The 115,343-nt window shown below is 50.7% G+C and carries 95 protein-coding genes and 1 tRNA gene (1 of these 96 running past the window's edge); 46 read left to right on the forward strand and 50 right to left on the reverse strand.

The window, feature by feature from the left end; all coding sequences use genetic code 11:
* Both dnaA and FCL45_RS00010 read right to left on the reverse strand, forming a co-directional pair.
* Positions 1 to 1,326 (reverse strand): chromosomal replication initiator protein DnaA, encoded by a 1,326-nt coding sequence (gene dnaA, locus FCL45_RS00005; protein WP_136795261.1) that lies wholly within the window; start codon positions 1,324 to 1,326, stop codon positions 1 to 3.
* A gap of 601 nt (positions 1,327 to 1,927) precedes the next feature.
* The gene (locus FCL45_RS00010; RefSeq protein ID WP_167495615.1) at positions 1,928 to 2,674 is read right to left on the reverse strand and encodes a ComF family protein; all 747 of its coding nucleotides are present in this window, start codon (positions 2,672 to 2,674) and stop codon (positions 1,928 to 1,930) included.
* A 360-nt stretch (positions 2,675 to 3,034) separates the two neighbouring features.
* On the opposite strand from FCL45_RS00010, the gene bamA reads away from it, so the two are divergent.
* The 10 genes from bamA to FCL45_RS00060 all read left to right on the forward strand — a co-directional run bounded on the left by bamA (position 3,035) and on the right by FCL45_RS00060 (position 16,137).
* Positions 3,035 to 5,704, forward strand: coding sequence for an outer membrane protein assembly factor BamA (gene bamA, locus FCL45_RS00015; RefSeq protein WP_228721411.1), 2,670 nt, complete (start codon positions 3,035 to 3,037; stop codon positions 5,702 to 5,704).
* 43 nt (positions 5,705 to 5,747) lie between these two features.
* On the forward strand, positions 5,748 to 9,338 hold the full coding sequence (gene mfd / locus FCL45_RS00020; RefSeq protein WP_228721412.1) for a transcription-repair coupling factor: 3,591 nt from the start codon (positions 5,748 to 5,750) through the stop codon (positions 9,336 to 9,338).
* A complete protein-coding gene (locus FCL45_RS00025; protein WP_136795263.1) occupies positions 9,325 to 10,044 on the forward strand; it encodes an HAD-IA family hydrolase in 720 nt (239 codons plus the stop codon). The genes mfd and FCL45_RS00025 overlap by 14 nt, the downstream gene beginning before the upstream one ends.
* A complete protein-coding gene (locus tag FCL45_RS00030) occupies positions 10,013 to 11,203 on the forward strand; it encodes a glycerophosphodiester phosphodiesterase family protein (protein ID WP_136795264.1) in 1,191 nt (396 codons plus the stop codon). Before FCL45_RS00025 ends, FCL45_RS00030 begins: the two co-directional genes overlap by 32 nt.
* Positions 11,204 to 11,900: 697 nt before the next feature.
* Positions 11,901 to 13,451: an acyl-CoA carboxylase subunit beta gene (locus FCL45_RS00035; protein ID WP_136795265.1), complete on the forward strand. Its 1,551-nt coding sequence runs from the start codon at positions 11,901 to 11,903 to the stop codon at positions 13,449 to 13,451.
* A gap of 191 nt (positions 13,452 to 13,642) precedes the next feature.
* Positions 13,643 to 13,846 (forward strand): hypothetical protein, encoded by a 204-nt coding sequence (locus tag FCL45_RS00040; RefSeq protein ID WP_136795266.1) that lies wholly within the window; start codon positions 13,643 to 13,645, stop codon positions 13,844 to 13,846.
* Positions 13,843 to 14,304, forward strand: coding sequence for an acyl-CoA carboxylase biotin carboxyl carrier protein subunit (locus FCL45_RS00045; protein ID WP_136795267.1), 462 nt, complete (start codon positions 13,843 to 13,845; stop codon positions 14,302 to 14,304). The genes FCL45_RS00040 and FCL45_RS00045 overlap by 4 nt, the downstream gene beginning before the upstream one ends.
* 201 nt (positions 14,305 to 14,505) lie before the next feature.
* Positions 14,506 to 14,772 (forward strand): glutaredoxin family protein, encoded by a 267-nt coding sequence (locus tag FCL45_RS00050; RefSeq protein ID WP_136795268.1) that lies wholly within the window; start codon positions 14,506 to 14,508, stop codon positions 14,770 to 14,772.
* Positions 14,762 to 15,088, forward strand: a complete 327-nt coding sequence (locus FCL45_RS00055; RefSeq protein ID WP_136795269.1) for a ferredoxin-thioredoxin reductase catalytic domain-containing protein — start codon at positions 14,762 to 14,764, stop codon at positions 15,086 to 15,088. The genes FCL45_RS00050 and FCL45_RS00055 overlap by 11 nt, the downstream gene beginning before the upstream one ends.
* 158 nt (positions 15,089 to 15,246) lie before the next feature.
* Positions 15,247 to 16,137, forward strand: coding sequence for a DMT family transporter (locus tag FCL45_RS00060; RefSeq protein WP_136795270.1), 891 nt, complete (start codon positions 15,247 to 15,249; stop codon positions 16,135 to 16,137).
* 116 nt (positions 16,138 to 16,253) lie between these two features.
* Here FCL45_RS00060 and FCL45_RS00065 read toward each other — a convergent pair whose 3' ends face one another.
* The 6 genes from FCL45_RS00065 to FCL45_RS00090 form a co-directional block, all read right to left on the reverse strand.
* Positions 16,254 to 16,628 carry a hypothetical protein gene (locus FCL45_RS00065; protein ID WP_136795271.1) on the reverse strand — a complete coding sequence of 125 codons (375 nt, stop codon included), beginning with the start codon at positions 16,626 to 16,628 and terminating at the stop codon, positions 16,254 to 16,256.
* A 13-nt stretch (positions 16,629 to 16,641) separates the two neighbouring features.
* Complete coding sequence (locus FCL45_RS00070) at positions 16,642 to 17,628, reverse strand: cyclic nucleotide-binding domain-containing protein (RefSeq protein ID WP_136795272.1); 987 nt, start codon at positions 17,626 to 17,628, stop codon at positions 16,642 to 16,644.
* A gap of 186 nt (positions 17,629 to 17,814) precedes the next feature.
* The gene (locus tag FCL45_RS00075; RefSeq protein ID WP_136795273.1) at positions 17,815 to 18,453 is read right to left on the reverse strand and encodes an O-methyltransferase; all 639 of its coding nucleotides are present in this window, start codon (positions 18,451 to 18,453) and stop codon (positions 17,815 to 17,817) included.
* On the reverse strand, positions 18,450 to 21,341 hold the full coding sequence (locus tag FCL45_RS00080) for an AMP-binding protein (RefSeq protein WP_136795274.1): 2,892 nt from the start codon (positions 21,339 to 21,341) through the stop codon (positions 18,450 to 18,452). The genes FCL45_RS00075 and FCL45_RS00080 overlap by 4 nt, the downstream gene beginning before the upstream one ends.
* Positions 21,342 to 21,443: 102 nt before the next feature.
* Positions 21,444 to 22,745, reverse strand: a complete 1,302-nt coding sequence (locus tag FCL45_RS00085) for an MFS transporter (RefSeq protein WP_419174754.1) — start codon at positions 22,743 to 22,745, stop codon at positions 21,444 to 21,446.
* Positions 22,746 to 22,797: 52 nt separating this feature from the next.
* The gene (locus FCL45_RS00090; RefSeq protein WP_136795275.1) at positions 22,798 to 23,001 is read right to left on the reverse strand and encodes a hypothetical protein; all 204 of its coding nucleotides are present in this window, start codon (positions 22,999 to 23,001) and stop codon (positions 22,798 to 22,800) included.
* 80 nt (positions 23,002 to 23,081) lie between these two features.
* Here FCL45_RS00090 and FCL45_RS00095 point away from each other — a divergent pair, with 80 nt between their 5' ends.
* Both FCL45_RS00095 and FCL45_RS00100 read left to right on the forward strand, forming a co-directional pair.
* The gene (locus FCL45_RS00095) at positions 23,082 to 24,380 is read left to right on the forward strand and encodes a pyridoxal phosphate-dependent aminotransferase (protein WP_136795276.1); all 1,299 of its coding nucleotides are present in this window, start codon (positions 23,082 to 23,084) and stop codon (positions 24,378 to 24,380) included.
* 117 nt (positions 24,381 to 24,497) lie between these two features.
* Positions 24,498 to 25,043, forward strand: a complete 546-nt coding sequence (locus FCL45_RS00100) for an NUDIX hydrolase (protein WP_136795277.1) — start codon at positions 24,498 to 24,500, stop codon at positions 25,041 to 25,043.
* Here the strand turns inward: FCL45_RS00100 and FCL45_RS00105 are convergent, their stop codons facing one another.
* Complete coding sequence (locus FCL45_RS00105) at positions 25,044 to 25,826, reverse strand: NRDE family protein (protein WP_136795278.1); 783 nt, start codon at positions 25,824 to 25,826, stop codon at positions 25,044 to 25,046.
* Positions 25,827 to 26,155: 329 nt separating this feature from the next.
* On the opposite strand from FCL45_RS00105, the gene FCL45_RS00110 reads away from it, so the two are divergent.
* Positions 26,156 to 26,665: an NUDIX hydrolase gene (locus FCL45_RS00110; protein ID WP_136795279.1), complete on the forward strand. Its 510-nt coding sequence runs from the start codon at positions 26,156 to 26,158 to the stop codon at positions 26,663 to 26,665.
* 82 nt (positions 26,666 to 26,747) lie between these two features.
* On the opposite strand, the gene FCL45_RS00115 is transcribed toward FCL45_RS00110, so the two are convergent.
* Positions 26,748 to 27,461, reverse strand: a complete 714-nt coding sequence (locus FCL45_RS00115) for a FadR/GntR family transcriptional regulator (protein WP_136795280.1) — start codon at positions 27,459 to 27,461, stop codon at positions 26,748 to 26,750.
* Positions 27,462 to 27,799: 338 nt separating this feature from the next.
* Between FCL45_RS00115 and FCL45_RS00120 the strand changes: the two genes are divergently transcribed.
* Positions 27,800 to 29,278, forward strand: a complete 1,479-nt coding sequence (locus FCL45_RS00120; protein ID WP_136795281.1) for an SDR family oxidoreductase — start codon at positions 27,800 to 27,802, stop codon at positions 29,276 to 29,278.
* Positions 29,279 to 29,285: 7 nt separating this feature from the next.
* On the opposite strand, the gene FCL45_RS00125 is transcribed toward FCL45_RS00120, so the two are convergent.
* Positions 29,286 to 30,215, reverse strand: a complete 930-nt coding sequence (locus FCL45_RS00125; RefSeq protein ID WP_136795282.1) for an MBL fold metallo-hydrolase — start codon at positions 30,213 to 30,215, stop codon at positions 29,286 to 29,288.
* Positions 30,216 to 30,266: 51 nt separating this feature from the next.
* Positions 30,267 to 31,595, reverse strand: coding sequence for an MFS transporter (locus FCL45_RS00130; RefSeq protein ID WP_136795283.1), 1,329 nt, complete (start codon positions 31,593 to 31,595; stop codon positions 30,267 to 30,269).
* A gap of 365 nt (positions 31,596 to 31,960) precedes the next feature.
* On the opposite strand from FCL45_RS00130, the gene FCL45_RS00135 reads away from it, so the two are divergent.
* Positions 31,961 to 33,232: a nickel-dependent lactate racemase family protein gene (locus FCL45_RS00135; protein ID WP_136795284.1), complete on the forward strand. Its 1,272-nt coding sequence runs from the start codon at positions 31,961 to 31,963 to the stop codon at positions 33,230 to 33,232.
* 53 nt (positions 33,233 to 33,285) lie between these two features.
* Here FCL45_RS00135 and FCL45_RS00140 read toward each other — a convergent pair whose 3' ends face one another.
* From FCL45_RS00140 to FCL45_RS00165, 6 genes are all read right to left on the reverse strand, one after another.
* Positions 33,286 to 34,260, reverse strand: a complete 975-nt coding sequence (locus tag FCL45_RS00140) for a YheT family hydrolase (protein ID WP_136795285.1) — start codon at positions 34,258 to 34,260, stop codon at positions 33,286 to 33,288.
* Positions 34,261 to 34,265: 5 nt separating this feature from the next.
* Positions 34,266 to 35,147, reverse strand: a complete 882-nt coding sequence (locus FCL45_RS00145; RefSeq protein ID WP_136795286.1) for a DMT family transporter — start codon at positions 35,145 to 35,147, stop codon at positions 34,266 to 34,268.
* A 199-nt stretch (positions 35,148 to 35,346) separates the two neighbouring features.
* Entirely contained in the window at positions 35,347 to 35,739 is a 393-nt protein-coding gene (locus FCL45_RS00150) for an OsmC family protein (protein WP_136795287.1), read from the reverse strand.
* A 254-nt stretch (positions 35,740 to 35,993) separates the two neighbouring features.
* The gene (locus FCL45_RS00155) at positions 35,994 to 37,172 is read right to left on the reverse strand and encodes a M20 metallopeptidase family protein (RefSeq protein WP_167495617.1); all 1,179 of its coding nucleotides are present in this window, start codon (positions 37,170 to 37,172) and stop codon (positions 35,994 to 35,996) included.
* Positions 37,173 to 37,212: 40 nt separating this feature from the next.
* Positions 37,213 to 38,403 carry a vWA domain-containing protein gene (locus FCL45_RS00160; RefSeq protein WP_136795289.1) on the reverse strand — a complete coding sequence of 397 codons (1,191 nt, stop codon included), beginning with the start codon at positions 38,401 to 38,403 and terminating at the stop codon, positions 37,213 to 37,215.
* A gap of 34 nt (positions 38,404 to 38,437) precedes the next feature.
* Positions 38,438 to 39,283, reverse strand: a complete 846-nt coding sequence (locus tag FCL45_RS00165) for an AAA family ATPase (RefSeq protein ID WP_136795290.1) — start codon at positions 39,281 to 39,283, stop codon at positions 38,438 to 38,440.
* A gap of 891 nt (positions 39,284 to 40,174) precedes the next feature.
* On the opposite strand from FCL45_RS00165, the gene FCL45_RS00170 reads away from it, so the two are divergent.
* The 4 genes from FCL45_RS00170 (at position 40,175) to FCL45_RS00185 (ending at position 43,278) form a co-directional block, all read left to right on the forward strand.
* Positions 40,175 to 40,251: transfer RNA gene (locus FCL45_RS00170), tRNA-Pro, on the forward strand.
* 339 nt (positions 40,252 to 40,590) lie between these two features.
* Positions 40,591 to 41,028 (forward strand): outer membrane protein assembly factor BamE, encoded by a 438-nt coding sequence (locus FCL45_RS00175; RefSeq protein WP_136795291.1) that lies wholly within the window; start codon positions 40,591 to 40,593, stop codon positions 41,026 to 41,028.
* A 407-nt stretch (positions 41,029 to 41,435) separates the two neighbouring features.
* Positions 41,436 to 42,131 (forward strand): hypothetical protein, encoded by a 696-nt coding sequence (locus FCL45_RS00180; RefSeq protein WP_136795292.1) that lies wholly within the window; start codon positions 41,436 to 41,438, stop codon positions 42,129 to 42,131.
* A gap of 136 nt (positions 42,132 to 42,267) precedes the next feature.
* Positions 42,268 to 43,278, forward strand: coding sequence for a LacI family DNA-binding transcriptional regulator (locus FCL45_RS00185; RefSeq protein ID WP_136795293.1), 1,011 nt, complete (start codon positions 42,268 to 42,270; stop codon positions 43,276 to 43,278).
* 56 nt (positions 43,279 to 43,334) lie between these two features.
* Here the strand turns inward: FCL45_RS00185 and FCL45_RS00190 are convergent, their stop codons facing one another.
* Entirely contained in the window at positions 43,335 to 44,885 is a 1,551-nt protein-coding gene (locus FCL45_RS00190; protein ID WP_217907633.1) for a sigma 54-interacting transcriptional regulator, read from the reverse strand.
* A gap of 563 nt (positions 44,886 to 45,448) precedes the next feature.
* On the opposite strand from FCL45_RS00190, the gene larAH5 reads away from it, so the two are divergent.
* The 5 genes from larAH5 to FCL45_RS00215 all read left to right on the forward strand — a co-directional run bounded on the left by larAH5 (position 45,449) and on the right by FCL45_RS00215 (position 50,221).
* Entirely contained in the window at positions 45,449 to 46,708 is a 1,260-nt protein-coding gene (larAH5, locus tag FCL45_RS00195; protein ID WP_167495618.1) for a nickel-dependent malate racemase, LarAH5 family, read from the forward strand.
* A gap of 179 nt (positions 46,709 to 46,887) precedes the next feature.
* Positions 46,888 to 47,136 carry a hypothetical protein gene (locus FCL45_RS00200; protein WP_136795295.1) on the forward strand — a complete coding sequence of 83 codons (249 nt, stop codon included), beginning with the start codon at positions 46,888 to 46,890 and terminating at the stop codon, positions 47,134 to 47,136.
* A gap of 9 nt (positions 47,137 to 47,145) precedes the next feature.
* Positions 47,146 to 48,300: a TRAP transporter substrate-binding protein gene (locus FCL45_RS00205; protein ID WP_136795296.1), complete on the forward strand. Its 1,155-nt coding sequence runs from the start codon at positions 47,146 to 47,148 to the stop codon at positions 48,298 to 48,300.
* A gap of 77 nt (positions 48,301 to 48,377) precedes the next feature.
* Complete coding sequence (locus FCL45_RS00210) at positions 48,378 to 48,899, forward strand: TRAP transporter small permease (RefSeq protein ID WP_136795297.1); 522 nt, start codon at positions 48,378 to 48,380, stop codon at positions 48,897 to 48,899.
* An 11-nt stretch (positions 48,900 to 48,910) separates the two neighbouring features.
* Positions 48,911 to 50,221, forward strand: a complete 1,311-nt coding sequence (locus tag FCL45_RS00215; protein WP_136795298.1) for a TRAP transporter large permease — start codon at positions 48,911 to 48,913, stop codon at positions 50,219 to 50,221.
* A 278-nt stretch (positions 50,222 to 50,499) separates the two neighbouring features.
* Here the strand turns inward: FCL45_RS00215 and FCL45_RS00220 are convergent, their stop codons facing one another.
* The 10 genes from FCL45_RS00220 to FCL45_RS00265 form a co-directional block, all read right to left on the reverse strand.
* Positions 50,500 to 52,368: an aspartate ammonia-lyase gene (locus tag FCL45_RS00220; RefSeq protein ID WP_136795299.1), complete on the reverse strand. Its 1,869-nt coding sequence runs from the start codon at positions 52,366 to 52,368 to the stop codon at positions 50,500 to 50,502.
* Between the two features lie 38 nt (positions 52,369 to 52,406).
* The gene (locus FCL45_RS00225; protein ID WP_136795300.1) at positions 52,407 to 53,714 is read right to left on the reverse strand and encodes an anaerobic C4-dicarboxylate transporter; all 1,308 of its coding nucleotides are present in this window, start codon (positions 53,712 to 53,714) and stop codon (positions 52,407 to 52,409) included.
* Between the two features lie 68 nt (positions 53,715 to 53,782).
* Positions 53,783 to 54,310, reverse strand: a complete 528-nt coding sequence (locus FCL45_RS00230) for a hypothetical protein (protein WP_136795301.1) — start codon at positions 54,308 to 54,310, stop codon at positions 53,783 to 53,785.
* Positions 54,311 to 54,704: 394 nt separating this feature from the next.
* Entirely contained in the window at positions 54,705 to 55,607 is a 903-nt protein-coding gene (lipA, locus tag FCL45_RS00235) for a lipoyl synthase (RefSeq protein ID WP_136795302.1), read from the reverse strand.
* Positions 55,594 to 56,343: a lipoyl(octanoyl) transferase LipB gene (gene lipB / locus FCL45_RS00240; protein WP_136795303.1), complete on the reverse strand. Its 750-nt coding sequence runs from the start codon at positions 56,341 to 56,343 to the stop codon at positions 55,594 to 55,596. Before lipB ends, lipA begins: the two co-directional genes overlap by 14 nt.
* Before the next feature lie 11 nt (positions 56,344 to 56,354).
* Complete coding sequence (gene gcvPB / locus FCL45_RS00245) at positions 56,355 to 57,824, reverse strand: aminomethyl-transferring glycine dehydrogenase subunit GcvPB (protein WP_136795304.1); 1,470 nt, start codon at positions 57,822 to 57,824, stop codon at positions 56,355 to 56,357.
* Positions 57,821 to 59,155, reverse strand: coding sequence for an aminomethyl-transferring glycine dehydrogenase subunit GcvPA (gene gcvPA, locus FCL45_RS00250; RefSeq protein WP_136795305.1), 1,335 nt, complete (start codon positions 59,153 to 59,155; stop codon positions 57,821 to 57,823). The genes gcvPB and gcvPA overlap by 4 nt, the downstream gene beginning before the upstream one ends.
* A 3-nt stretch (positions 59,156 to 59,158) precedes the next feature.
* Positions 59,159 to 59,554: a glycine cleavage system protein GcvH gene (gene gcvH, locus FCL45_RS00255; protein WP_136795306.1), complete on the reverse strand. Its 396-nt coding sequence runs from the start codon at positions 59,552 to 59,554 to the stop codon at positions 59,159 to 59,161.
* Between the two features lie 27 nt (positions 59,555 to 59,581).
* Positions 59,582 to 60,862: an aminomethyl transferase family protein gene (locus FCL45_RS00260; RefSeq protein ID WP_136795307.1), complete on the reverse strand. Its 1,281-nt coding sequence runs from the start codon at positions 60,860 to 60,862 to the stop codon at positions 59,582 to 59,584.
* A gap of 62 nt (positions 60,863 to 60,924) precedes the next feature.
* Positions 60,925 to 61,368, reverse strand: a complete 444-nt coding sequence (locus tag FCL45_RS00265) for an Lrp/AsnC family transcriptional regulator (RefSeq protein ID WP_136795308.1) — start codon at positions 61,366 to 61,368, stop codon at positions 60,925 to 60,927.
* 601 nt (positions 61,369 to 61,969) lie between these two features.
* Between FCL45_RS00265 and FCL45_RS00270 the strand changes: the two genes are divergently transcribed.
* Positions 61,970 to 63,148, forward strand: a complete 1,179-nt coding sequence (locus tag FCL45_RS00270) for an iron-containing alcohol dehydrogenase (RefSeq protein WP_136795309.1) — start codon at positions 61,970 to 61,972, stop codon at positions 63,146 to 63,148.
* Positions 63,149 to 63,242: 94 nt separating this feature from the next.
* On the opposite strand, the gene FCL45_RS00275 is transcribed toward FCL45_RS00270, so the two are convergent.
* The 5 genes from FCL45_RS00275 to FCL45_RS00295 form a co-directional block, all read right to left on the reverse strand.
* Positions 63,243 to 63,872 (reverse strand): CDP-alcohol phosphatidyltransferase family protein, encoded by a 630-nt coding sequence (locus tag FCL45_RS00275; RefSeq protein ID WP_136795310.1) that lies wholly within the window; start codon positions 63,870 to 63,872, stop codon positions 63,243 to 63,245.
* Positions 63,865 to 64,521: an ATP-binding cassette domain-containing protein gene (locus FCL45_RS00280; RefSeq protein WP_136795311.1), complete on the reverse strand. Its 657-nt coding sequence runs from the start codon at positions 64,519 to 64,521 to the stop codon at positions 63,865 to 63,867. Before FCL45_RS00280 ends, FCL45_RS00275 begins: the two co-directional genes overlap by 8 nt.
* Positions 64,521 to 66,260, reverse strand: coding sequence for an ABC transporter permease (locus FCL45_RS00285; RefSeq protein WP_136795312.1), 1,740 nt, complete (start codon positions 66,258 to 66,260; stop codon positions 64,521 to 64,523). Before FCL45_RS00285 ends, FCL45_RS00280 begins: the two co-directional genes overlap by 1 nt.
* Before the next feature lie 167 nt (positions 66,261 to 66,427).
* Complete coding sequence (locus FCL45_RS00290) at positions 66,428 to 67,639, reverse strand: ABC transporter substrate-binding protein (protein ID WP_136795313.1); 1,212 nt, start codon at positions 67,637 to 67,639, stop codon at positions 66,428 to 66,430.
* A 75-nt stretch (positions 67,640 to 67,714) separates the two neighbouring features.
* A complete protein-coding gene (locus FCL45_RS00295; RefSeq protein ID WP_136795314.1) occupies positions 67,715 to 69,406 on the reverse strand; it encodes a potassium channel family protein in 1,692 nt (563 codons plus the stop codon).
* Between the two features lie 459 nt (positions 69,407 to 69,865).
* Here FCL45_RS00295 and FCL45_RS00300 point away from each other — a divergent pair, with 459 nt between their 5' ends.
* Together FCL45_RS00300 and queF are read left to right on the forward strand one after the other, a co-directional pair.
* A complete protein-coding gene (locus FCL45_RS00300; protein ID WP_136795315.1) occupies positions 69,866 to 70,876 on the forward strand; it encodes a hypothetical protein in 1,011 nt (336 codons plus the stop codon).
* A 60-nt stretch (positions 70,877 to 70,936) separates the two neighbouring features.
* Complete coding sequence (queF, locus tag FCL45_RS00305) at positions 70,937 to 71,776, forward strand: NADPH-dependent 7-cyano-7-deazaguanine reductase QueF (protein WP_136795316.1); 840 nt, start codon at positions 70,937 to 70,939, stop codon at positions 71,774 to 71,776.
* Between the two features lie 86 nt (positions 71,777 to 71,862).
* Here the strand turns inward: queF and FCL45_RS00310 are convergent, their stop codons facing one another.
* The 3 genes from FCL45_RS00310 to FCL45_RS00320 all read right to left on the reverse strand — a co-directional run bounded on the left by FCL45_RS00310 (position 71,863) and on the right by FCL45_RS00320 (position 75,552).
* Positions 71,863 to 73,191: a DUF945 family protein gene (locus FCL45_RS00310; protein WP_136795317.1), complete on the reverse strand. Its 1,329-nt coding sequence runs from the start codon at positions 73,189 to 73,191 to the stop codon at positions 71,863 to 71,865.
* 225 nt (positions 73,192 to 73,416) lie between these two features.
* Complete coding sequence (locus FCL45_RS00315) at positions 73,417 to 74,097, reverse strand: response regulator (RefSeq protein WP_136795318.1); 681 nt, start codon at positions 74,095 to 74,097, stop codon at positions 73,417 to 73,419.
* A gap of 15 nt (positions 74,098 to 74,112) precedes the next feature.
* Complete coding sequence (locus FCL45_RS00320; RefSeq protein ID WP_136795319.1) at positions 74,113 to 75,552, reverse strand: ATP-binding protein; 1,440 nt, start codon at positions 75,550 to 75,552, stop codon at positions 74,113 to 74,115.
* 295 nt (positions 75,553 to 75,847) lie between these two features.
* Between FCL45_RS00320 and FCL45_RS00325 the strand changes: the two genes are divergently transcribed.
* From FCL45_RS00325 to FCL45_RS00340, 4 genes are all read left to right on the forward strand, one after another.
* Positions 75,848 to 77,281 (forward strand): efflux transporter outer membrane subunit, encoded by a 1,434-nt coding sequence (locus FCL45_RS00325; protein WP_167495619.1) that lies wholly within the window; start codon positions 75,848 to 75,850, stop codon positions 77,279 to 77,281.
* Positions 77,278 to 78,579: an efflux RND transporter periplasmic adaptor subunit gene (locus tag FCL45_RS00330; RefSeq protein ID WP_136795321.1), complete on the forward strand. Its 1,302-nt coding sequence runs from the start codon at positions 77,278 to 77,280 to the stop codon at positions 78,577 to 78,579. Before FCL45_RS00325 ends, FCL45_RS00330 begins: the two co-directional genes overlap by 4 nt.
* A complete protein-coding gene (locus FCL45_RS00335; RefSeq protein ID WP_228721413.1) occupies positions 78,572 to 81,748 on the forward strand; it encodes an efflux RND transporter permease subunit in 3,177 nt (1,058 codons plus the stop codon). The genes FCL45_RS00330 and FCL45_RS00335 overlap by 8 nt, the downstream gene beginning before the upstream one ends.
* A 215-nt stretch (positions 81,749 to 81,963) precedes the next feature.
* Positions 81,964 to 82,215: a hypothetical protein gene (locus FCL45_RS00340; RefSeq protein WP_136795322.1), complete on the forward strand. Its 252-nt coding sequence runs from the start codon at positions 81,964 to 81,966 to the stop codon at positions 82,213 to 82,215.
* Positions 82,216 to 82,363: 148 nt separating this feature from the next.
* On the opposite strand, the gene FCL45_RS00345 is transcribed toward FCL45_RS00340, so the two are convergent.
* The 4 genes from FCL45_RS00345 to FCL45_RS00360 form a co-directional block, all read right to left on the reverse strand.
* A complete protein-coding gene (locus FCL45_RS00345) occupies positions 82,364 to 83,389 on the reverse strand; it encodes an energy-coupling factor ABC transporter ATP-binding protein (protein WP_136795323.1) in 1,026 nt (341 codons plus the stop codon).
* Positions 83,386 to 84,081, reverse strand: coding sequence for an ABC transporter permease (locus FCL45_RS00350; RefSeq protein ID WP_136795324.1), 696 nt, complete (start codon positions 84,079 to 84,081; stop codon positions 83,386 to 83,388). Before FCL45_RS00350 ends, FCL45_RS00345 begins: the two co-directional genes overlap by 4 nt.
* 224 nt (positions 84,082 to 84,305) lie before the next feature.
* Positions 84,306 to 85,202 carry an ABC transporter substrate-binding protein gene (locus FCL45_RS00355; protein ID WP_136795325.1) on the reverse strand — a complete coding sequence of 299 codons (897 nt, stop codon included), beginning with the start codon at positions 85,200 to 85,202 and terminating at the stop codon, positions 84,306 to 84,308.
* A 4-nt stretch (positions 85,203 to 85,206) separates the two neighbouring features.
* The gene (locus FCL45_RS00360) at positions 85,207 to 86,145 is read right to left on the reverse strand and encodes a helix-turn-helix transcriptional regulator (protein WP_136795326.1); all 939 of its coding nucleotides are present in this window, start codon (positions 86,143 to 86,145) and stop codon (positions 85,207 to 85,209) included.
* A gap of 353 nt (positions 86,146 to 86,498) precedes the next feature.
* On the opposite strand from FCL45_RS00360, the gene FCL45_RS00365 reads away from it, so the two are divergent.
* From FCL45_RS00365 to FCL45_RS00385, 5 genes are all read left to right on the forward strand, one after another.
* Entirely contained in the window at positions 86,499 to 87,275 is a 777-nt protein-coding gene (locus tag FCL45_RS00365; protein ID WP_136795327.1) for a HoxN/HupN/NixA family nickel/cobalt transporter, read from the forward strand.
* 9 nt (positions 87,276 to 87,284) lie between these two features.
* Positions 87,285 to 87,722, forward strand: coding sequence for a MarR family winged helix-turn-helix transcriptional regulator (locus tag FCL45_RS00370; RefSeq protein ID WP_136795328.1), 438 nt, complete (start codon positions 87,285 to 87,287; stop codon positions 87,720 to 87,722).
* A gap of 390 nt (positions 87,723 to 88,112) precedes the next feature.
* Entirely contained in the window at positions 88,113 to 89,798 is a 1,686-nt protein-coding gene (locus FCL45_RS00375) for an ATP-binding protein (RefSeq protein ID WP_136795329.1), read from the forward strand.
* Positions 89,798 to 91,108: a sigma-54-dependent transcriptional regulator gene (locus FCL45_RS00380; protein WP_136795330.1), complete on the forward strand. Its 1,311-nt coding sequence runs from the start codon at positions 89,798 to 89,800 to the stop codon at positions 91,106 to 91,108. Before FCL45_RS00375 ends, FCL45_RS00380 begins: the two co-directional genes overlap by 1 nt.
* Positions 91,109 to 91,447: 339 nt before the next feature.
* A complete protein-coding gene (locus FCL45_RS00385) occupies positions 91,448 to 92,668 on the forward strand; it encodes a response regulator (RefSeq protein WP_136795331.1) in 1,221 nt (406 codons plus the stop codon).
* A gap of 140 nt (positions 92,669 to 92,808) precedes the next feature.
* On the opposite strand, the gene FCL45_RS00390 is transcribed toward FCL45_RS00385, so the two are convergent.
* The gene (locus tag FCL45_RS00390) at positions 92,809 to 93,207 is read right to left on the reverse strand and encodes a roadblock/LC7 domain-containing protein (protein ID WP_136795332.1); all 399 of its coding nucleotides are present in this window, start codon (positions 93,205 to 93,207) and stop codon (positions 92,809 to 92,811) included.
* 471 nt (positions 93,208 to 93,678) lie between these two features.
* Between FCL45_RS00390 and dtd the strand changes: the two genes are divergently transcribed.
* The 5 genes from dtd to FCL45_RS00415 all read left to right on the forward strand — a co-directional run bounded on the left by dtd (position 93,679) and on the right by FCL45_RS00415 (position 100,020).
* On the forward strand, positions 93,679 to 94,128 hold the full coding sequence (dtd, locus tag FCL45_RS00395; protein WP_136795333.1) for a D-aminoacyl-tRNA deacylase: 450 nt from the start codon (positions 93,679 to 93,681) through the stop codon (positions 94,126 to 94,128).
* Positions 94,129 to 94,188: 60 nt separating this feature from the next.
* Positions 94,189 to 97,107 (forward strand): insulinase family protein, encoded by a 2,919-nt coding sequence (locus FCL45_RS00400; protein WP_136795334.1) that lies wholly within the window; start codon positions 94,189 to 94,191, stop codon positions 97,105 to 97,107.
* Between the two features lie 266 nt (positions 97,108 to 97,373).
* Positions 97,374 to 98,390, forward strand: coding sequence for a GlxA family transcriptional regulator (locus tag FCL45_RS00405; RefSeq protein ID WP_136795335.1), 1,017 nt, complete (start codon positions 97,374 to 97,376; stop codon positions 98,388 to 98,390).
* 120 nt (positions 98,391 to 98,510) lie between these two features.
* Positions 98,511 to 99,116, forward strand: coding sequence for a DJ-1/PfpI family protein (locus FCL45_RS00410; RefSeq protein WP_136795336.1), 606 nt, complete (start codon positions 98,511 to 98,513; stop codon positions 99,114 to 99,116).
* On the forward strand, positions 99,103 to 100,020 hold the full coding sequence (locus FCL45_RS00415; RefSeq protein ID WP_167495620.1) for a DMT family transporter: 918 nt from the start codon (positions 99,103 to 99,105) through the stop codon (positions 100,018 to 100,020). Before FCL45_RS00410 ends, FCL45_RS00415 begins: the two co-directional genes overlap by 14 nt.
* Positions 100,021 to 100,135: 115 nt before the next feature.
* On the opposite strand, the gene FCL45_RS00420 is transcribed toward FCL45_RS00415, so the two are convergent.
* The 4 genes from FCL45_RS00420 to FCL45_RS00435 are packed head-to-tail and all read right to left on the reverse strand — an operon-like array spanning position 100,136 to position 105,706.
* Entirely contained in the window at positions 100,136 to 101,182 is a 1,047-nt protein-coding gene (locus FCL45_RS00420; RefSeq protein ID WP_136795338.1) for a TAXI family TRAP transporter solute-binding subunit, read from the reverse strand.
* Between the two features lie 12 nt (positions 101,183 to 101,194).
* On the reverse strand, positions 101,195 to 102,574 hold the full coding sequence (locus tag FCL45_RS00425) for a sigma-54-dependent transcriptional regulator (RefSeq protein ID WP_228721414.1): 1,380 nt from the start codon (positions 102,572 to 102,574) through the stop codon (positions 101,195 to 101,197).
* A gap of 25 nt (positions 102,575 to 102,599) precedes the next feature.
* Positions 102,600 to 104,402 carry a sensor histidine kinase gene (locus tag FCL45_RS00430; protein WP_136795339.1) on the reverse strand — a complete coding sequence of 601 codons (1,803 nt, stop codon included), beginning with the start codon at positions 104,400 to 104,402 and terminating at the stop codon, positions 102,600 to 102,602.
* A complete protein-coding gene (locus FCL45_RS00435; RefSeq protein ID WP_136795340.1) occupies positions 104,399 to 105,706 on the reverse strand; it encodes a nickel-dependent lactate racemase family protein in 1,308 nt (435 codons plus the stop codon). The genes FCL45_RS00430 and FCL45_RS00435 overlap by 4 nt, the downstream gene beginning before the upstream one ends.
* Before the next feature lie 418 nt (positions 105,707 to 106,124).
* On the opposite strand from FCL45_RS00435, the gene FCL45_RS00440 reads away from it, so the two are divergent.
* From FCL45_RS00440 to FCL45_RS00450, 3 genes are all read left to right on the forward strand, one after another.
* Complete coding sequence (locus FCL45_RS00440) at positions 106,125 to 107,147, forward strand: TAXI family TRAP transporter solute-binding subunit (protein ID WP_136795341.1); 1,023 nt, start codon at positions 106,125 to 106,127, stop codon at positions 107,145 to 107,147.
* Positions 107,148 to 107,258: 111 nt separating this feature from the next.
* A complete protein-coding gene (locus FCL45_RS00445) occupies positions 107,259 to 109,367 on the forward strand; it encodes a TRAP transporter permease (protein WP_136795342.1) in 2,109 nt (702 codons plus the stop codon).
* 30 nt (positions 109,368 to 109,397) lie between these two features.
* The gene (locus tag FCL45_RS00450) at positions 109,398 to 110,786 is read left to right on the forward strand and encodes an FAD-binding oxidoreductase (RefSeq protein ID WP_136795343.1); all 1,389 of its coding nucleotides are present in this window, start codon (positions 109,398 to 109,400) and stop codon (positions 110,784 to 110,786) included.
* A gap of 55 nt (positions 110,787 to 110,841) precedes the next feature.
* On the opposite strand, the gene FCL45_RS00455 is transcribed toward FCL45_RS00450, so the two are convergent.
* Complete coding sequence (locus FCL45_RS00455; RefSeq protein WP_136795344.1) at positions 110,842 to 111,882, reverse strand: hypothetical protein; 1,041 nt, start codon at positions 111,880 to 111,882, stop codon at positions 110,842 to 110,844.
* Between the two features lie 215 nt (positions 111,883 to 112,097).
* Here FCL45_RS00455 and FCL45_RS00460 point away from each other — a divergent pair, with 215 nt between their 5' ends.
* A complete protein-coding gene (locus FCL45_RS00460) occupies positions 112,098 to 112,790 on the forward strand; it encodes an iron-sulfur cluster assembly scaffold protein (RefSeq protein WP_136795345.1) in 693 nt (230 codons plus the stop codon).
* Between the two features lie 11 nt (positions 112,791 to 112,801).
* Positions 112,802 to 113,797, forward strand: coding sequence for a GGGtGRT protein (locus tag FCL45_RS00465; RefSeq protein ID WP_136795346.1), 996 nt, complete (start codon positions 112,802 to 112,804; stop codon positions 113,795 to 113,797).
* 129 nt (positions 113,798 to 113,926) lie between these two features.
* Here FCL45_RS00465 and minE read toward each other — a convergent pair whose 3' ends face one another.
* The 3 genes in view from minE to minC are tightly spaced (at most 43 nt apart) and all read right to left on the reverse strand, a layout consistent with a single transcriptional unit that may run on beyond the window.
* Positions 113,927 to 114,178 (reverse strand): cell division topological specificity factor MinE, encoded by a 252-nt coding sequence (gene minE / locus FCL45_RS00470; RefSeq protein ID WP_136795347.1) that lies wholly within the window; start codon positions 114,176 to 114,178, stop codon positions 113,927 to 113,929.
* 4 nt (positions 114,179 to 114,182) lie between these two features.
* Positions 114,183 to 115,031, reverse strand: a complete 849-nt coding sequence (gene minD, locus FCL45_RS00475; protein ID WP_228721415.1) for a septum site-determining protein MinD — start codon at positions 115,029 to 115,031, stop codon at positions 114,183 to 114,185.
* Positions 115,032 to 115,074: 43 nt separating this feature from the next.
* On the reverse strand, positions 115,075 to 115,343 hold the end of the coding sequence (minC, locus tag FCL45_RS00480; RefSeq protein WP_136795348.1) for a septum site-determining protein MinC. Its footprint extends 508 nt past the window's final position; the window shows 269 of its 777 coding nt (coding positions 509-777); its start codon lies off the right edge, out of view; its stop codon occupies positions 115,075 to 115,077.

Raw genomic sequence — 115,343 nt, forward strand, 5'->3', positions numbered from 1 at the left:
TCAGAGATTCTTCACCTTACCGTTCAACAATTCCAGCTGGGCGTTGACAGAAGCATCACGGGCGGTCATCGTGGTGACCTTTTTGATGGAATGCAGTACCGTTGAGTGATCCCTGTTAAACGCTCTGCCGATTTCCGCAAGGGAGTCATCTGTATACTTCCGGCAAAGGAACATAGCGACCTGCCGTGGAAACGTCAGACTTTTTTTACGGGATTTGGATTTCATATCCCCAAGGCTCACCTTGAACTGGCTGGCAATCAGGTCACTGATCATGGCAATGGTCAACACTTTGTCGCCACCAACCACCTCCGCTACAACCTGGCGTATCATGTCCATGTCAACCTGGCCACCCATCAACCGTGACTTGGCCCGAATGGCAACAATCGCCGATTCGACCTTACGAACATCACCACGGATATGCTGGGCAAGGTAGTCAACACCATCTTCATCGATGCCGAGCTGATGCAAAGTCGCCTTTTTTTCAACAATACGAAAACGGGTAGCCGCATCCGGTTCCTTGATACTGGTCACCAGACCTGAAGACATCCGCGAACGAAAATCGTTATCGATCCCGACCAATTCCCGAGGAGTCTGGTTAGAGGTCATCACAACCCGTTTGCCAGACTTGATCAGGCAGTCAAGTACCTCATTCAGCTCTTCCTGGGTTTTCTTTTTGCCTGTCAGGGAGTGGACATCCTCAACCAGCAACATGTCGCACTGATCATGATATTTCTGTTTAAAGGAATCCATGGTTTTGGTCTGGATATTCCTGACCATCTCAGCGGCAAACTGCTGAGCAGTGACATAATGCAACCTGGTCATCGGTGACTCTTTAAAAACGCGGTGAGCAATGGCATGGGTCAGGTGACTCTTACCAAGCCCGGTTGTACTATTAATGTACAGGCAGGAACCAAAAGAATCATCATGCATGGAAATCGCCTTACACGCTGACTCTGCCAGGATGTTAGACTCCCCCACCATGAATTCATTAAAAGTGTACCTCGGGTGCAGGGCCCGGATTGAGGAATTGTTTTGTGGTACCGTCGGTAGTCTCAACTGCGCCTTCGGTGCAGCGGACTCACTCTTGGCCGCACGATCATCCTCACAGAGCACAACTCGTCTCTGAACAGAACCGGACTCCTTTACAGTGGCCTCAATGACTGAAAGAAATTTCTGGGCAACATAGGCGCTGAAGTACCTGTCAGGGCTTAACAGGTAAATAGAATCATCGCGCACCTCAAGACATTTCAACGGTTCAATCCAGAGATTATAGACTGAGCTGGAAAGAGTGTCTTTAAGTATATCCTGTGTTTTATCCCAAAGCATAAACTACCCTACAATTCCCCAAAAAGAGCGATTTAGAATCGTTTCAATTAAATTCCAAAATTGACAATCACTATTATAAGACCTCCAATGCCATTAAAACCGGCCTGGAGCACCTACAGCTAAAACAAATTTGAGTACTTCAAAGATTTACCCGGGAAGACCCTCCCGGAAAACTGTTCGTGGGAAATGAATACCCAAAAACATCACATCCAGTCAAAGACTATTTTTCGATATTTTCCTGATAGCCTATACGGTTATTATCCGTAGTCGCAAAGACTGTCTTCGCGTGGGTTTCATCGAAATCACGCCCCTTTCCACCGACAAAACCGTCATTTTTGTCGGTTCCTTCTTAACAACGATATATAAAGGCTTTAGAGCGACCCGTGCAAAGTTATCAACAATTTAATCATAATGTTTAACTTCATTTTTCTGCACATATCTCATTTTTATTAAAAATTTCTCAATTTACTATCTATTCTCAACGGAGATTTCAGTAAAACAACCGCTTATACAACTATTAGCCATGCTATTTTTTTTTTAACTTTTATTTTTTTTTCTCATACTCATCCCTAACCATAACTACACCCTTTCAATAAACTTTTTAGCGATTGACAATAACCCGCGCAAGAGTAACCACATAAATTTCAGTTGCTCCACCTTTTGACAAGGCATGACAACACGCCATTACAGTGGTACCGGTGGTGAACACGTCATCCACCAGGCAGATAGTTTTTCCCCTGAGCGATGCTTTATCATGTACCACAAACGCCCCTCGCAAATTTCGCCGCCGTTCAATACCGGTCAACCCCGTCTGAGGAATAGTCACCTTACCTCGCTTTAATGAAGAGCAATCCACCAATCCCGGCTTGAAAATTGCCTTCGCTATATAGGCAGACTGATTCAAACCTCGCTCTTTCAACCTACAGGGATGTAGCGGTACCGGCAGCACCAGATCCACATTTTTCAACTCCTGATGCATTGTTGTTGAAAGAGCTTCACTGACAATACTTTGTAGAGCCGGCATCACGGAGGTGTCAGCTCGATACTTGAGATTATGCAATAAATCAGATACAGGAGAATCATACTGGACAAGGGAAAAACATCTTTTCCATGGAGGGGGTACTTTTAAACAACTGCCACAGATTTGCTCCTCCAATAACGCTCCGGCAATGGGCCTTCCGCAACAATGACATGTCTGCCTGTCCAGTATTTGCATTTTATTCAAACAAATTCGACAGATACCTGGCCGATCAGCCTGACTGATAAACTCACCACACACCCGACAGCGGTCCGGCACAATGAGTTGCAGTACTGTTCTGACAAAATTAATAAATATTAACGATTTCATTATCTCCAGCTTGATCAGGTAATTATCACCCCACTCATTATCAACCATTCAGCAATAAAGCCGCTACTCTCATATGATGGTTAAATCATCTTTTTCTTCCTTATCCTTTTGTGACCTTTGCATTTTTCAACAAACATGGCATAATGGTCGCAATTTTCAGCGGCTCGACTTCACCGCTCGATTAACTGTTTTTACACGTGATATCAATAGTTAACACGGCACAATAAACACCGCAATACGGCTTTTGGCCCGGGGTGTATCCCCGCGACATTTTCAAGGAAAGGGATTTTTATGAATTTTTACAGAACACTACCGGTTTCAAACAGAGAAACCCGTACCTCTGTATACTTGGCTGTATATATGTTCGCAATCTTGGCCATGATGTTCAGTAGCACCGCTTCTGCAGCTGATAACAACACCGCCTTTTTGCCGCTGAAAATCAATACAGGCAAAAACCCTGGAGCTTTGACCAGCCAGGCCGATACAGCTTTGAGCCGTGCTCTTGCCGAGCACAACCTCACGCCGCTTTCCAGGTCCCAGGCCCAGAGTGTTGCCAACTACCAGGGGAGTTGGCCACCGCCTGCTGAAACCCTGCAGACTATTGCCGCCAAGAGCGACACCGATAACGTGGCTGCAGGCAGTCTCACCCAGATCGGCCAGCAGATCAGTATCGACATAAAAGTTTTTGACGCTCTTTCCCCATCGACCCCAAAATATTTCTTCCAGACCGTCAACAGCCCTGCAGAAATCCAACGGGCTCTGAATACTGTTATTCTTGATATCCTGGCCTACACCGGCAGGGAATACCGAATTGCCTCCATCGCCCCTGAAGGCAACACCCGGGTCGATTCCGGCGCGATACTCCGTAAAATCAAAAGCCGGGCAGGTGGAGCATATAATCAAACGATCCTCCGTGAAGACCTGCGAGCCATATATTCAATGGGCTATTTCAACGACGTCCAGATCCGCGTCTCTGACAGTGACAACGGCAAAGATGTTGTCTTCAGGGTTGTTGAAAAACCTGTCATTGCCTCCGTCACCTTTTCAGGCTTGAAAGACCTCTCAGAAGAAGATGTTCGCGGTGCCGCGAATGTTCGCGAACATTTCATCCTAAACCCCACTGCGGTCAATGAGGGTGTTGAGGCAATCAAAGAGCTCTACAAGTCGAAAGGGTACTATAATACTCAGGTCAGTGTTGAGACCACGTTCCCCAGCGATGCCGGAGCAGTAGTTCGCTATACCGTAGATGAAGGAAAGAAAATCTACATCAAAGAGATCTCTATCGAAGGCAACACCGCGTTCACTGACAAAGTGCTGCTCAAGCAGATAGAGGCTAAGGAAAAGGGATTTTTCAGCTGGCTGACAGCGTCCGGCCTGCTCGACATGGAGGTTATTCGCCAGGACTCAGGCCGTATAGCTGCTTTTTATCATGATAACGGCTACCTTGAGGCTAAAATTGGCGACCCGCAGATCAGACAGGAAAAAGAGTGGATCTACGTCACATTCAAAGTTGAAGAAGGCGACCGCTTCAAGGTAGGCAGTATTGACGTGAGCGGAGATCTCATCACCGATAAAGAGACCCTGCTGAAATTCATCACCCTGGGTAAGCAGACGTACATCAGCCGCAGCGTTATCCGTGAGGATGTAATGGCCATCACCGATTATTACTCCGAACAGGGATACGCTTTCGCCAACGTCCGGCCGGATATCCAGGAAGGTGCTATGCTGGAGCATCTCGACGTAAATTTTGTGATCGATAAGGCCGATCTGGTCTATATCAATCGTATCACCATAAGTGGCAATGACCGTACCCGGGACAATGTTATCCGCCGCGAACTGCGTATCGCCGAGGGAGGTGTCTTTAATTCCAAGGCGTTGCGCCAGTCAAGCCAGTCCCTGCAGCGGCTCCAGTATTTTGATGAGGTCAATATTACGCCCGAGCCCACCATTGACCCGACCCGAATGAACATTAACATTGAAGTGAAAGAACGCAGCACCGGCTCCTTCAGCATCGGTGCCGGTTACAGTTCGGTTGATAGTATCATCGTTATGGGCTCTATCTCTGAAAACAACTTTCTGGGACGCGGTGACACCCTGCAATTTTCTGCCAACCTCGGTGGATCAAGTACAGCCTATAATCTCAGTTATACTGATCCACGCCTGAATGACTCCCAGCTCTCCTGGGGTATTGATCTGTTTGACACCGAGCGCGAGTATGATGACTATACCAGGGAGTCTACCGGTGGTGGTATTCGTGTCGGTTATCCGATCTGGGAAAGATGGCGGGTGTACGGCAATTACAGTTATACAGATACCCAACTGAGTGATTATGAAACCGAAGAGTTTATTGACGATCCGGATAATCCTGGTGTGGAGATAGAAAATCCTGATTATAACTTCAGGATTGCCGAGTCTGCCAAAGTGCCTGTTACCAGTGCTCTGAAGGTAACCTTCTCCCGTGACACCAGAAACAAACTGTTCGGTGCCACCAAAGGCTCCAGACATTCGCTCAGTGCCAAGTATGCAGGTGGACCTTTAAGTGGTGATTCTCAGTTTACCAAGTTAGAAGCATCGACTGAGTGGTACTTTCCGTTTATCATGAGCACCACCTTTCATGTTAAAGGTGCTGCCGGCCAGGCTTTTGAACATGAAGATGATAAATTTCCAATCTTCGAGCGCTTTTTTCTTGGCGGCATCAGGACCATGCGCGGTTTCGAATATGCCAAAATCAGCCCCACGGATGACAATGGCAACCGGCTGGGTGGCGATAAGATGTGGTACACTAATCTCGAGTTTATCTTCCCCATCATTGAAGAACAGGGTATCCAGGGCCTGACCTTCTTCGATGCCGGTAATGTTCTTGATGACTCTGAAGACTGGAATGTCGATAATGTCCGTACTTCAGTGGGTCTTGGTCTGCGCTGGCTGTCACCGCTTGGCCCGATCAGTTTTGTTTACGGTGTGAATCTTGATCCTGAAGAAGATGAGGACAGCTCAGTCTTCGATTTCAGTATCGGAGGCACCTTCTAATAATAATCGTATTTGCGCCAATGTGTGGCATACAGGACATACAATGCCGGTTGCAGATACTGCAACCGGCACTTTTTTTTCTATCATGGACAAGCAACTCCTCAAACAGTTCGACACCGATAAAATTGTCCGCGTTTCCGGACTCCGAGGCAGCAGTTCCGCCTGGTTATGCAGTCAGCTCGTCACCCAGGCAAACTGTTGTTGCATTCTTCCCGACGAACATCAGGTCTCAGTTTTTGAACAGGATCTCAGGCTTTTCACCACTGCCCAGGTGCTGGTCTACCCAGGGTACGAGATTCCTCCCTATACCCAGCTGAGTCCGGACCAGCACACCACCGCTGCCAGACTGGCGACCCTGTACCAACTGCATGAGCGAAAAGACCAGCAGATAGTCGTCACTTCGATAGAGGCCCTGATGCGAAGGGTACTGCCGGTTTCCGCCCTTACCGATTCTGCTGAACTTGTCATGTCCGGTGAAGACTGTGACCAGGATGAATTACGCACTACCCTGATTCGCCTGGGCTACGAACAGGTAGCACTGGTTCAGAACGTCGGTGATTTTGCTGTTCGGGGCGGCATTATCGACCTCTATCCACCACCGTTTATCAGCGAGGGCGGAGAGCTCCACGATGGTCCCCTGCGGTTGGATTTCTTTGGTGACACCATAGAATCCCTTAGATTTTTCGACCCGACCAGCCAGCGCTCCAGTGGAGAACTTCAGGAAGCGGTGCTGCTGCCTGTGCATGATGTGATTGCCAACCGCCCCGAAATCTCCAACAGACAGCTGGGGCGGGCCTTCAAACAGTACGCCGAAAAGAATGGCTGGGAGGAAGACGAGGCATATAGAATGGCTGACAGGGTTTCCACCGGCAGGCGTTTTGCCGGTATGGAATTTTTTCTGCCCCTCTACTACCAGGATCCTCCGCCGGCCTCGGTTTTTGATTTCCTGCCCAAAGATATGCTGATGGTTCTGGTCGACCCGGAAGCCGTCAACCAGAATCTTGAACTGGTCTCTGAGCGGATCCAAAACAACTTTTTAGAGGCAAAAGAGACAGCCAAACCCGCTCTGCCCCCCGACTCAATCTTTTTATCTCCCGAGGCTGTAACCGACCAACTGGCCAATCATCGCCAACTCCTGATGAGTGATTTCTCCAGGGACGGTGTACCGGAAATTTCACTTGCCACCGCCAGCCACCAGCTCTTAAAGCAGCAGGTTTCTCTGGAACGTACCCAACGCGGACTTGTCGCTCCACTGAGCGAGCAGATCACTCACTGGCAACAGGAGAATGAGCGTGTACTATTGTGTTGTCGCTCACCCCGCCATACCAAAAATCTTGCCGAGCTCCTGTCTAAACACCAGCACAATGTCTCCATCGTTGAACCTCCATTAACCATCGAAAACCTGTTCAGCGGAAAAGCGGAAGACGAATTGCTGCTCTGCAATCATGAACTTTCCCAGGGTTTTTCACTTCGTCAGGAGAAAATCCACGTTCTCTCGGAGAGTGAACTGTTTGGCCAGATGCGCCTCGGCAAAAAGAAAAAGGGTCGCCATAAACAGGGTGAACCTATCCGTTTTGCCGAACTCAGAGATGGCGACATCGTGGTGCACAGAGACCACGGACTTGGGCACTACCAGGGACTGCAGACTATCGATATCAACGGTGTCACCAACGATTTCATGCTGATTGAATATCGTGATGGCGACAAGCTGTACCTGCCGGTTGACAGACTCAACCTGATCAGCCGGTACGAAGGGCTATCCGACAAGCAACCGAAAATCGACAAACTTGGCAGTCAGAACTGGAAAATCACCACTTCCAAAGTCAAGGAAGAGGTGTGGAAGGTGGCCCATGAACTGCTTGATATCTATGCCAAGCGTGAGATGCAGGAAGGCCGCCGTTTCTCAGCGCCCGGCGGGTTATTCTCGGAACTTGAGGAATCCTTTCCTTTTGATGAGACTCCCGGCCAGGATCAGGCCATTACCGATGTAATCAATGACCTCACCTCTGATCAACCCATGGATCGCCTTGTTTGCGGCGATGTTGGCTACGGTAAGACTGAGGTTGCTATCCGGGCCGCATTCAAGGTCATGGAAGACTCGATGCAGGTTGCGGTACTGGTGCCCACCACGGTACTGGCCGAGCAGCATGCCAAGACCTTCAGGGAACGGCTCTCCGGTTTTCCGGTTACCGTGGAGTGTATCAACCGGTTCCGCACCCCCGCCCAGCAGCGTACCACGCTGAAACGTCTCAAGGCCGGGGAGATCGATGTGCTGATCGGCACCCATCGCCTGCTCTCAAAAGATATCCAGTTCAATAATCTCGGTTTGCTCATCGTTGATGAAGAGCACCGCTTCGGGGTCAGCCATAAAGAAAAAATCAAAAAGTTGCGAGCCGAGGTTGATATCCTCACCCTCACCGCTACCCCGATTCCACGCACTCTGCAGATGTCACTGCTCGGTATCCGTGATCTCTCTGTTATCTCCAGCCCTCCCGAACACCGCCGACCGGTCAAAACCTTCATAGCCCGCCACGACACTCTGGTTATCAAGGAAGCCGTAAGCCGGGAACTGCGCAGAAACGGTCAGGTGTTTTTTATCCACAACAGGGTCAAATCCATCCACAAGACCGCCGCCGAGATCCAGAAACTGGTGCCGGAAGCACGGGTAGCCGTGGCCCATGGCCAGATGGCCGGCAAGGAACTTGAAGATATCATGGTGGCCTTCGTCAACCGCGACATAGATGTGCTGGTCTGTACCACCATCGTCGAGTCCGGCCTCGATATTCCCACCGCCAACACGATTATCATCAACCGGGCGGACATGCTTGGCCTGGCAGAAATATATCAGCTGCGGGGCCGGGTTGGCCGTTCGTCAACCCAGAGCTTCGCCTACCTGCTGGTCCCATCCATCGACAGCCTGAGTAAAGACAGCCGGGATCGGCTGCGGGCACTCATGGACTGTAACGAGCTGGGTGGTGGCTTCAAGCTGGCCATGAGCGATCTGCAGATCAGGGGTGGGGGAAACATCCTTGGCGTGTCTCAATCCGGCCATATCGCAGCCATCGGGTACGATCTTTACCTCGACCTGCTGCAAAAGACGGTGGCTGATCTCAAGGCCCGCGCCCTGGCCGGTGAAGAAGACATCTTCAAAGAAGAGCTCGACCCTGAAATCAACTTGCAGATCTCGGCCTATATTCCAGAAAAATATATGCTCGACATCAGTCAGCGCTACGTTACCTATCGTCGAATAGCCGCCCTCGCCAATACCACTGAAGAACAGTACCTCGACCTTCGGGACGAACTCGAGGACCGCTACGGACCACTGCCCGAAGAAACCCGCAACCTGTTTAAATTAGTGGCACTCAAAAGATCATTGATCAAGCTGCAGATCAATAAGCTTGAAAAAGGTCGGGACACCCTGGTGTTCTCATTTCTTGACACCACCCCGATCAAGCCCGAACAGCTGCTGGCCTATATCGATCAGCACAGTAAAAACCGTAAGGGTCCCCAGGTTAAGCTCACCCCGGATGGGCGGCTTGTCGTCTCTTGTGCCATGCCTACCCCCGAAACCGTTTTCAGCGTGGCTGAAAAAATTCTTTCCGACCTGGAGACTATGATTGATGTCCAGCAGTAATTATGCCCCTATCAAACCGTCTTTCACCTGGCCCGAGATCGATACCATCCTGCTCGATATGGACGGTACGCTTCTCGACAGCTATTTCGATGACTATTTCTGGGAAGAATACGTGCCGGTTGCATTCGCCGCCCATCACAACCTGAACCCAGAACAAGCCAGGCAAGCCCTTCTTGAGAGGTACCGGAGTGTGGAAAAAACCCTGCAATGGTCAAATGTTGATTACTGGTCTGAACAACTTGAGCTTGATATCCCCGGCCTGAAATGTACAATAGATCACTTGATCCAGGTTCATCCCCATGTAATTAATTTTCTCGACTTTCTTCAAGGGGAACAAAAAGATATCTGTTTAGTCACCGCTGCCCACGAAAAGACCATTGAGATTAAACTGGGCAAAGCGGCAATCGGCACATACTTCGACCGTATCATTCCTATCGAGGAAATCGGCGAAGCTAAAGAGCAGCCACCGTTCTGGGCAGAACTGGAGCGGGTGTTGGGGTTTGATAAAGACCGCACCCTCATGGTGGACGACAACAGCAATGTGCTGCGCGCCGCTAAAAGCCACGGTGTAAAACATCTCGTTCATATTGCCAAACCAAGCTCGAAGAAGCCGGTTCGGTATTCAGAGGAATTTCCATCCATTGAATTTTTTAAAGAACTCTTGTCAGGCCACTATGAAAACCGTAATCCCGCAGCTCATCCCTAGCCGCCCACGTTCAACTGTAAGTATTGGACTTTTTCTCATTGCCACCCTGATCTGTTGTGCAACAGCCACATCTTTTGCCCAGGGAAAAATCACCATCGCTGCCAATGGCGGAGGTAACGGCCCGCTCGCTGATACCCTGCCGGCCATTACCATCTCAGGCCTGGCAGATATTGATTTTATCGAGCTTAACCTTGCTGTTACCAGTGATGACGAGTTAATCATCTTCCCCCGGAACGACCTCGGCAATCTCACCAATGTTGATCAACTCTTCCCTGACCGTGCAAATGATGATGGCTCGTACCAGACCACGGATTTCACCCTTCAGGAAATACGCCAGCTCCGCAGATCCATTGATACCGGTTCTGATTCCGTCAACCCCGCCGCACCGGTACCACCGTCACTAGGCATTGCCAGCCTGGAAGAGACCCTCGCTCTTTTACGAACCATTGAACACCAGCAACAGCGTAGAATCGGGATCGCCCCCAAACTGAATGCAGTCAGTCAGTATACGAAGGACGGCAAGGATGTGAGTCGCCTGCTTGTCGCTATGCTGGTGACTTTTGGCTACGACCAGGATCAACCTGTCATGCTGCAGAGCAATAACGGCGATGAACTCCAGAGAATCAAGGAAGAATTATTGCCTATGTATGGGTTGGCAGTACCCCTCATACAACGAATCGATACAGCAGACGATGACACTCAGTCGGCGATATCTTCAGTGAAGAAACCGGACAACAGCTGGATTTTCACTCGACTTGGCCTACGCATGGTCAGCTCATACGCTGACGGTCTCCTCCTGCCAGGCAGTTATATTCACAAAGGGCTTCCCTCACCACTCCCTCCGGGATTCATAGATGACGCCAAAACTCTGGGCCTCGACCTGTTTGTAACAGATACCGTCTCCGGCTCCGATCAGCTCCCTGATTTTGCAGCCAGCTACGATGAACTGCTTGACTATTACTATCGGGAGTTGGGGGTCAACGGGGTTCTCACCACTGTTCCCGAAAAAGCGGTGGCCTACTTTCAGCACCAGGCCCAAAAAGAAGCTGAGAAACTGCAGCAGCAAGCTGAAAACCAGGTACTTCCTCTGTCAGTCTATCTGCAACGCCAGGCTGCTGCGCAGGAAAAGAGCGCACAGCCCGAATCTGCGAACCTTTAGCCTGGATCTGGGAGTGAGAACATTGGGTCCTGAATGAAAACGAAACAACAGTTTTTTTGACACAATGTTCCCGCCCCCAAGTAGCCTTACAGAAAATACTCCGGACCACAGCCTAAGTGCTGCAACTCAGGTCACTATTTTCTTATTGCAGCAAGAGTCCATTTTCATTTATCGCCAGCGATATTGAATGATGCTTCCCCCGCCTGAACTGGTAACACATTCACTTAAACTCCTACAGACCGAAAATTTCCGGGTGAGCAATTGCTCCATTCGCCCGTATCTCCCGCCCCTGCACCTGCGCCATGCCGCCATCACCAAACCTCGACATTTTCACCCCTTTAGTTGACCACTACTGATCTTCGTAGTATAAAGACGAGCTTTACCAAAGAGAGTAGTCGGAGATATTTCTCCACCCAAACCGACTGTAGCAAAGCCACTTGTATCATTACATTTATGAGCAGTTTTTCCTTGCAGTCCATCTAACCCGAATTTCTCATGAGTATTGTGCTCAATATTACAATCATACCAACCAGATGATGAATACAGGAAACAGGATAAGATTTGTCACTTCCAGCAAATCCCAGCCCAGCTCCTTGAAGATAATCCCATGAGAAACCAAGGCTAATCGCCTGCGTCATTTTTCCGGCGCCACTTCACAGGTACAACCCGATCTGTACAGCTGTATTCAGGAGAACCCATGACCACGAGAGACCACCTCGATAAACTCCATGCCCTGCGAGCTGAAGCCCGTATGGGAGGAGGACAGGCACGTATTGATAAACAACACGCCCTCGGTCGCATGACCGCACGTGAGCGTATTGACCTGCTTCTTGACCAGGGCTCTTTTGAAGAGTTCGACATGTTTAAGACCCACCGTTGCCACGATTTCGGCATGGAGAAAAAGACTTTCCCCGGCGACGGTGTAGTGACCGGGTACGGTACGGTCAACGGACGCCTGGTGTATGTCTACGCCCAGGATTTCACTGTCCTCGGCGGTTCTTTGTCTGAGACCATGGCTGAAAAAATATGTAAAGTCATGGAATTGGCCATGAAAAACGGGGCTCCGGTCATCGGTCTTAACGACTCTGGCGGTGCACGCATACAAGAAGGTATCGAGAGCCTTGCCGGGTATTCCGATATCTTCCTGAAAAACGTTATGGCCTCTGGCGTAATTCCCCAGATATCAGCCATTTTCGGCCCCTGCGCCGGCGGTGCGGTCTACTCGCCCGCGCTCACAGACTTTATCGTCATGGTGCAGAAGAACTCCTACATGTTCCTCACCGGGCCTACTGTGGTAAAGGCTGTTACCCATGAGGATGTCACCGTCGAACAGCTTGGCGGTGCGGAAATGCACTCCAGTCAGTCCGGTGTTGCCGACTATGCAGCAGAAAGCGGCATGGACGCCATCGACTATGTCAAGACCCTGCTCAGCTATCTGCCCCAGAATAACATGGAGGCCCCTGCCACCATCGAGTGTACCGACCCTGTCGAGCGTCGCTCGGAGCTGCTCAATGAGATTGTCCCAACCAGGCCGAGCGCTGCTTATGACATGAAGAACGTCATCAATGAGATCGTCGACAATGGCGATTTTTTTGAGATCAAAGAGAATTTTGCCCCCAACCTGATCACCGGCTTTGCCCGCTTAGACGGCATGAGCGTCGGCATCGTCGCCAACCAGCCCTACAGCCTCTCAGGCGTGCTGGACATCAACGCCTCCGTAAAAGGCGCCCGCTTCGTACGCTTCTGCGACTGTTTCAACATCCCGGTTATCACCCTGGTTGATGTACCCGGCTTCCTGCCCGGAACTGTGCAGGAGTATGGTGGCATCATCCGCAACGGCGCCAAGATGCTTTACGCCTATGCCGAAGCCACCGTGCCGAAAATCACTGTCGTTACCAGAAAAGCTTACGGCGGTGCCTACTGCGTTATGTCTTCCAAACACCTGCGGGGTGATATCAACTACGCCTGGCCTACCTCCGAGATCGCTGTAATGGGTGCTAAAGGCGCTGCTGGCGTGCTTTACGCCAGACAGGCAAAGGGTACCGAAGACCCAGCCGCCTTTCTCGCTACCAAGGAGCAGGAGTATCAGGATGCCGTAGCCAACCCGTATGTCGCTGCTCGTCGGGGTTATGTGGACGATATTATTGAACCTGCCAACACCAGATTCCGTATCATCCGTGCCCTGCACATGAGCAAAAACAAGCAGGATGTAAACCCGATGAAAAAGCATGGCAATATGCCCCTGTAAAGGAGAGTTGTCTTTTCCCTGTACCACCGTATAAAAACCAATTGCTGCCCTAAGGTGACCGACCAAAATGCGACAGCAATGGGTTTTTATCCAGCTCTGGTCAATTCCCGTGAACTGACCAAAGCTGAGGGGAAAATGTACTTTCTTGAAATTTTTAGATATTGAGATCAACACCCAGGGCAGGAACAGATATGAACGACTCTGAAAAGCAGCAACTCATGGCGGAAGGAGAGATCCTGCTGGCCATAGCCACAGCTGTCCACCTCGAAACCAATTTCCCGGAAGGCAGGCAAAACCTCACCATCAAGGATGACCAACAGTCACCATGGGGCTTCACCGGTAAGCTGCAGCGAATAACCAGCAGAAAAAATATTCAGATCCGGAGCAGAAAGTGAAACAGTATAAACTCGCCATTAATGGCAATCCGTATACCGTAAAGATTCTCGAACTTGCCAAAGATGTTGTTACCGCAGAGGTCAATGGCATCCGGCACACCGTCGCTATAGATGAGATAGAAAACCTGGCACTGTTTGGTACCGGACAACAGCCACCGCAATCTCAACCTGTGCCGGCAGCACCAAGCCGCAAAGCCGGGGAACAGAAATCCACAGCAGCGCACACCGCACCATCACTGTTTGGCTCAGACAATGTGATTGCCCCCATTCCCGGCCAGATTATCGCCATCAACGTGGCCAGGGGACAAGAGATCTGCAAAGGCGAGCCGGTTCTCGTTCTGGAGGCCATGAAGATGGAAAATATCATCACTGCCAAGCGTGACGGCGTCATCGCGGAAATTTGTGTTAGCGCAGGTGAAGCAGTGACCCAGGACCAGGTGCTGATAACCATGGCATAACCTTGCCAGGCCAGGCCTCCACTACCCGCTCCAATGCATAACCTGCTGCAGCCTGTTGAAGTCATCACACCCTTCCACAGGCTGCACCTCTCAACGGTGCACCTCTTTTTTTCCTTGCCTCTTATCTCCTAACTCATAAGATATAAGAGAATCAGCAGCAAACCACCAATCCCAGGTTTTGACCACAGTCGTGGAGACAACATGGCAACACCACCAGTCAGGCTCTTTGCACTCAGCACCTGTATCCACTGCAAGGCTCTCAAGAAACTGTTAACCAGAAACAACATTACCTTTGAGTGGACTGATGTCGACCTGCTCCCCAAAGAGGAGCGCGATCATTTTTTTGCCCAGATTGCCGAGCACAATCCGAAAAAAAGTTTCCCCATCGTCATGATAGGCAACAAAGCAATTATCGGAGATCAAAGAAAGCTTATACTCAAGGAGCTTGGACTCGTCGATGAACAGTGAAACGCTTTACCGAATACTCAAAAAAACGAATGAGCCCAAAGGGTACTTTTTCAACCGGGACCGTAAGATAACCATGGAACTGCTCGAAGGGCTGCTCACTAATAAAGCACGATATGGCTACATGTGCTGCCCATGCCGTATGGCCCAAGAGGATGTTGAAAAGGACCGTGATATTATCTGCCCCTGTGATTACCGGGAAGACGATGTACAAGAATTCGGCAGTTGTTATTGTGGACTCTATGTTTCCCGCAACTGGAATGATGGTGTAATTGAACACACAACAGTTCCCGAGCGGCGTCCTGCGGAGAAATGCTGACCTGAAGATTTCACCTTCCCGCTCGCTCCAACCTGACAAGCTTCTGTCATCCCTCTCTTTTTCTATTGCAGCCCGATCATGATCTGTGCTAGTACTCAGCCCTTCCCCAACAATTTCTATTGTCGCATCAGCAATTTCTAATTTCCGGAGCGCAGGCCATGCCCCATAGCCGTTCATTTTCCATCCCTACTCTGGCCCTGCTGCTCGCCATGGTTCTCTGGGCAAGCTCATTTATCGCCCTGAAAATAGCCTTCCGGGAATATGACCCGATGATCGTTATTTTCGGCCGTATGCTGATTGCCAGTCTCTGCTTTTTATGTATCGGCAAAAGACTGGCCAAGTCCCTCGATTACCAGAAAGGTGATTACAAACCGATACTCTTCATGGCCTTCTGTGAACCATGCCTCTACTTCATATTTGAAGCCAAGGCCATTGAAAATACAACTGCCTCCCAGGCTGGCCTGATCACAGCCATGCTGCCGGTACTGGTTATGGCCTCGGCTTCCGTACTGCTCAAGGAGTTGGTCAGTAAAAAAGCATGGACCGGGGCCTTGCTGGCTGTGGCGGGGGTCTGCTGGCTAACCGCTGAATCGTCGCCCAGCGCCGATGCCCCTAATCCCGTACTCGGCAACTTCTATGAGTTTCTGGCAATGGTCTGTGCCGCCGGCTACACCATCTCTTTAAAAAAACTGACCAGCCGGTACTCTCCCTTTTTCCTTACTGCCATGCAGGCAATGGTCGGCTGCGTCTTTTACCTGCCACTCATCTTTTTACCGAGTACGGAGTTGCCAGAACGGTTTGTCTTCCTGCCCGCCATGGCAATCGTCTACCTGGGCGCAATTATCACCCTTGGTGCTTACGGGCTCTACAATTTCTCACTGAAACATGTACCGGCCAGCAGAGCTGCAGTCTTCGTCAATCTGATCCCGGTTTTTTCAGTACTCCTTGGCTGGATGGTACTAGGTGAAACCCTTTCGCCAAGACAACTTGTCGCCGCAGTGCTGGTGATGGTCGGGGTTTTTCTCAGTCAGCATGAGAGCAGGGAATAGCTGAGAGTTACCCTGACGGGCAGGGCAGCAGCAAGTGTAGAAACCATGCAGGATCGGCAAGCTGTATCTACTTCATATTTGCTCTCTCCAGGGAAGGGGAATCGGCAAACACAAGGTCAGTTCGCTTGTTTTTTACTGCCCCGATACCCCTTGTTTGAGTCCTGAAGTTCGTTGAAGCGCTCTTCAGACATAAATGACTTGAATGCAGGCATAATTATCTGGTCATGCCTACCCTCCCGGGCCAGCTCCTCGGCCTGATCCATGGCCTCACGTATCTCGCGATTGGCCTTTTTAGCCTGATATTTATCGTCATACCTGACATATGGCCGCTCTATAGAGTCTGGATTGGCCCCGTTCATCAACTGCCCGATATATGTTCTGGCATTCATCTGGTTCCTGGTGACCTTCTCCTGCCAGCCAGCAATTGCCGGAGAACTGCTGAAAATCAGCGCAGTAACCAGGACAAAAACTGTCAGGGCTATGTTTCTCATTTCCATCACCTTGCTACTTCTTTTCTATAAATATCAACAGCTTGTCGAAGTCCTGCTCAGAGAGCATCGACTTGAAGCGAACATGCAGCATAAAATCATTGTAGTGCAGATCACTGACCCGAACAACCAGGCCAGGCAGATGCAGAATTCCCGCTCTAGTACCAGTGCTGCCCTGAAAGGCCAGATCCAGCTCGCACCCCAGGAGCATACGGGCATGGTCAGGTTGGGAACTGTGGATATCAAAGCTGACTCCGCCCAATGATATATCGACCAGAGAGCCAACGCCGTAACCATCGCCTTTCTGCAATTCATCAGTAATCAACGTGATCTTGACCCTGCCCTCCACTTTCTGTCTCTCATGGGAGCGTTTCTCAAATGAATTCTTCTTTAGTAACTCCAAAGCTCTTGAGTTTTTCTGACAGTACTCTGCAATCTTCGCATAGAGACCCGGGTACTGATCTTCCCACCCCTCGGTATCACTTTTATTCAATACGTAGAGTTGTACGTCGCTCTGCGAGCCTACTGAAAAGGTTGGCGTGCTTAAAGAGAAGAAGGTCTCATCTCCAAGAATATCTCCACGTGAGAGTTGACCAAGCAAAATACGCTGACTTCCTCTGGTGTGAAAGAGCGTTACCCGACCGCTGTCGATAAAAAGTAATCTCGTCTCCGGCTTTTCCTGCCGTATTAAAAACTTACCCTTCGGAACTGTTATCTTCCTCATGGAATGGAACAGGCAGTTTTTCTCTTCGAGGGTGAGTTGGTTGTAGAGCGTAGCCCAGATAGTCAGATGATCCTGGTCCAGCTTCCGGCTCATCTGCTCTTCGATAATTTCTGCCGAACGAACAATGGAACCCAGTTCCATCGGAAAGCGTAGCATCAGCTCTTCCCTGACGCTTCGGGCTCTGGCAAATTGTCCTTCCTGTGCCAGCGTTCTTACGCTTTCCACAAGTGACTCAGGCGTCTGTAAACCAATACTGCCTTTTTTCCTTAGCTCGGTCATCGTCTCACCCGTTTTGTTTATAACTTCAGTATTAATTGTTTCTACTACAAGTTAAAACCGGACTCCCGCTTAAAATCAAAGTACCAGGAAATTGACAATGAGACTCGTATTAAAATTTAATTACCTATTAATTACAGTTTCTTCAACCCACCAGGCAGACACCGGAAGATGACAGTTGTGACTGTATCAGATACCCAGGCAGTTCTCATTTTTATAAAAAAATGATGTGCACCATCCCCGGGTACTCAGGGCCCCCAGCCCCCAAAAGTCCAAGCGCTTAAACCCTGTCTCAGCCATTATCTGATAACCGGACTGATAGTGCTCTCTATCGCTGTTATCGACAATGACCACCCCTCTATCACGCAGGGCACCAAGCCCGTTTTCCATACAGGCAACCCGTCTTCTGCCATCTAACACCAGGATATCAAAGCTGTCCCTGTAGCATAAAATTTCCTCCTGGTAATCACTGTCACCCCCTTTATAACGCCTCAGCAGATAGGTAACATTGTCTGGTATCAGTCGCCGATACCTGGCATACCACTCTTTGTCATGCTCACAACTCACCACCCTTTTCACCCGTTTACTCCACCAGAGCGTCGAATTACCGCTTCCATATTCAAAGATCTCCATCTCCGACTCTAACCTGGGTGCAAGAAACTCAATTGCAGGATAGGTGAGCCACGGTATCGGCTCGCCCCTGCAGTCGACCACCTCTCCACCTTCCATTGAACGGAGCCAGCCAGTGGATTCCAGGTAGCCCGGCTCCCTGGCAAAATGCAACACCGTTTCGGCCACAGCGCTCTCCTCACTATTCTTGGCACTCAAATCTTCCGCTCCTCTACTGGTTTTTTTCCACCCTCGCTTTTCACCTGCCGCAGAGATCTGTACTCACCCGAAAGATCGGGTTCCCCAAGCCGGGTCAGAATTTTATGGCGGGTCATGTTCTTCAGTTCTATCGCCCCCTGCCAACCCTTTTGCTCCGTTGTACAACTGCTGCAAATAGTGATCCGGATAATGCCACGCCTTGGAAACCAGGAACCTCCCCGCAATATATTTCGGGTACCACTAATGACTATGGGAATAATCGGCAGCCGTTCTTCACTGGCCAGCACGAAAGCACCAAGCTGAAAAGGCAACAAACCCGGCATTCGCTGCAAGGTTCCCTCGGCAAAAAACAGCGGCCTGCTCCCTTTATGAATTGCCTCACCAATCGCCCGGGCATCCGCCACCCCCTTTTCCGCATCAAAACGCTCGACCAGATGCACCTCCAACTTCTTTAAAGCCGGACTCAGAAACCAATTCCTGCCAAGTTCCGCCTTGCCTACAAAATTGCACGGCTGAGGCAGTATACCGGTCAAGACAATTGAATCGATATAGCTGGTGTGGTTACTGACCAGAATGAATCTCCCACCGTCAGGCCAATTTTCACCACCGACCAGGTTAGCCTTTATTCCTGTAATTTTAAGCATAAACCGCACCGCAGAGGACGCCACCTTCCAGGCGGGTCTGCCCGCCGGCACGACCATAATCGCACACCACACCGCCGCTCCAACCAGACACAGACTCAACCAGCAGTAACAGGCAAAGGCTGTGGCGACCATTCTTCTGCTGAGGCGCCGCATTGTCGGCACTACTCCAGCCAGGGCCATACGCAATAATTGTAACCAGACCGCAGCCTTTTTCTGCCCGACATGACCACTCTCATAGAGCATGCGACACGCTGCCCTGCGTATCTTGCCACTTGAGGTTTTTAATACCGTCCCCGGACCTGCTATAACAATTTCATCCGGCGGCAATCCAAGCAGATCCATGGTGGCGGAAACGATATCTTTTTTCATTCTCAGCAATTCACCATCTTCTTTAAGGCGCGATTCAGTCAACACCACCAGCCGATCCGGACTGTCGCTGCTGTCCCGGGTGGCAAACACCGCAGTGCAGCCTTTACGGATCCCGTCAATTTCACCGATAACTTCCTCGAGTTCGTGGGGATAAATATTTCTACCAGCGCGAATAATGATATCTTTCTGCCTGCTGGTGAGATAAATCTCCCCTCGCACCATATAAGCTAGGTCCCCTGTTTCCAGCCATTCCCCGCAAAAGAGTTTTCTATTCTGCTCCGCATTTCGATAATAGCCACCGGTTGAAGACGGCCCCTTGAACTGCAGGCGTCCCTCCTGCCGCTCCGGCAATTCCCTGTCGTCACTATCCACAACCCGCAACTGATGGCCAGGCAATGGTCTGCCGCAGCAGACGAACTCCAGAGCATCACCGGTCTCATCTGCAACCGTTTCCGCCATCCCGATTGAAGTGAAACAGTTCCGGTCCACCCTGTCGATCCGCATCCCCGTTCCGGGTTCAGGAAAGGCAAGACCGACAGTGGATTCAGCCAGGCCATACACCGGCGCCATAGCATTGGCCGAAAATCCGTATGGTGCAAATCTATTGACAAACTTTCTCAGCGTCGCCGGCAGCACAGGCTCAGCCCCATTAAAAGCCAGCCGCCAGCTTGAGAGATCAAGCCCCGCCAGATCTTCGTTGGCAATGCGGGTGGCGCAGATCTCAAAACCAAAGTTGGGGGAAGCCGAGAGCGTTCCTCCATATTTTTCTATTGTACGTAACCACCGAACAGGCCGGGCCAGAAAAGCCAGAGGTGACATAACCACCAGCCGGCAACCATGGCACATCGAGCCGAACCAGGCGCCGATCAACCCCATATCATGGTACAGAGGCAGCCAACTGACGAACCTGTCGCTGGTGGTGACCCTGCAGACCTTGCCCATGGCAGCTATATTGGCCAGCAGATTGCCATGCGTCAGCACAACCCCCTTCGGGTCACCTGTAGAGCCGGACGTATACTGGATAAAGGCGATATCTTCTCTCTGCGGCTCCCAGAATATCCCGGAAGAACCACTCGCCAGTTCACCGGCAACAACGATTTTTGCCAGTTCAGGAACCTGGCTTTTCAACAGTCTGCCCACCGCCCTCACTTCCGGCACGGTGATGAGTATCCTGGCTCCTGCATTGGCAAGAATCCGACGGTGACGACGTACATGCTCCTCTATCTGGGTAGGCCGGGCCGGCGGATAAAGCGGCACCGGTATACCACCAGCAAGCATCACGCCCATAAAACAATAAAAATACTCGGCACTGGTTGGCAGCATTATAGCCACAGTGTCACCCCGCTCCAGCCCCGACCCATGCAATCCGGCGGCAACGCGCATGGCCTCTTGCCACAAGCGGAGGTAACTGATGTGAAACTCCCGGTCATCTTCAAGCAGGGTGATATGTTCAATTTCAGGCTGCGTCCGGGCATAGCTGTAAAGCACCTCCGGCAGGCTTGCGGCTGCTGAAAAGTTGAGCATATGCCGTTTATCCGAAGCTCTACTTTCCACCCCGGCTGAGACTTGGGCAATTTCACTTGCCATGGCCGAGACTGCAGAATCAGGGCGACTGTCTGCCATGCTTCGCAGAGAGCGTAAGAGGTCCCTGGGCGTTTGTGCCGAGGCCAGTACTTTTTCCGGGAAATGAATCGAAAATTCTCTTTCAAGCCGTGTCAGCAGTTCCATTCTGGCCAGACTGTCCAGCCCGAGTTCACGGTCCAGTTCGGAATCGAGAGTAATTTTCAACTCTGAGGTCCCGGCCGGATGAATTTCCCCTACCAAGGCGGTAACTATTCCGAGCAATGTGGACTGTATGGAATCGGTATCATTCATGATGAATTTTAGCACATCCCATAATCTGCAGGCAAACAGATGCTCCGCAACTTCGCGCACCTTTCCCTGAGAAAATTCTTGGTAAAACAGTCTATTATACGATTACTTCGCGGGCACTTTTTTCAACAACCAGCCACCGATAAGAAAGAGCAGCAGAATACTCAGCACGCCCCATCTGGTTTCACCTGTCAGACGCCCCACCACGCCCATGAGCAACGGACCGGTGATAGCCGCAAATTTGCCGAATACATTATAAAAGCCAAAATATTCAGCACTTTTTTCGGCAGGGATAAGTTTTGCATAATAACTGCGGCTCAGCGCCTGAATCCCTCCCATGGATGAGGCGACCAGAAAGGCGATCAACCAGAACAAGGTACTCTTCACCGTGATATTTTCCACAGATGGCAGGGAAAAGCCAATGAGGGTGGCCAGGCTGAAAAGACCGATACCCGCCAGCAACATCGTTTTTGTGGTGAAGCGATTCGCCAGTTTACCGAAAATAAGGGCACAGGGAAATGCAACTATCTGGATGAAGAGCAGAACTGCAATCAGCATCACCACCCCGAAACCCAGGTCCCTGCCATAGGCCGTGGACATGGAGATAATGGTACCCACCCCATCGATGTAAAAGAAATAGGCCGCCAGAAAGAGAAACACCTGCCGGTGCTGCCGAACATGATGCAACGTCTGCCAGAGCCTGGTGAATGCGTCACGTACAGGTTTTGCGGATGGTTCTATGCCATGTGTCTGCTGCACATTTTTCAACATCGGCAAAGAAAATAGGAGCCACCAAAGCGCCACCACCACAAAACCGGTCTTCACGTGCAGCGTCGGCAACCCATCTGCCATACCACCGTAAAGAATCAGACCGGTCACCACCAAAAATGGAACCACGCTGCCGATATATCCCCAACCATACCCTTTGGCCGAGACGACATCCATTCGCTCCCGGGTCGTAACATCTGTTATAAATGCATCGTAAAAGATGTTGGCCCCGGCCCAGCCTACTCTGGCGACCACAAAAATCGCCAGGCAAAGTAACCATTGTCCGGCCTGGGGAATGGTCAAGGCCAGGGTGGAGCATATACCGACCAGCAGGAATCCTGTAAAATAGAGCTTTTTACGGCGGTGGTAATCGGCCAGTGCCCCAAGCATCGGCGCCAGGATTGCCAGAATCAGCGATGCCGTCGAATTGGCGAACCCCCAGTTCGCGGTGGAGATGGCTGCAGGTAGATCCTGTGCGGCATAGTCCTTAAAAAAAATAGGCATAATCGCCGTCACCATAACCAGCACAAAGGCAGAGTTGCCGACATCGTACTGAACCCAGCTTCGCTCTGTTCTGGTCATTGTCGTTGTGCTCTTCACCTGCGTCAGGCTCCTTTTTTTTGAGAAACGCTCACACATCCTGCCGTCGTGGTGCTGCATGCCCGATATATCGTCTATATCCAACCAGTAACTATTCAATATTGCCAGGAACTTTATCACAGCTAAATGATTCAGGCAATTTTCCTTGATGCGTGTGGTGGAAACCTCTACCTGACAAACGTCCACCTCCTGGAATAATAGTGTGCAACACTGACCCAATATAATCAAACACGCCAAGCTGCTCCGAAGCGTTAATTCTTGCATCGCGAGGTCGACAATTTCCTTTATGCTCCATATACTCTGCAACGAGTGGGGGCATCATCGGGTGGATTGCATGATGTTCCGCGTTGTTCCTCCAGCTCTTCGGAGTAGATCATGAATGCACAACTGGATAGATATATCCATGAGGTTCACCTCAACCTCAACGTCCGCGGTCTCGGTATTTCCCCCACCCTGGCCATCAATGAACTGAGCAGGAGCCTGGTAGAAAATGGCAGGAGTGTCTTTAAACTTGGCCTCGGCCAATCACCGTTTCCTGTGCCGGAGCCGGTGGTCCAGGCCCTGCGTGATAACGCTCACCAGAAAGATTATCTGTCAGTACATGGGCTTGAACAACTTCGCAAGGCCATCGCCACCTACTTCAACAATCGTCATGGGCTGCACGCAGACTGGCGGAGTATCCTGATTGCTCCAGGTTCCAAAGAGCTGATGTTCCTGCTGCAACTTGCCTATTATGGCGATCTGATTATTCCGATCCCGAGCTGGGTGAGCTATGCGCCCCAGGCGCACATCGTTGGCCGGCCCGTTCGTTGGATTAAGACCAGCAGGGAAAATGGCTGGCTTATCACCCCTGAAGATCTTGAAAGGATCTGCTGCAGCGATCCGACCAAACCTCGCGTCGTGGTACTCAACTATCCAAACAACCCCACCGGCAGGACATACTCAGAACAGATGTTGCAAGAGCTGGCGGCGATCGCCAGAAAATACCACGTAATCCTGCTGTCAGATGAGATCTATGGCGAGCTGAATTTTTCCGGAAACTACTCTTCCGTTGCCAGATATTATCCGGAAGGGACCATCATCAGCAGCGGCCTCTCCAAGTGGTGCGGCGCCGGCGGCTGGCGACTTGGCCTGTTTACGTTCCCCGATGAACTGGACTGGCTCAGGCAGGGAATGGCTGCTGTCGCCAGCGAGACCTACACCTCCACCAGCGCCCCCATCCAATACGCAGCTGTGCATGCTTTTGACGGGGGAAAATGGCTGGAATCGTATCTTAAAAACAGTCGCAGAATTCTTGCCGCTCTGGCAGAATATAGCCGGCAAAGACTCGAAAAGGCAGGAGTCCTGGTGGAGAAAGCACAAGGCGGCTTTTATCTCTTCCCGGATTTCTCCCAGACTAATCTGCTTGACAGGAGATCGTTCAATTCCTCCGAGGAATTCTGCAACAGTCTGCTGCAGGAAACCGGTGTTGCCATTCTGCCAGGCTCCGCCTTTGGCCTGAACGGCGATAATATCCTGGCCAGACTTGCCTTTGTTGATTTTGACGGTGCCCGGACACTCCAGGCACTCGCCGACCTCACCGACGAAGCAGAACTGGATGAAGCCTTTCTTCTTACCCATTGCGAACGGGTCACCACCGGAGTAGAGAGAATATGCGATTGGCTGCACTCCTGAACCAAAGTACTACCCTGCCACGCTGTTGCGCTGATCTTTCAACCAAAATTTGTTACAATTCCCACAGATAAAAACACGCCTTCTCTATTCACCACCGCTGTCTCAGGAATTTACAGCATGAACTTCTGTTCCCATTGCGGCCACAAGGTTATCCAGAGCGTCCCGAACGGCGATGACCGCTCTCGTTTCGTCTGCCCCAACTGCGGGACGATCCATTACCAGAACCCAAAACTGGTGGTGGGCTGCATTCCCGAGTGGCAGGGGAATATCCTGCTCTGTAAAAGAAATATTGAACCCCGGCTGGGGTTCTGGACACTACCGGCCGGGTACCTGGAAAATGGGGAAAGCGCCAGAGAAGGTGCTATCCGTGAAACCTACGAGGAAACCTGCGCCAGGGTCAATGACCTGAAGGCCTACTTTCTTGCTGACCTGATCCCGATCAATCAGCTCTACCTGATGTTTCGCTGCAGCCTGGTGCGCCCTGCTTTCAGAGCAACAGCCGAAAGCATAGAAGTGCGGTTATTCAGCGAGGAGGAAATCCCCTGGAACCAGATTGCCTTTCCTGTCATCCACACAGTACTCAAAAGCTATCTGGATGATCGCGCGCAGAGTTCATTTCCCTTTCGCAATCAACGCCTGACCCAGATAATGCATTCAGATTGATCATTTTGGTTTGACAACAACAGAATGACTCACTTCACCAACGTTGCTCCAGCCATCGGCTGAATGTTCAAAGCTCTTTTCGGTGAAAAAGATGTCATCGTTATAATCAATCAAGAGTACAGAGGAAGAGCGGGTGCCATAATTGCCACTATGGATAAAAAGTGAGCCAAGCAGTCGCTCCCAATCAAGTCCCACTCCGGTATCCGGCAACTGCTCATCCGGGGGGTGCACGTTGTTTGTCAGAGCAACAAAGAATTGCTCCCTGTCGGGCAGCGCAGTTGCGGCCAGGAGATTCTTCAACAAACGTTTGCCGAGAGTCACTTTAGGCCATGCCGTATCAAGCAGATGGTTGGAAAGCCCGTAGAGACCCGGACCAAGTCGCCTGCTTTTCATGGTTACATTGGAAAAGTAGCAAAGTTCCTTGCTATCTCCCAAAAGCAGGTTGAACGGATTATAGAGTGAAGACGTTTCAGCAAACCCGGCCAGAAATAATGAAGGACTTTGCCCGGAGCGAAGGTAATCGAGCACTATCTCTCCGCGGGACGGCGCCGCCGCCAGTTGACATGTGGGATCACGGTAATTGGTAATGGCCCCGACGCGGCCATCGCCGCCTGTCACCAGCCAGCTTCCACCTGCTTTCAGGTCCCGGCCACCAAGAATGTTCTCACCTGGGAAGTTATAGCCAAGAGGGGCCGTTGGACGATCGAGGAACTCATCCCGGTTGGCGGCAAAAATCAACTTGAATCCCGGATGATATTTATAGGCGAAGAGAATAAGGCACATGATTTACTCATCCTTCCGGATGCCGGAAACGGCCATTCAGCCCGGTTTCAGCTTCCCGACCGGCAGCTGACACATGGATACCGAAGCCCCTGTGATATGTTGCATTTTTCAGCACAGCGGTTACTGTACAATTGGTACCGTAAGCATCCAGGGCGCATTTTTCATGAACATTGTGCCAAAGTAAAGAAGGTATCGGCTTAGATGAGCGGTTCAGGCAATTATTGGTGATTGTTTAATTTTCACAACACTCGCAATGTTCTCTGAAACTGCCGTGAAAAGAATCCTCCGGGCTATGTTTTCATGATAACCATCAGGACAGGCTTGACACTATGTCATCAACACCAGCTGCAGCAGTCGCGATAATACGGGTTAGCGAGCCCATAGACAGCTTTCTCCTGCTGCGCCGCACCACGAATCCGCACGACCCATGGTCTGGCCATTTCTCATTCCCCGGGGGGCGCTGCGAGCCCGAAGACCGGCACCTGCTCGCAACCTGTATACGTGAGACCCATGAAGAGACCGGGATTTGCCTCTCTAAGGAGCTTGTCCAGGCAGAACTGACAGCAGCGTATGCCGGCAGCCGCACCGACTCAAGAATCCTGGTGCAACCATACCTTTTTCAGCTGCAGACCCGCCCGAAGCTCAAGCTTGATCCCCGGGAAATCCAGAGTTACCGCTGGCTCGATGCCACCATGTTTCAAAACAGGGCACTCCATGTAAAAGCCGAGGTACTCCCTGATCATTATTTTCCCGCCTTACCACTGGATGACTACTATCTCTGGGGCTTTACCTACAGGCTGATCAGCGAGGTGTTGGCCGCGGAAGAGATTTACAATTAGTCAGGTGGTGACAGTACAAATCACAAAAACACCCGACCACAGTCTATTTCGCAAACCATCCTGTTTCAAAAAACACGCTGAGCTATTCGCTGCCAACAGTCTCTTTTAAGAAACTTCGCAGAAAAGTAATGTGCTGGAGCATATACCGGCTGGCACTGCCGCCGTCATTGCATTTGATGGCATCTAAAATCTTAAAATGCTGCTGGTCGATAATTTCGAGATTATTGTTCTTTTCATAGAGCATCACGTGCAACTTGTTAATGCCATGGAACATATAGTCATAAAAGCGGCGGGTCAGATCGACGTGAACAGAGTTGTGCGTGGCATAGGCGATCCCCATATGAAATTTCATATCCGCCTCTTTTGCCATCTCCCGATCCTGATGCATCTCGTTCATCTCGCAAAAAGCAGCTTCCAGAAGAGCGATGTCCATCTCGTTGGCCCGCTCCGCAGCCAACGCCACCCCCTGGCACTCCAGGCCAATGCGCACCTCCATGAGTTCATCCAGCGAAGACTGGTTAGGTGACATGGTATAGGCCAGCGGATTATTCAGGTCCCTCGCTCTGGGAAGTTTGACGAAGGTCCCGTGCCCGGCCCTATGTGCCACATACCCCATATCCACAAGTCTGCCGATTGCCTTTCGCACCGAAGACCGGCTCACCAGCATAACCTCGGCAAGTTCTCTCTCCGAGGGCAATTTATCCCCAATCTTCAATTCTCCCCGGTAAATCGATTCCCGAAGTTGTTCAAAAACCAGGTCTGATATCTGCTGTTTTTTTACTGGTGAAAAGCCCATGAAATTCTATATAAAACCGGCACCCGTAACCTGTCTCGAACGTGCTGCGGATTCCGCAAGACAAACCAGGCCAAAGATGACATAAGTAATAAATTTGAGTTGTTACCTTCCGAAATGGGTCAAGGGGAAATTGTTGCAGTTCTGCCCATGCCTGCGGTTTTGCCAACGTATCAACAATACCTGAATCTCTGAGAATTACAAGCTCACCGCCAGCGGCAATCACTCTTAGTCACAGCTATTTGCTACAATCAGCTAATCTGCTTACAATCATATAAGTATGCATTTTTCCACGGCGCTCAGCTGAATGCAGTCAACCATCGATAGGAGCGAAGTCAGTAATGGCCAATTCCCCCGCGAGACATAACATACTCATCACCGGCGCCACCGGCTATATCGGTCGCCGTTTGATGCGAAGATTGATTCGTCTACCCAACCTCAACGTTCGTGTCCTGGTGAGAAACAGATATAAGCTCCAGGCGCTGGTGCTGGATAAAATTGAAATCGCAGAAGGGGACACCTTAAAACCAGAGAGTCTGGTACGTGCACTTGAAAATATAGACACTGCCTTTTACCTCATCCATTCCATGGGTTCCGACTCTGACTACCAGCAATTGGATCGCGAGAGTGCCGAGAATTTCAGATCAGCCTGTGTCGCGGCCGGTGTCCGCCGAATCGTCTACCTCGGCGGTCTGGGAGTCAGTGAAACTGCCAGCAAACACCTTCTCAGCCGCATCGAAACAGGCGAAATTCTTTCAAAGGAGCCTGAAAAAATACAGACTATCTGGTTCAGGGCCGGAGTTATCATCGGCTCCGGGAGTGCCAGCTTTGAAATAATCCGTAACCTTGTTCAGAAACTTCCGGCAATGATCACCCCCAAATGGGTGAAAACCTATACCCAACCGGTTGGTATAGATGATGTCATCGAGTATCTGACCGCTTCCATCAATCTTCAAGTCCACGAAAACCTTGTCATTGACATTGGTACCGAGACCTTGAGTTTTAAAGAGATGATGCACCAGGCCGCAGAAGTGATGGGATTGAAGCGTGCTATGATCCCGGTGCCCGTGCTCAGCCCAAGACTCTCCTCCTACTGGCTTATTCTTTTTACTCCCGTACCCCTGAAGATCGCCGCAGAATTGGTTGAAGGGCTCAAAAGCGAGACGGTAGTGCAAAACGATAACGCCGGCAGGTACTTCCCAGAGATAACTCCGGCCAGCTATAAGCAGACTGTTCGCCAGGCAATAGACGAACTTGAGAAGAACCAGGTGGTGAGTCGCTGGTGCGACAGCAGCGGCAATGAAGCCTGTGACATCAAGGACTTTGATATCGCACCCGGCGCCATCCTCCGCGATATCCGCGAAGTACCTCTGGAAGGTACGCCCGCCGATCTGGTCTTCGAAAGCGCCTGCTCACTTGGCGGGGAACATGGCTGGTACCGTTACACCATACTCTGGAAAATGCGCGGCCTGATGGATAAACTCTCAGGCGGCTACGGGTTGAACCGCGGCAGAAGGATCAGCGGTGAGGTACGTATTGGTGACGCCATTGATTTCTGGCAGGTCGCAGACGTAAAGCACAACAAGCGGCTGTTGCTTTACGCCCAGATGAAAGTACCGGGAAAAGCCTGGCTTGAGTTTGACATTCAGCCCAACATGCTGATCCAGACGGCTCACTTTCTGCCACGAGGTGTTTGGGGTCGGTTGTATTGGTACGCGGTCCTGCCCCTGCACTATTTCGTTTTCAGCGACCTCTCCAGAAAACTGGTACTCCGTGCCCGCCAGGAGCATAAGCAACGAACCGCCCAACCCTCGTCATAACAGCTCATCAGCTCTTTTGCCGTGCAAACCAGATAGCCAGTCCCTGCGCATTCAGTACCAGATCGTCCCGTAAAAATGTGGCCAGGTCGATATCTCTTTCCACCCCGTCGAGATAGGTGGCATAGGCGGACTGCAGCAGCTCAGTGAGGCCTTCGATTATCAGGCTCGAATCGCCCCCCTTATCCCGGGCCAGCGCGGCATGATCCACGACCAGTTTTTTCAAGCACTCCACCGATTGAGCATCTGCGGCAACAGGGCCAAAGTGGGTCAGATAAAGGGTTTCCGGCTTCATTTCCATAACCCGCTCGATGGAGGCAACCATCGCCTCCGCCTCAAAAGCCGACGGACTGGTGGTACAGATCAGAAATGGCCTTTTCCCTTCAAGCTGGAGTTGCGGATAGGCCAGACCGAAAGCATCGCCGGTGAATACTCCGCCACTCTTCTCATCCCAGACGCAGAAATGATGACGCGCATGGCCGGGAGTATCAATGAAGAGCAGCTGGCGACCATTGAAATCAAGCTGAAACCCATCACCTGCCTCAATGATTCGCTCTTTGGCAATAGGTCTGACCTCGCCATACAGGCTATCAAACTTTTTCTGCCCGTAAACTTCAACAGCTGCCTCCATGAGTTTTTCCGGATTCACCATGTGACGGGCTCCTTTCGGATGTACCACCAGTCGTGCCCGGGGAAACATCTCCATGAGCTTTCCCGCGCCACCTGCGTGATCCAGATGAATATGGGTAACAATCACATACAGAACATCCGTTGCCGTGAGACCTCTATCAGCTAAAGCTGCCAACAGACGATCAGCTGAGCGGGTCGTCCCCACATCGATGAAGGCCGCCTTGCCATTTTCCACTACCATGTGGCTGGCGGCAAAGCCTTCTCGCAAATAACCTGTGTCGACGGTGTAAACACCTGTACTCTCTTTCATAAGCTCAATATTCCCTGCACTGATACATGAAGGATGTCAGATTTTTTCTGGTCAATTGCATATATTTTTATCATCTTCACCAGACTTGTTGAAAGCGATGTTACGGCAATTGGTCTCCTGCACCCAAAAGGACGAAAGTAAACCAATCACAAGAAAAGCCAGCATCATCAGCAAGCCGCTGCGATAATCAATGTTACTGTACATCCGAACACCATTGTCGATAGTGCCGTCCCAGGTCCGATCAGCAAGCCAGCCGAACAACGGCTGGATCACCGTTGCCCCCACAAAACAGCCCGCATTGGAAATGCTTACCGCTATTCCTGAAAACTCGGGGTGTATAACCTCCTTTGCACTTGCAAAGGTAATTACGAAAGAAGCCCCGGCAAACCCCAGGCAGCCAAAGAGCATCATGCCCGCCAAACCCGGCGTCCAATTCGCATATATCAGCACTATCCAGCAGAAGATGTAGGCTATGAGCCCGCCGATCAGCACCGATTTTCTCTTGCCGATCCGGTCTGAAAACCAACCGAAAAATAATGCTCCCAAAGCAAATGCGACCAGCATGGTAGTCATGTAGTTTGCGGCCTCCGGGCGACTGAGACCATGCACATCCCGAAGATACGGCACTCCCCAAAGCCCCATAAAGGCGTAGATGGAACCCGTTACGCCAAGCTGCACCCAGAAACATGGCCAGATTCTGCCAACACTCAGCACCTGTATCAGGTTCTGCCACCAACTCCGGGTATCGACCTGCCCTGTTGCGGAGGGAACTACAGGATTGGGTGAGACAAAGCCCATATCCTCCGGCTTATTGCGCACAATAAGAAAACCGATCACAGACAGTATCAGGGAGAAAATACCGATACCAATAAAAATGGTTCGCCATTCCAGAAATGTAAGCGCCATGGAAAGCGGGCCTGCTGCCGTTACTGAACCGAGATTACCTATAAGCAGAGTCACTCCGCTCATCAGCCCGAAAACCCTGGCAGGAAACCAGACAGCGTTATTTTTCATAATACTTACAAATACAACCGATACCCCTAATCCAACCAGAAACCGGCCGACACAGGCCATCTCGAACGAACCGGCCAGGGCAAACACAATGGATCCTAACCCGGCGGCAAGGTTGCCACCAACAATAGACGTTCTCGTTCCCAGCGTATCGGCAAGCACCCCGGAAGGGAGTTGCATAACGGCATAGACCATGAAATATATGGCGGACAGGCTACCAAGCCGGGCACCCGTCGCCTGAAAATCAGCCATCAGGTACTCAGAGACCACGGCCGGTGCCATGCGATGAAAATAGACCAGAATATAGGTAAGTATCAGAACCAGGAAAATAGACCAGCGGGCAGTCTCAAACTTCATGTCACGAGCCATGACGCTCTACTCCTTGCAAGGCGACTATAGAAAGGAAACAGGCAGAATGGTGGATATTGCCTGGGCGCACGCGACCGGTGCACCTCTGATCGGGACATATGCGAACCTGTCCGGACAGTCGGAAAAACAGCGAACAAAATTTTATAAACTATTCCAAAACTTGACGCAAACCTATTCCCCATGGAGCATGGAAATTGTTTATCTCAGCCACCGTCCATGCCAAACGGCTTAAAACTACACCTGTTAGCGGAACCTTCAACCGGTCATAAGTCTACTCCCACTTCACTTCGCCGGCCCTTTTCAGCTATCCTGTAAAGAGAGATCTATTGTGTGCATCCCCTTCATTTTTTGCTGAGAGGTACTATATGAAAGTAGAATTCCCCTGTGATAACGACCAAATCGCCCTCGAACTCCCTGAAACTGTAGAGATTATTCAAACAAGCGAATTCCTGACTGAAAATTATCCTGAACATGCTGTTGCCAGTGCCCTCGAAAGCCCCATTGGCACACCGGCTTTAAGTGAGTTAGCCAGAACCCGCTCCAGCGCCTGTATTGTTATCTCCGATATTACCCGGCCGGTCCCTAACAAGATCATATTGCCGCCCATCCTGAAAACCCTTGAAGAGAGCGGTATTGAACGGCAGAACACCACCATTCTCATCGCCACCGGCATGCATAGACCGAATCTTGGCGATGAACTGGAATCGATGATAGGGGCGGACATTATGAACAGCTACCATGTCGTCAACCACTATTGTCAGAAGCAGGATGAACTCAAGGAGATAACCAGGATCGACGATGCACCGATTGAAATCAACACCCACTACCTGGACGCCGACCTGAAAATCCTCACCGGACTGATCGAACCCCATTTCTATGCCGGATTCTCCGGGAGCCGCAAGTCAATCCTGCCTGGTATTGCCAGCTTCGACACCATGAAATTTATGCATTCCTATAAAGTCATCAGCCAGCTCGAAGGGGCCAACTGCAGGCTCGACAACAACCTGTTCCACCAGTACGCCATGGAAGTAACACAAAAAGCCGGTGTGGATTTCATAGTCAATGTGGTGATCAACAAGATGCGGGAGCTGTGCGGGGTTTTTGCAGGGCATTTTGAACAGGCACACCTTGCCGGCTGCGAGATGGTCAAGGATCACGCAGTGGTGGAGCTGGACCAGAAAGTTGACCTCGTTATCACCTCGGCCGGGGGCTATCCACTCGACTCCACCTACTACCAGGTGAGCAAATGTTTGATCAGCGCCATGGATATCCTCAACAAAGGCGGTACAATCGTGGTCTTCTGCGGCTGCAGGGAAGGACTCGGCAGTGAGGAGTTCTGCACTATCATGCGCAGCAATCCAACCCCTGAGGATTTCAGAAAGCATCACAGTCAACCTGATAATTTTGTTATAGACCAGTGGTGCGCTCAGAATATCTACCAGGCTCTTGACCATGCCGGTCAGGTCTATATCTACTCGCCTGGCTTAAGCGATGAAGATGTAGCCAGATTCAGCGGGAAAAAGCTGGCAGATGCCGCAGAATGTCAAGCCGTGGTGAAAGAGCTGTTGACAACCCACAAGCGGGTTGTCGCCATTCCTGAAGGGCCTTACGTGGTCGGCAAAGTGGTTGGGAGTTAGATGACAGGTGTGAGGAGTTGGACGGCGGACGGTGAGTGTAGCTTTGATAATGGCTATATGTCATTATCCTCTAAGAATTTAGCCGCCCGTGCCTCAGACCAGTAGACTTCGCCCGGTTGCATAAAGCCGACATGACCGCCATATGAAGGAATCTCCAGATGGAGACAGGTCGAAGCTTCAGCTTCTTTAACCGGGTAACAGGAATCGGCCAGAAAAGGATCGTCTTTTGCCTGCACCAGGAGCGTTGGCACCTTGATCGAAAGCAAGAACTGCAGGGAGGCACACTTGGTATAATAGTCCCTGGCATCTTTAAACCCGTGGATCGGTGCCGTGTACTTATCATCAAAGGGCAAAAAGGTTCGCATCCCGGCAAGTCCTTGGGTATCCAGGATATCGGGAAACATCTGCGCCTTTATCCTCACCTTCTCCCGCAAGCCCTTCATAAAATACTCCATATACAGACGGTTCTCTAATCGATCCAGCCGCCTGGAGGCATTGGCCAGGTCACACGGCACGGAAAAAGTAACTGCCGCCACGACCTCTGTCGGCACCTTAGCCGGATCTTCGCCAAGATATTTCAAGGTCTGGTTACCGCCCATACTGAAGCCGATCAGTGCAGCTTTTTTATAGCCGCCGGTTTGCAATGTATGGCAGAGCACGGTATGCAGGTCATCCGTAACCCCGGAATGGTAGAACCTGGGCAAGAGATTAGGTTCCCCTGAGCAGCCCCGGAAATTGAGGCAGACCACATCCCAGCCCTGCGAGTTGAGATGCCTGGCCATCCCCAGCGGATATTTTTTTCTGGAGTTACCCTCAAGGCCATGACTGACGACAACAACCCGCTCTGCGTATCCCTGGCCAGCCAGATGCCAGTCTATATCCAGAAAATCACCATCAGGAGTGTCGATGCGCTGCCTGCGGCAACCATCTGCCTGCATCTTTCTTAACAGGGTCGGATACAGAGTCTGCACGTGGCCATAGATAAAGGGAAACGGCGGCTGATATGAAGGTACAGTTCCAATCGGCATAATAGTTATTCCCCTGGGCTGACTTTAAAGGTCGTCATGGCAATTCCGGTAAAAATCAGGGCAATTCCCTGAATATGATAGATGTATATTTTCTCACCTAAAAACAGCACCGCCAGGATGGCACTGAACACCGGCATCAGGTGAATAAACGGCCCCGCCTTGTTGGCACCGACATCACGTACCGCCCGGTTCCAGAAAATATAGGCCAGGATCGAGGCAAAGAGTGCCACATAGACAATAGTGGCTACAGAACCGGGAGTCACGCTCATCACCTTGCCGCTGGCCATCTCATAGAGATAGAGCGGCAGCAGCACAACCAGGCCTACCATTACGATTCCCGACTGGTAGGCAAGCGGGTGCAGCCCTTGGGGATACCGTTTCAGGTTTGCCGAATAGAGTGCCCAGATCACTGCTGCCACCAGCATATACAAATCGCCCCGGTTAAAACTCACCTGCAGCAGATGGGCCAGCTCGCCATGGGCTATGATCAACACCACGCCGGTAAGCGATACAAGCACACCGAAGCACTGGCGCACACTCATTACCTCCTTATATAGTACCCAGGAGCAGACCGCGATCAAGACCGGAATGGAGGAATTAACCAGAACCGCGTTGATCGCGGTGGTGGTCTGCATGGCCAGATAGACCATGGTATTGAACCCCCCCACACCCAAAATCCCCTGCAGGATAATAAAACGCGAATGCGTGCGGGCAAGTTCCCGTTGCCGCCAGAGATGGACTACAGCAAATGAGAGCAGAATCAAAAGAGCGGTCATCCAGCGCCAGAATGCGAGGGTAAACGGCGGAATTTCCGTGTGCATTCCCCGGCTGATGACGAAATTACCAGACCAGAACAGCGTCGTTAACACCAACAACACGTATGACATAACAACCTGCTAATATAATGAGAAGAAATGGCTTCTGCCAGCGAAAGGGAGAATTGATCAGAGGTATCTCGGAAATTGCTATTTTGTTCAGGCCAAAGACTTGAGAGAAAATTAAGCGGAGCGATATGAACAGATATTGCAAGCAGTAATTTTCTCTCTATAGCGCCGAGCTGGGCCCAAAGAGCATTTCCAACCGGTTTTAGACCACAGTGATATCAAACTCCGGCGGATTCAGTATATGCTGCTTGACCACACACTGGTCCATGGCCCGTAAAATCGCAGAATGGTATTTCTCGGGAAAACCCTCCGGCAGGGTCAACTCCAGATTCATTTTAGGGTACCGTTTTTGTTCCTTATCCCATTCATACTTCATATTCACCTTCATGCCGGTGGTATCTATCTCGCGGGCACGACAGAACTTTAAGGCAAAATATCCAGCGCAGGTGGCAATCGAGCTGGCAAACAGCACAAAAGGAGAAGGCGCACTCCCGTCACCACCCGATTTTTCTGGCTGATCGGTTTCGATGACAAAATCACCGATTTTAGCTTCAACTTTCAGATTACCGGGAAAACATACCTCGATCTCACTCATTATCGCGACTCCTTGATTCTTCTTTACAGTCGGCTGCAGCGGCATAGGACACGATGCCACCTCAGCGATTAGATACGTAGCACAAAATGGTTGAGCAAACTATTGAAACTACCACTTTCATCCACGTATTTCACGAATAGAGATAGTCTGTTTATGGAATTTTGGAGGTTAACCGGGTTTTTCATCGGCTTTGGTCTACAGCGACTGCAACAAATGCTTTCCGGGTTTCGGCTCAACGCGCAGCAGAAGACTGGTTAACGCACCGCATATCTCCTGGCAATTTCGCATAACATCCTGATAGCGGTGGGGATGGCTTCATCGTTGAAATCGAATTGAGGGTGATGCAGGGAAGGAAGGGGATCTCCCTTTGGTTGCAGACCGAGCCAGAAAAAAGCTCCCGCCACTTCGCCCAGATAAAACGAGAAATCCTCTGCCCCCATGGAGGGAGGATAATTACGGATTATTTTTCTGCCCGGCAAAAAGGATGAAGCAATCTCAGCCACATAAACTGCCTCTCCGGGGTCGTTTTCCAAGAGCGGATATCCTCCATAAAACTCGATATCAGCCGAAGCTCCATGGGCGGCGGCGGTCTGCTCCACCAGCTCCTTCAACCTTCTCTCCAGTAGCTTGCGGTTCTTGTTGGAAAGCGCCCGCAGGGTTCCCTCGAGTACCACCTTTTCCGGTATCACATTCGGTGCGGTTGATCCGGTAAACTTGGGGATGGTTATCAGCGCAGGTTCCAGAGGACTTACATTCCTGGTTATAATCGACTGTACCGCGCAGATGATCTGGCTGCCGATCACCACCGGATCAATACCACGGTGCGGGGAAGCTGCATGACAGCCACGCCCATTGATAGTGATGGTGAAATATTTACTAGCTGCCATCATGGCCCCGGGGTTTAGGCCAACACTCCCCAACGGGAGAGCGGTTGTGCCATGCAGACCGTAAACCACGTCAACTTTTGGATCTTCCAGGCAGCCCTCGTCAATCATAACCCTGGCACCACCCTTATTCTCCTCTGCCGGCTGGAAGATGAATTTAACAGGGCCGGCCAAGTCGTCTACACACTCGGCCAGAACCATCGCGGCCCCAAGCAGGCAGGCTGTATGACCATCATGTCCGCAGGCATGCATCAAACCGTCTTTTACCGAGGCATGGTCGATGCTGCTCTCCTCCTGCATCCTGAGGCAGTCCATATCGGCCCGAAGCCCGACACAGGGCCCGCTTTTGTCGCGCCCCAGAGTTGCCACGATCCCGGTACCGGCCACATCGGTGCGTACTTCCATGCCACCTATAGCACCAAGCCTGGTGGCAATGCGGGCTGCGGTTTCATGTTCTTCGAATGCGGGCTCAGGGTGCTTATGCAGCTCTCTTCTGAACTCCCGGATTGCTGGAGTAATATCTTCTATCAAACGTCTGACATCTGTCATTGATCTTCTCATAAGTAGTCTGATTTTTTTGGCAAATTGTCTACGGTTGCATCAACTCTTTCACGCCCTGCTCCAGCCCTTCCAGCGAAAGCTCATACATGGGGAAAATATTTTTAATCACCTTGATTGTGTGCGTATACGGCCAGTGACTTTCAGGGATCGGGTTGAACCAGATCGCGTGGTTGAAGAGCTCGGTCATATATTTCAGCCCTTCCACACTGGGTTTACCGCTGCGCTCAAAGGCATAGATAGAACCATCCTGGGACATAAGCTCATAAGGCGCCATGGAGGCGTCGCCAACTACAATCAGGCGGGTATCAGGGTCCAGCGAAACCATACTGTCGATGGAAACCGGCTCTTTTCTCCGAGCGGGGTCCTTCCAGAGGCAGTCGTAGATAGTGTTATGAAAATAATACGTCTTCAGTTCCTTGAACTGAGCCCGCGCGTAGGAGAAAAGCGTCTGTACAATCTCAACATGGGGCTCCATGGACCAGCCACCATTATCAATGGCCAGAATAATTTTTAACCGATCAACCACTCTTCGGTCAAAGATCATCTCGATCTCTCCGCCATTTTTTACCGTTCTATAGATGGTTTCCTCTACGTTGAGCCGGTCCTTCGCTCCCTGGGGAACCAGATGCCGCAAACGCTTCAGCGCTTCACCGATCGTGTGCCTGGTGAGTGGACCATCAGTTGCGTAATCACGGTACCTGCGTTCGCCGGCCACCTTGACAGCCGACTTATTGCCCGATGTGCCACCCACCCGTAAACCTCCAGGGTGATAGCCCGAGTGACCGACCGGCGAGGTGCCGCCGGTGCCGATCCATTTCGAGCCACCATCGTGCCGCCCTTCCTGATCACGCAGTCGCTCCTTGAAATATTCAAGCAGTTCATCCTGGCTCATACTACTCAGCTTTTTCTCATCGAGCCCGAGTGATTGAGCCAATTCCTTCGGATTTTGCAGCCACTCCTGCAACAAACCCGAAGCCAGCAACTCAAACTCATCCTCTTCCGGCGTTTTCAGTTCAACCCCTGAAAAGGTGTAGGCAAAAACCCGGTCATAGAGATCAAAATACTTTTCGCTTTTCACCAAAATGGTGCGGGCGGCTGTATAAAAGTCTTCCACCGAATTCACCAGGCCACTGTGCATGGCGCGATGAAACAGCAGAAAGGCGGTGGGGCTGACTGGGATGCCAACCTCCCGCAAGGTATAGAAGAATTGGATAAACACCGTGTTCTCCCTTACTGTTCTTGACCGTACAAACTTAACGGAAAAATCGCTTCTTCATCACCATGTTGGCCGAGCGCTCATAGTCACCGCTCTTTTTAAAAAGCACTCCCAGATAGGGAATCTCCTTGGTCAACCTATCGCCCTGGGCAAAATCAGGGTCAGCCTGCAAGGCTCGAATCCAGTTGATCAACTCCCTGGTGGCAGGCTTTTTCTCTACCCCGTCGATTTCACGCAGATCATAAAAGGTCTGAATGGCATTATCGGCCAGCTTCCTGTTCAAATCCGGGAAATGGGCGCGAAGAATTTTCCTCATCATTTTCGGTTCCGGGAAAGCGATATGATGAAAATTACAACGCCCGAGAAAAGGGTCGGAAAGATCCTTTTTGGCATTTGAAGTGATGATGACCACAGGCCGGTGTCGTGCCTGGACCACCTCATCCGTCTCCATGATATCAAACTGCATCTGGTCGAGCACATCGAGCATATCATCCTGAAACTCCGTCTCAGCCTTGTCGACTTCATCAATCAGCAGTACACAGCGAGAGTCAACCGTGAAAGCCTGCCCGATCTTGCCCATCTTTATATAGTCTGAGATGTTACTGACATTACGGCTGGAGTCACCGAAGCGGCTGTCATTGAGTCGAGTCAGGGTATCATATTGATACAGCGCCTCGATCAGTTTCATGCTCGATTTGACATTCAAAATAATCAATTCCATCTCAAGGGATGCCGCAATTGCATGAGCCAACATGGTCTTGCCGGTACCCGGTTCGCCTTTCAACAATAACGGCATCTCCAGGGCCATTGAAATATTAACAATCTTTGCAAGCTCTTCATCCAGGACATAATTGGCGGCACCACTGAAACGATTCACATTCATTGTTTGCCTCTTAAAATAATTCCGGGGATTTTCTTCTATTGCTGTCTCCGCTTTCCTCACCTGCCCAACTCATCAACATTGCACCAATTTGTCAACTACTATTTTACGTAAACGGAAGCCGCCTACCCCGAAAAACGTTCTCTTTTCAATTTCCTCCAGAATAGTGGCTTAATCTCCGTACAACGCTGCGTATTGCAACCTCAGCATGAGAAAACTTCAACTCAGCAATACAAACATTCACCCAGGGGAGCCCGAAACAAATGTCTGACATGTTACAACCCTATTTATTTCTCCCTGTGTTATACAATTTTAAGATACGAGCACTGGGTAACCGGGTCAGATTCAGTGAATTGCTGGCGAGCTTTTTATGACGGTTTTTTCCCTCTATCAACGTAATGCTCCACACGCCCATGGACAAGGTTATGGATATGAGACCTCTCTCAGATGAAAGCAAGGAGGCATTCACTACGCGCTCCGGAGATTACTCAATTTTTCTGGATATCATGGAAAACTAGAAAAGAGGCCAGGATCAGTTTCTCACCTCCCTGTTTCAGGCAATCGGAATCGATCAGGAGATCGTGCCGGACCTCTACACCAATGCCGTGCACTACGCAGATGAGCTAACCAACCGCTCAACTATACATTTCTCATTCCATATCAGGAAATCACAGGCTCTACCCTCACGACAACTCACGAAGTACAACTGCATTTCAGATACTTAAAAAGCCGAACACCTTTACATAACCCTCCTTCGATGACCACGACTTTTGTGCCAAAAGATTTACCTGGAAAAAACAGCACCCCTTTACCCCTGACTCTTGATTTATCCATTACAGCATGCTATTGTCGTTTGTCTCTGTGACCGGGGCTTATCGGTTGCAGAGACCCGGTCGGGACGTGGCTCAGTCTGGTAGAGCACAGCGTTCGGGACGCTGGGGTCGGAGGTTCGAATCCTCTCGTCCCGACCATGTTATCGCACATTTCAGCCCGTTGAGTTTTTCTCAACGGGCTTTTTTTTATTTGCTTATACTCTCTCTGAAACTCAGCAGGAACTGATCGGGCGTGAGGTGCCAGGCGCAACAGTTAAAATACCTGATGTCCACACGAACAGATTTGCAAACAATTGGCAGAGACCTCCATCGCCGAAAGCGGTACTTATTCATAATAAGTGAGTAGACAAGCCTGAATACACTTGCATCCAGATATCGATTTGCCTAGGATGATAACAATCAATAGCATTCCAAAATCATAGACCCTGGCCAGTCCCCGACCGGATCGCCGAACTCCACATCAGCTATGGAAAAAACATGAAAATATACCCACTCATAGGATTTGATGATATTCAATTTGGTTATACCAGGACTCAAGTACAAGACATTTTGGGCGATCCATCATTTTCTGAAATTATAGAATTTCCTGATGGAGGTTCTACCGATAGCTGGATTTACGAGGATTCAGGAATAGAGCTTAACTTTGATTCTGAAGAAAAGTTCAGATTAACAAGAATAACCTTTTCGTCAGAAAATGCTCAATTCGAGGGTGTCTGCGTCATAGGCAAAAGCGAAAAAGAATTATTGCAGAAGTTCCCTCAATTATTCTTGGACGAGTCTGCTGATGAATTCGGAAAGAGCTATGAGTATCCCGAGAAAGAGGCATCATTCTGGTTTGTGGATGGGAAAGTGGCAAATTTCACCTTATTTGTTCCATTTGATGATTCCGGTAAAAATATAATTTGGCCCAAATGAAATCAAGGCCCAGCTTATCTTCCGGTCAACACTGACCGGAAGATTTCCCGAACTGAGCTTCAATCAAGCTTTTATTGATTCCTTCTGGTGAAGAACCCGTATCTATCCTGCCCGGGACGATAGCCTCCCCACGTACTTACTCCCTAAAATTTAGCGCGAGGATGTGAGTACAAACCCTATTCCATTGTTCAGTATCCACCGACCGCCTTTCTATCAGACTGAGGCAGTAACGTTCCGTGAAAATTTCAAGCAATTACTGGTTCTCCTCTATTAACCATTGCCTACTGCATGCTGAAAAGCTAAGTTAAGCGCCGAAAGCATAAGCAACTGCAAATCGTTGCTGTAAATAAGATTGCATTCCGCTGCTTTTTTTCAGCAAGCAAATCAGGTATGAATCAGAGGATTGAATGAACTTTCCGTCAATTTCGCTCAAACATGTGCTGGTATCCTTCGGCTGTCTCTTTGTTGCTGCCGTTATCTTTGTCTCTATTCTTGGCGAAAACAATAATGGCGTCAACGCCACCAGAATATTTCTTACCGCAGTAAAGGATCGAGATCATAACGAGATGCAACGCTCCTACTCCAAAACTGCGAAGAGTTTTACCAGTCAAGAGGAATCCACCCGCTATCATTTTATGGTCGAACTTGCCATGCTGGACCACTTCGAATTGCTCGACGCTGATGATTACCGGATGGATATTGATGCCGAATCACTGTGGTTCCCTTTTATCAGCGACCGCCATCTGCAGATGAATGTGCGATTTACTCCGATGGATGGAGGAAGTCTCTTGCACAGCAGCAATCAACTCCCGTATATCGAACGGGCAGTTACTGCAATCCGTGAGGATGGCCGCTGGAAGATCGAAGGCTTTAACCTGAAGGATTCTGATCTGAAGCGCTACTACCAGGAAACTGTTGCCAAGGTTGAATACCACAAGTTTATCGCCATGGCCAATGATGTAATTACTCTCAATACCCAGGCAATCGACATGAAACAGATGAGCGGACTTGATCGCAAAGTCTTTATACACAGTCTGGAAAATGCAATTGCAAGTACCAGGGCAAGCGCTGGAACTGCAGCCACTATGGCTGCGGAACAGTAACTGCTACCTTTATTGGTAATTCCAGCCACAGTATGACAGAAAAGGTTTTTCAGCCATACTGTGGTCGGTCCCGGTCGGGAAGAACAGCAGGCCCAACCAAGGCCTATGTCAAGTAACTTCACTAAATCTGAAACATATGGACGTAACCATTGTCGATATCTCCAGGCTGGCAGGAGTGAGCCTGGCCACGGTGTCACGGGTGATTAACACCCCTGAAAAAGTCTCCCCTGGCACACGGCAAAAAGTGTTGAAGATAATGGAGGAGCATAATTACATCTATAATTCTCTGGCGGGAGGGCTGGCAAACAAGAATACCCGTACTTTGGGGATCATAATTCCGACCATTACCAATCCGGTCTTTGCTTTGGCAACAAACGGCTTCCAAAAAGCCGCTGTGAGCAAAGGATACTCGGTATTACTCGGCAGCACTGAATATTCAGCAGCCCAGGAATACCATTTAATACAACTTTTCATTGGAAAACAAGTTGATGGCATAGTTTTCACTGGAAGACCAATGCATAGTCAATCCATCGAGTACCTGAGACAGAGAAACATCCCCCTCATCATTACCTGGGAAAAAATTACAGACGAAGAGATATCTTATGTGACTTTCGATAATGCCCTTGCTGCCAGAAAAGCTGTTGACCACCTTATCGCTTTGGGACATCGGCGTATTGCATTTATTTCCGGAAAATTTGAGGCAAGTGGCAGGTCAGAAAGACGCTGGAAGGGTTATAAGGAAAGTCTGCAGCAGGCCCATATTGCCTATGATGATGATCTGGTTGTACTGACAGAATTTACCGTAATGGCCGGAAAAACTGCCGCGACCCAGCTCCTTCAGCTCGATATGCCACCAACTGCCATTTTCTGCACCACCGACCTGCTGGCCTATGGTGCCATGGCCTCGGTCCAGGATAAGGGCAAAAAAGTCGGTCCGGAGGTCAGCATAATCGGATTTGACGACCTCGAAATGTCAGGTGTGATGAACCCACCGTTGAGCTCCATCAGGATACCGGCCTTACAGATGGGGGAGATTGCCGCCAAGACACTGATCGACAATATCTCCGATAAAACCAAAAGTGCTGTAAAACACATCCTGGATTCAAAGCTGATTGTCAGAAAATCAGTCGCACCTCCATGCGGATAATCTGCAAAAAAGAAGGCCCGATCCCTCAAAAGGAACAGCCTTAAGATGCAGAACGGTCAATCAACTACCGCATACCTGTAATATTCAGGATTTATCCCTAGTTTCTTGAGGCGGTATACCAGCGTCGACCGAGGCATATCGAGCAGGTTCGCAGCACCTTTTTTGCCACCGACCATGCCCTTCGTAACTTTCAGCACTCTGATTATATTTTCCTTTTCCGCCTGATCTCTGGTTACCAGTTGCGTCGACCGGGCAGGTGCACTGGTACTCATCAGAAACATTCGCTCGATATCGTGGGCACTGACACGCTTGCCGGGCTGGAGGATGATGAGGCGCTTGACCATATTCTTCAGCTCCCTGATATTGCCCGGCCAGGAGTACCCGCTGAGCAGGGCGAAAACCTCGTCAGTAAAAACCGGTGGAGCCTTATGCATTCGCTCAGCTTCACTGGCGGTAATACTTTTCAACAGAATCGGTATGTCTTCAGCTCTTTCGCGTAACGCAGGCACTTTAATGGTCAAGGTATCAAGGCGGTAAAACAGATCTTGTCGGAACTCGCCATCCTGCACACACTGAAAGAGATCCTTATTGGTTGCCGCTACGATCCTGGCATCCACCGGTGTTGAAGAACTCTCCCCTACCCTTTCGAATCTTTTTTCCTGTAGAACCTGCAGTAACTTTGCCTGCAAGCCCAGAGGCAACTCCCCAATCTCATCCAGAAATATTGTGCCCTTGTCTGCAAGTTCAAAGCGACCCAACCTCTGTTTGTCCGCTCCGGTGAACGAGCCTTTGACATGACCAAACAACTCGCTTTCAAATAGTGAAGTAGTCAGTCCGGGACAATTGGTTTTAACGAGAAGATGATTTTTTCGATGACTTTTTTCATGGATGAGACGTGCCAGGAAATCCTTACCGGTACCAGTCTCACCTGTAAGTAAGATCGTTTCATCAGTATTTGCAACTTGTTCTATTGTCTCAACAACCTCTTTCATTCGCTGGGAACCGTAGTAAAAGCCGTCGACCTGATAATCGTGGCTGTGAGTCAACAGATATTCCTTTTCTTTCTGCAGATGCTGATTGGTCTGCCTAAGCGCCGTATAAGCCAGCATATTGTCCACCGCAATGGCAATCTGCCTGGACAAGGCATCAAGTAACTCGGTCAATTCCGTAAACGCAGGTGGCTTCTCCATATAGCTGAAATGGAGTGTGCCGAGAATTTTTTCCCTGACAATTAACGGATAAGCAAGAGTAGTCCTGAGGCCCGCCTCTACCAGGTAACGGATTGAGCTGATATCTGAATATTGGGTCAAGTCGTCAAAAATTGCCGGTTGACCGGACGAGATAACAATTCGTGCTATCGCGCTCTGGTCGAGCGATCGCGCTCGATCATTAACATGACCACCGGGTTGAACTCCCACCGCACTGGCAAAATATTCAATGGCCTTTTTGTCATGATCGTAGACATTAATGGACAGACGGTCGTAGCTGAAATGTTTATGCAACTCTTTGGAGAGGGATTTAAATAGCCCTTCCCGACTCTTGCGGGCAGCAATGGAGTTGTTGATTTCAAGGATCAGCTTATAGCGGGTCTCTGCATTCCATTTCATACTGGCTTCCTTTGTAGTTAGGCTGCTCGAGTTTGATGGTTCCGGCGCTATTGTTTTGTGAAAAGCCGACAGATAATCCGCCCTTGGTGAGATACCTATCTCAAGGACCAACCTCCTCCACCGACAAGCATTGCGCATTTGCAGCCAGATTTCCGGCTGCACAGCTTCAACGGCCACTATGCAGCTCCCCCTCACCGGATTGAGTCATTGAGGAGATCAAGAACATTAGCAAACACTTTAACAGCTGTGCTGATATACCCCAAATCGCCCTCTGCTCAATCACGCCTGACGCAGCTAGGACCGAAGATGTTTCCGGTTGTATGTTTCACCTGAATTTTCAAAGCATGAAGCCAAATCATGCACCTTAATGTTTAAGATCTTTACTCGATTGTGACCAATTTTCAAGTCCAATATTCACCTCGAAGACCAATATTAAACTCGGTTTCATACTCTTCAACCTACCGCGATATTCTTTTTACCGTGTAATAACAGGTCACTCACGGCATTCTCCAATGTGGCATAGGATTTGTAATGTATATTTGAATATTTACCCAAGGATACGAATGGACATTGAACTCAAATACGGCACCGGGAAAATTGAATTACACGTACCAGAGATGGTAGAAGTGACGATTCTGGAACCACAGGCAAGAACTCCTGTAGCCTCAGTTCAGGAGGCGTTGCAGAATGCTCTGGCCGCAATTCAACCGTGCCATCCCTCTTTTATGCAACACCGCAATAAAGAGTTCAGTGCCGCAATTGCAATCCCTGACGAGACCCGGGCATTACCAACGTCGGAAATACTTGCCGGCCTGTATGACTGGCTTCTCAGCTCTATTCCTTATTTACAGCCTGGGCGGATTACCATCGTTATAGGCGGTGGCCTGCAGTCGCAAGACGCGCAGACCGATATAAGCAAACTCGTTCCGGCTCATATCATCAGCAATTGTAAAATCATTCGCCATAATGCAAGCAAGAGCCAGGTCGCCGACTATGGGCGCACCTCAAACGGCACTCCTGTCTATCTCAACCAGGCGTTTGCATCCGGAGATTATAAAATCGTTGTGGGTCAAATAGAACCACATCAGATTGCCGGCTTTACCGATAGTATGTCAGGCATGGTCATCGGATGCAGCAATGCGGCCACCATTGAGCATAATCACAGCCTGATGTTCGACGATAACGCCCGGGTTGGTCTCCTACACGGCAATCCTGTGCGTGAAGATCTGGATGAAGCGGGACGCTTGATCGATGTTGATTTCGCAGTCGATGTTGTTCTGGCCCCCAACAAAGAAGTCGTTGAAATATTGGCGGGACCACCAGCAGACAATCTGGCCAAAGGGGCGAAAATCGCGGCGGATCTATATGGCGTCACTCTTGATGAGAAATTCGATATTGTTGTTGCAGGTTGCGGCGGGTACCCGAATGACATCAGTCTTTACACTGCACAAAAGGGCTTGCATCTCGCCTCCCAGGCAGTCAAGCCCGGTGGACATATCTTTCTGGTAACAGCGTTACCCCAAGGAGACGGCAAGGATATCTATTTTGATTACGTCTCTCAGTTCACAACTCCCGAAGAGGTATTGGCCGATTTCCGCAAGCAGGAATTCAATATGGAAGCGCCCAAGGCCTATCTCTTTGGAAGGACCTTTTGCGAATTTGATGTGGCAGTTTACTCAAATCTCGACAAGGGAATCCTGAAAAAATGCCACCTGCGGGCCGCCAATCCATCGCAGGTTATCGCAGAGTGGCTTGAAAGCTATACGGACACCAAAAAAATTGGCGTAATCACCGACGCCGGGACAACCTATTTTCGCACCTAAAAGCTAGGTCCCGATGGGTTATTGGTAGATGATTGGCGTTGAAATGTAAACGTTTACATTGAGGTCGACCGAGGTCGTGTAACCGGCATTAAGAGCGTGACGTTGTACCCCTTGCGCTCATACTCGGCTCGTAAGTTATAAATTTCTGGGGCGTATTTCTAAAATGAATATGTGGAAAAATGACAAGCGAAAAAGACAAAGCTGAACAATCCAACGTTGGGAAAGTAGGTGTCATTCTATTTGCTATCTCTTTCGGCTTGTACGTACTGAACGTGCTGGTCGGAAAAGCATCAGTTGTTTACGGATGGGAGATTTTCCACCTGGGCAATGTGGGTGAATTCCTGCTGCTGTTCACGGCATCCATAGCATTTATCGTTGCCGCGTTACATTCTGAAGCGGTTTTGAAAAACCGAAAACTAAAAGGGTAGGAGGATATTATGAGTGAGAAAAAGCTAACCGATGGTCCAAAGTCAGTAGAACGCCGCCGTTTCATGGAAATTACTGCTAAAGCTGGTTTTACCGCCGCAGTTGTTGCCATGGGAGCAGGTGTACTCGGTTCCAAAGAGGCCTCTGCTCAGGTTGTCAATGAGGAGAAAGAGCGCCAGAAGACGGCAAAGTACACCATGAATGTGGCCACAGCCTATAGACTCGGCGCGTCACGGACATACCCGATTATGCAGCTCGACTTCAAGGAAAACATCCAGAATGCCACCAACGGTCAGGTCTACGTGAAACTGGCTCCGGGCGGGCAGCTGGGTGCAGGCAGCGCGCTGGTCCAGAAGGTTCAGGCGGGCACCATCCAGGCCGCGCAACACTCCATTGCCAACTTCGCTCCTTTTGCCCCGGCAGCGGACGTTATCAACATCCCTTACTGGTGTGGCGAGAACCAGAAGTTTATAAATCTCGTTACCTCTGATGCCTGGAAACAGGAATTGGATCCTAAAATTGAAGCAAAGGGGTTCAAGGCACTCTGGTATGTATGTATCGATCCACGCACCGTTGCCGTTCGCCAGGGCATCGACGGCCCGATCAGAACCCCGGACCAGCTGCGCGGTATCAAATTTCGGGTACCAGGTTCCAAAATCCTGCAGCAGTTCTATCAACTTATTGGCGCCAACCCCACCCCGGTCGCCTGGGGAGAAACCTCGTCTGCCATCAAGCAGGGTGTAGCAGATGCCCTCGACCCATCTGTTGAGGCATTGCTGGTATTCGGTTTTAAGGAAATCCTTTCAAGCGTTACCTTCAACGCTGCAGTACCTGATTCCCAGGTCTTTTCCTGTAACCTGAAATGGCTGAGGAGCCTGCCAATCGATGTTCAGGAAGGTATCGAATTCGCCTCAGAGATTACCAGCAGGCAGAACCTGGCCAAGGTGCCCGCGGCACGTAACTATGCCATGGCCGAGATGGCCAAAGCCGGTGTCGACTTCTATGTACCCACCGAGGATGAGATTGAGCAATGGGTTGCCAAGGCTGGTGCCCAGTTGCCTGCCTGGGATGCAATCAAGAAGGAACTGGTCGGCTCACTGGCCAATTTCGATAAATTGCAGGAAGCAGCGAATTCCTATAACAACTTCTACGTTCACGACATTTAAAAACACGTAACATCTCGGAGTGACAGGTAGAAGCATTCTACCTGTCACTTCACCGATTAGCGAATTGAGGCTGGTGTATGCAATTTAATAAAATTATTAGAGAAATTGACAAGAATGGTGAGCGTTACCTACTTTTGCCTTTCTACACTTTAATTGTGCTCACGATTTCCATAGAAGTGCTCAGGCGTTCTCTACTCTCCTATTCATCAATATGGGCGGAAGAAGTTGCCAGATACGCCTTTATCTATGTGGCCTGGATTGGTGCCTCGTCTGCGATTAAGGAACGGGCTCACATCCGCATTGATGTGCTCCTTCCCCTGTTCTCCCAGCGGATTCGCGGTTTCATCTTTCTCTTTGGCGATATTATCACCCTGATTTTGGCGATCCTCGCTATTTACTGGTCTATGGAACCTGTGCTTACCTCCATTCATTTTGACTCCGTCACCCACGGCTTACGGATCAGTCAAGCCTGGTTTCTGGCATCGGTTCCTCTTGGATTTTCCATGATGGTTGTCCGCCTTCTGCAATCGATGAAGCGGGATATTAGTGATTTGAAGGCTGGAAGACCAGTATTCGAAGGAAACAAACTTTTTGATTAGGGGTAGAGGAAATGTATTATGAACACTTGATGCAGGCACCTGTAATATCACTGGGATGGGAATTCTACCTACCCGTCATCGGAATGCTGATCATGATCCTGATGGCGGTTCGGATCTGGGTCGTAATCGGGCTCGGTTCACTGGTGATGCTGCTGACCACCGGAGTTCTGCCCCCCACCTTGATGGGAGAGGCATTATTTGAGGGCATAGACTCATTCGCCCTCATTGCCGTGCCATTATTTATCCTGACAGGAGATGTCCTGGTTCGAACAGGGTTGTCAAACAAACTCCTGAATGTCGCTGAAGCGACCATGGGCTGGCAGAAGGCAGGCCTGGGCACATCCACCGTTTTAGGCTGTGGTTTCTTTGCCTGTATCTCCGGCTCTGATGCCGCCGATGCCGCAGCAATCAGCCGGATCACCATCCACAGGCTGGTAGAGAAAGGATACCCGAGGGGTTACGCCTGTGCACTGGTGGCAGCCGGCGCCTGTACCGGAATTTTGATTCCACCTTCCATCGCCTATATCATTATCGGTCTGGTACTTGGAATATCCGCCTCGACCCTGTTTCTTGCCGCAGCCGTACCGGGAGTGATGATACTGACCTCAGTGATGATTACCAACACGATCGTCAACAAATTTAAGCTCTACGAAAATTCGAATATCGGCTTCAGCTTCAAACACTGGCTGGCGGCAATTTATGATGGTCGTTATGCGCTTCTTATTCCGTTTATAATCCTGGGTGGAATCTATTCCGGCATTTTCACCCCCACCGAATCGGCTGCCATAGCAGTAATGACAACCATCTCTATCGGTTTCTTGCAGGGTACTCTGAAGATCGCTGATTTTCCTGAAATGCTTGAGACATCGGCCAAGGTGAATGGTGTTATCATCCCGATCATCGCCATGTCCCATCCTCTGGCTCAGGTGCTGGCTTCTCTACAGGTACCACAGGCATTCGTCTTCTTCATGACCTCACTCACAACCAGTAAAGTACTGATCATCCTTATCATGCTCTTTATTCTTATGGTTGCCGGCTGTGTTATGGAGACAACACCCAATATTGTTATCCTCTCGCCGCTGCTGCTCCCACTCGCATTGGAGATCGGTATGCACGAGATCCATTTCTGCATTTTTATGATTACTGCGTTGGGTATCGGTTTTATCACTCCCCCACTTGGGCTTAACCTCTTTGTGGTGTCGGGTGTTACCGGGACCTCGGTGCTGGAGATATCGCGATATGCCCTTGCTTTTGTGGCGATGATGTTGGTTGTGGTTTTGATCATTGCCTTTGTACCACCTATTACCATGTGGTTAATCTGACCGGGAGTTATATAAGTGATAATCTGTAACCTTCTTCAGGCAGGGGCCGGATGACGGCAGGAAGAAGTATATAGAACGCTATACTTTTAAAATCAGAGAATTTTCCTTCCATTGACCAGAAATTTGTGGAAGGGGACAGGGTTCGGAATCTATTCGCCCCCTGAACAGTTTTCGAATACCTGAGCCCGTTGGACCCTCCTCAACGGGCTTTTTTATTACAGTAGCATTGCAATCCAACCAGGAACTGGCAGGCACTTTATGGCTGGCCGTGTCCGTTACTACTTACCTGGTATTTCCCTCGGATCTGTCATGTTCTCCGGTCTTAGCAAGTCATCCAGCTCTTGCTGCGAAAGCAGTTCTTTCTCCAGCAATAATTCATAAACGCTGGCACCAGTCTTTAACGCCTCTTTGGCAATTGCCGCAGACTGTTCATAACCGATAACAGGCACCATTGCCGTGATCAGGCCAATACTGTTTTCCACATATCCGCGACAGACATCCCGATTAGCTTCAATCCCGGAAATACAACGGGCGGCCAGAGTCACGCAGCCGTTTTTCAACACCATCATGCCGTGGAGCAGGTCGTAGGCAATTACCGGCTCCGCCATGCAGAGTTCAAGCTCACTCGCCTCCGCCGCCATGGAAACCACCATATCGTAGCCCATAACCTGATAACAGATCTGGTTCACCAACTCCGGGATAACCGGGTTGACCTTGCCTGGCATAATGGATGAACCTGGCTGCATGGCCGGCAGATTGATCTCATTCAAGCCGCAACGCGGACCGGATGACATCCAGCGAAGGTCATTGCATATCTTGGAGATCTGCACCGCAGCCAGCTTGAGATTGGCAGACATCTGCACAAAAATAGAGGCATTTTGTGTGCCTTCCACCAGGTTTTTCGCCCTTCTGAGCTCAAAACCACTCACTTCTGCCAGCTTCTCAGTCACCAGGTTCGCGTAACCTGGAGGCGAGTTGATCCCTGTGCCGATTGCGGTTGCCCCCATATTGATATCAAGCAGAGCATAGGCCGCGCGCTCAATGGACTTGATCGCCCCCTCGATCATCACCGCATAGGCACTGAACTCCTGTCCCAGCGTCATCGGCACCGCATCCTGATTTTCGGTACGCCCCATCTTCAATACATCGCTGAACTCCTTCCCCTTTTCATCCAGAGCATTTTTCAGATCTTCCATGGCTCTGATCAGACTTCGATTCGAGAGCAATACCGCAAGCTTGATAGCCGTCGGGTAGGCATCGTTGGTGGACTGGGAACAGTTGACATGATCATTGGGGTGCAGGTAACGATATTCACCTTTCCGCTTGCCCAGCAACTCCAGGCCACGGTTGGCAATCACCTCGTTGGCATTCATATTGGTCGAAGTACCGGCACCGCCCTGGAACATATCCACCGTAAAAAATTCGTGCAGCTTACCGGCTATAATCTCCTCGCATGCATCGCAGATCGCCCCCGCCTTTTTCTCATCAAGCATACCCAGTTCATGGTTGGCCATTGCTGCCGCTTTTTTAACCATGGCCAACCCTTCAATCAAATGATCGAAATTTTTAACCAACACGCCGGAAATAGCAAAATTCTCCATTGCCCGCTGGGTCTGCACTCCATAATAGGCGTGATCACTAATCTCACGCTGCCCCAGGGAGTCACTCTCAAGCCTGAAACCGCTCATCTCGGCAATCTCGTGCTGGTTCTCATACAGGCGGGTTGAAAGTACCTTGAGCCTCCTGTTGATTCCCACTGCCACGCGCTCAACAATGCGAAAATAGATCTCTGGTTTCGACTTTTTATACTCATCCAGCTGTTTGCGGTTGATACGCCACACCACCGCACCTTCTCTGGTATACGCGCCGTTGCTGTGGGCATCATCTTCTAAAAATGCGCCTTCACTTATCAGGGATCCGGGTACCATCGTCGCTATATGCCGTGAAGCACCATGTAGCCCGCGAACCAGTTCAACCCTGCCCTCGAGCAGGATTCCAGCCCACTGCCTTGGTGTCGATTCCTGAAAGAGCCACTCATTGGCCACATACTCCCTCCGCTCTCCCTTTTCAAAAAAGAACCGGATTTCTTCCTTGTTCAAGCCTGTAGCCTTCTTCACCTGTTGAAAAATCGCCTGCTCAATCTGCATGTACATCTCCTATTAATAAGAGTTCCATTTCATAATAATTACAGAACAACACCACCGATCAGAAAGCCCAGAGCGACTGCGACTGTAATGGTCACTACACCTGGAATTAGAAAAGGGTGATCAAATACATATTTTCCGATTCTGGTTGACCCTGTATCGTCAAACTCAACTGCCGCCAGGAGAGTCGGATAGGTCGGCAACACAAAAAGCGCGCTCACTGCGGCAAAGGCCGCTATAGCTGCGACAGGGCTGACTCCCAGAGCCAGTGCCGCCGGCATCAGGGCTCTGGTTGTAGCTGCCTGCGAATAGAGCAGCATGGCGGCAAAAAAGAGCACAACGGCCAGCAGCCAGGGTTTTGCTTCTAATAGATTTCCGGCAAAGATATTTATCTCATCGAGATGGGCTGCCACGAAAGTTGTGCCCAGCCAGGCCACACCAAGTACACAGATACAGGCGCTCATTCCCGACTTAAAGGTGGCGGCATTGAGGATGTTTTTTGCCTCGATCTTACAAAGTAACGTGATCAGCGTCGCCGCTGAGAGCATAAAGGTGATAATGGCGTGATCACGAGCCAGGATAGGCTCCTTGATCAACCCCACCATGGGACTGATTGCCGTGGCATAGAAGACTACACCGATAATCGCCACACAAAAGATCAACACCGACCTTTTTGCTTCTTTGGTTATTTCGCGCCCCTTGTCACTGGCCGATTCGTCAGACACCAGCCCCTTGGCAAGTCTATCCTGATATACCGGGTCATCTGCCAGTTCTTTACCAAGAAAATTTGTTACCAATGCCCCGACCATTACCGCAATAAAGCTGCTGGGAATAGCGATGCTCAACAATTGCAGATAATCTACCCCGACCCCTTCAAGCTCAGCTGCAAAAAATACCACGGCGGCGGAAATAGGTGAGGCCGTTATAGCAATCTGTGAGGCCACAGTCGCGATGGCCAGCGGCCTGGAAGGTCTGATTCCCTCCCTCTTGGCTACCTCAGCTATAACAGGAAGGGTTGAAAAAGCGGTATGCCCGGTTCCTGCAAACATGGTCATTACGTACGTTACAACTGGTGCCAGAAAGGTGATGTATTTGGGGTTTGCCTTCAATACTTTTTCAGCCAGCCAAACCAGATAATCGAGTCCGCCTGCTTCCTGCATTGCTGCGATTGCTGCGATCACTCCCATGATTATCAGAATAACATCCATGGGAATGGCACCAGGTTCAATACCGAAAACCACCGCCAGAGTCAGCACACCAAAACCACCGGCAAAGCCAATACCGATACTGCCAATCCGTGCCCCCAACCAGATAAAAAACAGCACAACAAGCAATTCAATAATCCACATAATATCCCCACAAAATCTCTTGAGTATTTGGTAAATTAACTTGGATAACTTTTGTTACTCACACCCGTTTACTGCTCTTGCGCCGGCAGCACATAACTGCCGCTCATCTCCCGGGCATACCCGCCGATAGTGGTAATGTTGTCCATAGACTGGAAAATAAGTGACGACCAGACAAACTCGATAGTACCGGTTATTCCTTTCGCTTTTTCGCTACCGCCTATAATCTCTCCTGTGACCCTGTTGCCCTCTTCTAATGGCTCGGTATCCAGCAGAAGATAAATTTCAAAACCATCCAGGCTCCGCCAGACACAGCGAACATCACCACCTGTTTCACTATCGGCCAGACCTATACACTTTCCCCAGAAATCAGTTGAGCCGATCACTGGCTCCTTTAAATTGACATGACCTGCCAGCTGCACCAAAGAGGCCGTTCTCTCCTCTCCGAGAACCATATTGGTTGCTCTACCGTTCGCTACCCAGGTACCGGTTATAATGCCTGATTCCTCTCCATGGACCTGACTCGGTCCGCCGCATAATACTGCCATATGAAGGCCGACAAGTAGTACGACCACTGCTATTCGACGCATATCTCCCATAAGCTTCGCTCCTGAATCTGTTCCCGTTGCTGGGATGAATTTGGTTACTGTAATAGACAAAAACATCTCTCTGCTGGAATCGTTCGAAAGCGCACAACTTTCCAAGCGAACAGCTGCTGGTGGTGTAATCACCACCAGCAGCTGTTATCCGACGAGATGTGAAGTTACTGTTTCTTAAAACCTGAACTCACACTACACAGACACAACATGGTAAAAGGCAATACAATTTATTATGTATTACGCTCCAGCTTTTAGTCAATTTTTTTAGAAAAATTATGAGGATAAAGCCACAATGCAGGACTTGAAGAGAGGCGACAGGGAAGTCGCATATGGGAAGGGGATACCTGACTCACACGGCAAAGTGAATCAGGCAGTCTGGCAATACAGGATATTTTTAGCAGGCTTTGAACCTGCGCCGCACTTTGCGGTAGAGCTTTTCGGCCTGGTAGGAACTGCGTACAAAAGGTCCGGCAGCAACACCTGAGAAACCGCGTTCAAGTGCCCGTTCTCCGAGTCGGTCAAACTCTTCGGGTTCAACAAACCGTTCCACCGGCAAATGATTTTTTGAAGGTTGCAGATACTGCCCCAGTGTGAGGATATCACAACCAGCTTCAAGCAGATCATCAAAGGTTTTCATGAGTTGATCAGGGGTTTCGCCAAGCCCCACCATGATGCCCGATTTGGTCACCATCCGGGGGTCCTGTCGCTTCACCTCAGCAATCAGTTCGAGAGAACGCTGGTAAATCGCCTCCGGCCGCACCCGGGGGTACAGCTCGGATACAGTCTCCATATTGTGGTTCAGCACATCAGGCCTGGAGTCGGTAATGGTCTTCAAGGCCTGCCAATTCCCCTGCAGATCTGGTATCAGCACCTCGATAAGCGTCTTTTCCCTGCGAATGCGCACCGCGCTGATGGTCTCTGCAAAAAGAGTCGCACCACCATCTTCCAGATCATCTCTGGTTACAGAGGTAATCACTGCATATCGGAGCTGAAGAATGTCAACGGCCTCCGCCACCCGGCCTGGCTCATCAGGGTCCGGCAGGGTAAGTGGCTTATGTTCAACAGCGCAGAAATGGCAGTTCCTGGTACATCTCTCCCCCAAAATCATAAAAGTAGCAGTGCCTTCCGAGTAACACTCGTATTGATTCGGGCATTGTGCTTCCTGGCAGACGGTGTGCAGATGGTTATTCTTGAGAAGATTGCGCATCTTCTCATATTCCGGACCAGTGGGCAGACTTCTGCGCAGCCAGCGTGGCTTGCCCCTGGTGATCCCGCCCTTGTTATTACATCCTGCCATTACATTTTTCCTCTGTTGAACTCGTTCTGCTTTCTTCTGCCGTCTTCGACAAAGGAAGCTGATCCGGGCGTATTTCTGTAAATGTATGTGGGAAAATTCGCTCTAACTGTTGGGGAAGGCTCTGAGTCAGCCGGTCAATAGTCACCTCGCCGCCAACCTCATGGGCAAGAGAAGTCATGCTGACGCCGGTCAGGCCGCAGGGATTGATCCAACCGAATGGCTCAAGCGATGGATTGACGTTCAAGGCCAGCCCATGGAAGCTGACACCATGCCGGATGGCGATACCGATACTGCCCATCTTCTTATTACCAACCCACACCCCATGATTGCGCTCGTCGCGGCGGGCAGTCACTCCCACCCCGGCAGCAAGATGAATCATCAACTCTTCGAGCTTTTCAACATACTCTGTTACTGTCAGGCCGGCCTGTTTCAGGTGGATAATCGGATAGATCACCAACTGCCCTGGCCCGTGATAGGTAATCACACCGCCACGCTCAATCGGTATCACCGGGATGTTTTTCTCGGCAAGGAACTGATCTGAAACCATCAGGAACTCCCTACCGCCACGTCGGCCGAGGGTGTAGACGGGTGGGTGCTCCACCACTAAAAAGATATCGCCGCAGCCAGCCTCTTTGTCATTGGGCTTTAGGTTGCGGCGATATTCTACCAGACTGGTTTGCAGCTTATAGACAGCCTGGTACTCCATGAGTCCCAGGCTGCAGAATGAGCCGTTCATAACACTCCTACCTACCCGCAAAGACACGGCTTACGCGCCGCCAGTGTCTCATCCAGACGCTTCAGCTTGGTGCGGGTTGGTGCCTCGTGGAGTAGATCCGGGTTGGTTTTGGCCTCCTCCAGAATATGCAGGATCGATTCGATAAACTGATCGATATCTTCCTTACATTCAGTCTCCGTAGGCTCAATCATGATCGCACCCGGCACCACCAACGGGAAATAGACCGTCGGCGGATGAAAACCATAATCAATCAGGCGCTTAGCAATATCAAGCGTGGTGATCTTCAATTCCTGCTGTCTACTGTCGGAGAAGACACACTCGTGCATGCACGGCTTATCGTAGGGCAGATGCAGGTATGGCTTGAGCTTCTCCTTGATATAGTTGGCGTTGAGTACTGCCAGCTGGCTGGCCTTCTTCAGGTTCTCGCCACCCATGCTGAGGATGTAACTATATGCCCTGACCAACACGCCGTAGTTGCCGTGGTAACCGTGAACCCGGCCGATTGAATCAGGGTTGTCCCAATCAAGACGATAGCTGTTACCATCTTTTACCACATGGGGTATCGGCAGAAATTTTTTCAGCTCTTCGACCACACACACCGGGCCGGCGCCCGGCCCGCCACCGCCATGCGGGGTGGAGAAGGTCTTGTGCAGGTTGAGATGGATAACATCAACCCCACATTTTTTCACATCCACCACACCCATAACCGCATTCATATTGGCACCGTCACCATAGACCAGACCGCCCTTGGCATGAACGATCTCGGCAACTTCCCGGATATTGGTCTCAAAAAGCCCAAGGGTGTTGGGATTGGTGACCATGATGCCCGCAGTCTCCTCATCCATCAGCTCTTTTACCGTATCGATATCCAGTACTCCGTCAGCGCTGGATTTCACCGGCACCGGCTTATAGCCACAGAGCGCGGCAGAGGCCGGATTGGTGCCGTGAGCTGTATCTGGAATAAGGATCTTGGTACGTTTTGAACCTCTTGACTTATGATAGGCGTCGAATATCAGCATACCGGTCAGCTCACCCTGGGCTCCGGCTGAAGGCTGAAGGCTGGCAGCATCAAGGCCGGTGATATTGACCAGGTACTGCTGCAGATCATACATGATCTTCAGGGTTCCCTGCACATATCGATCATCCAGCATCGGGTGCGCTGCGGCAATGGCAGGGTTGGCCGCCTGCTTCTCGTTGATCTTCGGGTTGTACTTCATGGTGCACGACCCCAGGGGGTACATGCCACTGTCAACTCCGAAGTTCCACTGGGAGAGGCGGGTATAGTGGCGAACCACATCGACCTCGCTCAGATCGGGGAAATCGGGACCAGCGCCAACCAGGGCACTATCGAGCTCTGCTGCAGGCACATCGCAGGCCGGAATCGACATACCCTTGCGGCCTTTCTTACCCTTCTCCCAGAGCAGCGGTTCCTTAAAAATCAGACCAGTAGTACCGGGACCATTTACGGGTTCGTGTTTCATCGCGACACCTCCTGAATGACAGCATCGATATCTTCCCTGGTCACCGTCTCGGTGGCACAGAAGAGATAGCAGCCCTTGTATTGCGGATAATATTTACCGACATTGATGCCAGCGACAAAACCCCTTTCAAACAATTTTTCGTAGACTGGCTCAAAATCGAACGAAAAGCGAACCAGAAACTCATTGAAGGTCGGGGAGTCAAAGACAATCTCTGCTCCTGCTTTCTTCAACTCCGCTTTCAGGTACTCGGCCTTACTGTGATTGAGCCGGGCAAGCTCACGCAGACCGGTGCCGCCGAGGGTGGCCATGAACATACCCGCCATCATGGCACAGACTCCCTGGTTGGAGCAGATGTTGGAGGTGGCCTTCTCCCGTCTGATGTGCTGTTCACGGGTAGCAAGGGTTAAAACGAAACCGCGTTTGCCGTCACGGTCAACAGTCTCGCCAACGAGACGTCCCGGCATATTGCGGGTGAGTTTCTCGCGGCAGGCGAACATGCCAAGCCCGGGGCCTCCGAAAGAGCGATTCAGCCCCATGGACTGCCCTTCACCGCAAACAATATCGGCACCACATTCACCAGGATTTTTGATCAGGCCGAATGCCAGTGCCTCGGTAAAGGAAGCGATATAGATTGCATCAATTGCGTGAATTTTCTCGCCTGCTCCAGACAGATCTTCGATCACCCCAAGAAAGTTGGGTGACTGAATGGCGACTGCGGCAAGATCATCCACACCCTCCAGAAGACTCAGGTCGGTGCGACCGTCGTCACCAATCGGCAACTCGACAATCTCGAACTCCGTGGCCTGCAGGTAGGTCCTCACCACCTGGCGATGATGGGGGTGAATACCTTTGGAAACAGCGACCTTCTTCTTTTTCTTCTTGATCCTCAACCCCATCAGCAGTGCTTCAGCAAGCGATGCAGCCCCATCATAGATCGAGGCATTTGCCACATCCATGCCAAGCAGACGAGCAGTCAGGGTCTGATATTCATAAATACCCTGCAAGGTTCCCTGAGCCATCTCAGGCTGGTACGGGGTGTAGGCGGTGAGGAACTCGGACCGGCTGGCCAGAGCCCTGATCATTTCCGGAATATAATGATGATAGCTGCCTGCCCCGACCAGCACCTTATGCTGGGGGGTAACTTCCAGCATATTACCGATTTCGGTCATGTGAGCATCGAGTTGCCACTCGGTCATAGCTTGAGGCAAGGCTATCTCATCATCTCTTCGGCAATCGGGAGGGATTGTGCAGAACAGATCATCCAGCGTCTCTTTACCAACGGCTGTCAGCATTTCGGAAATTTCTTCCTCGGTATGGGGCAGGTATCTCATGGCTTATCCCTTGAGTGAATCCAGGTACTTTTCAGCGGTCATAAGCGCATCATAGTCGCCGCTGTCCGCAGGCTTTATTTCTACGATCCAGTTGGCATAGGGGTCTTCGTTGATCAACTCCGGAGAATCTTCGAGGGCCTCGTTGATGGCAACGACCTCACCGCCTAATGGCAGATAGAGTTCGGAGACCGCCTTAACAGACTCAAGCGATCCGAATTCATCACCTTTTTCCAAGCTGTCACCGACCTCAGGAAACTCCACAAAAACGATGTCCCCCAGCTGATCCTGGGCATAATCGCTGACACCTATCTTAATGGTGTCACCGGTCACCTGTGCCCACTCGTGATCTTCCGAATATCGGACATCGGCAGGCAGATTCAACTCACTTAATTCTTTCATTGGCCATCCTCCTTGAATTCTTTTTGCTTAAAGCATCTCTTTCATCGGTCTGCGCGCGGTTCTGTCGGGACGCACGTCAGAGACAATCTCAACTTTGATTTTCTTTCTTTTACCATCAGTTAAAATAACCTCCGTACCAACCGGGAGATTCTCACTGATCTGCACAAAGCCACAGCTCAGTCCCTTGGGACTGAAATCTGCCGGTTTGCCGCTTTCTTCACTGCTGACGATGGAATAAATTCTGCCGTCTACCCGGCCTATGGCCATATCAGTGGCGCAGGTAAGAATCCGGCCGAGATGGTTCCCTTCAAGATCGGTGACAAAGGTCGTGTCGGCCACCACAATTTTCCGTGGATCGTAGCCGGCAAATGGCAGGGTGTGCAGGTAATTGGCGGTATCGGCAAGCGCATCACTGCCGATAAAGGATTTGGTAAAACCACTACCGTCGTCATTATAGGCTACGGCAAAGGGCCAGGGATTTGCCTTAAAAGGCCACGGCCCTATATCCTGATGGGAAAGCGGCAGAACAGCACCGGCTCTGAGCGAATCACGTGCAGCCAGACCGCAGGGCAGTACCCCAAACTCCTGACCGGCCTCAGCCACAGCCCGCCAGACTTTTACGAAATCATCGATACTGAGGAAAAGTTCAAAGCCGAACTCACCGGTATAACCGGTTCTGGAGAGCATTATGCTGGTGCCATCCACCAGGATTACCGGCTGTTCGGAAGAAATATCGTCAAAGCCACCTTTGAAAGAGAAATAGACCAGTTTGTCAAAAACGGTTTCGGGGTCGGCCAGTAGCTTCTTCATCACTTTGGCAGCGAGTGGCCCCTGGATGTCCATCTTGCCGACACGATCAGTGCGGTCTGTCACCACCGCGCCATATTCGCCGTTATTTTCTACGAGTCTGGTTGCAATCCCGGCTCCCATACCGGCGTTGACCACCACCATATAAGCGGTTTCGCCGGTCTGGTAGACAATGGCATCATCAAGGGTGGTACCATCCTGGTTGAGAAAAATTCCATAAACGCAACGGCCGGTACTGAGTGGATTTTTTTTCAGGCCGACACAATGATCGAGATCCTTGCTGAAGCAGAATTGCAGAAGAGCTCTCGCGTTTTCACCCGTTACGGTTACCACGGCCATGTGACTGGTATCGAATATACCGGCACCGGTAATAACTGCGAGGTGCTCGGCTTTTACCCCGGCCCGATACCAGAGGGGCATCTCATATTGACCAAAAGGTGCTATATTTGCACCATGCTCCACATGCCAGGAATGCAAAGCGGTACGTTTCAATTCGTCCATGTAGATCCTCGGATAGTTGGCCCCGGTCCGGCAGCGCTCACAATCGAGGTGCTAACTGACCGTTACAAGGGCATGGGCAGTTTCAGATTAAAACTTTTATAAACCACAAAGCTTTCTACTGAGCGTACGTTTTCTATAGTGGAGACTTCCTCGGTATAAAACCTGAGCATGGTGAAATCCTTGGTCAGCAGTACGGTTACGATGAGATCGTAGCGCCCTGTCACAACACAGACCGAGGTGACACCCTTCAGCTTGCTGAACTCTTCGCCTTTTTTGACCAGATCCATGTCCTTGACCTTAACTCCGACCATAACTACCCCGAGATCGGGTATAGCTTCAGGGTCGACCAGGCCGGCGATATCCAGCACACCTTCGTCTGTGAGTTTACGGACACGGGTACGAACAGTCCCCTCCGATACACCAAGTAAATCGGCAATCTTCTTGAATGGCACCCTCCCATCCTTCAAGTGACGTATAATTGCCAAATTGATTTCATCGATGATCATCACATTCCTCCCCACTTCTCTCTATTCTCTTTAAAAGATTACGTCAAACTAAAGATACTGTCAACTTAAAGCGTTAAATTTCACGCATATCGTATTTTCAAAGCATTTTTCTGACATGTTCAACGCGTTTACCTGAATTTCAGCTGTATCTTCCTATAACTACAGCACGAACTGTGCAGAGAACCTGAATATGGGTAGAGCTATCCTGTGCAAATGAAGAAAACCAGGCGTTGGTTTTCTGCCTGTGCAACCTGCAACTGGTGGGAAGTGGAGGCGAAGCAGATTTGCCGGAACGCGCCCTTAAAACTCAGGCATGGGAAGAAACAATCTGACCGTAAAAACCGGATTGGGCTAATAATATACTCTATTTTCGGGAAATAGTTTAATATCATTTTGCTTTCACTATTGCACTCTACAGCCCATCCTCCGGTCGACCCAGACATATAAATCCATGTGGGAGTCAGGTTTTTAAATCTTGACAAGCTGCCAACCACTGAACATGATTTCATGTTGAATCAGTAATATATCTATTTCTGGTACGTTACAGTTGCCCGTCTGCTCACTAACAGCGCCACCAGCCCTCTAACCTCAAGGAGTGAATATGGATTTCAATTATTATATCCCCACCAGGATTCTTTTTGGCCCAGGCAAGCTCAATGAACTCGCAAACGAGCAACTGCCAGGAAAAAAGGCACTGGTCGTAATTTCCGGCGGCACTTCCATGAAGGCCAATGGGTATCTCGACAGAGTGGTCAGCCTGCTCGGCACGCAACAGGTTGAAGCTGTCGTTTTCGATAGAATTCTGCCCAATCCAATAAAACAGCACGTCATGGAGGGAGCGGCGATCGCCCGCGAAAAAGGTTGTGACTTTGTCATTGGTCTTGGCGGCGGCAGCAGCATCGACAGCGCCAAGTCCATTGCCGTAATGGCCAAAAACCCTGGCGACTACTGGGATTATATTGGTGGTGGCACCGGTAAAGGCCAACCTGTTGAAGGTGGTGTGCTGCCTATCGTCGCCATCACCACCACCGCAGGCACCGGCACCGAAGCCGATCCCTGGACCGTAATCACCCACGAGGAGCGCAACGAAAAGATTGGCTTCGGCACCCCCGAAACTTTTCCGGTACTCTCCGTGGTCGATCCTGAGTTGATGCTGACAGTCCCGCCCGAGCTTACAGCCTACCAGGGCTTTGACGCCTTTTTCCACGCAGCTGAAGGGGTTATCGCCAACATTGCCACACCGGTGAGCGATATTTACGCGCTGAAATCAATTGAACTGCTGAACACTTCACTCCCGGCTGCAGTGGCAAATGGTCAGGACCTGGAAGCGAGAACCAACGTCGCCCTGGCCAATACCCTCTCGGGTTTCGTGGAATCCACCTCTTCCTGCACCTCAGAGCACTCTCTGGAACACGCTTTAAGTGCCTACTACCCCAAACTGCCACATGGAGCCGGACTCATCATGCTGAGCCAGGCCTATTTCACCTTCTTTGCCGATAAGGCACCAGAGAGGCTGACCCTGATGGCTCAAGCCATGGGTAAAGATGTGAACAGTGTTGAGCCTGAGCGTCAGCCACTGCTGTTTATAGAGGCCCTGGCAGAGCTGCAGAAGAAATGCGGAGTGGACAACCTGAAGATGTCTGACTACGGAATCAGCGAGGAAGATATCCCCAAGTTAGCGCAAAACGCTTTCGATACCATGGGATTTCTGTTCACTCTTGATAGATATGAAATGACGCTGGATGACGCCATATCCATAATCAGGAAGGCGTATAAGTAATCCGTGGGACGTTGGAAGTACACGTTATCTGTTACTTGAGGTGACTACACAATTACTTCCAACGTCCAACTTCATGCCTCCAACGCCTTCCACCTCACTCCTCACCGTATCCCTCCGATTCTGACAGCGTCTTATACCCACCCCACACCCGGGTTGCCGTGGTCAAGAAACAGAGTACGGCAAAACACCAGGCCATGGTCGGAAATGCGGCCGGGAACAGACAGATCGCCACAAAAAAGAGGATTGTCTCAGTACCCTCGGCGAGACCTCCCAGATAGTAAAAACCTTTATGGGGGTAGGTAATATTTACCAGTCCCCTACGCTCAGCCATGATGGCGTAGGCCAGAAAGCTCGCCCCCGTTCCGACAAAAGAAAAGATCAGTACGGCTGCCGGCAGGCCATTGACCGCGGGATCGGCCAGGCCAAAGCCGACGACTACCCCGGAATAGAAGATAAAATCGAGCACAATATCAAGGAATCCGCCCGCGTCGGTGGTGACCTTGATACGAGCCAGTGCCCCGTCCAACCCATCTGCGATTCTATTGATCAGGATTAAAGCAAGTGCTGTCAGATACCAGCCCATTGCCAGGGCCGGGATGGCCAGCATACCAACCAGAAAGCCAGCCAGGGTTACCTGATCTGCAGAGACACCTCGTTTATTGAGCCACTTTGCTCCGCACTCCAGTCCGCCCTTAAGCCAACCAGTAGTCCAGCGATCAAGCATTCATATCTCCTGCCAGTTGTGGATTTTGGCGTAATTCAATCACCGCACCACCACAACTATCCTCAAAATCATGAGTCACCAGAAGGGCCGGGATAGCCAGAAAAGCAATCTGCTCGTGCACAAACTCCCTGAAGCTTGCCCGCAGTGGTTTATCGAGCTTTGAAAATGGTTCATCAAAAAGAACAGCCTCCGGCTTGGCCAAAAGTGTTCGAAGCAGACTCACCCTTGCCTTCTGTCCACCCGAAAGGGTCGCCACATCACGCCGGATAAACTCTTCAAGTCCGGCCCGTTTTAGATTGTGCACGATAATTTCCTCCCGCTCAGTCCGTGACAGGCCCTGGGGTAAACCAAAGGCCAGGTTGCCGAACACATCAAGATGGGGGAACAACAGATCGTCCTGGAAAAGGATACCGACCCGGCGCTTTTCCATGGGCATATCATTCAATCTTCTACCATTTAAAAAGATATCACCGACAATTTTAAAACCGTGTACCAGATTACCGGCAACGGCGCCAAGGAGAGTTGATTTACCGCAACCACTCGGCCCCATGATGGTGGTAATCTCTCCTGCACCGATGCTCACGTTAACCGGTGCAAAAAGCTGCTCCCCTTTATGATGAACCTGTACCTCATCCAAACGTAAAGTCATCACCATTCCCCTTTTTCATTCTGCATCGCACGTCTGTTACGAAAGGCCCAGGCAGGCAGAAAAATTGCCAGGGTGTACATCAGCATCGGCAACAAAAACTGACAGAGCGCATAGACCGCCACAACCCTTCGATCCGACCCACCGGCAAGGCTAACTGTCTCGGTGGTAATGGTCATAAACCGGCCCGCTCCAAGATACATCGTCGGCAAATATTGAGCCACACTTACCGCGAAACCGGTTGCTAACGCAAAAACAATCGGCTTGGCCAGCATCACCAGTTTGACCCTGAAAAAGCTACGTAGCGGTGAACCGGATAAACTCACCGCCACCTGGGTATAACGATTGTCAAAACCTCTATAAACACCAGAAAGCGTAAGAAAGACATATGGCAGAACAAAAATAAGATGAACTCCCACCATGCTCAGCCAGGTTCCCTCAACACCAAACAAGACCGCAATGGTCTGGATACCGAACAGGAATGCAATCTGTGGCACCAACAAAGGCAGATAGACCAGCCACATGACCTTCTGGCTATCCGCCCTACGCCCTTTTCGTGCCAGCTCAATCTCATTTTCGAGACAACCTATTACCAGCACTACTGCAATGAGAGTTGCCAACACCCCGACCACAAGAGCAATCCATACCGGCTCAGCAGTCTGGGACACTCCACGGGCCCAGAACCTGAGACTGTAGACCCCGGGCAACGACTCAGGAAATCGCCAGCTCCGCGTAAAAGACCAGAGAACAAGCACCAGAAATGAAAGCAGACTGACCAGTAACAGCAGGGCAGAGCTGAAATATGCGGTCGCTCCCGACAAACCGAATCGCTCAGAGATTGAACTGCGGCTGCCATCAATGAGCCTGTCCCTGCTCAAACGATAGATAATCTTTTCGGCCAGCAGAAAAACGGCGATTGCCGCCATCACCAGCAAAAAAAGCCAGGTCGCACCCGCGGCCCCCAACAGACGATACCCCACGTCTGAATCATTAAACCAACGATCCACCAGGACCGATAACGTCGGCGGTAGATTCGGCCCCAGAATCAAGGCCACATCCACAACACTTAAAGAATAGGCAAGCACTGCTAAAACCGGCAATCGCAGATGAGGGTAAAGTTGCGGCAGTACCAACCGGGTCCAGATACGGGACCTGGAGTAGCCGAGACTGTGGCCGACCCAGAGTGTTCTGCGGATATCCAACTGATTGAGACCGCTGAGGCACATTAAGAGTAAAAAAGGAATTTCCTTGAAAGCAAGGGCCAAAGTCAGGCTGATTCCGTATGCATCCTTCACGGTTGCCCAGCCCGGCGGCACCTCAAACCCTGTTAACTCTGGTGAGATAATCCGCACCAGCCAACCGCTTGGCGCAATCAGGAAGCCGAAACCGATAGCAAAGGCCGCATGGGGCATAGCCAGAAGGACAGCCAGTGACCGTTCAAGAAGGCGCCAGAGAGCAGATCCGTAAATCTGGGTGGTGATGAGCAGAGAAAGCCCAAGGGCAATCAGGGTCGCACCAAGGCCGGTCGTGATAGTGTGAAAGGTTGCGGATGAAAAGCCGGGCTCACGAAAGAGTGTGAAAAAAACCGATACATTCAGATCATACGCCCCGATTGCCGGTAAGTAACCGAGCGCTGGTAACCAGGTGCCGGCCAGACCAATCAGGATGGGGATACAAAAAGCCGACAGGGTCAGAATGGGAAAAAGCGCCAGTCTACTCCCTGGTCCGGTAGGTTTATCCACAGAACTCATCGATAATTACGCCTCAGGAGTCTGGTGGAGAAGAACATTTTTTTGTTCAGGTCCTGATTTCGGGTTACAGCTGAGCTGAGCCATTCAGTTGATATCACCAGCATCAATTTTCAACCAGCAAAGTCGAACATGGCCCAGGAGGTTATGCCTGCAGAGGCCTACTTCCGGTAGCGGGCAAGCCAGGTCGTCTCCAACGCCTCAACCCAGGACGCATGGGGTTCCAGGCGAACTTTGCCAAGCTCCTGCGGGCTCAAGGTTGCAACACCTGCCTCAATATTGTCAAAAAGCTGTTTCTGCTCCGGTGTCAGCTTGCCCATGGCCAGAACGGTAGGATCACCCCAGATAGCCGGGTCCGCTTTTCTCGCCTGGGCTTCAGGCGACATCAGAAAATCTGCGAAGACCATGGCGCCCTCTTTGGCAGATGAGTTGAAGACCACCGCCAGGAAATGGCTATTTCCGATGGTGCCGCCCTCATGCACATAGGTCCGGATACTCTCCGGCAATTCACCGCTGGCGATGGCATTGCTGGCATCATTTGGGTTGAAGCTGAGGGAAATGAATATCTCACCGTCACTCAGCAGCTGCTTCATCTCAGGAGCACCATTGGCAAAAGTTCTGCCACTCCGCCACATTACCGGGTGCAATTCATCCAGAAACGCCCAAAGCGGCGCGGTAATTTTTTCGAAATCGACCGCATCCACAGGTTTTTTCAGCAACTCAGGATTTTCAACGAGTTCCAGCAGAGCCTGCTTCAAAAAGGTTGTGCCGTGAAATTCGGGCGGAGCCGGATAGGTCACCCGGCCAGGATGGGTTTTAGCGTAAGCAAGCAGCTCCTGCATGTTAGCCGGTGGATTCGTTACATGAGCGGTGTCATACATGAACACCAGCTGAGCCATTCCCCAGGGTGCTTCAAGGTTTTCTACAGCAATGGTGAAATCATATACAGTTGTTGGTTTTTTCTCAGTATCTACAAGCTGATAGGAGGGAAGTTTATGGGTAAATGGCGGACCAAGCAGGCCCTGTTCTTTCATGGCCCGAAAGTTTTCACCATTAATCCAGACCAGATCGACTGTGCCGCCGCTGGTTCGTCCGGCGCTTTTCTCTGCCAGGATGCGGCCGACCACATCACCTATATCGGTGACCTTCACGTGTTTGACCGTCACGCCATATCTCTTCTCGACTTCAGCCGAAGCCCAGCGTATGTACTCGTTTATAACCTCGGAGCCGCCCCAGCCATTATAGTAAACAGTCTGCCCCTTTGCTTTGGCGACGATAGACTGCCACTCACTATTTTCTGTTTCCGCCTGCAACGGGTTGACCAGCACCAGCATTGCAAGCAGTACAGCTCCTACAAATCTACCCAGCTTCATTCTTCCCCCTTGTATGATAGTCGGCGGCAATGCCCCCCTGGATTCAAAGCGAGTTTGTGTAAGATTTTTGAGAAATTAATAAACCTCGGCGAATTTCATTTCCGCTTCGGTTGTGCCGATCAGGATAAGTTCATCTCCATCACGGAGTGGTAAGGTCGGGTCAGGCCCCACCAGCAGATCCCCATCTGATTTGATGGCGACAACCGAGCAACCGGTAAGAGGCCTGATCCTGCTCTCGACCAAGGTCTTGTCCACCAGTTTTCCAGGTACAGGCAGGCTGAAGATATTGAGTCCCTCAGTAAACATGGAAACCTCGTCTGTCTTCAGCGAATTGATAACGGCGTTTGCGCCCATGGACGCGTAAGAAAGTACCAGATCCGCTCCGGCCATGTGCAGTTTCGGAACGTTACGCTCATTCGTGGATCGACAGATGAGCTGTACATCCGGTCGTAGCTGGCGGCAGTAGAAGCTGAGATAAATATTCATCGCATCATTATGTGTCGTCACGATAACAGCGCGAGCTTTATCGATGCCAGCCTCCTTCAGAATGTTGAAATCCGCAGCATCCCCCATGATGAACTTCTCGTCGCTTGAAGCGACGGCTGCCCGTTTTTCAATGATCCTGTAAGGAATATTATGCTGTTCCAGTACCTCTGCAGAAGCGAGCCCGACCCGGCCGCCACCGAGAATAAGGACGGGTGCGTCTTCGTCAAAGCCGGTTTCGACAGCCACATAGAGCTTTTCAAAATTTCGCAGCTGTTCTTTGGTACCGGCCAGTAAAAGCAGAGTGCTGTCAACGATCCTGGCATCCGGGTGGGGAGCGTCGAAACGCCCTTTATCCCATAGACCAATGATGGTGGTTCCGGTGCGTTGTCGGAGGTCTACATCAATAATCGCCTTACCGGCAAGACTCGTTCGTTTTGCCGAAATCTCCGCAATATACAGTTCATCGAAATTACTAATAATTGTCGTAGCACTACCAAGGCCCACCGTCCGCTCGGCAAGTGCAAAACCCAACATCTTCATAAACTGAAAGACATGGGTATTGCCGGGATAGTTCAAAATATCCAGAGAATGATCCCGGTCTGCGGAAGTCACAATGGGCACACTCTTGCTGATCTCGCGCACGGTAAATGCGATATTTGTGTTCATCAGATCATCATTGGTGGCCACAACCATCGCCGCATCGTGAATGCGGAGTTTTTTGAAAGTCTCAGGATCGTCAGGTTCCCCGACCACCACCTTGTAGCCGGCATCATGAAGTTCGCCACCCTGCTGCTGGTCGGCTGCGATCACCACATACTCATAATTTCTGCGCGAAAGTTTTTCGATCAGTTTTTGGGTAATAGGCTCCAAGGTGGTTATGATCACGTGTCCCTTGGTACCTTCCGGAAGCTCGCGGGGAGTACGGCTTTTGACCTGTGCCTCGAGCCAGGGTTCGTAGAAAAACTGAATAAAGGTAAACGGCAGCATGATCAGCATACAGATCACACCTGTCACCAACACAAAAATAGTAAAGACCAGCCCGAGATCACTATGGAATGTGATATCGCCGAACCCCAGGGTGGACATGACGGTGAGAGCCCAATAAAACCCGGTCACCCAGCTGAACTGTCTGCCCTCATAGACCATCAGGACATGGAACATTATACTATAAACAGTTACCAGGCTGAACAAAAAGCCTAGAAACTTAGCTAGCAGCACCAGATTGCGCTTGGTCGTCTTATTTTGAAAAAAATAGAGGATTTGAGACGGTAAATATTTCATAGCTACTGGTATAATACGTACAAAAGGCTATTTAAAGCGTAGTCAGGGTCAGGGCGATTTCCGCTGACGTAACCCCTCACCTGTTTTCACTTCTCACCTGCAGACAACCATGCACCTGAACACAAGACAATACCCAGGGTAATCTCCTGTTCAGGCAACAAAAAATCAAACACGGAATCCGGGTAACAAAGTAAACCAATTCCAACGAAGTGCAGAAGCTATAATGGAACTAACTAATTATCAATGAAATTTTTCCGATCAAATCCTGTTACACTGCATCAGTTGTTCACCGAGAGATTTATTTTAAAATTCAATAATTCATTTTATGCCAGCATACCACCCTGTCTGGCGTAACTCGCAAAGATAAACCTGATGATTTATCAACAGCATCTCATTACAGTATATAAAACGAGTTGAAAACATTTCTCCCCCCGGAAGCCTTTACATGCGCCAAATGTTATGTACCTTGCCACTCTTTTTCATGGTGAAGATATTCAGTACCAGATTCGCCAGTCTTATCAGGTTGACAATAGTGGGCTGTTTTCTCACCGGATCATCCACGACCTAGGTCGGGAGCCACGCCAATTTATAGAACAGCCTTATGACAATGTAATTTTGTTTGATAGCGGGCTCTTCAAGTCCGTCGCAGAGTTCACCGACCGGGACCCTGATCTGTTGCTTGAAAATTTGTTATGGAATTTTCTCCCCAGGGGTTACCGCGACAGGCTGGCTCAATTTGACCGCTGCAATGGTGACCCCGGCCCGATGACCGACCAGCAGAGGGCAGCCATCGACAGGCAGATCCATATGTTCGACAGACGCCGGATCTATTATCTCTATTACGGTGCGGTCGATCAGAGCAAAATTTTCTCCATGCGCCCACCCGTTTTCAGACCGTTGCTTAACCAGAGCAGAGATGAACGGGAGTATGTTTTTGTAGAGATGGAAAAGGCACTGGACCCTGGCGAGTACCGCAATTACATTTATGCCATCCTCAACCTGCATGTGTATTTTACCGCTTCTTACGCCACGTACATGCCTGAAGCATTGCCCGAGCAGGAAGTTGCCGATTATTTCGTTGAGGCGCTATGCCGTTTAAACAGCGCTCATTCTTTCTGGCAACACGAACCGAAGCAGACCTGGCTGCACCCGCATCTGGTACGATATATGATAATGTTCTTTGATTACATTCCCAGGAACAGAAGTTATCAGAATGACTTTATTCGCCAGTTCATGAACGACCATCGCCGCTTCTTCTGGCCCGATCGCACCAAAGATATTGCAGAAGACGAGGTCGTCAAACTCTATGGACAGTCGTTAAAGTTTCTTAAAGAAATGGCGCCAAAAGAACTCAGCAGACTCTATAGGAAAAAAGCTCTCGAATTGCACCCCGATCAGGGTGGCGACCATGACGCTTTCGTGGAGCTCAACCGAATCTATCAGCTCCTGCAGAAATCCGCCCGGAACTGATCATCCACTCCAACCAGGAGCGCTGACGATGAATCGGCGCCCACAATAAAAGAAAAATACATGAAAATCGAAACCTTGCTCGGCAAGGACGTACAATACAGTTCTCATTACGATCCCAAACTGCTGCAACCTATTCCCAGAAACCTTGGTCGTGGCACCGCCCAACTCCCAGGGGCCAACGGCCAGTACCCTTACCACGGTGAGGACATCTGGAATGTTTACGAAGTCTCCTGGCTATCCGCCAATGGAAAACCCGAGGTTGCCATTGCCGAGATCAGAGTTCCGGCCACCTCAGAATTTTTGATCGAGTCTAAATCGCTCAAGCTCTATTTCAACTCTTTCAACATGACCCGCATTGAAAATGCTGCATCTCTTACTGCAATACTTGAAGGAGATCTCGGTCAGGCCGCCGGCGGGAAAGTCAACGTCACACTCACCCTGGCCAATCAATTTGACGGGGTACAGGTGGCTGAGCCGACCGGAATCTGCCTGGATGAACTGGAATGCAACGATTTCAGCTATAAGGTAGACCCTTTGCTGCTCACGGCTGATCCTGAATCAGCCTCCGCCTCTGAGACCCTGTTCAGCCGCTTATTCCGCTCCTGCTGTCCGGTAACCGGCCAGCCCGACTGGGCCACGGTACAGGTCAGTTATGAAGGCAGGAAAATAGAGCGTGCCGGGTTACTCCGTTATCTCGTCTCATACCGGGAGCATACCGGCTTCCATGAGGCCTGCGTCGAACAGATCTTTCATCACCTTATGGAACAATGCCGGCCTGATTACCTTGAAGTCTCTGCCCGCTTCACCCGTCGCGGCGGTATCGATATCAACCCGGTCCGGTCCATTTCTGCCTCCAACTCAGCCAGGCAGTGGCCGAATATCCGTGATCCCCGCCAGTGAACGTAACAGCATGAAAGAAAAAACCCGGAATCAGTCTGGAGCTGATTCCGGGTTTTGGCCTGTATGATTGTTACAACAACTGAATATCAATAATTGAGATTAACCTGCTCTCCGTTCAGGTAGAGTTTCTGTTCGCGGGTCTCGGCGTGGTGTTTCAGTGTTTCACCTTCTTCCACAAAAAATCCCTTGCTCATTCCCGGCAATAGCGGAGTAATCATTTGAGCCTTATTTTCCGCCAGCACTGACGGCATAACAAAGTCAGAAGTGTAGTCGAGATATTCAAAAATCATCTCTGGATCATTCATCATGGGCATGATTTGGGCCATGGTCAGATCTTTTTTCATTTTCAGCACGACACCACCGCTCAAGTCCCCCTGGGGCAAAGTGGCCGACATATCCTTCACATACACCTCAAATCCCTCTTTGAGGAATTTCTCGTAAATGGCCATGAGCTGCAGCCCATAATTCATCATTTTGTCCTGCAGCACCCTTTCCAGTGCTTTCGGATCATCCCCCACGGTGGAAATATCGGTAAAGAGCTTGCCGGCAAGTTCCAGATAAAGCCGCATTGCTTCTTCATATGCTGCACCATCAACACCTTTTGCGCCAATAGTGACCGTCGCGTTTTCTACCTTTTCAACCCCATCGCTGATTTCTTCGACTCCATAGAGTGCCTCTATGGCCAAGGCCTTTTTCTCCTGGTCATACTCTACCCCATACTCGACGCTGAGATCAGTCATAGCAATTTTCTGAGCCTGCTCCTCGGCAGTGATGGAGGCAACTCTGAGTGCAGTCACACCTTCCCATATATACGTCGAAATCTTGGTTACATCAGAGCTGAAGGCGACATTATTCATCGCCACCGTACCAGGAATTGCCGCACCTCCCCAATCTCCCGTCATCACGAAAGAATCAAGCTGCAGATCAGTATCAAAACTCATGCTGCCAGGCTGCACTTCAATGGTCTGGTCTTCAACCGCAAGGGAGAACGCGCTGATATCAATCTCGGAATGAATGTCACCGGTAACAGCGTAGGTAGTAACCAAGCTCACCGGCTCTTTACCACCAAGTTTTTCCTCGATAAATTTCAGGTACCAATCATTTTTTTCCAGACTGCTGTATGAAGTTACATCGGTAAAACCATGCTCGGCTCGTTCAAGCAGGATAATCTCATCAATACCATAAAGTGCTTTCAAATCTCCGAGATTGAGCTTCCACTCGATCTCCGAGTTCAAAAAACCCCGTTCATAACGCACCAGAGTTGCCGACGCGTTGGTTCCACTCTCGGTATACATCCTGTTCAGTTCGTCCAGGCACCGGTTGAACCCTTTTTCCATAATGATGCCGTTTACAAACGGCATACAGCATGCAGCTATCGCCAGAATCAGGACGATACCGATAGCTATCTTTTTCATGCCTACTCCTTGATGTACGTGTTAGTTGCCAAATACTTCTCAAAAACGGCAGATTTAAATAACAGGTCAAAAACTCAAAGCTCTGAAAAGAGCCTTACTTTAGCATAGCTACCCTATCAGGCTTATGGAGATGTCGCAAGATTTCAATGGAGAAAAAACATCAAAAAAAGCAGGATGTTCAATCCACAGGGAGGGCGTTGGAGTTTACCTGGGAAGAGAGGAAAATCAGCTCTCGGTTGCATCGAACTTATAGCCTGCGCTGTAAACGGAATGAATCAGTTCCCCGCTATACACCTCGCTGATTTTTTTACGCAACTTTTTAATATGGCTGTCGATGGTACGATCGCTCACCACCCGCTGATCCGGATAGATTTTGTCTATCAACTGGCCACGGGAATAGATCCTGCCCGGCTGCCCGGCCAACAGAGCAAGCAGATGATATTCCACTACAGTCAGGTTGAGAAGATTGCCGTTCAATCGTACCTGCAGCTTGTCGGCATCAAACTGTATTCCCACCTTTGTATTTTCCGCAAGGGTTCTTTGAGAACTGCGCCTGAGCACAGCCTTTACCCGTGCCACGACCTCCCGTGGGCTGAACGGCTTGCAGACATAATCGTCCGCCCCGAGTTCAAGGCCGCGCAGTCTGTCCTGCTCTTCCACCCGGGCGGTCAACATGATTACCGGCACTGTCGAAAATTGCCGAAGCTCTGCACATATTTCCAGCCCGCCACGCCCCGGAAGCATCAGATCGAGCAGAATCAGGTCAGGCTGGTTATTCTTCACCCAATCAATCACCCCATCACCACTGTACAGCTGATGGCTGCCAAAGCCGGCCTGGCGTAAATAGTCGCTGAGCAGTTGTGCCAGCTCCCTTGCGTCCTCAACTATGAGAATTGTCTGTTCCATATAGAATCTATTTTCTCAAATATCTGCCAGAGGCAAGGTGACCTCTACCCGCAAGCCACCGAGATTTGAGTGGCTTGCCTTTATTGTTCCATTATGCCCTTTAACGATATTCCAGCAAATAGACAAACCGAGCCCGGCCCCGCCGGATTCCCGGCTGCGTGAACCGTCTACCCGGTAGAGCCGTTCAAAGAGCCGCTCAAGATGCTGTCCCTCCACCCCCGGAGCACTGTCCTCGATGACAAAACTGAGGCTATCTTCCCGCTGGCCCACACTGATCAACAACCTTCCGCCGGGGTCTGTATAGCGGACAGAGTTTGCGATAAGGTTGGTAAAGAGCTGTTTCAAGCGTTCGTTATCGGCAAAAAGAGTCGCATCACTCTCAATATCCGCATGCATTTCAAGACTCAGCCCTGCCGCTTCGATCTGTGGCTTGAACAAAGAGACAGCCTGCTCAAGAGCCCAGCATGGTTCCACCTCTGCCCGATTATAGCTCATCGCGCCCTTATCGGAGAGCGATAATTGATACAGATCATCAACCAGCAGGTTGAGATACATCACTTCCCGGTACAATTCAGAGAACAGCTCCGGTGTCGGGCTATAGACCCCATCCTGCAAGGCTTCGACTTTACCGCGCAGAATAGACAATGGCGTGCGCAGCTCGTGGGAAATATCCGCCACCCACTGACTGCGTGCAAGCTGATTTTTCTCCAGTGTTGCCGCGAGGTCATTGAAGTTTGCCGCCAACTGACCAAGTTCGTCACCTGAGGTATTGTCAATTCGGGTCTGGTACTTACCTGAAGCAAGCTCTCTGGTGGCCGAGGTTAATTCACGTATGGGCCTGGTCAGGAAAAGAGCCAGAGGGAAAAATAACCCGGCGGCAATGAGAACACCGGCCACAGAGACAAGTATCAGGGCCAGGCGATGCTGTCTCATAAATACCACCTGCTGACTTTCTGTGAGCTGTTTGGTCGGGTATGCTCCAAGGTAACCTACAGCTTTGTTCTGATAGCGTAATGTAATAAGTTCATTATTCTTCGATCTCCCTTCGAAACCGAAGATGGTTCTTTCATTCTCATCTAAAAGGAATATACGAGCAAAGAAATGCGGGGGCAAATCGGTTGGGATCGGCCCACGCTTACCTGCAAGTTGATTAAATCCCCCCCTCTCAATACGTCTGAGCACACCCTCCTTGAACTTCCCTTCCGGATAACTGCCCGCAACAATTCTTGCGACATTGCGTGGGTCCTGCAACACCCAGTCCCAGCTTTCAAAACGCGCATACTGCTGTTGCAATTCTCCGGCAACATGCTCGAGCCGAACCCGCTCTTCCGTGCTGATATAGTTTAGAAATCCGCGATCGAAACTCCACTGCAACACCAGCGTCATGTAGATGATGACCGCGAGAATCGCGGCAAGCAGAGCCGCAAAGAGTTTGTAGTGAATTGAAATTCTCATCGTATCTATCGGTTTGGTATAGTCGGTTACAGGGCTAAAAAAGAGGCATAAACTGCTTGGCAGTCTCTATTTGTCTAGTACCAGATTCTCATCATTTTACCCGGCAAAATCAGTATGCTGCAAAAAACTTTCACATTCTTTGCATATTGTTGCCACATTTCGTCCTCAATCATTAGGTATGTTATTTCACTGACACATATCCTCTAACTTTAAACTGTGTAAATCATCAATGACTGAGCCAAATCACATCTGTTTGACCTGGACACCTGCCCTGCCCCCGGCCCGGATAGGGGGAATGAAAAAGTTTTTCTTGCCTGCTGCCACGGCCATGCTGCTCGTAATCAGTGGCTGTGCCCCCAAGACCAATATTGCCACAGATCAGCTGCCGGTACATGTGCAGGAACGTTTCTCCCTGTCAGGCACAGAGCAACAATCTCCGCACTGGTGGCTCGAGTTTAACGACGAACCCCTCGATGAGCTTATTTCCAAGGCACTGGCCAGCAATCTTGATATTCTGGCCGCCCGGCAGAGACTTCTGCAGGCGGAAGCTGTCAGTCGTCAGGCCGGAGCCGCTCTTTCTCCCACACTGGACTACCGCACCAGCGCCACGGAGAGCCGCTCCCGCAATAATGGTGACGAAAGCTCATCCACCAATTTGTCGATTGGCCTCGCCGCCGGGTATGAGATTGACCTTTGGGGCAGGCTTTCCGCTGCCCAGGAAGCGAGCATCTACAGCGCCCAGGCATCTTCTGAAGATGTTCAGACCGCAGCCCTGACTGTGGCGGCACAGATCGCCTCCTCCTGGTATCAACTTGCTGAAAGCAACAGCCAGCTGCAGCTCCTGCAGAAGCAGCAGGACGTTAACCGAACAGGTTTACAGCTTATTCAGCTACGCTTCAATGCCGGCCAGGTAGGGATAGCCGATGTGCTTCAGCAAAAACAGCTTATTGAGGCCCAATCCGGTGAACAGTCACAGCAACGGGCATCAGCAACTGTTCTCGAACACCAGCTTGCGGTGTTGAGTGGCATGCCACCCAAATCGCTCGCACTGCCTGATCAGCCCCAGCTGGTCGAGTTGCCCCCAATTCCGGCAACAGGCGTTCCGCTGGAAATCCTCAGCAGCAGGCCGGATGTGAAAAGTGCCTATCTCGACCTGCTGGCCGCTGACCGCAATGTGGCCGTGGCCATTGCAGACCAGTACCCAAGACTCAGTATCTCGACTGACCTCAGCACTTCCGGCACCGCCAGCCAACTCTTTAACAACTGGCTGGCATCAATGGCCGCCAACATCGTCGGGCCGATTCTTGACGGTGGCTTGCGGGAGGCCGAGGTGGACCGAACAACCGCTGTCGCCCGCGAGCGATTTTACAGTTACGGCCAGACCATACTGGAAGCCATCCGCGAAGTTGAAAACGCCCTGGCCCAGGAACAAGAACAGGACAAACTTATCGGCAGTCTTCAGCTCCAGCTCAACCTTGCCAACGACACACTTGAAAACGTGCGGGACAGATACAAACAGGGGGCAGAAGACTATCAGCGCGTCCTTACCGCACTGCTCTCACAACAAAATCTCGAGCGTAGCCTGCTCACCGCCCGTCAGCAGCGCATTGGCTTTCGAATCAGCCTCTACCGGGCCCTGGCGGGACAGGTCCTGAGCAATCCGTTACACAACCTCGAAACCGTCAGTCAGGCTAAACCAGTTACTCCATTACACCCAGACGCCTTATGAAAATGAACGAACGCCAACCAGCTAATACTCCAGGGGAAGTACGCAGAAAACCAAACAAGCTCGGCGGCTTCCTGCTGCACTTTATGCTGCCGGTCATCGCCCTGGCCTGCGGCATAGCGATAACGGTTTATCTCCTTGAAACAAAGCCGGAAGCGAAACCGCGCAAACGACCCGCTTCGGCAGCTCTTGTTGAGATTCAACAGGTCCAGTCAGGCCCCCAGCAGACAGTGGTATACGCAATGGGTGAGATTGTGCCGGCACGGGAAATTGACCTCAAGCCTCTGGTCGATGGTGAGGTTATCGAAATGAACAGGGAGTTTGTTCCTGGCGGATTCTATCGTGCCGGAGAAACTCTTTTACAGATTGACCCCACCGACTACCAGCTTGAAGTTGATCAGCTTCAGAGCGAAGCGAACCAGGTTGACAGTGATCTGCTGATGGAGATGGGTTATCAGCGCATTGCCGAAAAGGAGTTTACACTGCTCGGTGAACAGGTCAGCAATGAGGAAAAGGCGCTGATATTACGAGTGCCACAACTGGAAAAGCTCCAGGCAGTTCAGGCCCGGGCACGTGCCGGACTCGCCAAGGCTCAACTGAACCTGGAGCGCACCCAGGTTCGCGCACCTTTCAACAGCGTGGTCAGCAGCCGTAATGTTGATACCGGAGCAGTCGTTGGCGGCTCAACCGTCCTTGCCCACATGGTGGGTACCGACCAGTTCTGGCTGAGACTGACCCTGCCCGTGGAACAACTTGACTGGGTCGAGATTCCTGCAACCAGCGATGCTACCGGATCAACGGTCCGGGTATATACCCAGGGACATACCAAACCTGACTCCTACCGAATTGGTCACGTTATCAGGCTTGAGGCCTCCCTTGAAGACCAGGGCAGAATGGCCCAGTTGCTAGTAGCTATAGACGACCCGATGAGCCGCAACCCAGAAAATGTCGGCAAGCCACCAGTGTTGCTGGGTTCCTATGTCCGTGCTGAGATAGTTGGTAAGACCATCGAATCAGGCATCATGGTTGATCGCTCCTATCTGCGTGACGGCAACTCTGTGTGGCTCGTGGGGGATAACGGTATGCTCGATATCCGCACAGTTGATGTTCTTTTTCGCAATAGAGATCAGGTGATTATCAATGGAGGAATTCACGACAACGATCGTTTAGTCACATCTTCGCTCGCCTCTCCGATTGCCGGTATTCCATTAAAAGTTGCCGGTGACGATTCAGATAAACAAGCAGTTGCAGGTAACAAAGCTCAAGCTGACAGGCAGCAGGTGGAGGTAGCACGTGATTAATAAGTTGACGCAAAAGGACCACAGCGGACCAATCGGCTGGATGGTCCATAACCGCGTGACACCCAACCTGATCATGCTTTTCCTGCTTCTTGGCGGTCTCTTTGTGACCACCAAGATCAAGCAGGAAGTTTTCCCGGACTTTGAGCTTGATCTTGTAACTGTCTCCGTATCATATCCCGGTTCCAGCCCTGAAGAAGTCGAGCAGGGAATCATTCTGGCCATTGAAGATGGCATCGACGGAATCGATGGCATAAAAGAAATCACCTCCACGGCCTCAGAGGGCAGCGGCCGGGTTAACGCCGAGCTTATGGAGGACGCCGACGGACAAGCAGTATTACAGGAGATTAAACAGGAAGTTGATCGAATCACCACCTTCCCCAAAGACTCCGAAGAGCCTGTGGTGTCGCTTGCCGCCCGTAAACGCGAAGTGGTGCGCATGAATTTTTATGGTGATGTACCTGAAGGTTCGCTGCGGGAAGTCACCGAACAGGTCCGTGACCGACTGCTCCGCGCCGAAGGTATCACCCAGGTTGAGATTACCGGCGCCCGTGATTTCGAAATTCATGTCGAAATACCGCTGGAAAAGCTGAGGATGTATGGCCTTACCCTCTCCCAGGTGGCACAGATCATCCAGCAATCTTCAATCGAAGTCCCTAGTGGCAAACTGGATACCAGCAGCGGCGAAATCCTGTTACGGATAGATAACAGGCGCGACTGGGCCAGCGAGTTCGCTCGCATTCCTGTTGTCACCACACCCTCCGGAGCGACAGTTTATCTTGAAGATCTCGCCGAAGTACGCGAAGGGTTCGAGAGTACTAACAGGGAAGCTTCCTACGAAAAGGAATCCGCACTCTCCATACGGGTGTTCAGAGTTGGCAAACAGACCCCCATCGGGATCTCCGAGGCGACCCTGGCCGCCATGTCCGATATCGAAATCGACCTCCCCCCCGGAATTGAGTGGGCGGTAACCAGAGATCTATCAGAAATTTATAAACAACGACTCGATCTGCTCCTTAAAAATGCCTTCATCGGCCTGACTCTGGTGTTAATCCTCCTGGGCTTGTTTCTTGAACTTCGCCTGGCCTTCTGGGTAACCATGGGTATACCCATTTCCTTTCTGGGCGGGCTGCTGTTTCTGCCAATGATAGATGTGTCGATTAACATGATCTCCATGTTCGCCTTTATTGTCGCTCTTGGTATCGTGGTCGACGACGCCATTATCGCCGGTGAAAATATTTACGAATATCGACAAAAAGGACTCAGCAACGTAGACGCAGCCATCGCTGGTGCAAAGGATGTGGCCGTACCTATTGTTTTTTCTATTTTGACCAATGTTGTAGCGTTCATGCCGCTGCTCTTTGTCCCTGGAACTATGGGGAAAGTGTGGCTGGTAATACCACTGGTGGTTATCACCGTGTTTCTGGTTTCATTGTTCGAATCACTGTTTATTCTGCCGGCCCATCTGGCCCATAGCAACAGCCAGTCATCAAACCGTGTCCTTAAAGCTGTTGCCAGGGTGCAAAAAAAATTCAGCAATCGGCTCAGCTGGTTTTCAGAAAATATCTACGGGGCAATGCTCGATCGTGTCCTACAGATAAAATTTCTTACCGTGGCCCTGCTCTTTTGTATGCTTTTTGTTACCATTGGCTGGGTTTTCAGTGGCAGAATCAGTATGATCCTCATGCCCAGGGTAGAATCGGACCGTGCGGTTGTTACCGCCACCCTTCCCTATGGCAGCCCATATTCCGAGCTCGTCGCTGTACGCGACCAAATCGTCGATGCCATGGAGCGTGTTCGTGAAGACCATGGGGGAGATGATCTTGTTACCGGTGTGTCATCGTTGATTGACGAAAACACAATAGAAGTAAACGCCTATCTGACCCCTCCCGACATACGTCCCCTTTCAACCGGGAATGTGACCAGGCTCTGGCGTGAAGAGGTGGGCACCATCGTTGGCCTGCAATCGTCACTCTTTGAATCGGATCGCGGCGGACCCGGCAGCGGTGCCGCACTCTCCATTGAACTCAGCCACAGGGACATTGAAATACTTGACCAGGCGAGCGCCATGCTGGCTGAACAGCTCGCCGATTTTCCCAATACCAAGGATATCGACAGTGGCTATACGCCCGGTAAACAACAGTTTACCTTCCAGATCAATGAGAGAGGTGACTCCCTTGGGCTTACCGCTGCCGAAGTAGGCAGTCAGGTTCGAAACAGCTTTCAGGGCTCAATCGCGCTCCGCCAGCAGCGCGGTTCAAACGAGGTTACTGTGCGACTGCGGCTCCCGGAGTCCCAGCGACTCAGCGAGTTTGATATTGAGAGCATGCTGATCGCCACCTCGGCTGGAACCTTCGTGCCACTCTCCGATATTGCCACGGTTGATCGCGGCCGGGCCTATACCTCTATCACCCGAAAAGATGGTCGCCGGACGGTCACCGTCAGGGCCAATGTTGACCCGCTGGCCATGACTTCCCAGATCATGACTTCCCTCAACTCCAACATACTCCCTGAACTGGCCGGCACGTTCCCCGGCCTTGGCTACGAGTATGCAGGAAGACAGGCTGATCGTAAGGAGAGTGTACAGAACCTGTTCGGCGGTTTTGTTTTCTCACTCATTGCCATCTACTTCCTGTTGGCAATTCCTTTTAAGAGTTACAGCCAACCCATAATCGTCATGACAGCCATTCCGTTTGGCATGGTGGGTGCTGTTATTGGCCATATAATTATGGGCTACAATCTCAGTTTGATGAGCATGATGGGTGTGGTCGCGCTGTCTGGCATCGTGGTGAACGATTCGCTTGTACTTGTCGATTACGCCAATAAGAGAAGACTGGAGGGTTTTTCCCCAAGCGAGGCCATCCGTGCCGCAGGCATCCGCCGTTTCAGGCCCGTCTTGCTCACCACGCTCACCACCTTTTGCGGACTGGCTCCGATGATCTTCGAAACCTCCAGGCAGGCACGGTTTCTTATTCCCATGGCGCTCTCGCTCGGCTTCGGAATTCTTTTTGCCACGATCATCACCCTGGTGCTGGTACCGTGCCTGTACCTTATGGTTGAAAGAACACGAGTATACCTGAAGGAAGCCTCTGGCGAGGAACCCATCGCCGATACCAGCGCCCTCTTGCGCCATGGAGAATCGGCAGGGTTACAGGAAAAGAGTCAGCACTAATCAGTAAGTTGTTCAACGGACAGCGGCTACGCCACGCCTTCCTGGTGGCGTGGCCGCTGTCAACTCCTCTCTTTATCCCCCCAACCCGACAGCAGCTTTACTTGCCACAGAATTGGCAACAGGGTAAGTACTACATTCCAGTGACCACCCTCATTACTCAACCTGGTCACTGCAATCAGTCATCTGAAAATTTACGACTTTTATAGAGGTACGATATGGCGCGTGGAAGAAACAAGATTCGTTACTGTTATGAAGACTACATGAAGAACGTTACCGATACGGAACGGTTGGAGTATCAACGCAACTATGCGCCATTGATCGATATCATCGCCAGGGGAGAAAATGACCGGGAGGTCATGACCAGGGCCAGGGAGTATGACAGTGAGCACTCAACAGAGATGCTTGCCGAAGCCATACACTTGACGGTTTACTGTATTGCCTGCTCTAAATTTGACTGCGACTGCTGAAGTCAGCCGCCCCACCCTGGGCAATACCAAGGCGAATTCCACAGATACGAACCCGCACTGCTCATGACATTTTCGGGTTGAATCTCAAAAGGTTGCTAACACTAATAAGAAATTCGGGCTAACGGCTATGCCCTCACAGGCATCCTGCCTACATCATACTGCAGCGCATGGCCGAATCTGGAATGGATATCATAATCCGGCCTCCGATAATCGGCATAATGTCCCGATACTGGTCCGTGGTAAGAAAGAAAAAGAGCTTTACCCCGATATCCACTCCCACATGAATCCGACCTTTGTCCTGATTCAGCTGAAAGACCGTGCCTGCGACAATATTAGCGGCTGGTTCCGCACAATCCAGTTCAGCAGTGGTCTTTGTCGGGTCGATGTAGAGTTTGAAGTCCCCGCTGCTGTCCGCAACACTCTCTTTAGGCAGAGTCAGTTCAGCGCCGTGACCAACCTGGCAGAGCAGCCTGCCGTGTTCTTCAGCTATCACCCTGGCCCGAAAGATATTCTCATTGACCATATCTGATAGCTGGCCATGCTCCAGCATCAATGAGTGATCAGCCAGCCTGCGTCCCTGGGAGAGGTAATGCGTGGAAAAGATCACGGACGTACCATAACTCTTGTTAATCTTGCCCAGAAGAGCCAGGATGATCTCCTGATTCTCCTTGTCTACATTTGCCCCGGGTTCATCACAGAGCAACACTTCAGGCCGAACTGCCAGGGCTCTCGCCAGCGCGACCCTCTTGGTCTCGCCACCCGAGAGCTTATGGGCATCCGCTTCGATAAACTTCTCCATTCCGACCAGATCGAGCACCTCAACCACCCGCTTGCGACGCTCAGCCTTATCCACTCCCCTGACTTTCAGGCCAAACTCCACATTTTTCCAGACCGGCCCGGTAAAAAGGATAGGATACTGATCGAGAAGCACCACCCGGCGGCGCAATTCCAGCAGCTGCCTGGCGGAGTATTCCACCCGTTCGCCTTTAAAGCTCAGCGCTCCATGCTCCGGCCTGTCAAGAAAGGCCAGCACATTCAAAAGGGTACTCTTTCCTGCGCCATTTGGCCCGATCAGGGTGTAGATCTTGCCGGGTTTAATGGCAAGTTCCTCAATGTCCAATATTTTACGGCCCTTGAATTCCCGGGCGAGATTTTCAAGTGTATAAAGATTCAAATCCTGGTCCTGCCCTGGAAAAAGAGAAACAGTAAGTTGACCATGAAGGCGATCATCATCAAAGAAAGGCCAAGCGCCACAGCAAGAACAAACTCACCTTTGTCATATTCGAGCGCCATAGCCGTAGTCATGGTCCTGGTAAACCCTTTGGCGTTACCACCCAGCATCATCGACACACCGACTTCGGCAATAACCCGCCCGAAAGCTGCAATTACGGCTGCACAGATCGCGAATCTGGCTTCTTTTACCACCACAAGCGCCATCTGCAGTCTGGTGGCTCCCAGAGTAAGCGCCGTATTACGGTACCTGCCGTCAATTCTACTGATGGCCGCGATGGTAAGCGAGGTTACCAGGGGCACGATGAGCAGGGTCTGACCAATGATGATTGCTTTCTGGGTATAGAGCAGCTCCAGCGAGCCGAAAATACCACGGCGGGAGATAAAGGAGTAGACCACCAGACCTATGACCACAGTCGGCATAGCCAGCAGGGTGTTCAGACAGGTGAGCAGAAAACGCTTCCCGTAAAAATTGGTTTGAGCAATGATAAAACCGGCTGGTATGCCCAGTAACGAGGCAGAAATAGTCGAAAAGCCACTCACCTTGAGCGAAACTGCTATAATTTCCAGCAATTCCGGATCTAAAGAAATCAGCAGCAGAAAGGCTGATTTTGTGCTGTCAATAAGCAGTCCCATGAATCTCCGATATAAAAAACACACCCTCCCCCAAAACTCCCGCAGGGCCGGGGAGGTTGCAACTGACAGTTACATTATCATTTCCAACGGTGTGGAATCCATACACCACAATCATACGCGGTGCAAGCCTTGCCGTGCCACGTAAAAAAGGAGAAGCCCGCAGAAGGCCTCTCCTTTTTCAATTTGAACATACTCCAGTCGCAATTTTCGTCGGTATAACCCGCCTACTTGATTGCATCCGGATAGAAGAGCTGCTTGCCTTCGAGGCGATAGTCAGCGATCAGCTTCTGTCCACGAGGACCGGTAATCCAGTTAACGAATTCCATGGCCATGTCATACTGAACATGGGCATACTTCTTTGGGTTTACCGGAATTACACCATAAGGATTGGCAAGCGCCTCGTCACCTTCTGAGAGTACATCGAGCTCGATGGCAGGAGTTTTGCCGTACTTATATTTGATGTAGGTTCCGCGGTCGGAGAGGGTGTATGCCTGCTTCTCATCTGCGAAAGTGATGGTTTTACCCATTCCCTGGCCGATGGAAGTATACCATGCCGCGGAATTTTCAGGACGGCTGAAGGTGATATCTACATTTTTACCTTTCTTGGTAATGGTCATGGTCTCACTCCCCATGGCCAGACCGCTTTCCTTCCAGAGGTTCTGCTCTTTGGTATGGGTACCGCTGTCATCACCGCGAGAAATAAACTGGGCCTCGGCAGCGGCGATAGCTTTCAGAGCATCGGCTGTGGATTTGGTCGCTTTAACACCAGCCTTGTCGGCAGCTGGTCCAATTAGAACAAAGTCGTTGTGCATAACAGCATAACGCTCAGTCCCGTATCCTTCCTCAACAAACTTCAGCTCACGGCCTTTGGCATGTACGAAAATTACGTCGACGTTTCCGTCCTGACCATCACGGATAGCAGCACCGGTACCTTTAGCAATAACCTTGATCTTGATGCCGGTATCCTTTTCAAGCTCTGGCAGCAGTACATCAAGAAGTCCGGAAGACTGGGTACTGGTAGTGGTGGACATTTTCAGCACTTTATCAGAACTGAAACCGTTTCCGGCAAAAGCCAGTGCCATGATAGCAACGCTTGCAACGGTAAAAATTTTGCGTAGCATATCTTTACTCCTTCTCATTAAAATTATTTGGAAACATCATTTTTCCACAAAGCGAAATATCGTACCCCTGCAACGAGGCTGCGGCGTTACGAAATTCTTTTTCATGCAACAACGTCAAAAATTCCTGAATGCCCTTTTCGAAGAAGCGCTCTCTACTCACCAGCAGATCGAACCTCTCCCAACGTAAGGGGAGAAAATCAAGATCCAGCATGCCGGCAATGGTTCTGATTGCCGGGGCAGCATCGGCCTTACCAGACAAAACCTCAAGTCCGGCATCGAGATGTCTGGAAACCAGGTGGTGATAACCTGTTATATCGCTTACGGAAATATCTGACTTGGAGACCTCGTAGTCGAATAACAGTCTGGTTCCTGTACCCAGGTGACGATTGACAATCTTCACATCATTTCGTGCCAGGTCTTCAATGGATTTGATATTTTTAGGATTGCCCGGAGCAAGTAAAATTCCCTGCTCACGCTGACTGAAGTTCACAAATACAGGGGAACGCTCCAGCTCCTGCTCCGCAAACTCGAAATTATATTCCTTATTGTCATCCTGCAGCAGATGGCAGACACCTATATGGCAAAGCCCACGACGCAGACTGGTCAACCCGCCCATACTTCCAAGATTGGCGAAAAAGGCCAGGGTATCTTTTCGGTGCTCATGGAACAGGGAAAGACAGCGTTGAAAGAGCGGATCATCGCTACCGGCCAGTAGCAGGATTCCCTCCTCTGAGGAAAACCCCGCATGTTCCTTGCTGAAATTGAGAATGTGCGCATCAAGCCAATCCTCAACCAGCCTTCTTGGAAAAAGCCACTTGCCCGTCACCTTGGTCGCCGGCAGCCCTTTCTCGTTAACGAGAGTATAAATCATCTTCTCATTAACCTTGAGCAACTCGGCCACTTCACGGGTCGTTAAAAATTTATTCGCAGCAGTCATTCCCATTGCCTTCCCCTATTCTTAAACACACATATCAAAACCTAGCCTGAATACATTGGACCCAGTCTTTTTGCCATCCTTTGTGCTTTATATTACCAATACTAACCAAAACAAACCCAAAATTACACCACGCCTCTTTCCCGCCAAATCCCCGCAACACAGCTCAAGCCAGGCTCCACAAAAATTTAATTTCAGATGCTTAAACAAGCTCAGCCCAAGGACATTGCTCTTTTTTCTACGACTATCTGATATTTTGACTGTCAAACTACTTGACTATCAAAGTAGTGTCTGCTCTATTGCTAACACTTCAGACATCACCCGCGCTATCTTGTTAACTTAGGAAATTTTGAGAAATTATCATGGAACTACAACCACTCTACCTGGCCGCCCTGCAATCGAGCTTCATTCTGGGTCTCATCCACGGCGTCAATCCCTGCGGTCACTCCTGGCTTGTCATTGCACCTTTTGTTGCCGGCGAAAAAAATGGCAAAAGAGTTTTTTCACTCACTTCTGCTTTTCTGTTCGGCACAGCTGTGGCCTGCCTTGTCCTTGGCGCCACCCTGGGTTCAATTTCCATGCTTTTTCCACCATCTGCGGCGTATTGGATGGAATTATCCACTTCTCTCATTCTCATCCTGATAGGCCTTATACTCTTATACGACCCTCACATTCTGCATAGTCACGACCATGACCATGACCACGACCATGCGCATGAACATCATGATCATGCAGGTCATCACCACAAGCACCATCCTTGCGAGCATAAACATCATCACAGCCATGGCCCGACATGCGGCCACGCAGCGAATGGGAATAAACAGACCAGGAAAAAATGGATGGCAGCCAGCCTTTTCAGCATAGGTTTTGTCAACATGATCATCCCCTGCCCTACCGCAGCTGTAATGTATGGTTATGCACTCAACTCGGGCTCGGCATTTACCGCGACCCTCGTTTTCGGCACGTATGCTCTTTCCACCGCCCTTTCAGTAGGACTTGTGATCTATTGTATCTTTCGCATTACCACCATGGCTGGTACATTACAAAAAGACTGGCTGGAACCGCTAATAATGAGATCGGCAGGAGTAATTATCATATGCTTTTCCGGCTACAGCCTTTACTCGTCACTTGCAACCTGAGGTCTTTAAATGACAGTGCCCGGTGAAAATCAGACTGAGCTTGATTATCTCTCTCATCAACTGCTCGAACTTTATGACAAGATCAACTCCTGGGAACACTCCGTCGTCAAAGGCAGCGGCTTGTCACCTTCACAGATGCATGCCATCGAGGTGATTGGCCACAGGCAGGACATGCGGATGAAGGAATTGGCTGAGAGACTTGGAATCACCACCGGAACGCTCACGGTCACAGTCGATAAACTTGAGAAAAAGGGCTTGGTTGCCAGAAAACCCCACCAGCACGACAGACGCTCCTGGCTTATCTCTCTCACTGAAAGCGGTCACCGAATATTCAGACAGCATGATCGCTTTCACCTCGACTTCACCAAGGATATTTCTGCAGATCTCAACACTCAAGATATCGAGACCCTCTCTAAACTGCTCAGCCGTGTTCTGGCACGGATGTAAGACCTGTGGTGGGCAGTCCCACTGATCAGGTTATTACCAGCCAATCGCCTTTGACGGCACGTGATAGGTTGCGAAAAGTTAGTGGCTGGAGCCCAGCAGAGGCTAACGATCCACATCTCACTTCTCACTTCCTTCTTCTTACGGCCCACCTTCCACTCCTTCCCCCTCAACACACTCAACTTCCCGCAGCAAACTGGACTCTGACACATATCACCCCGTTGCTGATTGACATTTCCTTATGGAAAATTGTATGTTTTCTGGGTATTAACCTGACATAGGAACATCCAGGAGCCCCTTGGTTTGACGTTAGGGGGGCCATCCCACAGCCTAGGCTGCTGTAGTTTTTTATATTGCACTCGTCTTCGCAAGGAGCCTCTACACGAGAGGATTATGGAGCAGGGTAACCAGCATACGCAACAAATAATCAGTACGGAATATTTCCGAGACAACCAGATTCAGCAGATCATAAACGACATTCTGCGAATCTCACTTGAACCATATCTGTTCAAGGAGTTGCTTGAGAGAATTCTGCGATATCTCATTTCCAGAGAGCAGCTCCAGCTTGCCCCCAAAGCAGGCGTCTTTGTTGTTGAGCCTGAAGAGAAAACACTCTCCCTGCAAGCCCACATCGGTTTCGCGGATAAACAGATCGCCCGTTGCAACAGTGTAAAATTCGGTTTGTGCCACTGCGGTCAGGCTGCCAGCGAAAGTGATATTCTCTTTTTCAAAGACCAGCCCCCCCTGTTAAAAGGACAGCCAAAATCATTTCCCCGTTACAGGCACTACAGTGTGCCCATTGTCCGCGACAACCAACCCATTGGCGTTCTGGTTCTTTACGTCAAGGAGCTGCATCAACTCAGTGTGGGCATGGAACAATTGCTTGAATCGGTCAGCAACATTCTTGCCACCGTTATCGAAAACCAGAAAATGGATCAGCAGATGGTGGAGCTGGTCAACGACCTGCGGATCTCCATTATCAGCCTGCAGGAAGAGAAACTTTTCTCCGAATCCGTTATCCAGAGCCTGGACCATGGCCTCATCGTTACTGATCTTGCCGGCAACATTCTAAAAAGCAACACTGTTGCCAGACAGATACTTCAACCCATGGCCAAGAGTATCGAAGGAAAAAGTCTCAAAAGCCTGGTAGGCCCCAACCATACAGCCAGACTTACCAGAATTGACACCACTCAGACCGACAGCAAGGAAAACCTGCTCAATCTCCAGGCTCTGAACGGTGATGAAAAAATTATCAGTTATACCACAGCGCCAAGAAAGGATGCCCGGGGGAACCAGGTCGGGATGGTCATCTCCTTCACCGATGTCACAGAACTGAGCTATGTCCGCCGGGAAATGGAAAAAATGAACCGGCTCTCCACTGTCGCCGAAATAGCTTCCGCCGTTGCCCACGAAGTTCGCAATCCGCTGGCTGGCATTAAAATCATGGCCCAGTCCATCGAAGAAGATGCCGCAGACAATGAGCAACACCTCGAATGTTCCCAGCGCATTATTCGCCAGGTCGATCGCCTGAACGAATTGCTGACAGAATTTTTCTCATATGCCAGACCGGTTGAACCCAACAAACGACCAACCTCCCTTTCCGGGATCCTGGCTGAGACCAAACCACTGATCCACAATCGTCTACTCAAGAATTCCATCGAACTCGTCGAAAATGTACCGGAAGAGTTACCGATGATCCTTGCCGACCCGAACCAGATGCAACAGGTGTTTCTGAATCTGATGCTCAACTCGATCGACGCCATCCGGCAAAACGGTGCGATCACAATCAAGGCATGCCTTGTCTCTGGCAAAACTCTCTCCCACTATAAGAAAAAGTTCCCCGGTCTCCTCACTAGCAGCCGCTATGTGCTGATCAATTTCTCTGATAATGGCAAGGGGATGCCGGCTGAGATCGCCGATAAGGCTTTTGAGCCGTTCTTCACCACCAAGAGTACCGGTACCGGTCTTGGCCTGTCCATAGTCTACAGAACCCTGAGAGAAAATGATGCTGTCGTCACTCTTGAATCTGAACAGGGTAAAGGGACGACTTTCTATATGTTTATTCGGGCGGTGAGATAATGAGCACGGTACTGATTGTCGATGATGTCGAGGACCTTCAATTTTCGCTCTCCCTCGCTGTTAAAAAGGAAGGCTACGGGGTTTCTGTAGCTTCCACGGGGCAGGAAGCACTCGAGCAGATGCACTCCTCAGTTATTGAGCTTGTTTTCCTCGATATAGGGTTGCCCGACGGTAGCGGTATCGACCTTATCCCTCAATTTCTGGCCATAAATCCCGATGTGGACATCGTCATGCTTTCAGGCCTGAACGATGCCAAGACCGCTGTCCAGGCGCTGCGGGAAGGGGCTGTGGACTATATTGCCAAACCATTTGATCTGATTGAATTTAAATCGGTCTTGAAACGTTTGATGGAATCGCGGCTACTCGGTAAAAAGGCGCTGCTGGCCGAAACCGAAAATGGCGTTGAATCCATAGTCGGCTCTTCTCTGAAAATGCGACAGGTTAAAGAATCTATCCTGCTGGCCGCTGATGTCGATGCGCCTGTTCTCATTACCGGCGAGACCGGTACAGGCAAAGAACTTGTGGCCAGGTCAATCCACAGCTCCCGGGCCAGACAAAGTGGAGTATTCGTCAAAGTCGATTGCGGCACGCTGTCTGCCAACCTGATTGAGTCCGAGTTGTTTGGTCACACCAAAGGTGCTTTTACCGATGCGGCCTCCGACAAAAAAGGGTTGGTGGAAGTCGCGAACAACGGCACACTCTTTCTTGACGAGATTGGCAACCTGCCCATTGAACTGCAACCGAAACTACTGCGTCTGATTGAAGAATCAATCTTCAGGAAAGTCGGCGGGGTCAAGGATATTGAGGTAAACGTCCGGATCATCGCCGCCACGAACGCCGATATCAGGCAGCAGATTGACCAGGGGGTTTTCCGGGAAGATCTTTACTACCGCCTCAATGTTATCCCACTTGAGCTTCCTCCCCTGCGGGATCGTGGCCTGGACATTCTGCACCTTGCTGAATTCTTCCTGCACAGTCTCTGTAAAGAGCTGAAAAAGGATATAAAGAGCATCGCTCCGTCTGCAAAAGACGCAATGCTGACCCATGATTGGCCCGGCAATATCAGGGAACTCCGCAATCTGATTGAACGAGAAGTCATCTTTTGCAAAAATGACAGACTTGCCCCAGCCGGGTTCACGGCAGCGCAGACTCCCGCCCATCCTGTCCAGGCCGAAAAACTGCTGACGCTGAGGGAAAATGAGCGACACTACGTGCAAAAGGTGTTGGATTTCACCAACAACAACAAATCTAAAGCGGCCCGTATTCTGAATATCTCCCGCACCACATTGCGCGATAAATTGACCGACTAGCAGAGCGCATGGCTCAGCCTTTTGGAAAATTCTCATTATACTCGCCTGCCTGAATTTCGAAAAATAGGCCAGGCTCCGCTATGCCCCTGGTCAACTGGTCAGTTCCTGACCAGTTGACCAGTTTCTGACCACCTCCCTTGACCGCCAGCATTCAGCCCCTGCCCGCCACACCAGCAAACACGCTCGCATTATCATACACTTAAAAAACATTTTCCCAGGAGCCTTACTCTGGCATCTTACTTGCTATTTATCCGGTAACAACGTGTAGTAATTTGGACTTTTGTGGACAGAAACTGACCACTTCTCCTATTTGCACCATATAACGTCATGAGGTAGACAATGAAACGAGTCCTGGTCGTCGACGATGAAGCGGACATGCTCTGGATGCTCCAGAGAAACCTCAATAAAGGAATGGAGGATGTCGAGATCCTCGCTGCTGAATCCGGTGAAGAAGCGCTCTCCATTCTCAGCGATAAAGGGGTAAATCTGGTAATTACCGATATAAACATGCCGGGCATGAACGGTATCGATTTGCTGATGGAGATTTCCTCTCGCTATCCGCAGACCGGGGTTATTATTATGACCGCCTACCCATCCAATACCTATGAAAGCCAGGCGATGCTGAGCGGCTCCCTGCGATTTGTCGAAAAACCATTCGACATCAATGACATGCGCCAGATAGTCAAGGACACTCTGTTTTCAGAGGAAGGCTTTCAGGGCACGGTGGACGGTGTTGACCTCATGGATATTGTTCAGTTCAACGGCCTCTCACGGGCAACAGCGGCCCTCAAGGTGACCACTGCCAACAATGAAGGCATGATCTTCTTCAAAGATGGTGACGTTGTACACGCCATGTGCGACTCAGAGAGCGGTGAGAACGCTTTCTTTCGCATTCTTTCTTTCCAGGGTGGCTCACTGCAGAATATACGAGGCGTTGAACCGCCGGTGATGAGTATCAAGAAAGGGCTTGATGGGCTGCTGCTTGAAGCCGCAAATCGCTCTGATGAAACTGACCCCAAAGAATTTCGCTCGGCAGCGGAAGCTCCAAAGATCGAAGATATCGACCTTGATGTATTTGAGGCGGAAGACAGTACAAGTAACCAGGAACCGGAATTCGACGAGTCGTTTTCCCCTGAAGATGATATTGCAACAGATCAAATATTGAACGACTTACCAACTACAGCAGAAGAGGAATTTGAAATGACAAATATTCAACAGATCCTGGCAGAGTTCACCAATATCGAAGGCGTTCATACAGCATGTCTGGTTGGTCGCGACGGCTTCCTCCTGGATAGTCTCGCCCGCCCGGGGATCGATGCGGAGATGATTGGTGCTATCGCCTCCTCCGGTTTTGGTTCTGCCGAGTCTATGGGAAATCAACTCGGCCAGGGCGATCTGAACATGACTATGTTCGAGTATGGTAATGGTCCGGTTATGTTTGCTCCAGTTGGCTCCGAAGCTTTTCTGGTAATAGTCGCAGACCAGGACACCAACCTTGGCTGGATTCGTATCGCTATCAAGAAACACTCAAGCAAAATTGCCGACGTGGCTCAGCTCTAACGAGCAGCGGCCGATCTATCACTCATTGCCGCCTGATGATAAAACAGTCAGGCGGCAATGGGTGAGATGCAAGTTTATTCAGACAGACAAAACCACCCGTGGCAACGACATTCCGTATACACTCCAGCAGTATCCGAGTGTTACACCTCGTAGTGCTTTTCCAAAAACTCCTTGAACTCGCCAAAAGATTTTTCATATTCCTTGATCAGCATCCTCGCTTTACCAAGCCAGGTCTCTTTAGTGGTCATCAGGAAAATAAAAAACGGTTGCCCCGGCTGATGGCGGATTATGAAGTGATACTGGCTGGTGGTAACCAGAATGTCATCGACTTCTTCGTCGTCTGCAAGCAGCTTAATTGCCTTTGCATTCGATTTTACAATGGAAGCAAGGTAAGCGGACGCCGCTGCAGTCTCAAGATCTTCCCGGCTACTTGCCTCGGCTATGGACATGCCGTCTTCGATGGTAACGACCGCTGCGGCAAGAATACCCGGTAGCTCACCGGACATTTTCTCGATGAGGCTTTGAATTGAATTGATCATGGTCTTCCCTGGAAATGCAGAAATTAGCAATGCGCATCAAAATTGGTGCGTATAACCTGAGCACTATACCATTCATGACAGCCGAAGTGAACTGAAGAATGCTCTTCAGTTCCACAAGGGTATTGTAATTGTTACAATCATCTGAATATCTGCAGACATCAGATTGTTTCCTTACCAGGTCTTTCAGACTACTCTCCAGCTACTATCTGACCGGATTGCTGTAGGCCCCCCTCAGATCTGTTATATTTTATCAGGCAATCGCTTCATTCAAAGCTTGCTTACTCTCCCATCATCCTTATAATTCTCTGGATTCGTCCGTCCCTATCAGCAGCGTATCCCCTTGATGGACAGTCACTGAACAGCACCACGGCCTGAGCCGAGTCGTAACGATTACACCAGCAAAGATCACCCGATGCCAGCAGTCGATTTGGCTAGAAAGGGTAAAATCATATACTATATGAAGACAGAGGCATGCGAGCAGTAATCCAGAGAGCAACAGAGGCACAAGTAACAGTAGACAACAAGGTAACCGGCAAAATTGGCCCGGGCCTCGTTGTCCTGCTTGGTATTCACCGTGAGGACGGTGCCGGAGAAATCCAATGGATGGCGGAAAAAATCATCAATCTCCGCATCTTCGAAGATGATGAGGGGAAAATGAACCGTTCTCTGGCTGATACCGGCGGTGAGATGCTCATTGTCTCCCAGTTCACCCTATACGGAGATTGTCGCAAAGGGCGCCGCCCAGGCTACTCCAGTGCTGCACCTCCTGAAATTGCTGAACCGCTCTACCTGGAATTTGTCCATGAAATAGAATCTCGCGGCATTACAGTAGGTACAGGTACCTTTCAGGCAATGATGCAGGTTGAGCTGATCAATGACGGTCCTGTCACCCTGCTACTCGACTCACAAAAGACTTTTTAACGCAATTCCTGCGATCCAGGAGGGAAAATTGCCTTCCATAACCACTAAACAGGACATCACATGACATTTCAGACAAGGAATACCTATTCAGGCTTTACCCTTGTAAAACATGCCAGGATCGACGAGATCCATTCCGATGTGTACCTTTTTGAGCATGACCTTCTTGGCTGCCCATTGCTGGCCATTAAAAATAGTGACAATAACAAGACTTTTTCCGTAGCCTTCAACACAATACCAACCGATTCCACCGGTGTAGCCCATATTCTTGAACATTCAGTACTTATGGGCTCGAAGAAATACCCGGTAAAGGATGTCTTTGGCGAGATCAACAAGGGCGGACTGATGACATTTCTCAACGCCATGACCGGTTCGGATGTCACCTACTATCCTTTTGCCACCAGGAATATTAAGGAATATTTCAACATCATGGACGTTTACTGCGATGTTGTTTTCAATCCTCTGCTTGAGCGCTCCACCTTTGATCAGGAAGGCTGGCACTATCACCAGGAGAGTGAGGATGCACCACTGGAATATCAGGGTGTTGTCTTTAACGAGATGAAGGGGGCATTTTCCGACCCGATCCGGCTCATCTTTCATCACATCTTCGGCGGCCTGATGCCGAACTCAACCTATGCCCATGAATCTGGCGGTGATCCTGCTAATATTCCAGATCTCAGCTATGAACAATTTTGTGATTTCCACAAAGAGCACTACCATCCCTCCAACGCCTTCTTCTTTGTCTATGGTGATGCACCACTGGAAGAAGAGCTGAGTTTCCTCCAGGAGAGGTTCCTCTCCGCCTACTCTGAAAAGGGTAAACGAACCACCATCGAGGAAGGCGACGAGACCACCAGACCGGTTTTCATTACAGATCATTACGCTGTTGACTCTCACGATACCAAGGAGAAGACCTTCCTGGCCGTCGGCACCCATGTTTCTACGGTACTCGACCGGCAACAGAGTGCCGCCTTCCAGGTCATCGCCAACATCCTCTTTAACTCCGACGGTTCACCGTTGAAAAACGCCATCACCTCAAGTGGCATGTGCAAGGACTTTGGTGGGTTTTACCTTTCGTCCTCATGTTTCAAGACCTTTATGATCAGCTACCTGGTCGGCAGCGAACCGGAGCATCGGGACAGCTTCCTCGAGCTCTACAACACCACCTTGAGGGAAATGGTGGAGAAGGGGCTTGATGAAGACCTGGTACTTGCTGAACTCAACAAATATGAATTCAGCCTGCGCGAAGAGGCAAGTAAGGCTCAGCGTGGACTTGACCTGATCGGCAAGGCAATGACCGCCCTGAAATATGGCACCGATCCTTTTGAAAACCTGGTCAATGAAGAACTGATCAGCTCACTGAGGGAAAAAGCACTCAGCGGCGATTATTTCGAGTCGCTGATCAGAGAATACCTGCTCGACAACCAGGCCACTGTCACGGTCACCCTCATACCGGATCCCGACAAGCAGGCTGCAACCAAAGCCGTTGAAGAGGAGCGACTGGAAGCTTATGCCGAGACGCTCACCAAAAAAGAGCGCAAGGAACTTATCAACCGCACCCGCAAGGTGATGGAGCAGCAACAACTGCCTAACGACATTGATACACTTTCCCTCTTGCCTCATCTCAGCCGCGAGGATCTCACAAGCGATATCAATTTTCACATGACCGAACCCAGCCGGCTGTTCGGCCAGGAAGTTCTGGTGAACAGGCTTGAAACCAACCATATCAGCTATTTAGACATTGGTTTCGATGTCAGCTGTCTGCCTGTAAAGTTGCTCCCTTTTATCGACTTATTCGGTACCATCATCACCGAAATTGGTACCGAGAGGTTGGATTTCAAACAGTTTGCCAAGGAGATAGCGACCTGTACCGGCAATTTCTCCCACTCCCTCAGCACCTATTCACACGGGCCGGTGGACCAAAACCTTAAACCCGTATTCTGGCTCCACCTCAAATGCCTGCCCAGTTACCTTGAACGTTCCCTGAAACTGGTGGCCGAGATTTTACAGGATCTCTCTTTGAAAGACAAAGCCCGTATACGTGAGATCGTTGGCAGGGAATTCGCCTGGTCTGAGCATTCCGCCCAGAGTGAGGGCTATACCCTGGCCTCCGCCCGGGTTTTTGCCCATCTCAGTCAAGCCGGTCAGTACAATGAGTATTTCAACGGCATCACCGCCTATAAGAGCCTGAAAGATCTTGCACTCAATTATGAGAGCAGAGAGGAAGACTTTCTCGATAACCTGCAGGCAATCGCCAACACCCTCTTCAACCGACGCAACCTGCTGATGTCCATCACTGCGGAGCCAGAAGAGGTCGAACTGTTCGAAAAAGTCGGCAATTGCCTGATTGAGGGCCTGTCTGACGAGCCGGTCAGCAAGCAGGAGTTGCCGGCCATGGACCTGCCCCGGCATGAGGCATTTATAACTTCATCCGAGATCGTCTACAACATTCAGGGAGCCAATCTTCTTGACGCCGGTAATGGCTATAACGGGCATTTCGAAGTTCTGAAGACCTACCTCTCAAGAGATTACCTCTGGAATACTGTACGTCAGATGGGAGGTGCCTATGGTTGCTTCATCCAGTTCAGCCAGATTACCGGCAACCTGGCCTATGTGAGCTACCGTGACCCCCAGGTGAAGAAGACGTTTGACGCCTATAACAACGTCCCGGCAATTGTCGCCGGACTCGACGTTCCCGACAAGGTACTCCAACAACTAGTTATCGGCACCTATGGGAATTTTGACCCGCACCAGAGTGCCGCCGCCAGGGGCGCAAGTGCCCGAAATGAATATCTGAGTGGTATTGATTCCGATTATAAACATCGACGATTGGCAGAAATCCTCGACACTACGGTTGACGATCTGCGGCATTTTGCCGGCTCATTTGAGCGAATGATCCCCAACAGCTATCGTGGAGCTATAGGCAACCGTGCCAAAATCGAAGCTGACAAAGATCTGTTTGATGCACTGACCGAATTATAGGACTGCCCAGCAACAGCCCCTTGGTGGCAGTTGTGTTGGCACATTCTCCATAATTCCCTGAACAACAAGCTTGGGGAGACCACCAGTTACTCCTTCACTGGGCGGTCTCCCCAACTGCTTTTCCCGCTCCTCAACCTCGTTCCCCTTTTCAATTACCCTTTCATACTGACCTACAGCTGTCCGAATCTGCTGCTTTTATGTCATTGCGGACAATTCGTTTTTCTGTGACTATCAGTTCACAACAAACTCACCAATATTAAGGGTAGATGATGTCCAATCCAACGCAAGACCATACCAGCAGGCACATTCTCCAGTTCGCCTTCCATGGAGCCCAGGCCCTCGATATTACAGGCCCGCTTGAGGTTTTCTCCCTTACCAATCAATTCCTGGCAAACGGGTCGGCAAGCCTGAATCATCCCTATAAGATCGACCTCATTGCTGAAAAATCCGGCCCGGTCACTCTCTCCTCAGGGCTTCGATTAGTTCCGAATTACTGTCTTGAATCTCCGGTCGAAACACCTTGCTTCACTGCGGTCGATACTTTTCTGATCCCAGGTGGAAACGGTGTACAGGCAGTGAGAGAAAATGACACTGTGCTTTCTTTTATTCGGCACCAGTCAACAATAGCCAGACGTCTCGCCTCCGTATGCTCTGAAACATTCCTGCTTGCCCAGGCCGGATTACTTGAAGGAAAGACCGTCACCACCCACTGGCAGGTTTCCTCCCGGCTTGCCCACGAATTCCCGGCACTACAGGTAGAACCAGACCTCATTTATACAAGAGACGGGAATATCTATACTTCTGCAGGTATTACAGCGGGTATAGACCTGGCTCTCTGCCTGGTCGAAGAGGATTATGGCCGTAAGGTATCCCTCGCTGTGGCCAAGGAACTTGTAGTTTATATGAAACGTCAGGGTGGTCAATCCCAATTCAGCAGTGCGCTCAACCTCCAACATGCCAGCCCGACTGTATTGGGGGACATCATTTCCTGGATTCGGGCCAATCCCACAGCTGATCTCTCCATTCATAACCTCGCCAGCCTGACACGCCTGAGCGATCGTCACTTCTCCAGGAAATTTAAGATAGAGACAGGATTTTCTCCCGGCGTTTTTGTCGAGAAGGTGCGAGTTGAGCACGCTGCCAAGATGCTCGAAAACAGCTGTGACGGGCTGAAGTCCATCGCTGCTGATTGCGGATTTTCAAATGAAGAGATGATGCGTCGCTCATTCAAACGACAGTTGAATGTTTTGCCCAATCTTTATCGCCAGCGCTTCGGTAAATAGCTGGATGGCTTATTCATCCAGGGATGCTCCTCTGCCGGCCAGCCATACTCGTTCATGGCGTACCCCCCTTTTTCTCCGATCATCCAGATACGTAAGCTGAAATCACTAAAGGAAATACAGATGAAGACAGACATCGCCCTGCTGCTTTTTGAAGATACTGAGGTCCTTGATTTTGCAGGTCCATTTGAGGTATTTTCCGTCACCGACGAATTACACCAGCATCAGTTCTACAATATCTACACCGTTGGCCTGGAATCCATTCCGGTTAAAGCGAAAAACGGTTTGCAAGTTGTGCCGGACTATTGTCTAAGTAATTGCCCTGCTCCGGAAATTCTGATAATTCCAGGCGGCTCCGGAACTCGCGCTCTGCTCGAAAATGCAGATTTTCTCGACTGGATACGGTGTACTGCTGCATCCTGCAAACATGTGCTTTCAGTCTGCTCAGGCTCCCTGGTGCTCGCCAAATGCGGCCTGCTGGCCGGGCTTGGCGCAACGACTCATCATCAGGTACTCGCCGAGCTTGAAGAACTGGCTCCGGACAGTGATATTTTCCCGCAGAGGCGTTTCGTAGATAACGGCAAAATCATCACCTCCGCCGGCATCTCAGCCGGAATCGATATGTCACTCTATGTCGTCGGGTTGCTTCATGGCCCCAACGCCGCACGAAAAACGGCACAATATATGGAATACCCACTCAACACCCGGGCTAACAATGCAATCTCCTGAAATTTCAGATAGTAAAAAACCCACAGTGCTGCCATATCTGGCTTGCCTCTTTTTCATTTTTACCTGGGCGGGCTGGATTGTGGTTTCCCGCCACGGCACCCAGACAGCAATGACACCGGTGGACCTCATCTTTATTCGCTTTATCACCGCGCTGATTGTCTCCAGCCCACTCTGGTTTTTCTATAAGTGGCATAAGATACCGTGGTATCGTGTGATCCTGATGGCCTGGGGAACCGGCGCGGTCTACCTGCTCTTTTGCTTTGGTGCCATGAGCAACGCCAAGGCAGCCAGTGCAGGCGTACTGATAAATGGCTTGTTGCCTCTTTTCGGGGCGATCATCAACTTTGCCTGGACTGGTCAACGGGCCAGCCGCATCACCCTGTTGTGCATTGCGGCAATTATCATCAGTAACAGTCTGCTCATTCAGGGTGATATGGTCTTGCTCAATTCCGGCCAGGGAGCACTTTCAGTACTGTTGTTTACCGCCGCATCATGTACCTTCAGTTTTTACATGGTAACTGTAAAAAACTGGGGATTCACCCTGATGGATGTCGTTATCTGGGTACCGATCGTCAATGCTCTTACCATAATCCCGATCTGGTTCTGCAGCACTTCCGGTCTTCCTGCCACCCCGATCTCTATCATCGCCAGCCAGGCCGCCTTCCAGGGAATCCTTATCACGCTTATCGCCGGAGCAATAATCGCCTATGCGATTCGCTCTCTCGGCCCAATGACCACTTCCATGTTCGGGTCGTTTGTGCCCGCCGTGGCCGCTGTTCTGGGGCTCATCTTTTTAGGGGAGCAACTCACCCCCCTCGAAATTGGCGCTATCGCTCTATGCACCTGTGCCCTGCTGGTCAACAGCAGATGGGGAGCCGGCACTCAGGGGAAAGCACTCAAATAAAGGCTGGTTGTTTCCAGCAGATTGCCTTGAGTGCCCATAAATTTCTTCTGCAGCACGTTCTTTTCTGTAAATCGAGTTCCGGCAAACTCAATAAAAAGCACTGTGTTATTAAAGTCTAACGGCTTATGAGCGCATCAGGTATCTCCACCCCCATCTCCCGATAGTATCTGGCAGCGCCCGGGTGAAGGGGTACCGGCAAACCGGTGATTGCCTGCTCAAGCTTCATCGCCTCGGTGATCGGATGAATATTATAGAGAAATTCCAGATTGTTATAGATTGTCTTCACGATATGATAGACATCCTGATCGCTGACATCTGCACGAACTGCCAGGAAGTTCGGCTGCGCTATAGTCCTTATCGGACGGTCCTGCCCCTGATAGGTGTTGGCTTCGATAATATACTCACTCCACAACTGCTGCCTGCTATTCACAAGCCCCACCTGCTCAGCCGTAAAATCCAGTACCCGAATGTCCTTTCCTAGTGCTGAAAAGGCCTTATTCACCGCCGTAACCGGCGGGCCTCCCGGGATACTCATAATCTGGATCGTACCCTTTCGTATTGCATCGGCACTGTCGTTATAGGTCAGATTGACCAGCTCGAAATCTCCCTTCGCTTCCAACCCAAGCCGATCAAGAATATAGCTGCTGGACCCTGCACTGCCTGAGTGGACCTCACCAAGAGATATCTTTTTGCCGGTTATCTGCTCAAGGTCTGCAACCGTGCCGCTCTGCACGTAATCCGACTGGACTATAAAATGCTCAACATTCTGCCAGAGCATGGTTATCGAGCGTAGGTTTTTCTGCGGACCCTGTTGCACGAACGGACCCTTGCCATCCCAGGCCCATGAGCCGTACAATCCCTGCAGGATAGCGAACTGCGCCTCTCCCTTTCTCATCAGTTGAAGATTTTCCGCTGAACCTGCCGATCTGATGGCTGTGAGCGATAAACCATACCCCGGCTCAAGCTTTACCTTGGTCAGGGTTGCCAAAGCCACACCAACCGGATAGTAGGTACCTGCGATATTGGCTGTGGCCAGCACATATTTCCGCTCTCCCGCCGACTGAACTGACCCTGGAACGATCACGGTAAAAAGCAGACAAGCGAACAGCACACTACAGGTCCATGCCCACCAACCCTTACTGAAACACAATTGCAGATTCATGCCCGCCCCCTCTCAATCGTCCAGATAATCAGTTCTTACCAGACCATGCTTTACCATCTTCTGGTTCAGGGTACGCCTCGGCAGGTCCAACTCTTCCATTACCGCCGTGGCATTGCCTTTATGTCGCTGCAGTGATTGTTCAAGAACACATTTCTCGAAACACTCGCTCTGTTCAGCCAATGATTGCTGAGCCTCCATCACACCATGTGGTTCCGTGTTTCCGAGCAGGTAGGCTATACGATTGTCACCACGTTGCGAGGTAAGCACATAACGCTGGGCAATATTTTTCAACTCCCGCACATTGCCGGGCCAGCTATGGGCCATCAATGCTGTTATGTCGGCCGGTGTCAGCGGATCAATCCCCCGATTATAGCGTTTAGCTGCAAGATCTGAAAAATATTCAAAGAGTAACACAATATCCCGCCCCCTTCTAGACAAAGGCGGCAAGGTGATCCTGGCCACATTCAGCCGATAGTAGAGATCTTTTCTGAGCAGTCCCTTTTCACAGGCAGACTCCGGCTCGACGTTGGTGGCGCTGATTACCCTGATATTTATCGGTATTGTTTTGGTGCCGCCAAGCCGTTCTATTTCCTTTTCCTGCAACACCCGTAGCACCTTGGCCTGCATGTTCAGCGGCATGTTATTGAGTTCATCGAGGAAAAGCGTGCCACCATCAGCCTGTTCGAACTTGCCGATCCGACGGCCGACAGCCCCCGTAAAAGCGCCCGGCTCGTGACCGAACAACTCATTTTCAAAGAGCCCTTCCGGAATTGCGCCACAATTGATAACCACAAACTCCTGGTCAGCCCTCTCGCTGGCATCGTGCAGGCAACGGGCGGTCACCTCCTTGCCTGAGCCGGTTTCGCCAAAAAGGAATACGCTAGCATCGGTCGGCGCAAGCTCCTGAATCTCCTGATGCAGAAACTGCATCGCCTCGCTGGTCCCGAGCAGTTTACTCTCAATGCTGTCCCGATCCTGCTGAAGACGCTTTTTCAACAGACGGTTTTCCAGCACCAGAGCACGCTGTTCCTTGGCCCTGCGCACTGTTTCAAGCAGGATATCCGGCTCAAACGGTTTTTCGATAAAATCGTAGGCACCTTTGCGTATCGCCTCCACCGCCATGGGAATATCACCATGGGCAGTGATCAGTACCACCGGTATCTTTCGGTCAATGCTCTGCACTTCATGCATCAGTTGCATACCGTCGATATCTGGCATCCGAATGTCGCTGACGATGACCCCGTTGAAATTGCGGTCGATTATCTCCAACACTTCGCGCCCGCCGCTGAAAGCCTCAACGTGCAAATCAGCAAGTTCAAGCCACTGACTCATAGCAAGGCGCATCGCCTCCTCGTCATCAATCAAATAGATGTTTTCCAGCCCCTTACTCACTCTTCAACACCTCCAATTTCTCGTCTCATATTATTGCATCCTGCATGTCAGCATTATTACCGAGAGGAAAACTGAGCAGAAAACAGGCTCCGCCTCCATCACCATTGCTCGCAATAATTGTTGCTCCCAGCTCCTGCAATATCGAGTAGCTGATTGACAGCCCCAGCCCTAAACCGTCGCCATCTTGCTTTGTGGTAAAAAACGGCTCGAAAAGATACTCCATAGCATCGGCCGCGATGCCTGCGCCATTATCTGTAACCTGCAACCGGGCTTTGCCGTCACCTGCTGTAATCTCAATATCAACCCTGCCGTCATCCCGCTCTTTGAGTGCATCCATACTGTTCACCAGCAGATTGATCACCACCTGCTCCACCCTGACCGGATGCCCTTGGATAACTGCACAGCCTTTCGGCAACAGCTCAGTGGAGACCGCGATATTCTTTTCTGCCAACTGAGCCGAGAGAAATTGAAGTACATTCTCTACACAGACCACCAGGTCCACCGGTTCACTTCGACCGATATTTTTCCGGGAAAAATTTTTAAGCTGCGCTGTGATTGAAGCCATCCGGTCCGTAAGAGAACCGATCAACGACAGGTTTTTCTTCACCTCATCATGCCTTCCCCGCTCCAGTAAAATAGAACAACTCGCCAGAAATGTCCGGATTGCTGTCACCGGCTGATTGAGTTCATGGGCCACGGCGGCCGACATCCGGCCCAGCGCAGCAAGCTTTCCTGTCTGGATAAGTTCCCGCTGGGTTTCCCGAAGACTCTTCTCGGTCCGCTTATGCTCCTGAACCTCCTTTTGCAAAAGCAGGTTCAGCTCGCGAACAGCCTCTGCTTCCGTGGCTTTTGTGAGTGAAATTTGTTTCGCCTTTCGTTCCCTCAGGTAGAGGACCATCAGAAAAATAATAACCGAGGCGGCAATGGCCGCGATCTGGGTTGCCCGCATCAAGGTCGCCACCGGTGCCAGGCTTTGCAGGTAGTGCAGCCTCCAACCATATTCCGGCAGCTGATTCGATGTTTCCAGATAGGTGTCCTGACCGATTTCCAGGATGTTGCCGAATGCGCTGTTTTGTCGCACCATGGGCAGGACTTCCAACTCTTTTTCAAGATACTGGTTGGTAATGAGCCGTTTTCTGGTTGGTTTTGAGAGCTGCTCTATAGTCCGGTAACGGTATTCGTCACTGGTTGATAAAATAAAAACCCCGTAAAAATCACTCACCAGAATCGTCTCATCACCATCCCGCCAACTCTGCTGCAATGATCCGAGGTCCACCTTTACTGCAACTACCCCAAGCAGGACCCCGTTCTCATAAACGGGAGATGAGATGAAATAACCTGGCTTTCTCGTTCGAAGCCCAACCGCATAATAACCGCCGGAATCCCCCCTTCTGGCGTCGAGGAAATAGGGGCGAAAGTTAAAATTCTGGCCAAGCAGGGAGAATTCACCGCGCCAGTTACTGGCTGCTACCGTGGTCCCCCCCTTATCCAGTACGAAAATAAGGCAACCTGTCGCTGCGCCGAAATCTTCCAGATGCGGATTGACCCGTATCTCATCCAGCTCACCTTTCAACAGGGAACGAATCCGCGCATCCCGTGCCAATACATAGGGAAGATGACGGTATTTTTCCAGGCTGTCCACCAACACCCGCGAGTAATACCCTGCCCTGGTACGCCCGTCGCGCTGTAGATCGTGCATAGCCTGCTGCTCCACATAACGGCACAGTGCCCAGGCAGCAGCGCCAAGCAGCACAAGAAAAGACGCTGCCAGCAGCCATGTGACTTTCTTATTGCGGTGGGCTGTGCCGCTTACAGTGGCAGTTCTCATGGTTGAACTACTGTCTTCCCGCCCGCGATACCGACTTTCTGTTTCGTGACCAGAAGAGAACTATTCGCGACAACACCAACCCTGCAATCAGTATCAAGATCGTCAAGTACCAGCTGTGCCTGATCCGGCGATATTTTTTTTACCCCGATCTCACGACAGATTTCCTCATCAAGATCGGTGATCAGAGCAATACGAATACGTCTGGTCTTCTCCATCATAGCCAGGGCCGTACCACCGTTGCCGACATAGCGCGCAACCAGTTCAGTAAAGGCCTGCTTCCAGCCCCCCATCCGAAAATATGGTAAAAAGGTCTTGGAGCCTATCCCGTCCCGGCACTCAGCAAACATTATCAGCGTACCACCATCTTCAACCAGCGGAGCCGCATTATGAATCGACTTATGGCTCTGGATGAAATTAATATCCTTGGGAAAGCCGCCGGCAGAGGCAATTACCAGCGGATATTGTTCTTTTTGTTCAACGGTATAATAGCTGTCCAGCTCATCACAGGCTGCCAGGAAATCCTGGTAGCTGTCACCAAAAATGAATCTCGCCACCTCACCTTTGCTGTCGAGAATACCGTGAATCGAATGGTAGTCCGGCATCCTTGACTGCATATCGCGCAAATCATCAGCCAGGGGGTTGCCCACCAGATTTCCGGGTCGGCAGCCGGCTGATAGAGTTGATTGCTCTGGGTCGAGGAAAAGTCGATGATTGGCATAAATCGCCTCCCGTTCACCGAGCCCGGGAAAAATAAGTTTTCTGCCGCCCCCGTAACCGGCAAAGTAATGGTGAGACAGGGCACCGACAGTCAGTACCAGCCCGGCAGAACAGAGTTCTTTGCGGACCCGCACCGGTGTCCCTCTGCCGGTTTTCCCCAGTTCCTGGAACTGTTCTCTTTTTTCACAATCGTGGTGAATAAAACGATAGTTGTTATACACTTCACCATAGGCTTTCAGACACTCGTCATCGCTCTGCCTCGGATGAGTGCCATAGGCGATAAAAAAGGTTATCTCTGCCGGATCAACGTCCAGCTCCTGCAATGTAGTCACCACCCAGGGAAGGATGGTTGTATACCCGCAGAGCCGTGTCTTGTCAGCCACCACAATGGCGACATTGGTATTTTTGCCCCGTTGCGTCAACATCGGCTCAACGAGATCCCGTAACCTCATTCGGAAATCACTCTCTTCAACCGCATATTCCGGTTCCCTGAATGAGTAGTGAACCGCATCCTGAGAAATGTTGAGCGAGCGATATCCCTTACCGCCATCTAATCCCTGTCCGTAGGGAAGTTCTATCTGCTGCATTTACCCTCCATATTGCCAGCCATCATTGAATTCACTCTCGCAGGCGTCAGACTCTTCGCCTTTCCCTGCCGTCAAGCAACATAAAGAACAAGAACCGTTCCAGTTGTCAGATTCTTAGCACTGCTGGCCCAACTCTGATTCATAGCACGAAATCAATACGATATGCAATCAATGCCAAATCATGAGCGAAACCATAAGCAAGATCTTGCCGATAGCCAGCTCCCCATAGGCAAAATTTTGCCGATTGACTCCCGGACTCTATGCGGGCATTCTTGTAAATAGCCTAATACGCGTCTCTTTCACAACCGCCATTCTGCAATCCGCCATGGCCCGCCTCTTGCTATATGGCAACTTGGAAATCTAACAAACACGAAGTAACGGTTGGAGGTCAACCCACCCATCTATCAAGGAGGAAGTTATGAAAATTACATCGGCGATAGCCCGTTGTGCCCTGGTAGCCTTTACTGCCACCCTGCTCTCGACTGCCGCTGCCACCGCGGCCGAAGAGAAGAACTACCTGCTCGCCACTGCCAGCACAGGCGGCACCTATTACCCTGTTGGCGTAGCCATCTCGACCCTGACCAAGGTGAAGCTACAGCCTACGGAAGGGATCGGCATGTCTGCTATCAACTCTGCAGGCTCAGGTGAAAACATCAAGCTGCTGCGGGACAATGAGGCGCAATTTGCTATTCTTCAGGGCCTCTATGGCTACTATGCCTGGAACGGCAAGGGTCCGATCAAAAACGAAGGCCCACAAAAAGGGCTGCGCTCGGTAACCATGCTCTGGCAAAATGTTGAACAATTTACCATCGCCGCCGACAAAGCCGCCACCGGAACCATCGAGGATGTTCTCGCCTTAAAAGGCAGCCGTATGGCGCTTGGCAAGAAGAACAGTGGCACCCTCGGCTCCAATACCGTCCTGCTTGAAAATCTTGGCATGGATCCAGCCAATGATTTTGACCTGGTTTATGTCGGCTACGGCCCCAGCGCCGATGCCCTGCAAAATGGTCAGGTGGCAGGAATGTCCACCCCGGCAGGAACCCCTACGGGAGCTGTAACCCGCGCCATCGCCGCCATGGGAGACAAAGCAAAGCTCCTTGAGTTCACCGATGAGCAGGCCGCAAAAGCTGACGGCGGCCTCGGACTCTGGACTGAATACATTATCAAGGCCGGCACCTATCCGGGCCAGGAAAAAGACATCAAGACCATCGCACAGCCAAACTTTCTTGCTGTCCGTGCAGATGTGGATGACGAAGCCGTCTATAAAATCACCAAGACCATTTACGAGAATCTGGCATTTTTAAACGCAATCCACAAGGCCACTGCCGTGATGCAACTTGAAAAAGCCATCGCCGGTCTGCCAATGCCCCTGCACCCCGGCGCTGTGAAATATTTCAAGGAAGCTGGTCTTGAGATCCCTGAAAAACTGATCGCCGATTAATCGACAGCAAGCAAATTTCTTTGTTCGAACATACCGGCTCCCCTTTTTTCGGGAGCCGGTTTTCTGTATTACCTTCTACCAGTAATTGAATCAGCATTACGGGAGCACCTCATGCAAACCGACGACATTTTCATGCCAACCAAGGGATTTGCCGGTAAAGCTATCTTTTATATAGGTATCCTCGTCTCTTTGGTTCACATCTACTTCAATATCTTCGGCGTGCTCCCAACGCTTACCCAGAACGCACTGCATTATTCCGGCTTCGCCATTCTCTGCGCCCTTGTCTACCCCTTTCGGGGAGCAGGTAAAAAACGAGGCCGCTTCGGTCTGGTCTTTGACTGCCTGCTCGGTGTTACTGCAGCATTCTGCGCGATTTATATGATCGCTATGGAAGATGCCATTTACGCGCGCGGTGTTCATCTCAGCAGCATTGAGTGGGTTGCAGGTACCATCCTCATCCTCACCGCAGTTGAGTTTACCAGAAGGGCCACCGGTTGGATTATCCCGGTGCTGATCCTGCTCGCCCTGAGTTATGTGGGCTGGTGGGGTGAGTATGTGGGCGGAGTATTCAGATTCAGCGGACTTTCGGCTGAAACAATACTTTTCCGCTCGGTGTATGGTGATGATGGTCTGTTCGGCAACATCGCCAGAATATCGTCAACCTTCGTTTTCATGTTCATCCTCTTCGGCGCATTTTTACTTCGCTCCGGAGCCGGGGACTTTGTCATAAATCTTGCCAGGGCCGTGGCCGGCAGGATGATTGGGGGCCCCGGACTGGTGGCGGTTTTTGCTTCCGGGCTTACCGGTACCATTTCCGGCTCTGCTGTGGCCAACACAGCCTCCACAGGAGTCATCACCATCCCGCTGATGAAACGGGCAGGCTTTGAAGCCCGCTTCGCCGCAGGTGTTGAAGCAGCGGCTTCTACCGGCGGTCAGCTTATGCCGCCAATCATGGGTGCCGGCGCCTTTGTAATGGCCAGTTACACCCAGATCCCTTACACCACCATCGTGCTCTACTCGATCCTGCCCGCGATACTTTATTTCGCCACAGTCGGTTTTTTCGTGCGCATCGAGGCTAAACGTACCGGTATAGGTATCGTCGAAGATGAAAAACTGGGCGTCATGAAAGTTTTGAAAGAAGGCGGCCTGCCCTTTCTGCTGCCGGTATCTATCCTGATCGGTATGCTGATTTATGGCTTTACTCCCACCTACGCCGCAGGCTTTGCCATTCTCTCTGTTGTCGTCTCATCGTGGATGACCCCGAACAGGATGGGTGTTCAGGCGATCATGGAGGCGCTGGCCCTGGGTGCGCGCAATATGGTGATGACTGCCATCCTGCTCTGCAGTGTCGGCCTGGTTGTCAATGTTATCGCCACCGCCGGAATCGGCAACACCTTTTCACTGATGATTACCGAATGGTCCGGTGACAACATGCTGATAGCCATCCTGCTTATCGCCCTGGCCTCGCTGGTGCTCGGCATGGGGTTGCCGGTCACTGCTTCCTATATCGTGCTTGGCACCCTGTCCGCCCCGGCGCTTTATACACTCATCGCAGACGGCCAGATCACCCAGACCATCGCCAGCGGTATGCTGAGTGAAGACGCTAAAATGATCTTCATGATGGCGGTCCCCGACAAAGCTGAGCTTCTGGGCCAGGTCATGCCCCTGGCCCAGGCCAGGGAATTGTTTGCTTCGGTGCCACTGGAGCTGAGCGATACCCTGCGCACTATGCTCATTGCTCCGGAAGCAGCCACTTTCGCCCTACTTTCGGCCCATATGATCATCTTCTGGCTCAGCCAGGACTCCAACGTCACCCCGCCGGTCTGCCTCGCCGCCTTCACCGGCGCCGCCATTGCCGGTACACCGCCGATGGCCACCGGTTTTCAATCCTGGAAGGTCGCCAAAGGCCTTTATATCATACCGCTTCTTTTCGCCTACACCAATCTGCTCGGCGGCTCACTTGCCGAAGTTCTCACCATCTCATTTTTCGCCCTGCTCGGGCTCTATTGCTTCACCAGCGCCATCCAGGGGCATATGGAAAATCCCGTCCCGCCACTGGTACGTATTGCTCTGCTGGTACTGGCCTTTTTCCTGTTAAAACCTGCTTCACTCGTCATTCATAGTGTTGCCGCAATACTTTTCTTGCTGCTATTTGTCGTAAACTTTACAATGAAAGCCCATAAAAAAAATCCTAACGCGAGTCAACCGGCTTCAGCGTAAAGAGATACCCGCAAGGAGATACGCAGTGCCATGAACAACGCAATTCAACGCGAAATTGAAAACATAGTAGGTAAGGATAAGGTCTTTGGCTCCGTTGAGGATAAAATTGCCTACTCCTACGACGCTACCGGCGAAGAACATATGCCGGATCTGGTGGTTCACGTGTCAACCACAGAGCAGGTTTCCCAAGTCGTCAAACTCGCCAACAGGGAAAATATCCCGGTCATCCCCCGCGGTGCCGGCAGCGGCTTCAGCGGCGGCACCGTGCCGATTAAGGGCGGTATCGTCCTGGTTCTGACCGATATGAACCAGATTCTTGAGGTGGATGAAGACAACCTGGTGGCGGTTATCCAGCCTGGAGTCATCACCTTGCAGCTTCAGCAGCATGTGGAAGCTCTCGGCCTGTTCTACCCGCCGGACCCCGCTTCACTCGATTTTTCGACCATGGGCGGCAACGTGGCCGAATGCGCCGGAGGCCCTCGCTGTGTGAAGTATGGAGTCACCAAGGATTATGTCCTCGGCCTGGAAGTTGTTACCCCCACCGGCGATATTATCCGCACCGGTGGGCCGACCATGAAAAACGTGGTCGGCTACGACCTCACCAAGCTCTTTACCGGCTCCGAAGGAACTCTCGGTATCATCACCGAGATCACCCTGAAACTGCTGCCAAAGCCGGAAGCCAAGCAGACCATGATGGCTCAATTCACCTCCATCGATGGTGCTGCCCGCGCAGTATCGGCAATCATCAAGGGCAAGATCATTCCCACAACTCTTGAATTTCTGGATAAATCCACCCTCGAGTGCCTGCGGGAAGGGGTGAATGCAGATATCCCCGAAAGCTCCGAAGCCCTGCTGATCATTGAAGTCGATGGCGAACCCGAACTGCTGACCAAACAGATCAACCGAATTATTGAAATCATTGAACCTTTGGGTATCGTTACCACCCAGGTCGCAACCACTCCTGAAGAATCAGACAAAATTTGGAAGATGCGCCGCAGTGTCAGTGCGAGCCTGAGAAATGTAGCACCGGACAAATTCAACGAAGATATTGTCGTACCCCGTTCCCGAATCCCCGAGATGATCAGAAAACTCGAAGCGATCTCGGAGAAATTCGGCGTGCCGATCGTCAATTTCGGCCATGCTGGTGATGGCAATATCCATGTCAATGTGATGGTCGATCTGAAAGTTCCGGGAACCCAGAACAAAGTCGACAAAACCCTGAAAGAGGTCTTTGCCGCTGCCCTTGAACTGGGCGGGTCTGTAAGTGGGGAACATGGCATCGGTATTACTAAGCTACCCTTTATCGCCATGGAGCTTGATCAGGCCACCAGAGATTGCATGGTGACTATTAAAAGAGCACTGGACCCGAAGAATATCATGAACCCCGGGAAGATTTTTCCCTCGGAAAAATCTTCATGAGAAGCCAGGAGGAGCGAGTGAGGGGATGCCCCTCACTCGCTCCTCCCCGCCTGCCTTAATTTTTTCTCAAATAGCCCTGCACATACTCCACCGCTTCTGATCGGCCCAATGGTCGCAATGCAAAAAACAGTTCCCGGCACGCATTCAGATCAAGCATCCGGGCAATCTTTATGGTCTCCAGGTCATTTCTGGTGTAGGGAAAGTTTTCTTTGTCTTCCAGAATCTCTTCTTTCCAGACCAGCTTGGCATAGACCAGGGTCTGGGCACAGAGCATTTCGGCGCGGGCTTTACTGATCTTTCTGCCAAACATATATGCCAGGGTCAATTCATCGCCCGGGGCAACCATGCTGCCCATATAGCCACTGGCGCGCATCTCCTCAAGTTCGATGAAATGTGTTTTCAACCGCCAGCCCCCGCCTTCGGCGGCTAACTGCTGAAAGAGGTATTTCTTCAGCAACAGGTGCATGGCCCCGGCTTCCACATAGATGCTGTCACTGTGCGGCAATAACTTCATGATCTCAGTCGTCCGCAATTGGTCGCGCAGCCTGAAGCGCGCCGCATCAGCCCGGGCGAAAAGGTCCATGGCCCTTAGGATTTTCAGGTAATCTTTTCCCCGCACCGCCTTGTAATAGGCTATCAACCGCCCTGTGGCTACCCGTTCGTGATCATATACCTGAAACTCCACTGAGGAGCGATCTATATCAGCCGGCCCATTACCATCCGCCAGGAAATCCTGTATCCGATAGAGATGATGCCAGAACGGCTCAACCTGCATCACCTTTTTGCCCAGTTTGTGAAAGTCCCTGACCAGCCGGTACTGCTCGGTAGAAAAAAGCGGATATTCGACGTCGAGTTCCAGCAGGTGATCTTCAATAGACTGTTGGCCCCCCAACATCTTGTAAAAGTCAGGGTGCGACGGCTCTTCAAGCACTATCAGCTTGCTGAGAGACATCAACTCGGCAGTTCTCTGCAGGGTTTCCGGTCGATGGGTAGACAAGGCCAGGGTCAGGGTTTTCATTCGGTAACAGTAGGTACTCTTTGGGCAGAATCCAGTATTGCTGAACTCCGCACCGGCGGATTGATACCTTTTGCCCACACAATAACTCTTCGTGTACCCATACAAATATGCCACCAGGCTTATTTCAGAAAAAATGCTATGACATTATGATTCAATTTCATTATGTTAGAGGGGTTTGTGAGTTCTATATACACTGGTTATCCCTGTTCACTTTCACATTTTTTTCGCAGGTGACAACCTCTAAAAATCATAAGAGATAACTTTTATTTATCATCCAGTTCAAGGAGTTGAGCATGCAATACACTTCAGAAATCATGGAGATGTGCCGCGTTGCGCAGGGGGCAAATCATGGCCCCTCCCCCATACCCCAGGAAGGCGGTTGGACAAAGGCCAGAGAAGTAACCGATATCAGTGGTCTTACCCACGGTGTTGGCTGGTGTGCACCACAACAGGGTGCTGCCAAACTGACCCTCAATATCAAGAACGGCATAATTGAAGAAGCGCTGATCGAGACCCTGGGTTGCACAGGCATGACCCACTCTGCCGCCATGGCCTCAGAAATCCTGCCAGGTAAAACCATCCTCGAGGCAATGAACACCGACCTGGTTTGTGACGCCATCAACGTCGCCATGCGGGAACTGTTCCTGCAGATCGTTTACGGCCGCAGCCAATCAGCATTTTCAGAGGGCGGGCTGCCTGTCGGCGCCGGTATGGAAGATCTCGGCAAAGGCCTGCGCTCCGTTACCGGCACCACCTACGGTACCGCAGCCAAAGGCCCCCGCTATCTCGAGACTGCAGAAGGCTATGTTACCGAGATCGGTCTGGATGAAAACGATGAGATCATCGGTTATACCTTCGTCAACCTGGGCCGCATGATGGATGCTATTAAAAAAGGTATCGATCCCGCCGAAGCATTACAATCCGCATCCGGCACCTATGGCCGTTTTGCAGACGCAGTTAAAACCATCGATCCAAGACACGAATAAGGAGACTGACAATGGCACTGTTTGAAAGTTATGACAGACGGATCGGTCAGATTACTCCGGTCCTGGAAGCGTATGATATGAAGAGCCTGGAAGAAGCGCGTGAGATTTGCCTGGCCAAAGGTGTGGATGTGGCCGAGATCGTTCGTTCCATCCAGCCGATCTGCTTTGACAACGCCTGCTGGGCGTATACCCTTGGTGCTGCGATCGCCATCAGAAAAGATCTCACCAGGGCCGCCGATATCGCCGCCACCGTTGGAGAAGGTCTGCAGGCTTTCTGCATCCCCGGCTCCGTCGCGGATGATCGCAAAGTAGGCTTAGGCCACGGCAACCTCGCTTCCATGCTCTTAAAAGATGAGACGAAATGTTTCGCTTTTCTGGCCGGACACGAGTCCTTTGCCGCTGCGGAGGGCGCCATCGGTATCGCCAAGTCAGCTAATCGGGTACGCCAGACTCAATTGCGGGTAATACTGAACGGGCTTGGTAAGGATGCCGCCAAGATCATCTCCCGTATCAACGGATTCACTTATGTGCAGACCCAGTTCGACTATGCTGCCGGTGAGGTGAAAATCGTCGGCGAGACCGCCTATTCAAAAGGTGAACGGGCAGAAGTCCGCTGCTACGGCGCAGACGATGTTCGCGAAGGTGTGGCCATCAATCATCTCGAGGGTGTGGATGTTTCTATCACCGGTAACTCCACCAACCCGACCCGTTTCCAGCATCCCGTTGCCGGCACCTATAAGAAAGAGTGTCAGCAGGAAGGCAAGAAATACTTCAGCGTCGCCTCAGGCGGCGGTACCGGACGTACCCTGCACCCGGATAATATGGCCGCAGGACCTGCCTCTTATGGTATGACCGACACCATGGGCCGCATGCACTCCGATGCCCAGTTCGCAGGATCATCCTCCGTTCCCGCCCACGTTGAAATGATGGGTTTGATCGGCATGGGCAACAACCCTATGGTTGGTGCTTCTGTTGCTGTCTCAGTTGCCCTTGAACAAGCTAAATAGCAGTTAGCATGTCCAGAACGTGCCAGAACTAAAAGCCGGTCTACCGCAATGGTTGACCGGTTTTTGCTGTTCTATCGGATAGAGGGAAGATGTCAGAAGTAACGTTACATACTTCTCACCTCTCACACCCTAGTGATCTGAAAGCATGATATTCACTTCAAGCACTTCACTGTCATCCTGCCGGTCGACGTTTAAAAAGATCTGGTCTTCATGAACCTGAACATACTTGCGTACCACCTCGAGGATATCCTGCTGGAGTTGAGGCAGATAGTCGGGACTGGAGGCGTGTCGTCGCTCATGGGCGACGATAATCTGCAAGCGTTCCTTGGCAATGGAGGCAGTACCCTGTTTTTTCGATCCGAATACGTTAAATAAACTCATGGCATCAGGTTCCAAAAAGACGGGAGAGAAAACTTTTCTTTTCTTCATCCATAAAACGGAATGGATGGTCTTTACCAAGGAAGCGGTCGATAACATCGAAATAGGCATCGCCCGCATCGTTTGTGTCGGCCAGAGTAACGGGTACACCTGAATTTGAAGCATTCAGAACATATTCCGATTCCGGCACAACTCCTAAGAAAGGGATGGCGAGAATCTGGTTTACGTCGTCTGCACTCAGCATCTCTCCCTTGTTTACCCGGCTCGGATCGTAGCGGGTGATGATCAGATGTTCCTTGATGGGCTCAAGATCCTGCTCTGCCCGCCGGCTCTTGCTGGCAAGAATACCAATCATCCTGTCTGAATCACGGACGGAAGAAATTTCCGGATTAGCCACAACCAAGGCCACATCCGCGTAATACATAGCGGTCATGGCACCCTTTTCGATACCGGCGGGGGAATCACAGATGATGTAATCAAATTTTTGCCGCAAAGCGTCAATAACCTCACCGACACCTTCCAGGGTCAACGCATCCTTGTCACGGGTCTGGGAGGCCGGGAGAATTGAGAGGTTGGCAATCCTTTTATCTTTGATCAGAGCCTGATGAAGTGAGCCCTCGCCATGGATTACGTTTAGGAGATCATAAACAACACGCCTCTCGCAGCCCATGATAAGATCGAGATTGCGCAGACCGACATCAAAATCGATCACAACCGTTTTATATCCACGTACTGCGAGGCCTGCAGCAAACGCTGCACTGGTGGTGGTTTTACCGACACCGCCTTTACCGGAGGTGACAACCACGACCTGACCCAGCGGTCTTTTTTCATTCAAGGGCTGTATTGTATCTTCCATGACGTATACCTTATAAAAGGTTGAATATATTTATTTTTATTTATCAAGTCGGTGTGAATGAGCCAACCACCTGAGCCTTCAGGCTGCCATCACTGAGGGAGAATACCGCGCTGTGGTTCAGTACATTCTGGTCAAGTGACTCATTAACCATATACTCCCCTGCGATAGCGATCAGTTCAGGGTCTGACTGCAGACTAAAAATGCGTGAAGTTGAATCTCCGTTAATTCCAGCCAACGCACGCCCACGCAGTGCTCCATAAATATGAATATTTCCGGCAGCAAGCACCTCGGCCCCGGCATTGACCGACGAGA

Origin of the sequence: Desulfosediminicola ganghwensis (genome assembly GCF_005116675.2) — a bacterium.
Taxonomy (GTDB): domain Bacteria; phylum Desulfobacterota; class Desulfobulbia; order Desulfobulbales; family Desulfocapsaceae; genus Desulfopila; species Desulfopila ganghwensis.

Excerpts from the sequence above, each read along its gene's own strand:
- FCL45_RS00065 (WP_136795271.1), bottom strand. The coding sequence starts at position 16,628 with ATGAGAAACATAGCCCTGACAGTTTTTGTCCTGGTTACTGCGCTGATT.
- FCL45_RS00185 (WP_136795293.1), top strand. The coding sequence starts at position 42,268 with ATGGACGTAACCATTGTCGATATCTCCAGGCTGGCAGGAGTGAGCCTG.
- FCL45_RS00055 (WP_136795269.1), top strand. The coding sequence starts at position 14,762 with ATGAACAGTGAAACGCTTTACCGAATACTCAAAAAAACGAATGAGCCC.
- FCL45_RS00330 (WP_136795321.1), top strand. The coding sequence starts at position 77,278 with ATGAAAATGAACGAACGCCAACCAGCTAATACTCCAGGGGAAGTACGC.
- FCL45_RS00320 (WP_136795319.1), bottom strand. The coding sequence starts at position 75,552 with ATGAGAATTTCAATTCACTACAAACTCTTTGCGGCTCTGCTTGCCGCG.
- FCL45_RS00050 (WP_136795268.1), top strand. The coding sequence starts at position 14,506 with ATGGCAACACCACCAGTCAGGCTCTTTGCACTCAGCACCTGTATCCAC.
- FCL45_RS00385 (WP_136795331.1), top strand. The coding sequence starts at position 91,448 with ATGAAACGAGTCCTGGTCGTCGACGATGAAGCGGACATGCTCTGGATG.
- FCL45_RS00380 (WP_136795330.1), top strand. The coding sequence starts at position 89,798 with ATGAGCACGGTACTGATTGTCGATGATGTCGAGGACCTTCAATTTTCG.
- FCL45_RS00095 (WP_136795276.1), top strand. The coding sequence starts at position 23,082 with ATGAATGCACAACTGGATAGATATATCCATGAGGTTCACCTCAACCTC.
- FCL45_RS00420 (WP_136795338.1), bottom strand. The coding sequence starts at position 101,182 with ATGAATCTGCAATTGTGTTTCAGTAAGGGTTGGTGGGCATGGACCTGT.
- FCL45_RS00310 (WP_136795317.1), bottom strand. The coding sequence starts at position 73,191 with ATGAAAAAGATAGCTATCGGTATCGTCCTGATTCTGGCGATAGCTGCA.
- FCL45_RS00445 (WP_136795342.1), top strand. The coding sequence starts at position 107,259 with ATGCAAACCGACGACATTTTCATGCCAACCAAGGGATTTGCCGGTAAA.
- mfd (WP_228721412.1), top strand. The coding sequence starts at position 5,748 with ATGCCGGTTGCAGATACTGCAACCGGCACTTTTTTTTCTATCATGGAC.
- FCL45_RS00430 (WP_136795339.1), bottom strand. The coding sequence starts at position 104,402 with ATGAGAACTGCCACTGTAAGCGGCACAGCCCACCGCAATAAGAAAGTC.
- FCL45_RS00295 (WP_136795314.1), bottom strand. The coding sequence starts at position 69,406 with ATGAAATATTTACCGTCTCAAATCCTCTATTTTTTTCAAAATAAGACG.
- FCL45_RS00280 (WP_136795311.1), bottom strand. The coding sequence starts at position 64,521 with ATGACTTTACGTTTGGATGAGGTACAGGTTCATCATAAAGGGGAGCAG.
- FCL45_RS00120 (WP_136795281.1), top strand. The coding sequence starts at position 27,800 with ATGGCCAATTCCCCCGCGAGACATAACATACTCATCACCGGCGCCACC.
- gcvPA (WP_136795305.1), bottom strand. The coding sequence starts at position 59,155 with ATGAGATACCTGCCCCATACCGAGGAAGAAATTTCCGAAATGCTGACA.
- FCL45_RS00060 (WP_136795270.1), top strand. The coding sequence starts at position 15,247 with ATGCCCCATAGCCGTTCATTTTCCATCCCTACTCTGGCCCTGCTGCTC.
- FCL45_RS00085 (WP_419174754.1), bottom strand. The coding sequence starts at position 22,745 with ATGTGTGAGCGTTTCTCAAAAAAAAGGAGCCTGACGCAGGTGAAGAGC.
- FCL45_RS00465 (WP_136795346.1), top strand. The coding sequence starts at position 112,802 with ATGGCACTGTTTGAAAGTTATGACAGACGGATCGGTCAGATTACTCCG.
- FCL45_RS00175 (WP_136795291.1), top strand. The coding sequence starts at position 40,591 with ATGAAAATATACCCACTCATAGGATTTGATGATATTCAATTTGGTTAT.
- bamA (WP_228721411.1), top strand. The coding sequence starts at position 3,035 with ATGTTCGCAATCTTGGCCATGATGTTCAGTAGCACCGCTTCTGCAGCT.
- FCL45_RS00325 (WP_167495619.1), top strand. The coding sequence starts at position 75,848 with ATGAAAAAGTTTTTCTTGCCTGCTGCCACGGCCATGCTGCTCGTAATC.
- FCL45_RS00435 (WP_136795340.1), bottom strand. The coding sequence starts at position 105,706 with ATGCAGCAGATAGAACTTCCCTACGGACAGGGATTAGATGGCGGTAAG.
- FCL45_RS00140 (WP_136795285.1), bottom strand. The coding sequence starts at position 34,260 with ATGCCGATTGGAACTGTACCTTCATATCAGCCGCCGTTTCCCTTTATC.
- dnaA (WP_136795261.1), bottom strand. The coding sequence starts at position 1,326 with ATGCTTTGGGATAAAACACAGGATATACTTAAAGACACTCTTTCCAGC.
- FCL45_RS00025 (WP_136795263.1), top strand. The coding sequence starts at position 9,325 with ATGTCCAGCAGTAATTATGCCCCTATCAAACCGTCTTTCACCTGGCCC.
- FCL45_RS00270 (WP_136795309.1), top strand. The coding sequence starts at position 61,970 with ATGGATTTCAATTATTATATCCCCACCAGGATTCTTTTTGGCCCAGGC.
- FCL45_RS00410 (WP_136795336.1), top strand. The coding sequence starts at position 98,511 with ATGAAGACAGACATCGCCCTGCTGCTTTTTGAAGATACTGAGGTCCTT.
- FCL45_RS00150 (WP_136795287.1), bottom strand. The coding sequence starts at position 35,739 with ATGAGTGAGATCGAGGTATGTTTTCCCGGTAATCTGAAAGTTGAAGCT.
- FCL45_RS00155 (WP_167495617.1), bottom strand. The coding sequence starts at position 37,172 with ATGACAGATGTCAGACGTTTGATAGAAGATATTACTCCAGCAATCCGG.
- FCL45_RS00360 (WP_136795326.1), bottom strand. The coding sequence starts at position 86,145 with ATGGGAATGACTGCTGCGAATAAATTTTTAACGACCCGTGAAGTGGCC.
- FCL45_RS00190 (WP_217907633.1), bottom strand. The coding sequence starts at position 44,885 with ATGAAATGGAATGCAGAGACCCGCTATAAGCTGATCCTTGAAATCAAC.
- FCL45_RS00205 (WP_136795296.1), top strand. The coding sequence starts at position 47,146 with ATGAGTGAGAAAAAGCTAACCGATGGTCCAAAGTCAGTAGAACGCCGC.
- FCL45_RS00315 (WP_136795318.1), bottom strand. The coding sequence starts at position 74,097 with ATGGAACAGACAATTCTCATAGTTGAGGACGCAAGGGAGCTGGCACAA.
- queF (WP_136795316.1), top strand. The coding sequence starts at position 70,937 with ATGAAAATCGAAACCTTGCTCGGCAAGGACGTACAATACAGTTCTCAT.
- minE (WP_136795347.1), bottom strand. The coding sequence starts at position 114,178 with ATGAGTTTATTTAACGTATTCGGATCGAAAAAACAGGGTACTGCCTCC.
- FCL45_RS00115 (WP_136795280.1), bottom strand. The coding sequence starts at position 27,461 with ATGGGCTTTTCACCAGTAAAAAAACAGCAGATATCAGACCTGGTTTTT.
- FCL45_RS00030 (WP_136795264.1), top strand. The coding sequence starts at position 10,013 with ATGAAAACCGTAATCCCGCAGCTCATCCCTAGCCGCCCACGTTCAACT.
- FCL45_RS00370 (WP_136795328.1), top strand. The coding sequence starts at position 87,285 with ATGACAGTGCCCGGTGAAAATCAGACTGAGCTTGATTATCTCTCTCAT.
- FCL45_RS00070 (WP_136795272.1), bottom strand. The coding sequence starts at position 17,628 with ATGACCGAGCTAAGGAAAAAAGGCAGTATTGGTTTACAGACGCCTGAG.
- FCL45_RS00210 (WP_136795297.1), top strand. The coding sequence starts at position 48,378 with ATGCAATTTAATAAAATTATTAGAGAAATTGACAAGAATGGTGAGCGT.
- FCL45_RS00145 (WP_136795286.1), bottom strand. The coding sequence starts at position 35,147 with ATGTCATACGTGTTGTTGGTGTTAACGACGCTGTTCTGGTCTGGTAAT.
- FCL45_RS00200 (WP_136795295.1), top strand. The coding sequence starts at position 46,888 with ATGACAAGCGAAAAAGACAAAGCTGAACAATCCAACGTTGGGAAAGTA.
- FCL45_RS00460 (WP_136795345.1), top strand. The coding sequence starts at position 112,098 with ATGCAATACACTTCAGAAATCATGGAGATGTGCCGCGTTGCGCAGGGG.
- larAH5 (WP_167495618.1), top strand. The coding sequence starts at position 45,449 with ATGGACATTGAACTCAAATACGGCACCGGGAAAATTGAATTACACGTA.
- FCL45_RS00375 (WP_136795329.1), top strand. The coding sequence starts at position 88,113 with ATGGAGCAGGGTAACCAGCATACGCAACAAATAATCAGTACGGAATAT.
- gcvPB (WP_136795304.1), bottom strand. The coding sequence starts at position 57,824 with ATGAAACACGAACCCGTAAATGGTCCCGGTACTACTGGTCTGATTTTT.
- FCL45_RS00135 (WP_136795284.1), top strand. The coding sequence starts at position 31,961 with ATGAAAGTAGAATTCCCCTGTGATAACGACCAAATCGCCCTCGAACTC.
- FCL45_RS00415 (WP_167495620.1), top strand. The coding sequence starts at position 99,103 with ATGCAATCTCCTGAAATTTCAGATAGTAAAAAACCCACAGTGCTGCCA.
- FCL45_RS00300 (WP_136795315.1), top strand. The coding sequence starts at position 69,866 with ATGTACCTTGCCACTCTTTTTCATGGTGAAGATATTCAGTACCAGATT.
- dtd (WP_136795333.1), top strand. The coding sequence starts at position 93,679 with ATGCGAGCAGTAATCCAGAGAGCAACAGAGGCACAAGTAACAGTAGAC.
- FCL45_RS00440 (WP_136795341.1), top strand. The coding sequence starts at position 106,125 with ATGAAAATTACATCGGCGATAGCCCGTTGTGCCCTGGTAGCCTTTACT.
- FCL45_RS00100 (WP_136795277.1), top strand. The coding sequence starts at position 24,498 with ATGAACTTCTGTTCCCATTGCGGCCACAAGGTTATCCAGAGCGTCCCG.
- FCL45_RS00180 (WP_136795292.1), top strand. The coding sequence starts at position 41,436 with ATGAACTTTCCGTCAATTTCGCTCAAACATGTGCTGGTATCCTTCGGC.
- lipB (WP_136795303.1), bottom strand. The coding sequence starts at position 56,343 with ATGAACGGCTCATTCTGCAGCCTGGGACTCATGGAGTACCAGGCTGTC.
- FCL45_RS00165 (WP_136795290.1), bottom strand. The coding sequence starts at position 39,283 with ATGAATGTGAATCGTTTCAGTGGTGCCGCCAATTATGTCCTGGATGAA.
- FCL45_RS00215 (WP_136795298.1), top strand. The coding sequence starts at position 48,911 with ATGTATTATGAACACTTGATGCAGGCACCTGTAATATCACTGGGATGG.
- FCL45_RS00105 (WP_136795278.1), bottom strand. The coding sequence starts at position 25,826 with ATGTGCCTTATTCTCTTCGCCTATAAATATCATCCGGGATTCAAGTTG.
- FCL45_RS00110 (WP_136795279.1), top strand. The coding sequence starts at position 26,156 with ATGTCATCAACACCAGCTGCAGCAGTCGCGATAATACGGGTTAGCGAG.
- minD (WP_228721415.1), bottom strand. The coding sequence starts at position 115,031 with ATGGAAGATACAATACAGCCCTTGAATGAAAAAAGACCGCTGGGTCAG.
- FCL45_RS00390 (WP_136795332.1), bottom strand. The coding sequence starts at position 93,207 with ATGATCAATTCAATTCAAAGCCTCATCGAGAAAATGTCCGGTGAGCTA.
- FCL45_RS00260 (WP_136795307.1), bottom strand. The coding sequence starts at position 60,862 with ATGGACGAATTGAAACGTACCGCTTTGCATTCCTGGCATGTGGAGCAT.
- FCL45_RS00230 (WP_136795301.1), bottom strand. The coding sequence starts at position 54,310 with ATGGGAGATATGCGTCGAATAGCAGTGGTCGTACTACTTGTCGGCCTT.
- FCL45_RS00220 (WP_136795299.1), bottom strand. The coding sequence starts at position 52,368 with ATGCAGATTGAGCAGGCGATTTTTCAACAGGTGAAGAAGGCTACAGGC.
- FCL45_RS00355 (WP_136795325.1), bottom strand. The coding sequence starts at position 85,202 with ATGCTACGCAAAATTTTTACCGTTGCAAGCGTTGCTATCATGGCACTG.
- FCL45_RS00350 (WP_136795324.1), bottom strand. The coding sequence starts at position 84,081 with ATGGGACTGCTTATTGACAGCACAAAATCAGCCTTTCTGCTGCTGATT.
- FCL45_RS00040 (WP_136795266.1), top strand. The coding sequence starts at position 13,643 with ATGAACGACTCTGAAAAGCAGCAACTCATGGCGGAAGGAGAGATCCTG.
- FCL45_RS00400 (WP_136795334.1), top strand. The coding sequence starts at position 94,189 with ATGACATTTCAGACAAGGAATACCTATTCAGGCTTTACCCTTGTAAAA.
- FCL45_RS00365 (WP_136795327.1), top strand. The coding sequence starts at position 86,499 with ATGGAACTACAACCACTCTACCTGGCCGCCCTGCAATCGAGCTTCATT.
- FCL45_RS00450 (WP_136795343.1), top strand. The coding sequence starts at position 109,398 with ATGAACAACGCAATTCAACGCGAAATTGAAAACATAGTAGGTAAGGAT.
- FCL45_RS00265 (WP_136795308.1), bottom strand. The coding sequence starts at position 61,368 with ATGATCATCGATGAAATCAATTTGGCAATTATACGTCACTTGAAGGAT.
- lipA (WP_136795302.1), bottom strand. The coding sequence starts at position 55,607 with ATGGCAGGATGTAATAACAAGGGCGGGATCACCAGGGGCAAGCCACGC.
- FCL45_RS00090 (WP_136795275.1), bottom strand. The coding sequence starts at position 23,001 with ATGGAGCATAAAGGAAATTGTCGACCTCGCGATGCAAGAATTAACGCT.
- FCL45_RS00225 (WP_136795300.1), bottom strand. The coding sequence starts at position 53,714 with ATGTGGATTATTGAATTGCTTGTTGTGCTGTTTTTTATCTGGTTGGGG.
- FCL45_RS00290 (WP_136795313.1), bottom strand. The coding sequence starts at position 67,639 with ATGAAGCTGGGTAGATTTGTAGGAGCTGTACTGCTTGCAATGCTGGTG.
- FCL45_RS00010 (WP_167495615.1), bottom strand. The coding sequence starts at position 2,674 with ATGAAATCGTTAATATTTATTAATTTTGTCAGAACAGTACTGCAACTC.
- FCL45_RS00340 (WP_136795322.1), top strand. The coding sequence starts at position 81,964 with ATGGCGCGTGGAAGAAACAAGATTCGTTACTGTTATGAAGACTACATG.
- FCL45_RS00080 (WP_136795274.1), bottom strand. The coding sequence starts at position 21,341 with ATGAATGATACCGATTCCATACAGTCCACATTGCTCGGAATAGTTACC.
- FCL45_RS00275 (WP_136795310.1), bottom strand. The coding sequence starts at position 63,872 with ATGCTTGATCGCTGGACTACTGGTTGGCTTAAGGGCGGACTGGAGTGC.
- gcvH (WP_136795306.1), bottom strand. The coding sequence starts at position 59,554 with ATGAAAGAATTAAGTGAGTTGAATCTGCCTGCCGATGTCCGATATTCG.
- FCL45_RS00130 (WP_136795283.1), bottom strand. The coding sequence starts at position 31,595 with ATGGCTCGTGACATGAAGTTTGAGACTGCCCGCTGGTCTATTTTCCTG.
- FCL45_RS00405 (WP_136795335.1), top strand. The coding sequence starts at position 97,374 with ATGATGTCCAATCCAACGCAAGACCATACCAGCAGGCACATTCTCCAG.
- FCL45_RS00035 (WP_136795265.1), top strand. The coding sequence starts at position 11,901 with ATGACCACGAGAGACCACCTCGATAAACTCCATGCCCTGCGAGCTGAA.
- FCL45_RS00125 (WP_136795282.1), bottom strand. The coding sequence starts at position 30,215 with ATGAAAGAGAGTACAGGTGTTTACACCGTCGACACAGGTTATTTGCGA.